Origin of the sequence: Sulfurimonas sp. (genome assembly GCF_023228785.1) — a bacterium.
Taxonomy (GTDB): domain Bacteria; phylum Campylobacterota; class Campylobacteria; order Campylobacterales; family Sulfurimonadaceae; genus Sulfurimonas.
Genome location: NZ_JALOAN010000004.1, coordinates 1 through 88,747, shown reverse-complemented (window position 1 = coordinate 88,747; position 88,747 = coordinate 1). Strand labels below are relative to the sequence as shown.

Annotated in this window: 81 protein-coding genes, 1 tRNA gene and 1 pseudogene; 25 read left to right on the top strand and 58 right to left on the bottom strand. The window is 34.6% G+C overall.

Going from position 1 to position 88,747, the window contains the following annotated elements; translation table 11 throughout:
• Positions 1-136 precede the first annotated feature (136 nt).
• The 4 genes from M0Q24_RS01980 to proB form a co-directional block, all read right to left on the bottom strand.
• Positions 137-1,372 carry a hypothetical protein gene (locus M0Q24_RS01980; RefSeq protein WP_295046487.1) on the bottom strand — a complete coding sequence of 412 codons (1,236 nt, stop codon included), beginning with the start codon at positions 1,370-1,372 and terminating at the stop codon, positions 137-139.
• A 4-nt stretch (positions 1,373-1,376) separates the two neighbouring features.
• A complete protein-coding gene (locus tag M0Q24_RS01975; RefSeq protein ID WP_295046484.1) occupies positions 1,377-1,718 on the bottom strand; it encodes a hypothetical protein in 342 nt (113 codons plus the stop codon).
• A gap of 95 nt (positions 1,719-1,813) precedes the next feature.
• The gene (locus M0Q24_RS01970; protein ID WP_295046481.1) at positions 1,814-3,046 is read right to left on the bottom strand and encodes a glutamate-5-semialdehyde dehydrogenase; all 1,233 of its coding nucleotides are present in this window, start codon (positions 3,044-3,046) and stop codon (positions 1,814-1,816) included.
• Between the two features lie 18 nt (positions 3,047-3,064).
• Positions 3,065-3,847, bottom strand: coding sequence for a glutamate 5-kinase (gene proB, locus M0Q24_RS01965; RefSeq protein ID WP_295046478.1), 783 nt, complete (start codon positions 3,845-3,847; stop codon positions 3,065-3,067).
• A 78-nt stretch (positions 3,848-3,925) separates the two neighbouring features.
• Here proB and M0Q24_RS01960 point away from each other — a divergent pair, with 78 nt between their 5' ends.
• Positions 3,926-4,684, top strand: coding sequence for a pyrroline-5-carboxylate reductase (locus tag M0Q24_RS01960; RefSeq protein ID WP_295046475.1), 759 nt, complete (start codon positions 3,926-3,928; stop codon positions 4,682-4,684).
• 336 nt (positions 4,685-5,020) lie between these two features.
• Here M0Q24_RS01960 and thrC read toward each other — a convergent pair whose 3' ends face one another.
• Genes thrC through M0Q24_RS01925 form a run of 7 tightly spaced genes read right to left on the bottom strand, consistent with a single transcriptional unit; the run spans position 5,021 to position 12,667 of the window.
• The gene (gene thrC / locus M0Q24_RS01955; protein WP_295046472.1) at positions 5,021-6,490 is read right to left on the bottom strand and encodes a threonine synthase; all 1,470 of its coding nucleotides are present in this window, start codon (positions 6,488-6,490) and stop codon (positions 5,021-5,023) included.
• Positions 6,491-6,526: 36 nt separating this feature from the next.
• On the bottom strand, positions 6,527-7,741 hold the full coding sequence (locus M0Q24_RS01950; protein ID WP_295046469.1) for a peptidoglycan DD-metalloendopeptidase family protein: 1,215 nt from the start codon (positions 7,739-7,741) through the stop codon (positions 6,527-6,529).
• The gene (locus M0Q24_RS01945) at positions 7,738-8,550 is read right to left on the bottom strand and encodes a cell division protein FtsX (protein ID WP_295046466.1); all 813 of its coding nucleotides are present in this window, start codon (positions 8,548-8,550) and stop codon (positions 7,738-7,740) included. The genes M0Q24_RS01950 and M0Q24_RS01945 overlap by 4 nt, the downstream gene beginning before the upstream one ends.
• A complete protein-coding gene (locus M0Q24_RS01940) occupies positions 8,537-9,208 on the bottom strand; it encodes an ABC transporter ATP-binding protein (protein WP_295046463.1) in 672 nt (223 codons plus the stop codon). The genes M0Q24_RS01945 and M0Q24_RS01940 overlap by 14 nt, the downstream gene beginning before the upstream one ends.
• Positions 9,201-10,373, bottom strand: a complete 1,173-nt coding sequence (gene trmB / locus M0Q24_RS01935; RefSeq protein WP_295046460.1) for a tRNA (guanosine(46)-N7)-methyltransferase TrmB — start codon at positions 10,371-10,373, stop codon at positions 9,201-9,203. The genes M0Q24_RS01940 and trmB overlap by 8 nt, the downstream gene beginning before the upstream one ends.
• Positions 10,374-10,383: 10 nt before the next feature.
• Entirely contained in the window at positions 10,384-11,742 is a 1,359-nt protein-coding gene (locus M0Q24_RS01930; protein ID WP_295046458.1) for a hypothetical protein, read from the bottom strand.
• Positions 11,687-12,667 carry an RluA family pseudouridine synthase gene (locus M0Q24_RS01925; RefSeq protein ID WP_295046455.1) on the bottom strand — a complete coding sequence of 327 codons (981 nt, stop codon included), beginning with the start codon at positions 12,665-12,667 and terminating at the stop codon, positions 11,687-11,689. Before M0Q24_RS01925 ends, M0Q24_RS01930 begins: the two co-directional genes overlap by 56 nt.
• Positions 12,668-12,760: 93 nt before the next feature.
• Between M0Q24_RS01925 and M0Q24_RS01920 the strand changes: the two genes are divergently transcribed.
• Positions 12,761-13,873 carry an FtsW/RodA/SpoVE family cell cycle protein gene (locus M0Q24_RS01920; RefSeq protein WP_295046453.1) on the top strand — a complete coding sequence of 371 codons (1,113 nt, stop codon included), beginning with the start codon at positions 12,761-12,763 and terminating at the stop codon, positions 13,871-13,873.
• Between the two features lie 134 nt (positions 13,874-14,007).
• Here M0Q24_RS01920 and M0Q24_RS01915 read toward each other — a convergent pair.
• From M0Q24_RS01915 to M0Q24_RS01860, 12 genes and pseudogenes are all read right to left on the bottom strand, one after another.
• Positions 14,008-14,142, bottom strand: a pseudogene (locus tag M0Q24_RS01915) (Sir2 family NAD-dependent protein deacetylase); the annotation flags it as partial.
• A 539-nt stretch (positions 14,143-14,681) separates the two neighbouring features.
• Positions 14,682-15,707 (bottom strand): tRNA 2-thiouridine(34) synthase MnmA, encoded by a 1,026-nt coding sequence (gene mnmA, locus M0Q24_RS01910; protein WP_295046450.1) that lies wholly within the window; start codon positions 15,705-15,707, stop codon positions 14,682-14,684.
• Complete coding sequence (locus M0Q24_RS01905; protein ID WP_295046449.1) at positions 15,704-16,480, bottom strand: TIGR00730 family Rossman fold protein; 777 nt, start codon at positions 16,478-16,480, stop codon at positions 15,704-15,706. Before M0Q24_RS01905 ends, mnmA begins: the two co-directional genes overlap by 4 nt.
• Position 16,481: 1 nt before the next feature.
• Complete coding sequence (gene fliY, locus M0Q24_RS01900; RefSeq protein ID WP_295046446.1) at positions 16,482-17,348, bottom strand: flagellar motor switch protein FliY; 867 nt, start codon at positions 17,346-17,348, stop codon at positions 16,482-16,484.
• Positions 17,341-18,444, bottom strand: coding sequence for a flagellar motor switch protein FliM (gene fliM, locus M0Q24_RS01895; RefSeq protein WP_295046443.1), 1,104 nt, complete (start codon positions 18,442-18,444; stop codon positions 17,341-17,343). The genes fliY and fliM overlap by 8 nt, the downstream gene beginning before the upstream one ends.
• A gap of 1 nt (position 18,445) precedes the next feature.
• Positions 18,446-19,129, bottom strand: coding sequence for an RNA polymerase sigma factor FliA (locus M0Q24_RS01890; protein WP_295046440.1), 684 nt, complete (start codon positions 19,127-19,129; stop codon positions 18,446-18,448).
• A complete protein-coding gene (locus M0Q24_RS01885; protein ID WP_295046438.1) occupies positions 19,126-19,461 on the bottom strand; it encodes a hypothetical protein in 336 nt (111 codons plus the stop codon). Before M0Q24_RS01885 ends, M0Q24_RS01890 begins: the two co-directional genes overlap by 4 nt.
• A gap of 21 nt (positions 19,462-19,482) precedes the next feature.
• A complete protein-coding gene (locus M0Q24_RS01880; protein ID WP_295046435.1) occupies positions 19,483-20,358 on the bottom strand; it encodes a MinD/ParA family protein in 876 nt (291 codons plus the stop codon).
• On the bottom strand, positions 20,355-21,629 hold the full coding sequence (gene flhF, locus M0Q24_RS01875; protein ID WP_295046432.1) for a flagellar biosynthesis protein FlhF: 1,275 nt from the start codon (positions 21,627-21,629) through the stop codon (positions 20,355-20,357). Before flhF ends, M0Q24_RS01880 begins: the two co-directional genes overlap by 4 nt.
• Entirely contained in the window at positions 21,626-22,114 is a 489-nt protein-coding gene (folK, locus tag M0Q24_RS01870) for a 2-amino-4-hydroxy-6-hydroxymethyldihydropteridine diphosphokinase (protein WP_295046431.1), read from the bottom strand. The genes flhF and folK overlap by 4 nt, the downstream gene beginning before the upstream one ends.
• A 2-nt stretch (positions 22,115-22,116) precedes the next feature.
• Positions 22,117-22,602, bottom strand: a complete 486-nt coding sequence (gene aroQ, locus M0Q24_RS01865) for a type II 3-dehydroquinate dehydratase (protein ID WP_295046429.1) — start codon at positions 22,600-22,602, stop codon at positions 22,117-22,119.
• Positions 22,603-22,676: 74 nt separating this feature from the next.
• The gene (locus M0Q24_RS01860) at positions 22,677-23,012 is read right to left on the bottom strand and encodes a hypothetical protein (RefSeq protein WP_295046426.1); all 336 of its coding nucleotides are present in this window, start codon (positions 23,010-23,012) and stop codon (positions 22,677-22,679) included.
• Between the two features lie 144 nt (positions 23,013-23,156).
• Here M0Q24_RS01860 and M0Q24_RS01855 point away from each other — a divergent pair, with 144 nt between their 5' ends.
• From M0Q24_RS01855 to sppA, 4 genes are read left to right on the top strand one after another with little or no spacing between them, the layout of a single operon-like run.
• The gene (locus M0Q24_RS01855; protein WP_295046423.1) at positions 23,157-24,527 is read left to right on the top strand and encodes an FAD-dependent oxidoreductase; all 1,371 of its coding nucleotides are present in this window, start codon (positions 23,157-23,159) and stop codon (positions 24,525-24,527) included.
• Entirely contained in the window at positions 24,517-25,635 is a 1,119-nt protein-coding gene (locus M0Q24_RS01850; RefSeq protein ID WP_295046420.1) for a glycosyltransferase, read from the top strand. Before M0Q24_RS01855 ends, M0Q24_RS01850 begins: the two co-directional genes overlap by 11 nt.
• 58 nt (positions 25,636-25,693) lie before the next feature.
• Positions 25,694-26,914, top strand: a complete 1,221-nt coding sequence (locus M0Q24_RS01845) for a metal-dependent hydrolase (protein WP_295046418.1) — start codon at positions 25,694-25,696, stop codon at positions 26,912-26,914.
• Positions 26,914-27,783: a signal peptide peptidase SppA gene (gene sppA, locus M0Q24_RS01840; RefSeq protein WP_295046415.1), complete on the top strand. Its 870-nt coding sequence runs from the start codon at positions 26,914-26,916 to the stop codon at positions 27,781-27,783. The genes M0Q24_RS01845 and sppA overlap by 1 nt, the downstream gene beginning before the upstream one ends.
• A gap of 138 nt (positions 27,784-27,921) precedes the next feature.
• On the opposite strand, the gene M0Q24_RS01835 is transcribed toward sppA, so the two are convergent.
• The 17 genes from M0Q24_RS01835 to nadA form a co-directional block, all read right to left on the bottom strand.
• Entirely contained in the window at positions 27,922-28,521 is a 600-nt protein-coding gene (locus tag M0Q24_RS01835) for an FmdE family protein (protein WP_295046412.1), read from the bottom strand.
• On the bottom strand, positions 28,518-29,705 hold the full coding sequence (gene xseA / locus M0Q24_RS01830) for an exodeoxyribonuclease VII large subunit (protein ID WP_295046409.1): 1,188 nt from the start codon (positions 29,703-29,705) through the stop codon (positions 28,518-28,520). Before xseA ends, M0Q24_RS01835 begins: the two co-directional genes overlap by 4 nt.
• A gap of 3 nt (positions 29,706-29,708) precedes the next feature.
• Positions 29,709-30,449, bottom strand: a complete 741-nt coding sequence (gene ubiE / locus M0Q24_RS01825; protein WP_295046406.1) for a bifunctional demethylmenaquinone methyltransferase/2-methoxy-6-polyprenyl-1,4-benzoquinol methylase UbiE — start codon at positions 30,447-30,449, stop codon at positions 29,709-29,711.
• Position 30,450: 1 nt separating this feature from the next.
• Positions 30,451-31,461 (bottom strand): bifunctional diaminohydroxyphosphoribosylaminopyrimidine deaminase/5-amino-6-(5-phosphoribosylamino)uracil reductase RibD, encoded by a 1,011-nt coding sequence (gene ribD, locus M0Q24_RS01820; RefSeq protein ID WP_295046403.1) that lies wholly within the window; start codon positions 31,459-31,461, stop codon positions 30,451-30,453.
• A gap of 22 nt (positions 31,462-31,483) precedes the next feature.
• Positions 31,484-31,930, bottom strand: coding sequence for a ribosome maturation factor (locus tag M0Q24_RS01815; protein ID WP_295046401.1), 447 nt, complete (start codon positions 31,928-31,930; stop codon positions 31,484-31,486).
• Positions 31,927-32,283, bottom strand: a complete 357-nt coding sequence (rbfA, locus tag M0Q24_RS01810; RefSeq protein WP_295046400.1) for a 30S ribosome-binding factor RbfA — start codon at positions 32,281-32,283, stop codon at positions 31,927-31,929. Before rbfA ends, M0Q24_RS01815 begins: the two co-directional genes overlap by 4 nt.
• Positions 32,284-32,314: 31 nt before the next feature.
• Positions 32,315-34,963: a translation initiation factor IF-2 gene (gene infB / locus M0Q24_RS01805; protein ID WP_295046397.1), complete on the bottom strand. Its 2,649-nt coding sequence runs from the start codon at positions 34,961-34,963 to the stop codon at positions 32,315-32,317.
• A complete protein-coding gene (locus M0Q24_RS01800) occupies positions 34,947-35,210 on the bottom strand; it encodes a hypothetical protein (RefSeq protein WP_295046395.1) in 264 nt (87 codons plus the stop codon). Before M0Q24_RS01800 ends, infB begins: the two co-directional genes overlap by 17 nt.
• Before the next feature lie 31 nt (positions 35,211-35,241).
• Positions 35,242-36,123: a homoserine kinase gene (gene thrB, locus M0Q24_RS01795; protein WP_295046393.1), complete on the bottom strand. Its 882-nt coding sequence runs from the start codon at positions 36,121-36,123 to the stop codon at positions 35,242-35,244.
• A gap of 8 nt (positions 36,124-36,131) precedes the next feature.
• Complete coding sequence (locus M0Q24_RS01790; protein WP_295046390.1) at positions 36,132-36,590, bottom strand: hypothetical protein; 459 nt, start codon at positions 36,588-36,590, stop codon at positions 36,132-36,134.
• Positions 36,587-37,471: a UDP-3-O-acyl-N-acetylglucosamine deacetylase gene (gene lpxC / locus M0Q24_RS01785; protein ID WP_295046387.1), complete on the bottom strand. Its 885-nt coding sequence runs from the start codon at positions 37,469-37,471 to the stop codon at positions 36,587-36,589. Before lpxC ends, M0Q24_RS01790 begins: the two co-directional genes overlap by 4 nt.
• Position 37,472: 1 nt before the next feature.
• A complete protein-coding gene (locus M0Q24_RS01780; protein WP_295046384.1) occupies positions 37,473-37,652 on the bottom strand; it encodes a hypothetical protein in 180 nt (59 codons plus the stop codon).
• 26 nt (positions 37,653-37,678) lie between these two features.
• Complete coding sequence (locus M0Q24_RS01775) at positions 37,679-39,040, bottom strand: M23 family metallopeptidase (RefSeq protein WP_295046381.1); 1,362 nt, start codon at positions 39,038-39,040, stop codon at positions 37,679-37,681.
• Positions 39,041-39,715, bottom strand: a complete 675-nt coding sequence (locus M0Q24_RS01770; RefSeq protein WP_295046378.1) for a phosphoesterase — start codon at positions 39,713-39,715, stop codon at positions 39,041-39,043. It abuts the gene before it with no gap.
• Positions 39,716-39,728: 13 nt separating this feature from the next.
• A complete protein-coding gene (flhB, locus tag M0Q24_RS01765) occupies positions 39,729-40,778 on the bottom strand; it encodes a flagellar biosynthesis protein FlhB (protein ID WP_295046375.1) in 1,050 nt (349 codons plus the stop codon).
• Between the two features lie 146 nt (positions 40,779-40,924).
• Positions 40,925-41,740, bottom strand: coding sequence for a carboxylating nicotinate-nucleotide diphosphorylase (gene nadC / locus M0Q24_RS01760; protein ID WP_295046489.1), 816 nt, complete (start codon positions 41,738-41,740; stop codon positions 40,925-40,927).
• Positions 41,737-42,735 carry a quinolinate synthase NadA gene (nadA, locus tag M0Q24_RS01755; RefSeq protein ID WP_295046372.1) on the bottom strand — a complete coding sequence of 333 codons (999 nt, stop codon included), beginning with the start codon at positions 42,733-42,735 and terminating at the stop codon, positions 41,737-41,739. The genes nadC and nadA overlap by 4 nt, the downstream gene beginning before the upstream one ends.
• Before the next feature lie 98 nt (positions 42,736-42,833).
• Here nadA and plsY point away from each other — a divergent pair, with 98 nt between their 5' ends.
• The 6 genes from plsY to M0Q24_RS01725 all read left to right on the top strand — a co-directional run bounded on the left by plsY (position 42,834) and on the right by M0Q24_RS01725 (position 47,774).
• Complete coding sequence (gene plsY, locus M0Q24_RS01750; protein WP_295046369.1) at positions 42,834-43,448, top strand: glycerol-3-phosphate 1-O-acyltransferase PlsY; 615 nt, start codon at positions 42,834-42,836, stop codon at positions 43,446-43,448.
• A complete protein-coding gene (locus M0Q24_RS01745; RefSeq protein WP_295046366.1) occupies positions 43,449-43,778 on the top strand; it encodes a dihydroneopterin aldolase in 330 nt (109 codons plus the stop codon). It abuts the gene before it with no gap.
• Between the two features lie 99 nt (positions 43,779-43,877).
• Positions 43,878-44,552: a homeostatic response regulator transcription factor HsrA gene (gene hsrA / locus M0Q24_RS01740; RefSeq protein WP_295046363.1), complete on the top strand. Its 675-nt coding sequence runs from the start codon at positions 43,878-43,880 to the stop codon at positions 44,550-44,552.
• Between the two features lie 99 nt (positions 44,553-44,651).
• Positions 44,652-45,950, top strand: a complete 1,299-nt coding sequence (locus tag M0Q24_RS01735; RefSeq protein ID WP_295046360.1) for a HAMP domain-containing sensor histidine kinase — start codon at positions 44,652-44,654, stop codon at positions 45,948-45,950.
• Between the two features lie 101 nt (positions 45,951-46,051).
• Complete coding sequence (locus M0Q24_RS01730) at positions 46,052-46,303, top strand: YfhL family 4Fe-4S dicluster ferredoxin (RefSeq protein ID WP_295046357.1); 252 nt, start codon at positions 46,052-46,054, stop codon at positions 46,301-46,303.
• Positions 46,304-46,313: 10 nt separating this feature from the next.
• The gene (locus tag M0Q24_RS01725; protein WP_295046354.1) at positions 46,314-47,774 is read left to right on the top strand and encodes a Ppx/GppA phosphatase family protein; all 1,461 of its coding nucleotides are present in this window, start codon (positions 46,314-46,316) and stop codon (positions 47,772-47,774) included.
• 63 nt (positions 47,775-47,837) lie between these two features.
• Here the strand turns inward: M0Q24_RS01725 and bamA are convergent, their stop codons facing one another.
• Positions 47,838-50,069, bottom strand: coding sequence for an outer membrane protein assembly factor BamA (gene bamA / locus M0Q24_RS01720; protein ID WP_295046351.1), 2,232 nt, complete (start codon positions 50,067-50,069; stop codon positions 47,838-47,840).
• 87 nt (positions 50,070-50,156) lie between these two features.
• Positions 50,157-50,912: a 3'(2'),5'-bisphosphate nucleotidase CysQ gene (gene cysQ / locus M0Q24_RS01715; protein WP_295046349.1), complete on the bottom strand. Its 756-nt coding sequence runs from the start codon at positions 50,910-50,912 to the stop codon at positions 50,157-50,159.
• A 124-nt stretch (positions 50,913-51,036) separates the two neighbouring features.
• On the opposite strand from cysQ, the gene M0Q24_RS01710 reads away from it, so the two are divergent.
• The 4 genes from M0Q24_RS01710 to M0Q24_RS01695 all read left to right on the top strand — a co-directional run bounded on the left by M0Q24_RS01710 (position 51,037) and on the right by M0Q24_RS01695 (position 54,065).
• A complete protein-coding gene (locus tag M0Q24_RS01710) occupies positions 51,037-51,867 on the top strand; it encodes a prephenate dehydrogenase (RefSeq protein ID WP_295046346.1) in 831 nt (276 codons plus the stop codon).
• Between the two features lie 173 nt (positions 51,868-52,040).
• On the top strand, positions 52,041-53,021 hold the full coding sequence (locus M0Q24_RS01705) for a phosphatidylglycerol lysyltransferase domain-containing protein (RefSeq protein WP_295046343.1): 981 nt from the start codon (positions 52,041-52,043) through the stop codon (positions 53,019-53,021).
• Positions 53,018-53,467, top strand: a complete 450-nt coding sequence (gene rimI, locus M0Q24_RS01700) for a ribosomal protein S18-alanine N-acetyltransferase (RefSeq protein ID WP_295046340.1) — start codon at positions 53,018-53,020, stop codon at positions 53,465-53,467. The genes M0Q24_RS01705 and rimI overlap by 4 nt, the downstream gene beginning before the upstream one ends.
• Positions 53,448-54,065: a hypothetical protein gene (locus M0Q24_RS01695; protein WP_295046336.1), complete on the top strand. Its 618-nt coding sequence runs from the start codon at positions 53,448-53,450 to the stop codon at positions 54,063-54,065. The genes rimI and M0Q24_RS01695 overlap by 20 nt, the downstream gene beginning before the upstream one ends.
• On the opposite strand, the gene M0Q24_RS01690 is transcribed toward M0Q24_RS01695, so the two are convergent.
• From M0Q24_RS01690 to M0Q24_RS01680, 3 genes are all read right to left on the bottom strand, one after another.
• On the bottom strand, positions 54,062-56,200 hold the full coding sequence (locus M0Q24_RS01690) for a transglycosylase domain-containing protein (protein WP_295046334.1): 2,139 nt from the start codon (positions 56,198-56,200) through the stop codon (positions 54,062-54,064). The two genes, M0Q24_RS01695 and M0Q24_RS01690, sit on opposite strands and share 4 nt — an antisense overlap.
• 6 nt (positions 56,201-56,206) lie before the next feature.
• Positions 56,207-61,963 carry an alpha-2-macroglobulin family protein gene (locus M0Q24_RS01685; RefSeq protein ID WP_295046331.1) on the bottom strand — a complete coding sequence of 1,919 codons (5,757 nt, stop codon included), beginning with the start codon at positions 61,961-61,963 and terminating at the stop codon, positions 56,207-56,209.
• A 136-nt stretch (positions 61,964-62,099) separates the two neighbouring features.
• Positions 62,100-62,189 (bottom strand) — tRNA-Ser (locus M0Q24_RS01680).
• Positions 62,190-62,320: 131 nt separating this feature from the next.
• On the opposite strand from M0Q24_RS01680, the gene M0Q24_RS01675 reads away from it, so the two are divergent.
• Positions 62,321-62,902 (top strand): transglutaminase-like cysteine peptidase, encoded by a 582-nt coding sequence (locus tag M0Q24_RS01675; protein WP_295046329.1) that lies wholly within the window; start codon positions 62,321-62,323, stop codon positions 62,900-62,902.
• Here the strand turns inward: M0Q24_RS01675 and pyrF are convergent.
• The 8 genes from pyrF to M0Q24_RS01635 all read right to left on the bottom strand — a co-directional run bounded on the left by pyrF (position 62,899) and on the right by M0Q24_RS01635 (position 74,064).
• Entirely contained in the window at positions 62,899-63,582 is a 684-nt protein-coding gene (gene pyrF / locus M0Q24_RS01670; protein WP_295046326.1) for an orotidine-5'-phosphate decarboxylase, read from the bottom strand. The genes M0Q24_RS01675 and pyrF overlap by 4 nt on opposite strands.
• A gap of 40 nt (positions 63,583-63,622) precedes the next feature.
• Entirely contained in the window at positions 63,623-65,749 is a 2,127-nt protein-coding gene (locus tag M0Q24_RS01665) for a methyl-accepting chemotaxis protein (RefSeq protein ID WP_295046323.1), read from the bottom strand.
• Between the two features lie 143 nt (positions 65,750-65,892).
• Entirely contained in the window at positions 65,893-67,857 is a 1,965-nt protein-coding gene (acs, locus tag M0Q24_RS01660; RefSeq protein WP_295046320.1) for an acetate--CoA ligase, read from the bottom strand.
• 57 nt (positions 67,858-67,914) lie between these two features.
• Positions 67,915-68,529 (bottom strand): 3'-5' exonuclease, encoded by a 615-nt coding sequence (locus M0Q24_RS01655; RefSeq protein ID WP_295046317.1) that lies wholly within the window; start codon positions 68,527-68,529, stop codon positions 67,915-67,917.
• A complete protein-coding gene (locus M0Q24_RS01650) occupies positions 68,529-70,352 on the bottom strand; it encodes a putative nucleotidyltransferase substrate binding domain-containing protein (RefSeq protein WP_295046314.1) in 1,824 nt (607 codons plus the stop codon). Before M0Q24_RS01650 ends, M0Q24_RS01655 begins: the two co-directional genes overlap by 1 nt.
• A gap of 150 nt (positions 70,353-70,502) precedes the next feature.
• On the bottom strand, positions 70,503-72,170 hold the full coding sequence (locus M0Q24_RS01645) for a cation acetate symporter (RefSeq protein ID WP_295046312.1): 1,668 nt from the start codon (positions 72,168-72,170) through the stop codon (positions 70,503-70,505).
• A complete protein-coding gene (locus tag M0Q24_RS01640) occupies positions 72,170-72,484 on the bottom strand; it encodes a DUF485 domain-containing protein (RefSeq protein WP_295046309.1) in 315 nt (104 codons plus the stop codon). Before M0Q24_RS01640 ends, M0Q24_RS01645 begins: the two co-directional genes overlap by 1 nt.
• A 212-nt stretch (positions 72,485-72,696) precedes the next feature.
• Complete coding sequence (locus tag M0Q24_RS01635) at positions 72,697-74,064, bottom strand: OprD family outer membrane porin (RefSeq protein ID WP_295046306.1); 1,368 nt, start codon at positions 74,062-74,064, stop codon at positions 72,697-72,699.
• Between the two features lie 241 nt (positions 74,065-74,305).
• Between M0Q24_RS01635 and M0Q24_RS01630 the strand changes: the two genes are divergently transcribed.
• Positions 74,306-75,172 (top strand): hypothetical protein, encoded by an 867-nt coding sequence (locus M0Q24_RS01630; protein ID WP_295046304.1) that lies wholly within the window; start codon positions 74,306-74,308, stop codon positions 75,170-75,172.
• On the opposite strand, the gene M0Q24_RS01625 is transcribed toward M0Q24_RS01630, so the two are convergent.
• On the bottom strand, positions 75,169-76,413 hold the full coding sequence (locus M0Q24_RS01625) for a DEAD/DEAH box helicase (RefSeq protein ID WP_295046301.1): 1,245 nt from the start codon (positions 76,411-76,413) through the stop codon (positions 75,169-75,171). The genes M0Q24_RS01630 and M0Q24_RS01625 overlap by 4 nt on opposite strands.
• Before the next feature lie 135 nt (positions 76,414-76,548).
• Between M0Q24_RS01625 and M0Q24_RS01620 the strand changes: the two genes are divergently transcribed.
• The gene (locus M0Q24_RS01620; RefSeq protein WP_295046299.1) at positions 76,549-78,519 is read left to right on the top strand and encodes an EAL domain-containing protein; all 1,971 of its coding nucleotides are present in this window, start codon (positions 76,549-76,551) and stop codon (positions 78,517-78,519) included.
• Positions 78,520-78,579: 60 nt separating this feature from the next.
• Positions 78,580-79,074 (top strand): DUF2062 domain-containing protein, encoded by a 495-nt coding sequence (locus tag M0Q24_RS01615; RefSeq protein ID WP_295046296.1) that lies wholly within the window; start codon positions 78,580-78,582, stop codon positions 79,072-79,074.
• Here the strand turns inward: M0Q24_RS01615 and lgt are convergent.
• From lgt to M0Q24_RS01595, 4 genes are all read right to left on the bottom strand, one after another.
• Complete coding sequence (gene lgt, locus M0Q24_RS01610; protein WP_295046294.1) at positions 79,071-79,883, bottom strand: prolipoprotein diacylglyceryl transferase; 813 nt, start codon at positions 79,881-79,883, stop codon at positions 79,071-79,073. The genes M0Q24_RS01615 and lgt overlap by 4 nt on opposite strands.
• Positions 79,884-81,167, bottom strand: coding sequence for a (Fe-S)-binding protein (locus M0Q24_RS01605; RefSeq protein ID WP_295046292.1), 1,284 nt, complete (start codon positions 81,165-81,167; stop codon positions 79,884-79,886).
• Positions 81,168-81,170: 3 nt separating this feature from the next.
• Positions 81,171-82,538, bottom strand: coding sequence for an oxygen-independent coproporphyrinogen III oxidase (gene hemN / locus M0Q24_RS01600; protein ID WP_295046289.1), 1,368 nt, complete (start codon positions 82,536-82,538; stop codon positions 81,171-81,173).
• 71 nt (positions 82,539-82,609) lie between these two features.
• Positions 82,610-84,319, bottom strand: a complete 1,710-nt coding sequence (locus tag M0Q24_RS01595; RefSeq protein WP_295046285.1) for an ABC transporter ATP-binding protein — start codon at positions 84,317-84,319, stop codon at positions 82,610-82,612.
• Positions 84,320-84,555: 236 nt separating this feature from the next.
• Here M0Q24_RS01595 and rfbA point away from each other — a divergent pair, with 236 nt between their 5' ends.
• From rfbA to M0Q24_RS01570, 5 genes are all read left to right on the top strand, one after another.
• Positions 84,556-85,446: a glucose-1-phosphate thymidylyltransferase RfbA gene (gene rfbA, locus M0Q24_RS01590; protein WP_295046283.1), complete on the top strand. Its 891-nt coding sequence runs from the start codon at positions 84,556-84,558 to the stop codon at positions 85,444-85,446.
• Entirely contained in the window at positions 85,443-86,018 is a 576-nt protein-coding gene (gene rfbC, locus M0Q24_RS01585) for a dTDP-4-dehydrorhamnose 3,5-epimerase (protein WP_295046281.1), read from the top strand. Before rfbA ends, rfbC begins: the two co-directional genes overlap by 4 nt.
• Positions 86,011-87,012 carry a dTDP-4-dehydrorhamnose reductase gene (gene rfbD, locus M0Q24_RS01580; RefSeq protein ID WP_295046278.1) on the top strand — a complete coding sequence of 334 codons (1,002 nt, stop codon included), beginning with the start codon at positions 86,011-86,013 and terminating at the stop codon, positions 87,010-87,012. The genes rfbC and rfbD overlap by 8 nt, the downstream gene beginning before the upstream one ends.
• The gene (gene rfbB, locus M0Q24_RS01575; RefSeq protein ID WP_295046275.1) at positions 87,009-88,061 is read left to right on the top strand and encodes a dTDP-glucose 4,6-dehydratase; all 1,053 of its coding nucleotides are present in this window, start codon (positions 87,009-87,011) and stop codon (positions 88,059-88,061) included. The genes rfbD and rfbB overlap by 4 nt, the downstream gene beginning before the upstream one ends.
• On the top strand, positions 88,058-88,747 hold a 690-nt coding region (locus tag M0Q24_RS01570), incomplete at its 3' end, for a glycosyltransferase (protein WP_295046272.1). The genes rfbB and M0Q24_RS01570, both read left to right, overlap by 4 nt.

Sequence of the window (88,747 nt, the reverse complement as noted above, 5' to 3'; positions counted from 1 at the left end):
CCACGCTCTGCGTGGGAGTCTATATATACAACATTCAAAATATATATGAGTTCCAACGCAGAGCGTTGGAACTAGTAAAAGTGTCCCTCTGGTTCCTACGCTCCGCGTTGGAACTAGTAAACTTAAGCTCGTTACACTACTTATAATTGATCATAAAAAGTATATTTCTAAGAAGTGCAAACGCACCTACTACGAGAAACGAGGCTCCTGCTTTTATCATTGTGTCGTTTTGCATAAGTATTGCAAGAGTAACTATACTTACTCCTACAGCACCAAAGACAAACTGTGCGTGTGAACTTCTACTTGGAACCATATCCGCAAGCATTGGTACTTTTTGCTTTCCTACTAATGGTGAAAATCTCTCAAACCATACAAGAAATGGGATGATTTTATACATATGTCCAATTATTACAAAGCCAAAAAAGCCAAAAAACATAAGCCAACCGCTTGCTACTAGTAGTGGTTCATAGACTACAAAAAGGTTAAGAACTCCAAGAACTACAGCGACTATCATTGATATATATCCATAAAAAAGAGAGATTACATAGATATCTATCTCTTTTCTGGCTCTTGTTTTAAAGATAGTGTATGTCATGTAGAAGTAGATAAACATAGAGACAACTGCTAATGAGTAAGCGATGTACTCAATGATGAGATACTCTACAAATGAAGATATCACAACCAAAACTACAGAGATACTCATCAAAGTTATAGAGATCTCAAGCGGTCTCATAGAAAAACCATGAGATAAGCCAAACATCGGAAGCAAAACTACTGAGAGTCCCATCAAAGTTACAATGATATATCCACCAATAACCAAATAGACATGAGATCTTAGTAGTGAAATGATGTCAACTTCAATAACTCCAGCATAACCAAGTGCCATTGTAAGCCCAAAGATAATACCAAAAAATAAAAAAGTGTTTGAGATAAGTACACTACTTATAACTAGGCTAAACTTCTTCACTTTTTTTATAGTTGAAAATATCTCCATCACAAATATCATCATGGAGATTAAAACTACAGTTCCACCATATGGCAAAAGAGCGGGATAGCCTAAAAATCCTATCACCATCAAAATAGTGCCAATGCCAAGAAGTGGCCAGATGGCATAAAAAAGTTCAACGGCAGAGTGTCCAACTTCAAGAACTACAGGGACTAACTGTGCCATAGCTCCAAAGATAACCATCATCACAAACCCAAGCAAATATAGATGTACTAAACTTAAAACTTTTGTATCTTGTACAAAAAAGTTATCAGCCGTAAAGAAAAAGATATATATAGATGCTAAGAGATAGAAGACACCTCCGAGTATAAAAAACGGAGAAATAAGTTTAAAAGGAGGTGCAAAATCTTGTGAGATAGAAAACATTAGCTTAGTGACAAGCTGTCTGAGTTAGATCAGAATCAACTCCTGCATCTACACTTGTAAAAGTAACTCTTACTAAGCCACCTTCAACATCTTCAACGCTGTGAGCAATGTCAGATTCAAGTTTACCAAAAAGTCCACCTGGTGCTTTGTGATTTATCATCACTAGAACATTACTGTTGTTTTTGATAAGTCTTAAACCACTCATCGCATTTACCATCGGATCTGGTGGTCCACATTTTGATGTGTCAAAGTAGTAAGTGCTTACACCATTTTTAACTTCTTCAAAAAAATCAACAGTAGCACCTGCAACTTCGATTTTCTTTGCTTCGCTTGGTATCAGTGTCATATAAATCCTTTATTTAATAATTTAAGTTTATTGTAATAAAGATTTATGCATATGACGTTGATATGTATCAACTTGTGTGTTGATGTTGTATTTACTTATCTAGTTTGACCACTTCCGTAGATCTTAAACTTATAAGTTGTAAGTCCCTCTATCCCCATAGGTCCACGAGCATGAAGTTTATTTGTACTGATACCTACTTCAGCACCAAAGCCAAAAGATCCACCATCTGTAAAACGAGTAGATGCATTTACATAAACAACGGCTGAATCTATTGCACCTAAAAACTTCTCAGCAGTTGTTATATTTTCGCTAATTATTGATTCTGAGTGACCTGAACCAAATCTTACAATATGCTCTATCGCACCATCAACACCATCTACCACTTTTATGTTTAAGATATTTGCCAAATATTCAGTATCAAAATCTTCTTCAGTTGCCTCTTTAGCATCAATAATAGCTCTAGTTCTTGCACAAGCTCTTAGCTCAGTTTTTGCCTTGTCAAACTCTGCTTTTATCTTTGGAAGTGCATCTTTTGCAATTGCACTATCAACTAAAAGTGTCTCCATAGCATTACAAACACCTGGTCTTTGAGTCTTTGCATTTATGGCGATTGCAATTGCATTATCAAGCTTTGCATCTTTGTCTATATAGATATGACACTGCCCTTTATCGTGCTTTACAACACTTACAGTGGCATTTTCGCTCACATATTTGATAAGCCCTGCTCCACCACGAGGAACGATGAGATCTACATACTTATCCATCTTTATAAGCTTTGCTACACCCTCTCTTGAAGAGTCTTCTAAGAGCGAGATTAGAGCTGTTGGAAGATTGTTTTTTGCTAATACGCTTTGAAGAACTTTAGCTATAGCTTTGTTTGAGTGTTGGGCTTCTTTTCCACCTTTTAATACACAAACATTTGAGCTTTTAAAACATAGAGCCGCTGTATCACTTGTTACATTTGGGCGAGACTCATAGATGATACCAATAACACCAATAGGAATACTTGTTTTTTCAATCTTTAAGCCCTCTTCTGTAATCCAACCATCAAGAACGCGACCAACTGGTTCTTTTAGAGCTGCTATCTCTTCTATAGCCACAGCCATCGCTTCAACTCGACTATCGTCTAATAGGAGTCTATCTTTGAGTGCACTTGAGAGATCATTTTTATCTGCATCTATCATATCTAGTGCATTTGCTTTAACTATCTCTTTTGATTGAACTCTAAGCTCGTCTGCCATCTCTCGAAGGATTGAATTTTTTTTACTGCCGCTAATAGTAGATAAAACTCTACTACCATCCTTTGCTTCTTTTAAAAATCTTTCCATAACTTAATCCTTTTGAGTTTATTTTTTAACTTTTATCTCTTCTTTTGGAGTAAAGAGTGTACCTAGTATGTGATTGCCATGTAGTAAAAATTGCTCTGCTGAAGTGAGATCAAAACCATTTGTTAAGAACATCTTTCTTCCATTTTTTAGCATAAAGTCTGCAGCTTTTAGTTTTGTTACTATCCCACCTGTTGCAAAAGGATCGTTTGGACTTGCTTCATCGTTTAGAGAACCTTTTGGAAGTTCATGTAAAATTTTATATATTTTTGCATCGCTATTTTCTTGAGGATTTTTATCAAAATAACCATCAATATCACTTAAAATAACTAGCATATCAGCTTTTACTGCATGCGCAACATTTGCTGAGAGTTGATCGTTATCTCCAAAAAGTTGTTCAGGAGTTGATGTTATGTCATTTTCATTTATGATTGGTAATATATTGTGTTTAAGATGTGCATCTATAATATCTTGAAACATTTTCGTTCTTTTTCTTGAATCGAAATCATCTTCAGTTAGAAGTATTTGAGCTGTATCAATGTTGTAAATATCAAACTTTTTTTTGTAACTTGCCATAAGTATTGGCTGACCAGCAGATGCTATTGCTTTTTTGCCAATTTGTTTTTTTGTGTCTAGTTTCAATGCTGAATATCCAGCAGCAACTGCACCAGAAGTTACAAGTAAAACATCATACTTTGCTCTTAGTTTTGCTATGAGTGTTACAAGATTTAATATCCTCTCTTTTGCTATCTCGTTATTGTGCGTAAGCACCGCACTTCCTACTTTTAATACTAACCTGTCCATTTATCACCTTTAAAAAACCATGCTTTTTGCATAATTGTTATGTATGCTATACTAGCATAAAAACTTTAAGGAACCATTATGAAAGAAATAACCTTCATCGGTAACGGGAATATGGCACTGAGCATCGCAAAGGGCTTAAAAAATGACTACAAGATAGAAGTAGTTGGAAGAGATGTAAAGAAACTTGAAGATTTTGAGATTGAGTTAGGTGTGAGTGTAGATAAGCATCTTTTAGATGGTTTCAATATGGAAGGTAAGACAGTTTTACTCTGCGTCAAACCTGCAAATGTTGATGAGATCTCTAAGAAGTTAAAAGGAAAAGCAAGAGTTATATACTCTGTTTTAGCAGGAACTAGCATTGAAAAACTAAAACTAGCTCTAAGTTCTGGAGCTGTTGTAAGAGCGATGCCAAACCTAGCCGCAAGTGTGAAGAGATCTATGACAACACTAACAGGAGATATAGAGTTTAAAGAGGAAGCCCAGGAGATTTTAGGCTCTATTGGCACAACTTTATGGCTATCAAGCCAAAAAGAGCTTGATATCGCTACAGGTCTAGCTGGTAGTGGCCCTGCATATCTAGCACTTATATCAGAAGCTCTAGCTGATGGTGCAGTAAAACAAGGTCTAAAAAGAGAAGATGCTATGATTGTTATGAGAGGTCTTTTTGGAGGATTTGGAGAGCTAATTCAAACTATCCACCCAGCACTTTTAAAAGATGGAGTGATGAGTCCTGGAGGAACAACAGCTGCTGGTTATGGAGCGCTAGAAGATGGAAATGTTAGAAGTGCTTGTATGGATGCTATTGCAAAAGCTTACAAAAGAGCGAAAGAGTTATAACCACATATATATCTCTCTCTGGCTCCCATGCTCTGAGACTGTGAAAGAACTTCTCTCTGGCTCCCATGCTCTGCGTGGGAGTCTATATATATGCAACGCACAAGAATATATATGAATTCCAACGCGGAGCATTGGAACTAGTGTGTTAGCACTGAAATTAGTTCAACCTCGCAAAGCTAAACCCTTGTTTATAAAAACTTTACTCTGGCTCCCATGCTCTGCGTGGGAGTCTATATATATGCAACACGCAAGAATATATATGAATTCCAACGCGGAGCATTGGAACTAGTGTGTTAGCATTGAAACTAGTTCAACCTCGCAAAGCTAAACCTTCGCTTACAAAAACTTTAGTATCTCTTTTTCTATATCTTCTTTTTCTATAATAGTATCATGAACTATTTTCTTAGTAAATAACTCATTTATCATCGCTGGGATCTTTACATTTGCAGTTTTTGAAATAGACTTTAGAGCCACAATGTCTTTAGTACCGCTCTCGCCTGTGATTGCATTTGCTATAACTGGAGAAAATTTTGTCCACTCAGCAGTTGAGTAGATTATGCTCGGGATATTTTTTGTAGCACAACTCTCATGTGCTTTAAAACAAGTTGCAGTGTGTGGATCCATTAAGTAGCCCTCATCAAAGCTCTTTTTGATATATGCTCTGCCCTCTTCATCACTACAAAAGTCCGCTACAAAAATCTCTTGCAGTTTAGAGAGTTCGTCTTGTGTAAGCGTGTAGATCTTCTTCTCATCAAGGTCGCTCATTAGTTCTCTAGTTCTACTAGATCCAAAGAGATCATATAAAACTCTCTCAACATTTGAAGACTTTAGTATATCCATAGCAGGCGAAGTTGTGAGGATTAACTCTTGATCTCGCATATCATAGATACCAGTTTTTATAAGACGAGTTAAGATGTTGTTTTGGTTAGATGAGATTATAAGTTTTTCAACTGGTAAGCCCATAAGCCTTGCATAGTAAGCTCCTAAAACATTTCCAAAGTTTCCACTTGGAACATTTAAGTAAACTTTATCACCTACCTCTATAACATCCTGTCTTACAAGTTCAAGATAATTATGGATGTGATAGATGATTTGAAAGATGATTCGCCCAAAGTTTACAGAGTTTGCAGCTGAGAGTGAGATATCTTTAGCTTTAAGTGCCTCATCAAAACTCTTAGATCCCAAAAGGTTTTTCAAAGCACTCTGTGCATCGTCAAAGTTGCCATTTATACCGATGACTTTAAGGTTAGATGCATCCTCAGTTACCATTTGAAGTCTTTGAACATCAGAAGTTCCATTTGCAGGATACATACAAGCGACTTTTATATTTTTTTTGTTTTTAAAAGTCTCTAGTGCCGCTGGACCAGTATCACCGCTTGTAGCTGCGAGTATAAGGTAGTTTTCACCTCTTTTTTGTGCAACGCTTGAGAGAATACTACCAAAAGGTTGAAGTGCCATGTCTTTAAATGCACGAGTTGGACCGTGATAAAGTTCGCTTACATAGAGGTTTTCTCTTAGCTTTACAACTGGAACTGGGTTAGTTGCATTATCAAACTTATCATAAAGACTAAGTGCTTCATCTATAACACTCTGCTCAATATCTATCTCAAACTTAGCTAGTAGATTTGAGGCTAGTGTTTTATATGAAGAGTTTAAGTGTTTTTGCAAAAACTCTAAGCCTAGATTTGGGAGACTCTCTGGCACATATAGACCGCCATAAGAGGCGATTGGACTTAGTATTGCTTGGGAAAATGTTACGCTTGATGCTCTATTTCCATCACATCCACGAGTTTCTTTAAAGTTCATATTTTTCTCTACTTAAAATTATTTTTGAAATTATATCTAAAAAAGATTTTCTGGATCTATATGAAAAGACTTCTGAGTCACTTCAAAAATCAATTCATCATCAACTCGCCCTATTGTATAACCTTTTTTTATCTTCTTGCCTTTTTGTATATTTGGCGAGATTTGAGAAAGATTTGCATAGATTGTATGGAGTTGATTATCATGTTCAACAATAACAATGTTTTTCAACACTGCTGTTTTATCTGCATAAATGACTCTACCATTAAAAACAGTTTTCACTTTTGCATTGTTTTCTTTAGGTTTAAGTGAGATGGACTCGTTAAAAACTTTTATACCATATATAGGATCTGTATAGGTTCCATACTTTTTAGTAATTGTGTATGGACTAAAAGGAGCTATAGTTTTTGAACCAACATATTTTTTAGTTTTAATAGCTTGATAACTACTTCCATGTTTTTTAACCTTTGGAAGATTATCGTCTGAGCCTTTAGAACTAAAAGCTTTTCGTCTTTGTTCTGCTTCTTTAGCTTTTCTTATCTCATCTATCTTTATGATATTTAATTTTGCAAGTGTATCTTTAAGTTGATCTTGCTTTTTAAGGACATTTTTCAACTCTTTTTTATAAGAGTTTTTAGCTAATTCTAGTTCTTTTAAATCCTTTAAGTTTTTCTTATTAGTCTCTATTAGATCTTTTCTTTTTGAGTCAATACTTGCTATTTCTACCTCTAGAACACTTGCATGTTCATTTAAAATATCTATGTTTTTTGAGTTATCATAAAATATTTCATTGAGTTTTTTTACTTTTTGTTTTGACTCTTCTAACATCACTTTTAAGACTTCAAACTCCATAAGTGACTTCTCACTAGCATCCATCTCTTCTTCTAAAATTACCGTAAGTGAAACACTTTGAGCTATAGTAAAGACTAGTTCTTCTTCTAGTTTTTCTTGAGTAGCCTTGAGATTTTTTTGAACTTTACTTAACTCTTCTAACTGTTTTGTACTTGTCTCATAAGTGACCTCTTTTTTTGAGAGTTCTTCTTTTAAGTTTTTTATATGTGACTCTTGAGTCTCGATCTCTTTTTTTTGTTTTAGTATTGCTTTTGCAGTCTCAGTCATCTTTTCATTTAGATTTGAGTAACTTTTAGAAAATGAGCTTAGTTTTGAGCTGGTATTTTTTATATCAGCATCTACGCTTGTTTTTGCAAAAACTGCGCTTGTTGCTAAGATAATCACTAAAAATAGATGTATCATACCTCTTCTTTATGCCCTATAACTATCATAAGTGCCAAAATAATAGAGAGCGTAATTGATGCAGTAAAAAGAACGGCAGTATCATTAATAAGGTCAAAAACTACTATATTAATACTAAGGTTCTCAAACTGCTCTTTTATTAAAGGTGATGATGATATATATATAAACAGACCAAAAGTTATAATCCCAGCAATAATTGCATCTACAATTGCAAGCCTAAATAAAACTGCTGAACGAAGCCAAATTGGTGCTCCAAAGAGTGCCATTATACTCATTCTCTCATTATGTTTAAACTGCCAGATACGAAGCTCTTTAAATATAAGAAGAGTAGTTACAACAAAAACAACTATGGCAAAAACAAAGACAACTGTTTTAAACAGAAGTAGAAGCTTATATGTGGTGTCGTGGTTGTGGGAGAAATCTTCTATTTTTTTAATAGAGTCTATTTTTAAAAGCTTCTTTCTTAAGTTTTTTATCTGCGAAGGACTCGGATATTGAGTTAGATTAAGCTTATAAAACTTAGGAAGCGTAAGTTTTAAAAGCTCTTTATTTTTCTCTGTAATTCCGCTATTTAACCTCTCTATTACATTGTCTGCTGAGAGTTCTGTAACGCGGCTTATTAGCTCACTTTGATCTAAGATCTCTTGATCTTGTAATTTTTTTTGACTTATTATAATTATTGAATAGTTATTTGCTAGGTTTTCTTTATAAGCTTCCATTGTTCTATCAACTATTACAAAGATCTGAATAGAAAAAAGAATGCTCACAAGGGCAATTACTAAAGAGAAGTGATTTTTAAACGACTTCATGTATGCTCCCATACTCAATGTTATAGTGCTTATAATCAACATTTAAGTTTCTTGGAATGTTGTGAGTTACAACTATAACCGTAGTATTTAACTGCTCATTCGCACCCTCTAAAAGGTTCCAAATAAGCTGAGATGAGTAGTCATCTAAGTTACCTGTTGGCTCATCTGCTAAGATGAGTATCGGGTTGTGTGCTAGTGCTCTAGCCATTGCAACTCTTTGTTGCTCTCCACCACTTAACTCTAGCGGATATTTGCCAGATTGATGTTTAAGTCTGACATGCTTAAGGAGTGAATCAACTTGGTTTTGAGTTACACCTTTTTCATAACCATTTATAATGAGAGGAAGCATGATATTTTTCTCGATTGTCCACTCTTTTACAAGTTTATAATCTTGAAAAACTATACCTATATGTCTTCTTAGAAAGTTTAGTTTAGAGTTTGATACACCACGAAGTTCTACTCCACCAACTATTAAACTTCCTTGTTTAGGCTTTAGTGAACCATAAAGAGATTTAAGCAAAGTTGATTTTCCACTTCCACTAGCCCCCGTTATAAAGATAAAACTACCAGAGTCTATAGAGAAGTTTGCTTTGTTTATTATCGTCTCATTGTTTGAATACGAGAGAGATAGATCTTGTGCCATTATCACCTTATCCATGAAAAACCTCATCCAAATATTTGTGTGCTAAAAGATTGCTTTTAGAGCTTAGAGGAAGCGATGGATAGTAAGATGGTAGATTTTCTCTTATAGTTATATAGAGATGTTCTGGTCTATCAAAACTACCAAGTGAGACTCTAAACATAACACCATTTTCTAGTTTATAAACTCTCTCAAAATGAATAAATCCACCATCAAACTTTTTTGTAACTCCATGAAGTGCGAAAAGTTCATCCTCAGATATTTTCACATCTCTAAAGTCAAAATTACCCTCAATAAGAAGCGGATCAGATTTTTCTTCATTTATCATAGTTACATCATAAATGTTTTTTTGCATCTTTTTCCATCTATCTTCATACTTAGAACTAATGGCAATGTCTCTGTTTTTGTTTATGTGAAGCACAGTTTTATGAAATGCAATAAAAGTCTCATAAGAGTAAGCGTAGTAGTTTTCACTATCTGTGCGAAGTTCTAACCTTCCCTCAAGCTTTAAAACTCTTCTAGCTTCTTCTATAAAAGAAGTAGAGATTACTCTTCGATGTGGTTTTTTATCCCATGGAACTGGAAAATGAACAAAGATCTTCTCTACAATATTAGATGGAACTAACTCCATAAAAAGTCTAGCATCGTAGTCAAGAACAAGTAAATTATCTATATTTTGGATGCTAATTTGCTTTAAAACTTGCTCGATAGAAGGTCTATGGATCTCGATACCGATAAACAAAATATCTCTGTTTTCTTTAGCTTGGTGCAACAAATGTCTACCAGATCCAAAGCCCACTTCTATGCTTATACGTTTATCATCTAAAAAACCATCAGTAAAAAAACTAATATCTTTTAGAGCAGTTGAAGTTTGTAAATGAATATTTTTAGGTTTTTGCGGTACATTTGAAGATAAAACTTCTAGTTTTGCTAGATCCCCATATGCTAAAAGAGCCCTATGCACATTGTGAATGGAAGCTGGTCTTGTTAGCTTGTCTGTTTTTAAAAGATTTTTAGATTCTTCTTGTTTTGCTAGCAAAAAAAAGTCATCACCTTCAACACTCACTGAGATAAGAGTCTCATCTTGATGCGCAATATTTTTTGCAGCAAAATTAAAAGAGACTCCTTCATAGTTTTTTTTAAATTTTATCTCTTTAAACTCTTTTATATGAAGGTGTGGCATCAGCTCTCATTTAGTTAAAATCTTGAGTAGGTATTATTACCTCTACTTCTTTGTTAGCAGGTTTAGAAAGCTTATCTTGTGTTATCTCTTCTTTTTTAGAATTGTCTTTAACGCTAACTGGTGTTTTAACTTGAACTTCTATACTAGGATTTGACTTTAAACCATAGGCATCGATAGCATAAACTCTGTAATAGTAAGTGATATTTGGTCCAATCTCTGGATCTGTAAATCTTGTACCTTTTATATCTATAAACTCTTCTTCTTTAGCATCAAACCAGCCAGTTTTTGACTTTTTAACTACACTATACTTTATAACTCTGCTATCTTTATTGTTCCAATTAATCTCTATCTTATCACCTATTAATTTAGCTTCAAGTAGAGATGGAGTTTGAGGTTTCATAAGAGTTATACCTTGGATCGAGATCTTGTCATGGATACTCTCAAGTCCATTTTTCTCAACCACACTTACACGGTAAAAATACTCTTTTGAGTCTTCTTCTATTACATCTGTAAATGTAGGATTATATAGTTTTGCGATTAGCTCATAGCTACCAGTTGAACTTGTAGATCTATATAGATGATATCTATGAAAATCTTTTGCTTCTGATTTTTCCCAGTTAATCTCTATCTTTCTTGGTAGATCTGTAGTAGCGACTATATACCTAACAGGGTTTGGAAGTGGTTTTGTAACAACTTGGACTATCTCACTAGGAGTTGATGTGATTTTATCAAATGTTTCTACTTTTACACGATACTTATATACAAAGTCATCTTTGAGTCCCGTATCTATGAACTCTGCATTGAGTCTACCGTCAATTGTCGCTATTCTTTTCCAACTCTCTTCTTCTAAAGTTCTTCTCTCTATGATATATGATTTAACTTTTTGATTTGCGTGTGGTCTCCAAATGAGCTTTGCCGCTCTTGGCATATTTTCTATACTCTTTATCCAAACAACTGATTGTAAAACTGGAAGAGAATTTAATGTCTTCATCTCACTCATCTGTGATTCTGCATCTTGAGAAAATGTTTTAAAACTATATGTATAGCTAGTATCTGGAGTGACATCATTGTCTAAAAAGTGAGTTGTAAAACGATTGTTAAGAGTTTTATAGCGACGAAGTTCACTACCCTCTAGGCTGTTTTTTTGCTTATAAACATAAACACCTTTTACTCTCTCATCTACTATAGCATTCCACTCAAAAGCTATAGCATTCATATCTTCAACTGTACCGCTCTGTGTAAGTTTTACTATAGGTAGTGTTTTATCTATCTTTGTTTCATCACTTGGCTTTGGCGAAATACCACCACACCCACTAAATAGTAGTAGTAGGGAAGCCGCGCAAAATAGTGCTAGTGTCCGTAACTTCATTAATCTGCTCCATATCAAATTTTTTCTCTATAAAATCTTTTGTCACACTATCAAGAGGTGCACTAAAGAAGAGTTTCTCTTTACTCTTTGGATGAATAAAATATATTATATAAGCGTGAAGCAAAATGCGTTCCGATTTGTCCATTTTCGGACTCTGTGCATATATATGGTCCCCTAAAATATGACGGTTCATACTCTCTAAATGTACTCTTATTTGATGAGTTCTACCGGTAAAGAGTTTACATGCAACTAACTGAAGATTTTCATCATTAGAGAGTGCCAAAACTTTAAACATTGTCTTTGCACTTTTTGATTTTGAACTATTGCTACAAGCCATTTTAAGTCTGTTGTGTGTGCTTCTTCCTATATTTAACTCAACAGTAGTCAACTCTTCTTTTAAAGGTGGATTTATAACCGCAAGATAGTATCTTCCCATAGTTTTATCTTGAAGTTGAAGAGATAAAAACTCATGAGCTTCGTTGGTTTTAGCTACAACCATAGCACCACTAGTACCTTTATCCAATCTATGAACTATTCCGTGTCTCTCTTGTCCACTTATAGTAGATAGTCTTATATCTTTGTGCTTTAGCCAGTCAACTAAAGTAGGTTCTTTTACGCTAGGTGCTGGGTGAACTGTAACTCCACTTGGTTTGTTTATAACTAAGATATCATCATCTTCATATAGTATCTCAACATCAAAGTCAATATCTTGTGGTTTTGTTTGTTTTGCTTGGACAATCTCTATTAAAACACTTTGACCTTCTTTTAACTTTAGTCCATTTTTTGTAGTAGCTTTATTATCTACTTTTACAAATCCGCTTTTAATTAAAGCCGCTATTTGTGAGCGTGTATCGTCTAATTGTGATGCAAGAAATGCATCTAGTCTTTGTGGTTCATTACATACAAAGCTCTTTATTTCGCTCATTTTGTGCCTTTGTGGATAAACTTAGTACCTTAACAAAAAAGCTCTTTAACTCTTTTGTGATACAATTTATAAATTTTTTATGGAGTTACAAATTTGTGGAGATTTGATAAGCGTATTTTAGCACAATTTGATTTTTTTTCTATTATCCTTATCATACCTCTTGTAATAACCTCAAACTGGCTTATTGGCGAAGTAGTCCCATCTCTTGCACAGAAGCAAAGCGCTTATGTCGGTGTAGCTGTTATTGCGTTTTTGTTTGTTTTTTTACTCCCTATTCGTAGAATGAGTTGGTTTATCCCCCTCATCTACTGGGCAAATATTCTCCTTTTACTTGCTGTTGAGTTCTTTGGTCATAGTAGACTTGGTGCAAAAAGATGGATAAATATCCCTTTTATAGATGCAACCATACAGCCATCAGAGTTTGTAAAACCAGCCCTTATTCTTATGCTAGCTTACCTCATCCACAAAAATCCACCTCCAGCAGATGGATATAGAATAAAAGACTTTTTAAAAATAAGTTTTTATATTCTTCTACCCTTTGTTCTTATAGTTAAAGAGCCAGATCTAGGTACTGCACTTGTTTTAATGCTTATCGGGTATGGTGTGCTTTTTTACATTGGAGTTCATTGGAAGATATGGGCGACCATTCTTGCTGTTATTTTACTAGTCTCACCTCTTGTTTTTAAGTTTGCACTTCATGACTATCAAAAGACAAGGATCACAGACTTTATAAGTGAAAAACCATCATATCATGTCCAACAGTCCATCATTGCCATAGGCTCAGGAGGATTGACAGGAAAGTCAAAAGAAGATGCAACGCAGACTCAGATGAGATTTCTCCCCATCTCTACTAGTGACTTTATCTTTGCGTTTCTTGTTGAGAGAAGTGGCTTTTTAGGTGCTCTAGCTATCATACTTATATATGTTGTTATGATTCTGCACCTTATGAGTCTTAGCATCTACAACACAGACTATTTTATAAAAGTAGTTAGTGTCTCAATAGCCTTTATGATATTTATATACATGGGGGTAAATATCTCCATGACCATAGGTTTTGCCCCAGTCGTAGGAGTTCCTCTGCCCATGTTTAGCTACGGAGGAAGCAGCTTTATCAACTTCATAATCCTCTTTGCCATTATGCAAAATCTCATAACGTTTAGGTACAAAGATATGTACGACGCTAGAGGAACTAAGAGCTTTTTATAAGCTTTTTCTTTATCCTAAAAAGATCTCAATCTCACTAGCTATCTCATCTATAGCCTCAGTTGCTTTTTTATAGAGTACTTTTGTGAACAGCTCATCATTTATAGAAAAACTTGGCTCAAGATGGTCATAGATCTGTTAGTCTCAAGACATCCTGCTGTGCAGATTTCTCTTATGTCATACTCTTCCCAAAGTCCATCACTATCTCTAAAAGTACTGATCCCAGACTCAGCACTTATCCCAGCACCACTTAAAATCACTACTTTTGCCATGTTTATTTTTTCCTTTTCAGAATTATTCTTCCCATATAAATTTTGCAAAGTGATTTTTTGTTTTGTGATATGTAAAGGTAGCTTTTACTCTATGGATAAATTTCCATACTTTTACAATTAACTTATATCCAAACTATTAATTTATTTCAATATATCAAAAATATATACCGAAATTTCTTGATTTTTTCGGTATATAATCTAAATAGATTTAATTGAAACCTCTGATTAATCTATAAACTAGATTCCGTGTCAAGCACGGAATGACGGACACGTGTCATCCTGAACTAAATTCCGTGTCGAGCACTAAATGACGGTACACACACCATCCTGAACAAACAAACCGTCATCCTGAACTAGATTCCGTGTCAAGCACGGAATGACGGACATGTGTCATTCTGAACAAACAAACCGTCATCCTGAACAAACAAACCGTCATCCTGAACAAACAAATCGTCATCCTGAACAAACAAATCGTCATCCTGAACTTGATTCAGGATCCAACTTATAATTGTTCAGAGCATTCAGTTAAAAATCTACTTCTAAACCTCGCAGATCCAGCCACCACCTATGAGCTTATCGTCATCATAAAAAACAGCGGCTTGTCCTATAGCTACTCCAAAAACACTCTCTTTTAAAGATATAACTGCTCTGCCATTATCTATCTTTACATGACATGCGACTGCTTTTGTTCTGTATCTTAGTTTTACGCTTGTATCAAACTCTTGCTTATCATTAAACATATTTAGATTATCTATTACTAAATTACTGCAGGCTAGTTCTTCTTTTTTTCCGACTGTTATTTGATTGTTTTTGGCATCTATACTTAAGACATAATGAGGTTCATGTGCACCTCGCACACTAAAACCTTTTCTTTTTCCTATGGTGTAGTGCATATATCCTTTATGCTCGCCAACCACATTTCCTTCTCCATCTATTACATCTCCGGGTTGGTCTACCTCAACATAGTCTTTAAGTAGATCTGTGTAAGTAGTCTCAACAAAACAGATCTCACTTGATTCGCCTTGAGAAGCAAAAGATTCTAAGCCTTTGATGGAAGCTGCAAACTCTTTGATATCGCTTTTTTTACGCTCACCTAGAGGAAAGATTAGTCTTGGTAAAATCTCTTTTTTTACATAAAATAAAAAGTAGCTCTGATCTTTTGTATCATCATCAGCTTGGTAAAAATACTCTCCATCAGTCTTGATATAGTGTCCAGTTGCGACATAGTCAGCACCAACACTATCTGCAAACTTTACCATCTCGCCAAACTTTAGATTTCTATTGCACAAGGCACAAGGATTTGGTGTTTCACCTTTTGCATAAGTATCTATAAAAGGTTGAAATACTTTCTCGTTAAATGTCTCTTGTAGATCTAAAACATGGAGTTTCATCCCCACAAAAGCAGCTGCTTTTTTTGCACGCTCAAGGTGGATCTCATGGTAGTTTGGTTTTGAGTGAAGCTTCATATAAAGTCCTTCAACCTCATAACCATCTCTCTTTAGCAAGAGTGCTGAGACAGTGGAGTCAACTCCTCCACTCATACCTACTAATACTTTTTTACTCATTTCTTTTTCTTGTTGCTTTTTATTTTTTTTTCTAAACAAAAGTCATATAGAGACTTATAATATGCAGAATCTTCAAGCCCAATTTTTTCAAGCATTTCCATTTGTTCTAAAAGAGACAGTTCTATCTCTTGTGCAACAACTTTTAAATCATCTGTAACTGTTATGATCTCAAAATCTTCTTTATCGATCATCCCATTGGCTATGAGTTTATCTTTTATAAAATCCATTAATGGTTTAAAAAAGTCAACACCAACAACAAAAACTTTAACACCAGTTACCTTTTTAGTCTGTATAAGCGTTAGTGCTTCAAAAAGCTCATCAAGTGTGCCATATCCACCAGGAAAAATAACATAAGCCATAGAGTACTTTACAAGCATTACCTTTCTTGAGAAAAAGTAGTCAAAACTTAGGTCTGTTGTAGTGTATGGATTTGCAACTTGCTCAAAAGGTAGATCTATGTTTAAACCAATAGACTCCACATCTTTATGTTTATGAGCGCCTCTATTTGCTGCTTCCATAATCCCAGGTCCGCCACCTGTCATTATGTTAAAACCTCTTGAGCCTAACATAGAACCTAGTTTTTCTGCTTTTTTATAAGAAGTAGCACTCTGTTTTGTTCTTGCACTTCCAAAAATAGTTACAGTCGGACCTAGCTCTCCTAACTCATCATAACCTTTTACAAAGTCAGCTAAAATTCTAAAGGCACTCCACGCATCAGCAGATTTTATATCTTTTAAATATTTTTTTGTTAACTCATTCTTTTTAGATCTCAATTTACGCCTTTAACTTGTTTAATCTATCTCTTTTTGAACCTATTGTTTTTATTTGGACTCCAAAGTTACCATCAATGATAACAACCTCACCTTGAGCTATTACATGATTATCAACTAAAATATCTAGAGGATCATTTGCTAGTTGGTTAAGCTCTATAACTGAACCAATGTCCATATTTAAAACATCTTTTAGTAACATCTTTTTCTTTCCAATTCTTACACGAACAGGAAGTTTAACATCCATTATAAGAGCAATATTATTCATCTCTTCAGAATTAAGCTTTACTCCAGAAGAGCTACAGTTTTGTGTAGCACTCTCTTGGGATTGATTTGAACTTTCTTGCGGTATATCTTTTTTACCATCAAGAGCGTTACGAAGTTTTTCATCTACTATAAACATAAACAAAGAGTTTAAATCGCCTATATTAAACTTATAAACATACATTTTGCTGTAATCTTCTAGGCTTATCTCACTATTGTCTGAGACAAACTCAATATCATCTATCTTAAATGAGAGTACAGGTATATCTTTTTGTGCTGAGAGAGCGTTTCCTATAGCACCAAAAATATTTGAAACTATCTCTTTTGAAGCATCTAGTTCATCATCACCTACATCTTCTCTATCGCTCGCATCTTCACCCATCATCATATCAGAGAGTGACGCCGCTAAGTTTGGAGTTAGTGCCACCATAGCTTTAGCATCCACACCTCCACTAACACTTAGCTTTACAAGGACTATAGGAGGAATTATAGTTGAGATAATACTTAAATCCTGTTGCTCTTTTATCTCTAAAGTTGGTGCTTGACCAATGAGAGCTTCTACTGTTCCAACAGTCTCATCTTCAAATAGTTTCATAAAATCAGTCATCTATTCTTTCCTCTTTTGTTTTTTCATCACCATCTACTATATCTCTAACTCCAGAAATTTTCTCATGTCTTAAGTTTTCAAAGTTTTCTAGTGCACGTTTTACTGCATCTTTTTCTGTATCTATCATCTGTGTAACTTGAATAGATTTTCTAAAACGCCTCAGACCTATCTCGCCTCTAAATCTATCTTTTCCATCAATGCTAACTGTTACGACATCATCAGCTGGACTTGAGAGACGTACTACATCTCCAACTTGAAGATCTAGCACATCTCTCATGGTAAGTTCTGCATCTCCTAAGTTTGCTTCTACATTTACTTTAGCACCACCTAGGAGTACCTGAAGCTCTGTATTTCTGCTCTTTTTAGAACTTGTCTCATTTAGCATAAGATCACGGCTAGCAAGTTTTGGTAGTACAGGTTCAAGTGCAATAACAGGATAACAAATGTTCATCATTCCAGAAGAGTGACCAATGATTATCTCCATCACCACCATCACAACTATCTCATTTTGAGCAACGATCTGTACAACATTTGGACTTGACTCTTTAGACTCAATTGCAGGAAAAACTTCCATAACTGGTCCCCAAGCCTCTTTTAGCGTACTCATCATAACACGCAAAATTGTCTCAAAAAGACTTAGTTCAATATCTGAGAACTCTCTGTTTGCATCAAATGGCTCACCTTTTCCACCAAGAAGACGATCAAGCATAGGAAAAGCGATAGATGGATTTATCTCTATAATCCCGCTTCCTTCTAGTGGCTTTATAGAAAAAACATTAAAACTCGTTGGAGATGGCAGTGACATCAAAAACTCACCATATGTCATCTGGTCAACTGAATGAAGCTGGATCTCAACTATGGATCTCATAATAGAAGAGATCTGAGATGCTAACGAACGAGCCATCTTATCATGAACACCACGAAATGCACGAAGTTGTTCTTTTGAGACTCTATTTGGTCTCTTAAAATCATAGAGTGTTACTTGTTGATTTTGTACAAAAGAGTTACTCTCTGAGTCATCTAAGACATCATCACCCTCATCATCAACAACGTCTAGTAGTGCGTCTATCTCTTCTTGTGAAAGTATATCTGCCATCTTACGCCCCTACACTCTCTTTAATTTTATGAATAACTGACTTGTGGATCTGAGATATTCTAGACTCGGTAATATTTAAAATCTCACTTATCTCTTTTAGGGTAAGCTCCTCAAAGTAATAGAGCTGTATTATCATCTGTTCTCGTTCATTATAGCTTGACAAAATATTCTTTATCATCTGGACAAGTTCTTCTTTTTCAATAAGAGCAAGAGCCGCTCCCTCGTCTCCGACATTAAGTTGGTCATGCAAAGGCATTACTGTGTATATACTAGATGCGATTCGTGCTTCATGGATCTTCTCAACTGTCTCTTCTAGTATAAGAGAGAGTTCCTCATCTGTTGGTTCTTCTTCATTTGTTAGTCTATGCTCTTCTACAGCATAGTCTATAGCTTTTACAAGTTTTCTACTAGCACGAGACAAAATATCTAAACTTCTTAAGTAGTCAAGCATAGATCCATAAACTCTCTTTTTTGCATATCCCCAAAAAGAATCATTTAAATTTTCATCATATCTTCTTGCTAGTTTTATAAGTTCTTCTGTTCCTATAGCAGAGAGATCCATGTAGTCAATAGAACTTGGTAGTCTCTCTTTAAGCCTGAATGCCATAGCTTTTACTGCAGGAAGGTATTGTATGGCTAGTTCATCTTCTTTATGTTTGATGTCTTGTGTATAGGAGGAGATCATGTCTTTTGTCCTGGCATCTCTTGTGCGTTTATCTTCATAGCTGCATCTGTTATCTTATATACAGAATCTATAAGTTTTTCCCTTTTGTTTATCTCATTTACGAAAAAATCTAACTGTTTTTCATGTGTCTCTTTAGGAAAAAAGTAAGATTTTGCAGTTAATGTTTTAAAGTATAGAGCTATTATAACATGAGAAAAAAGATAGAAAAATATTGTGATGAAAAATGTATATAAAAGAAGCCCTTCTGCATCAAAAGATTTCAGTATTGCAAAGATAATTCCTACAAAAAAGCCTTGAACTGTAAAGAAATATACAAAATTTTCACCTAGCATCTATAACCCCAAAAAAATAGACTAAAAATGTTGTATTAAGCGTTTAAATAAGCCACTCAACCCACTTTCATTAGGACTTACAAGCATATTTCGTTCCAATCTAACAGCTATCTTACTTGCAATTGCTGTTATATCACTGTGTGGTTGTGAATTTGGATAGACTGCACTAAAGAGTTCCCTTTTTTTGATAGATGAGCTTACTTTCGTATCACTGTTTATCTTTCCTAAGTATTGCAAGTCTAGATCTCCACCGATATTTGCCTTTGCAACTTTTTTGATCTTCTCAAAAACACCCTCAGCTTCTTTTTCACCCTTTACCTGATTCATTATCAGTCCAATATCATTTCTTAAAAGTGCTATTGTTTTTATAGTAGCATATGCATCAGTAATAGCGGCTGGATCTGGAACAGTCACCACTATAACATCATCAGCAGCATTTATAAACATCTTTATATGATCACCAATCCCAGCACCCGTATCTATTATCATAACATCTAGTTTATCAAGAACTTGAGCCTCTTGCATAAACCTCTCAAAGAGTGCTGCATCTGAGTACTTTAGTATCTCATCTCCACTCTCACCTGGGATTAGTATCAGATTTCTTGTTATTGGTATAAGAATGTCACTAACACTTGCTTCACCTTTTAGTACATGTAAGATGTTTTTTTTGATTTTTACATTAAACATTACATCAAGATTTGCCAAACCAATATCTGCATCAAAGATTCCAACATTGAGTCCACTTTGAGATAAAACATAGGCTAAGTTAGAGCTTATCGTACTCTTTCCTACTCCACCTTTCCCACTCGTGATTGCTATAAATCTTGTCTTTTTAGACTTCTTTTTAGAGTTTGTTGCTACTAGCTCTTGTAGCTTTTGAGCTTGATTGCCCATCATGCTTTACTCCTGTTAAAACCATTTAAAAGACACTCAACTAAAAAGTCACTAGTAGCACAAACCAGATCTTCTGGAACTTCTTGTCCAACTGAGAAGTAACTAATAGGGCTCTTTGTCTCATAAGCGAGTGAGAAAATATTACCAAATCCTCTTGTCTCATCAAGTTTTGTAAACATTACAGTATCGATATTTAAACTAGAAAAGTTCTCATAAGTAGCTTTAAGATCTTCATACTTAATAGAGCTTGGCATAACAAGAACAACATCAACGCTATATTCCGTATCGTTTGCCTCTAAACACTCATAGATCTTAGAGATCTTACCTTTATCATAAGGGCTAGATCCCATCGTATCTATAAGAATATAGTCACAATAACGCAAAGAGTTTAGAGCACTTGAAAACTCTGGTGGATCAACTACAGTCTCGATCCCTAACTTCATCATCCTAGCATACTGCATCAACTGCTCAACTGCACCAATACGATAAGTATCTAAAACAACTAGCCCTACTTTGTATCTCTTTTGAAGCAAGTAAGAGTAGCGAGCTGCTAGTTTTGCTATAGAAGTTGTTTTTCCAACTCCAGTTGGACCAACTAACATTATCACTTTTTTAGTGCCTACAGTTGGAAGTGACTCTCGTCTAATTGGTATCATTTTTCTAAGGAGTGTTTGGAAATATCTCTTTACAGTTGAAGAGTTTTCTCTCATTTTAGATGGCATATGTTCTAGTGTCATCTGCATAATAGCATCAAGATGCGCTCTATCCATCCCGCTTTGAGAGGCAAGTCTATAGATCTCAGCAAATTCTGGTGGGATCTGAGTTTGCAAAACTGGTGCTTTTTCATCCCAAAACATATTTTGGATAAGCTTTACTTTATCGCCTAGTTTGTTTATCTCGCTCTTTATCTCTTTTAACTCTTTTGGCTCATAAGAGCTTGGTGTTATTTTCTGAGGAGTATATTCGTACAAAGGATCACGTACATTTGCGATCTCTGATATCTGAGCAGCTGCACTTGAGATATCGTAGAGTACATCTTGGCTCTCTTCTTTTATAGGTCTTTGCTGATTTAGAGGTTTAGTAGGTTTTTTAGAATATGTTGGATGTATGTCATCTTCTTCTATTCCTATAACTATCTCATAAAGAGCTTCTCTTCCTAAGGCTTTTTTCTTTATCTCCCTAGTCTCTATGAGCATCCCATCGTTGCCAATTTCTAGCTTGGCTTTTTTTAAAGCCTCTGATGGTGTGCGACCTGTAAATGTAAGTATTTTCATCTTCTTAGATCCATAAGTGGAATAGTTACACTCTCTCGCTTAGACCAACTCTCATGCGGAATGGTAAGTCTTGGAGTTTTTATGACTCTATTTTCAAAAAAGATAATATCCAAATCTAATGTCCTTGGAGCATTTGCAAAACTTCGTTTGCGTGCAAATTTTTTCTCTACTCTATGTAAGTAATCTAAAAAAACCAAAGGTTGCATACTTACTTTTAGTACAATAATTGAGTTTAAAAAATCATCTTGATTAGTAAAACCAAAAGGAGGATTTTTCAAAATCAATGAAGTCTCTAAGAGTTCTACTCTTTTGTCTCTTTTAAAAAATATAAAAAGATGTTCAAAGCGTCGCTTTACATCTCCAACATTTCCACCAATCCCTATAGTCACTCTATATCTATGAGAAGATCTCTCTCTACAAGTTGTACCAAAACGTAAGCCCCTAAAAGTGCTTAGACTCTTGTTTAGCTTACGCTTTATATACATATTTACTTAGCTGGTTGTGCGGCTTGTTGCTTTTGCATCTCATGGGCTGCTTTTATCTCGTTCATGATTTGTAACATTCCTACCATCGCTAAGTGATATCCAAAAGGACCAAAACCTACAACAGATGAAGTACAAACTGGAGCTATCATATTGTCTTTTCTAAACTCTTCACGACGATGAATATTGCTGATATGAACTTCAATAGTTGGAAGATTAACAGCGGAAATTGCATCTCTAATAGCTATAGAAGTATGAGTATATGCTGCTGCATTTATGATGATACCATCTGCATCTCCATAACACTCTTGAACTTTATCTACTATTTCGCCTTCTAAATTGCTTTGAAAGAACTCTATCTCCATACTATTTTGGCTAGCAAATTCTTTCATTTGTGCATGAATTTGTTCTAACTTCATTGGACCATAAATCTGTTGTTCTCTAACGCCGAGCATATTTAAATTTGGACCCTGGATAACTACTATTTTCATTTTCTACCTTTTTTGTAAATCTTAAATTTCAAGAGCTTATTTTAACAAAACTATTATTAAAAAGAGTTGCACTACTAATAGCTCTGTTTTTTTAATATTAGATTTTCACAATCTATAATCATTTCATACAAATCCATCTCTCTTCCGGAGATATTACAAATATCTCTACCCTTAGCATCTATAAAAATATATGCTTCAGATTCATGGAACTCTCCTTTCATATGTTCTGAAAAGATAACATACTCGGCATCTTTAAGCTTAGGAAACTCTAAAGATAGTTTTTTAAATTTATCACTACTCTTTAGAAGTTTTTTTACAGATAAGATATCTCTTTGTAAGCTATTTTTCAAAACTTCAGATAAATCACTAAACTCTTCTTCTAAGTTTTCAAACTTTACATATTCCTTCATAATAATCTCCTTTTTTATAATATTCAATAATGATAGATTATATCACACTCTATTCTTTGTATCTTAAACTTTAAGTTTTTTTAAACGATTTTTATCGTAATATCTTATAACAACAAGTAATAAACCACCCTATAAAGAGAGATTATGACACAAAACCATTACAATGTTATAGTAGTAGGAGGCGGAGTGTCTGGATCTGCCCTGTTTTACGAGCTAGGTCGATACACAAATGTACAAAGTATCTGCCTGCTTGAGAAGTATGGTTCACTCTCATCACTAAACTCAAACGGCTCAGCAAACTCACAAACAATTCACTGCGGAGATATAGAGACAAACTATACTTTGGAGAAAGCCACAAAAGTTAAAAGAACTGCCAAAATGGTTGAGAAATACTGTTTAAATCATGGATATCAAGACAAAGTGATATTTTCTCATCAAAAAATGGCACTAGGTGTGGGTTATGAAGAGGTAACTTACATAAAAAACCGCTACAAAGAGTTTAAGTCTTTATACCCCTATTTAGAGCTCTACTCAAAAGAAGATCTAGCCCTCATTGAGCCTGCTGTTATCTTTGATGAAAATCACAATGAGAGACCTGAAGATATAGTAGCAATGGGCGCAAAAGGCGAGTACACAACAGTTGACTTTAAAGCTTTGAGTGATTCATTTATAGACAACACGCTAAAGATAAAGGACAAGGTAACTGATATCTTTTTTAACAACGAAGTAAAAGAGATCCAAAAGATTGGTAGCACTTATCATATACAAACTACCATGAGTCAGTTTACCGCTGATTTTGTAGTGGTTGATGCTGGAGCTCATTCACTTTTTCTTGCGCACCAAATGGGGCATGGACTTGATTTTGGTTGTCTTCCGATGGCTGGTAGTTTTTATATGGCAAACCGTAAGATCCTAAATGGAAAAGTTTATATGGTACAAAACCCAAAACTCCCTTTTGCTGCTTTGCACGGAGATCCTGATATCTTAGTAAATGGCTTTACTCGCTTTGGTCCAACTGCTTTAATGCTACCAAAACTAGAGAGATTTAAACCTGGAACTTATATTGATTTTTTCAAAACTTTAAGGCTTGACACTAATGTTTTAAAGATTTTTTATGATCTACTTAAAGACTCAGATATAAGAAACTATGTGCTTAAAAACTTTATGTTTGAAGTTCCATTTATTAACAAAAAACTCTTTATCCAAGATGCAAAAAAAATAGTTCCATCCCTAAGTGAGGATGACATATCTTATGCTAAAGGTTTTGGTGGAGTTAGACCTCAGATTTTAGATAAAAAAAACCAAAAACTTATGCTTGGAGAGGCCTCTATAAATACAGGCGAAGGAATCATCTTTAACATGACACCATCGCCGGGAGCAACTTCATGTTTAGGAAATGCACTTCGTGATGTAGAAGTTATTTGTGAATATTTGGGTTATGAGTTCAACAAAAAACTCTTCTATGATGAGTTAGTAGAAGATGAAAATATGCAAGGAGATGGTGATGCAAAGTAAAAAGAGGCTTTTATATATTACAGATCAACAAGAGTATTCTGAACACGGCACTGTTGGACCACTTTTTAAAGGTTATTTAAAAGAGTATTTAGATGTAAATATTATATATTTTACAAAGTTTAAAAATAGTTTTCAAGCAAAAGAGAACGACTTTGTAGTTCCCATTCAATACAAAAAAGAGATAAGCTGTTATCTTGATTCCAAAGGAGTTGATCTCTCTTCATATGACTATGTTTTTGTTCGTAATAAGCCAGATATACTAAAAGATGTCTTAGCAAATAGACAAAAGTATGGATATAAAGTTGGGTACAGACTCTCTTTTCCTAAAAAAGAGGAGTATTATGAGGCACAAAAAGCAAAAAATAGTGCCACTTTTATAGACAGCGTAAAAAACTATTTTACAGCTCAAAGTAAGAAAAATCTCTTAGCTCAATGTGATATTTTTATGCCCACTTCTAAAGATATGGAAGATACTTTTTATGCAGATAGTGGTGTTTTAAGCTTTCCGCTTCCTGCAGGACTAGATCCAGCGAAGATTAAACCACACAAAGAATCAGATGGAGAAGAGAGACACTTTATCTATGTTGGAACTCTTGATGCACTAAGAGATTTTGAAAAAGTTTTAGTAGCTTTTTCTAAGCTAAATGGAGCAAAATGGCATCTAAATATTTCTACGCTTGACTCAGAATTTGCAAGAGCTGTAATAGCAAAATATCCTAGTATTAGCGATAAGATAACTATCCTAAAAGCTGATACGCTAGATGAACTCAGAGAGCATATAGATGCTTGTGATGTGGGAATTGCTCTACTACCAAACATCCAAATCTACTCAACTTCCATCCCAGCTAAAACTATGGACTACTACACTTGTGCGATTCCTACACTTCTAACTGACAACCCTAAAAATCGCACTCTCTTTAGTGATGAAGATGCTCTTTTTTGTGAGTTTAAAAGTGATGAAATAGCTAAGAAGTTAAGCTCCATCATAGATATGAGTCAAGAAGATATTGCAAAAATGGGACACGCTGGACAAGAAAAACTGCTTCATCATAAAAGAAACTACAAGATAATGGCAAAAGAACTTTACGAAAAACTAGAGTCACTTTAATAAGCTTTTTAAAGCTTATTAAATATAATCAACCAAACTTTTAAACTAAAGATAAAAAATGCAAATAATCTCCCCAAACTATATATATACCCCAGATCTACTATTAAAAAACCAAGCTATAGCTTACGATAAAACCATAGAAAAAATAGCACCACTTGATGAACTTAAAAAGCTATATCCAGATGCAGAGATAATAGAACTTCAAGAAAACTCACTTATTATGCCAGGACTTATAAACTCTCATGTTCACATAGAGTTTAGTGCAAACAAAACTACTCTAAGCTATGGTGACTTTATGAACTGGCTCTATAGCGTTATAGAAAATCGCCAAGAGCTTATTGGTGGTTGCGATAGTGCTTGTATGAGCAAAGCAATTGAGTCTATGCTTGAGTCTGGAATCACAACATTTGGAGCTATAAGCTCACATGGAATGGATCTAGAAGCTTGTGCATCTTCACCTCAAAATGTTCTGTTTTTCAATGAGCTAATCGGCTCTCAAGCTACAATGGCAGATGCACTCTTTGATGATTTTATCTCAAGGCTTGATGCATCTAAAAGCATAAAAAGAGAGGGATTTTATCCAGCAGTTGCTATTCACTCACCCTACTCTGTTCATCCGATTTTAATAAAAAAAGCTCTTGAAATTGTAAAGGATGAAGACTTAAAGCTCACTGCTCACTTTATGGAGAGCGAGCACGAGAGAGCTTGGCTTGACAATAGTAGTGGAGAGTTTAAAGATTTCTTTGAAAAACTCTTAAAGCAAAAGGCAAATGTAAGTGACTCTAGTGAATTTTTAGCTCATTTCAACACTCATAAAACTCTTCTAACTCACGCTGTTAAAGCAAATGAAGATGAATTAAATAGCATTGCAACTAACGCTCATACTATCATCCACTGTCCAATTTCAAATCGACTCTTAGGAAACGGTGCTCTAGATCTACAAGAATTAGAAGCAAAAAACATAAACTGGGTATGTGCTACTGATGGGCTTAGTTCTAACTACAAACTAGATCTTTTTGAAGAGATGAAAGTAGCTCTTTTTATGCACCACAATATGCCATTACAAGATCTTGCAAAAAAACTTATAATGAGTGTTACAAAAAATGCAGCAAAAGCTTTAGGTCTAAACACAGGCGAGATCAAAGAGGGCAAAGCAGCTGATATGTTAGTGCTAGATTTAGAAAAAGAACCAAATGAAGAATTAGCAATTCATTTAATCTTACATAGATATAATATCTCTAAAATTTACATAAATGGTAAAGTAGTAAAAGGTAAATAATGCAGTTTTTAAAAAAGATATTTTCACCCATAGGTGCCACATTGAAGTTCATTCAAGAACATTTCAAGGCTATGATTTTCGTTCTTATTTTGTTTTTGATTTTTGCTCCATCGAGTGAAGAAAATTTAACTCCAAATAACTTACAGCAAATAAACCTAAGCGGTCCTATTATGGAAGTCTCAGAGGTTTTAGATCAGATTGAAAAAGCAGAGTCAAACAATAACATAAGAGGTGTTTTACTTGTTGTTGACTCCCCAGGTGGAGCCGTCTCTCCTTCTATCGAGATAGCTTATGCTATAAAAAGACTAAAAGAGAAAAAACCTGTAGTTGTTTATGCAAGTGGAACATTAGCAAGTGGAAGTTACTATGCTAGCATCTGGGCAGATGAGATCATTGCAAACCCTGGATCTATGGTTGGTAGCATCGGTGTAATTATGCAAGGAGCAAACTTTGGTGAGCTTATGCAAAAAATCGGGATAAAGACTCAAAGTGTTCAAGCTGGAAAGTATAAGCAAGTTGGTACTCCAAACAGAGAGTGGGAAGCTTACGAGGTAAATGAGCTAAACAAGGTTATTCAAGGTACTTACGATATGTTTACTCTAGATGTAGCAGATGCAAGAGGTTTAGATATCAAAAAAAGAGATTCGTTTGCAAATGCACACATCTTTACAGCATCTCAAGCAAAAGAGGTCGGTTTAATAGACTCTCTTGGAGTTAGTTATGATGCAAAAATGAGACTTGTTGGTCTTAGTGGTGTAGCAAATCCTGTTTGGAACAAAGAGGATAAGTTTGACAAGTTTATGAAAAAGCTAACTGCCTCTACTGCGGTTGTTCTTCATACTTATTTTCCATCTATAGTTTTAAAATAAAAGTGTAGTTTATAAATCATATCTACGAGGTTCATCGTGGATAACGCCATTAGTTAGCATTCCCATCTCGTCACACCTCTGCATCTCGTCACACCTCTACTGAGGTGTGACGCATATATATGGTTGATGCTGTTTATTCTAAACCTCCACAACCCTCACAACACTACTTGTATTTTCAAAAATTCTTTTCACTCTATCTTGCCAAAGTTCGCCAAACTCTTTTATCTCTTGTGGCTCGGCTTGTCCACTCATCATCTTTTGCATAAGTTCTTGCATCTTAGCATCTGGTGCAATGGAAGATGGGTTATAGTAAACATCTACACATTTACCACTATCTACTCTTGTAAAACGAGCTGATGAGTCTATCTTGGAGTTAAAATCCATCAAAGAGTGACGTGCGAACTTTCCTGCTAGACCTTTAAAACCACTCACATCTGTAGCACCTGTGATTTGTGAGATAACATTACTTATAACACCAGCAACGCCATCTTCTAAAGCCTCTTTAAACTCTACTTTTATCTCTCCACGAAGTGCTAATTCATCTTTATATAGAGCTTTTAGTGCCTCTTTTGTTACAAGATATGCACCTGCAACTGTAGGACAGCTGTGTCCTGCTGATTTTACAACATCTAAATAACAAAACTCATACTCACCTTTGTCAAATGCACCTAAAAGCCCTGATAGTGGATCTTTCACTTTTATAGTCTCTATACTATTAAAAAAATCTGGATAACTCATATAATCTTTTCCTTTTTTATAACCTTTGCACAAATACTTATCTCATGAGTTTGTGCTAAAAACTCATCTCCAACTTCTAAACTTATTATATCTATGGGCTTAGATTTGTAAGAGATCTGTGCAAAGCCTTTTTTATTTTTGTATTTTGGATGATTTGATTCTAGCATTTTTTGTAGGTTTTGAACTTGACTTTGAGCAACACTTACTCTATGATTTATCGCACTCGCAAATGACTCTCTTAGAAGTTTTACCTCTTCTATCTTTTGAAATAGTTTTTTATCGACTGAATTAACACTATAAAGTTTGTTAAGATGTAAGAGTTCTTGTTGTAAGTTTTGTATTTTTTGCATTATTAGCTGAGTGTGTTGCAATGATAGTGAATCTAGTGTTTGATAAAGCTCGTTTGAGTCTGGTAGAGTCATCTCCATAGCAGCACTAGGAGTTGGTGCTCTTAGATCACTTACAAAGTCACTTATAACCCAGTCGATCTCATGACCAACTGCTGAGACTATTGGAGTTTTTGCCATAAAAATAGCATCTGCAACTATCTCTTCATTAAAAGCCCACAAATCTTCGATACTTCCACCACCACGACCAACAACTATAAAGTCATATTTTTTAGTATCAGATATAGATATAGCATTTGCAATTGATGAGGCTGCGCTCTCACCTTGAACTAAAACATCGTAAATATCAACTTCTAATGCTCTATATCTAGTTTGTGCCACTCTTAGCATATCTTGTAGGGCCGCACCCGTTGCCGAAGTTATAAAGGCTATTTTTTTAGGAAATTTTGGAAGAGTTTTTTTTATACTTGGCTCAAAATAACCCTTAGATGAGAGCTTTTTCTTTAACTGCTCATAAGCAAGGGCTAACGCTCCTTGCCCTGATGGCTCAATGTTAAAACAGTTTAACTGATAAGCTCCACGAGGTTTGTAAAGAGTCAAAGCTGCATTTATAATAACTTTCATTCCCTCTTCAAGACGGAACTTTAACTTTGTTGCATTTCCTCTAAACATCACAGCACTGATGGTTGAGTCTCTGTCTTTAATGCTAAAATAAACATGACCAGAGTTGTGAAAGGTAATGCGAGAGAGTTCTCCCTCGACTAGAACATGACTAAAACTAGTCTCTAAAAGAGTCTTGATCTGCTCGTTTAAGTTTGAGACTGAGAGTATATTCATACCTTAGACTTTAGTCTTTCTCGCTATGATGAGTGTTGAAATATCCATAGAAAAACTTTTTGTATAAAGAATCTCAAATCCAGCATCTTTTAACTCATTTTGCATATTTTCTACTGTTGAGAAATCTCCAATAGAGTTTGGTAAGTACTCATAAGCCTCTAAATTTTTAGATATAAATCCACCTACTTTTGGCAAGATCTTATTCATATAAAAATCTCTTATGCGACCAAGTATTGATGGGTTTTCATTTTTCATAAACTCTAGAATTATAACAAGACCATTATCTTTTAAAACTCTGTTAAACTCAACTAGAGCCTCTTTTCTCTCTACTACATTTCTAATACCATATGTGATACTTAAAAAGTCAGAACTTGCATCTTGAAGTGGGATCTCTGTAGCTTTTGAAATATGGTAGTTAAATTTAGGAAATTTCTTTCTTGCAACATCAACCATACCAACAGATGGATCTACTCCGACAATCTCACCAACTGCGATACCTGCCACTTCAGATCTACTCTTCCAAAAGTTCATCATATCGCCAGTTCCACAAGCTACATCTACAATTTTATCTATTGAGTCTTGTGCATAAAACTCATAAGCCAAATCACAAGCCTTGCGTCTCCAGCTCTTGTCAACTCCCATACTCATAACACGATTTGCAGTGTCATATGTTGGTGCTATATTGTCAAACATCGAGACTATTTTTTCTTGTTTTTCTTGCTTTTGTACATTTTCTTTTTGCATATTAAATTTCCCTTTTCATCCACAGTATTATATCTTTGTCTTCTTGGTTTGTATATAAAATCTCAAAGCTTGTCTTTGCTTCTTCAAACCCATTTTTTCCACCCATAGTAGGAGCTAAAAAACATAAATGATAATCAACTATATCTTTGGTGAGTTCAAACATAGCAAAACTACCTTCTATCATGATATTTTTATAGTTTTTAATTCTGCTAAGATTATCCTCTACATAAACCTCTCGTGATGGCACACCAAAGAGTGGTATGTTTTTATCAAAATTAGTACTTTTAGAGAGTATCAAAACATCTGGAGCCTTGCCTTGTACTAACCTTGAATCAAGCGTAGGTCTATCTTCTCTTACTGTATTACCGCCAATGATAAGCAAGTCACAAACATCTCTCATAGCATGAACTTTTACTCTTGAGCTTTGTGAGCTAATTGTGCCACAATCTGTAGTAGCGTTAAGTCTTTGAGCCCATTTAAAAAATATAAACTGATCTTTATTAAATCTTTTAAATGGCAAGATAAGGTCTTGTGCTCTTTTTTGCAGGCTTGTGTATTTCACATCAACTCCACTTTTAAGCATTATTGAAGCTCCAGCAGATGCAATTACATTTGCATCAGCTACGCCAATAAAGACTTCTTTGATGCCAAGAGATGAGATAAGTGAGGCACAAGATGGAGTTTTACCTATATGCGAACATGGTTCAAGTGTACTATAAAGTGAGATATTTTTAAAGCAGTTATTGTTATTAAGAAGTAGATAGTTGTGGATCTCGCTTGAATCTACAAGATCTAAGATCTTAGCATCATTTGTGAGTTTAAAGTAAGCACTACGAAGAGCCAAGACCTCTGCGTGAGGCATTCCTGCACATTTGTGAGCTTCTATTGCTAAGATCTCTTTATTTGCCCCAACAGCGACACAACCTACTGCAGGATTTGGATATGTTAAGCCTTGATATTTCCAAGCCTCATCTATTGCAAGAGACATAAAAAAATTATCATCTATTAGCATAGTGTTATCCTAGAGTTTTTCCCTACCACTCAAAGTAGGTTCTAGCTTTTTTTATGTCGTTAAATTCAAATTCTACTAATTCAGCATCAACTACAACAAATAGTTTTGAGCCCTCTACTTTTTGTAAAAGCCCCCTGATTTTGTCTTTTTCTTTGCCAAAAGATATATTTTCACCAACAGACATTTTAAAATGATCTAGAGTTGTGAGTTTTCTCTCAATACCAGGGCTTCCAACTTCTAATCTATACTCACCTGAGACAGGAGGAGTAACATCAAGAAGTGGAGATATAAGATGAGTAAGCTCTACACAATTTTCAAGACTAACACCAGCTCTTTTACCATCTACAATCTCTTTAGATATTACACTAACGCGGTATATTGTCTCATCACCCTCACTTACGACTGCAGCATCATATAGCTCAAGATCAAGTGAAGAGACTAAAGACACTATATCACTATGTAAACTCACTGTTCTTCCTTTGCTATTTTTTTAAACAACTCTTCTAAATTTTGGAATTTTTCAAATTGTGTATCAAACTCAAATGTGAGCTTAGGACATCTATACCAACCTTGATCTTTTAGGCAAAAGTCTTCTACTATAGGTCTAGCTTTGTTTAGTTGATTTAAGTATGTTGTTTTTTGGCTCTCTGAATACTCATTTGGGTTTATATAGACCTTAGCATCACTTCTTCCACGAGAGCATTTTACTTCTAAGACTTCTAAATCATGAAGCCTTTTATCATTCAATTGTCCCAAAGCTTCAGGAATCAACTCTAATAATATTGACTCCATTCTTTTGAGTTTTATTTGGGCTTCATTCATAAACTAAACTTATCCTTTTTTCTTAAAAATTCTATAGTGAAACTTTTTGTTCTATCTTTTTAAATGTTTCTATAGTATCGCCTACGATTACATCATCATAACCGCTAATAACTACACCACACTCATAACCATTACCAATCTCTTCAACATCATCTTTAAAACGTTTTAATGAAGTTAACTCGCCTTCATAAATAACCACGCCATCACGGATGACACGAACCATTCCACCACGAACAAGCTTACCATCTACAACAACACATCCAGCAACCATTCCTTTAGGTATCTTAAATGTATCTCTAACTTCTGCTTGACCTGTGTTTTCTTCTGTAAACTTCGGAGCCATCATACCAGTTAACATAAGAGTAATATCATCTAAAAGTTTATAGATAATAGAGTAAGTTCTAATATCTACATTTTTCTGTTTTGCAAGTGCTTTTACACTTCCTGTAGGACGAACATTAAAGCCTAAAAGCACACAATTTTCAGAGTTTGAAACTAGTTCAACATCATTTTCAGTAATCCCACCAACACCACTTGAGATGATATTGATTTTTACTTCATCGTTTCTAAGTTCACTTAGTGAAGCTTTAAGTGCTTCAAGAGTTCCGTGAACATCTGTCTTTAAAACAACTTTGAGCGATTTTAATTTGCCCTCAGCAATCATAGAAGTCATATCTTCAAGAGTTGATTTTGTAGAGTGAGATAGTTCTTTGTGTCTGTCATATTCATGACGTTTTTGAGCGTACTCTTTAGCCTCTTTTTCATTCTCCATTGCCATCATAACCTCACCTGATGCAGGAACTTCATTGAGTCCTACAACAACTGCTGTATAGCTTGGTAAAATTGTTTTTATTTGTTTATTGTTTTCATCGATTAGAGCTTTAATGCGACCATAAGAACTTCCACAAACAACATAATCTCCAACTTTTAGAGTACCATTTTGAACAATTACAGTAGCAACTGGCCCACGACCTTTTTCTAGTGAAGACTCAACAACTGTAGCCTTAGCCATAGCATTTTCGTTTGCACGAAGTTCTAGTACTTCAGCAGTTATAAGGATGTTTTCAAGTAGATCATCTATTCCCATTCCACTTTTTGCAGATACTGGGATAAACTCTACATCTCCACCCCAATCAACTGGACTTATGCCGTGTTCTGCCATTTGACCCTTAACCATATCTGGTTGAGCTGTCTCTTTATCCATCTTGTTTAGTGCTACTATAACTGGTGCACCTGATTCTTTTGCTATTTTTATAACTTCAAGAGTTTGAGGTTTAACACCATCATCAGCAGCAACCACAATAACTATAATATCTGTTACATCTGTACCACGTTGACGCATATGTGAAAATGCAGCGTGACCCGGAGTATCTAAAAATGTAATAGCTTCACCATTTTGTTGTACTGTATAAGCTCCAATATGTTGTGTGATTCCACCAGCTTCACCCTCAGATACTTTTGCTTTACGAATAGCATCAAGAAGTGAAGTTTTACCATGGTCAACGTGACCCATAATAGTAATAACAGGAGGTCTTTTTGTAGCATTTGAATCTTTTTCTATATCCTCTGCTAAATCTTCTTCATAGTTAAATGCATCTTTTGGATCTACAATTGTGACTTCAACATCAAACTCTTCACTTAAAATCTCAATCTCATCATTTCCTAAAAAGTCATTTTTAGTCATCATAAGCCCTAGATCAAAAAGAACTTTTATAACCTCTGACATTGGACGCTTTAGAGCTTCTGCAAACTCATAAACACGAATGTCTTCAGGAATTTCTACATGAGTTACTATCTCTTCTTCTTGATTTGGTTTTATGTATTTTTTTCTTTTATCACGAGAAACTCTTCTACCACGAGGTGCTTGTCTTTTGTTTGCATTTCTTCCAGCTGGTTTTGGAGCGCGAGGCTTTCTAGGCTCTTCTGCAGGAAGAGGTGCTCTCTCTGTTGAGTTTAAGTCTAATAAAGTAACTTGATCATCCATATCCATAGATACTTCACTCATAGATCCACCAAAAATATCTATTCTAGTTCCACTATCTTTTTTTCTAGTAGGTGCGCCACTACTTTGTCTTGATTTTTTCTTCTGAGCTAACTCTTCTAAAACTTCAGCACTAACCTTGCCATACGATGATACTGATGTTACAGATGCTTGTTTTTTAGGAGCTTCATAAACTTCTTCTTGTTTAGGCTTTCTCTTCTTAACAATCTTTAACCCAGTTTTTTTAATCTGGCGAACTGCTACTGGCTCAACTACTTTAATAGAGCTAGTATTTTTATCTGTCTTGATTTGAGCTTTATCTTTTGCACTCTCTTCTTTATCAGTATCAACTTTTTGTGTATCTACTTCAGAAACCTCACCCTTTGGAGCTTCTTTTTTGATTGTTTCTTTAGTCTCTTTTACTGAACTCTCAGTTTTTTGTGATTTTTCTTCTACAACTGGAGCATCTTTTTGCTTTGGAGTATCACTTTTTGCTTTTGGAGATTCTTTTTCTTTTGAAGTTTCTTGAGTTGGTTCGCCATTCATAATAAAATTAGCCAATCCCTCAGCTTGTTCCATAGTAACAACGCTTTGTGCTGATTTTACTTCAAGACCCATTTTTTTCGCTTTTTCTAAAACATCTTTCGAAGCAATACCAAGCTCTTTGGCAATTTCGTGTACTCTAACTTTTTCTATCATCAGTGATGATCTCCTTTAGTTTGTTTATCAATCTATCTCTATCCGGACTTTTGCATTGACGCATAAGCGCTTTAGTCACTTGTTTCTCAGATAAGATACATTCATGGCATAAATAAAAACTTCTTCCATAACCTTCAAATCTTTCTAATGAACCATCAGTACATTGAAGTCTCAGCATCTTACTTTGTGAATCTCTGGCTCTACAAGAGACACACATTCGAAGAGGTTGATGAAATTTTTTCGCCATTATATCTAAATCTTACTTGAATTAACAGAGATTATCTCTCTATTATCAATCCATCGTTATCAAAATCCAAAATTTTCACATTAAAATCTAAAAATTTTTGACTTAGCTTGTTTGCAATCATTGCAGCATCATCATCATATGCCATAGAGAAAAATGTCGAGCCACTCCCTGAGAGTGTACTCATCAAGGCCCCACTCTCATAAGCTGTTTTTTGAACAGAAAAAAGTTCTGGCAAAATTTTCATTCTAGCTTTTTGATGAAATCTATCTTGAGTGGCGAGTTTTAACATCTCCCAATCTTCATTGAAAAAAGCTCCAACAGTTAGTGCCGTATGAGATAGATTGAAAATTGCATTCTCTTTTGAGTAAGATTTTGGCAAAAGTGTTCTAGCTTTTGCTGTATTTATAGGCTTGTTTGGAATAGTTACTATTGCCTTTATATATGATGGAAGATGTTTTTTTTGTGAAAAAACTTTATTTTTCTCCACCGCTGCAACATTAAATCCACCCATAACAGCAGGAGTAATATTATCAGGATGTGATTCATAAAAAAGCGCATGATTTAAAATTCTTCTTTTAGAGACTCTAATTCCAGCTGCTTCATGTGCACTTGCAATTGCACTAACAATAACAGCAGATGAGCTCCCGAGTCCTCTAGACATTGGGATCTGGTTATAAAAAGTAAACTTAAAATTTTGTTTTTTTTGAGTTAGTCTGTTGTAGTGATCGTTAAAGATACTCACAAAAAGGTTATTACCTTTTAGTCTTGGGTTATTTTCTCCCTCGCCTTTTATGCTAACACTAAAAAACTTTGATGGATGAAACTCCACTTTGTTTCTTAGATCAACGGCTAAACCTAAAGAGTCAAATCCTGGTCCTAAGTTAGCACTTGTTCCTGGTACGCTTATTATCAATTATTTTCCTATCCAACAGCACCGATGCCATAAATCGGGGTAACTGTTGTGCTAAACTCTTTATACTCAAGCAGATCTGGGAGCTTAAACTCCATTATTGGTGCTATTTCTAACTTACGAGTCGTAATTTGTGATGAAATTTTAACGAAACATAGCTTTCCAATCGCTTTTATAGGTTCATTTTTATTAAAATAAAAAGCATCTGTAGCAAAAAGTGGGATATTTTTTAAAATACTAAGTGATTTTAAAAATATATACGCTACTTTTATAGCCATAAAACTTCCAGGTCCATTTGCATAGAAGAGCTTTTTTACATGAAATCTTTTAAAAATATCTTGATATATCTTTGGTAAAACTTCCGAACTTTTCTCATGACTCTCTATAGTCTCTATAAGCTTTGTATCTTCATAGATCCCAACTTGTATTGGCGAAGAGAGAGCTATTAAAACAACATCTACATCTCTCAAGCATATGCCTTCTCAAGCTCAGCTGTTTTCTCTCCAACTAGCTCTATAACTTCATAATTCTCAGCAGAGCTAAGTAGTTCTAATGTTAGCTTATGATTTAAGTCATGACTTCCAGCCATTGCCTCATAGTTGCCTACAAAGTTCATCCCTATCAAAGACATATCACCTATAGCATCAAGAATTTTATGTCTTACAAATTCATCAGGAAATCTCAAACCCTCAGGATTTAAAATCTTTTTATCGTCTAATACTACTGCATTTTCAAGAGTTCCGCCAAGAGCTAAACCTTTTGAACGAAGATACTGGACTTCATGCAAAAATCCAAAAGTTCTAGCTCTTGCTATCTCTTTTTTATAACTCTCTTTTGTAAATTCTAAGACATACTCTTGTTTTTTGATGACAGGATGTGCAAACTTAATAGTAAAGTCATATTTGAGATCAGGTGAAGGAGATAGTTTTACATACTTTTCACCCTCTTGAACAATCACTTCTTTTTTAATCCGCATAACTTTTTTTGGTTTGTCTAACTCTTGTATGCCAGCTTCATCTAAAAGCATACAAAAACTGGCACTACTTCCATCCATAACTGGAACTTCATCTGCATCTACAATAACTTTTAAATTATCAATTCCATAAGCATAAACAGCTGAGAGCATATGTTCTATTGTAGAGATTACAACTCCATCTTTACCAATAACTGTAGCCATTTTAGTATCTACAACATTTTCTGGAATAAGTGCAATAGCTACATCAACATCGCTTCTATAAAAAATAATCCCGCTATTTGATTCTAATGGTTCTAACCTCAGACGAACAGGTGTTCCTTTATGCAATCCAATTCCAACTAATTCTACGGGTTTTTTTATAGTAGTTTGATACATATTATCTGTCTCCTTGAAGAGGAACAAGTCCCTCTTCAATTCCTCTCACTGAAGCTACGCCTACCGGCGAGATGTTACTATCTCTGTCTCCTTGAAGAGGAACAAGTCCCTCTTCAATTCCTCTCACTGAAGCTACGCCTATCGGCGAGATATTATTTTGTAAAATGAGTGAGTTTGTCATTTTTATCCTTTGAGTAAAAAGCTACTTTAGCTTCTATCTATAACACTTTTTGCTGTATCTATTATATCTTGTATATTTAATTTCATCCACTCTTTATCCATCCACTCAGCAGGACGAACCTCTATACCTTGAACTAAAACACCAAAATGAAGATGATCTCCCATAGCGTAACCACTTTTACCTGTATTTGCTATATTTTGTTTCACTTTAGTTTTTTCACCAACACTTACTTTTACACTAGAACAATGTCCATAAAGTGTATAAAGTCCTAAACCATGAGAAATTATTGGCATATGACCATAGATCCCATTATAATCAGCGAAGACTACATCTCCACCATTTTGTGGTTTTATTTCTGCATGAGCATTACTTGCCATATCTAAACCTAAATGATACGATTCGCTTATATATTCATTTTGATAAGAGTATTTTCTATGATCTCCAAACGAAGCAACTACCTGTGCATTTTTCAAGGGATACATCTCATTTATTTTGAAGTCACTTATCATCTCAGTTGAGACTTTTGAAGTTATTTCATGTATCAACTTCTCATTTTTAAATCTTACATCTTCATTTATAAGCTTAAACTGAGCTATAGAATCACTAACTCCCCTAGTCTCAACAAACTCCTCTGCTAGTTCTGCTATCTTTCCTTTTAAAAAGTTGTCACTTAGTTTTATATTTGAGACTCTGTATTTTTTTTCTTTTATATATAGTGGTACGTATGATTTACTTTCATTAGAAGCATAATCATCTGCAACTATCGTTGCTTTAAAATTTTGTTCTGTTACAGGCCATGCAAGCAACGAAACATAGTAACCTTCTTTATAAAAGGGTTGTGGTATAAACTTTTTACCAAAGCTTGTTTCTATATATATATCTTTTAAGTTATCATCATTTACTTTAAATATAACAAGAGCAGAACCACCTTTTGTTATCTTATAAGAGTGGCTAATTATTGAGAGTTCTGGTCTTTTTTTATCAACTTTTAATTCAAATTCTTTTACAACTTTGTTGCCTTTTAAAAAATTCCACTTACTAGAATCTGTCGCTTCAACTATTACTTTAATGCTCTTATCTTTCATACCATAAGCACTTCTAGGAGGCTCAACTTCGAGTTGAATCTGTTTTTTTGGAACTATTAGTTTTTCATGATGAAGAGTGTTTTGCTCATCTTTTGTTTTTAAAACTACACTATACGATCTGATGCCACTTGCATCATCTATTTCAATCATTAGTGGTTTTTTCAAGTTCCAGTAATTATTTGTTTTCATTGTTATAGTTGGGGTTTCTCTCTCAAACATTGAAGACGAATAGACATAAATGCCCGCTACTACTATCAAAGCCAATATCAGCTTAACACCCAGTGAAGAATTTCTTTTTGACAACTATCTTTCCTTAATTTTTATAATTTCATTTTTACTATCTAAAAGAACTGCAAGCTCTACCAAAGGAAGATGTAGTGCTTCTTTTAAAACCTCATCGCAATCTTTTATACTAGCTCCGCTTGATTTCAAATCATCATCGCGTATTGTAAAGATTGCTGCTTTTGCGTTGTTTTGTAATATCATAGACTTAAACATTAAAGACTTTAGTCTAAGGAGTGCAAGAGACTTTGTTTGAAGTAAGCCTTTTGTGCAAAGTTTATACTCAGCGCCGATATCTATTAGCTCCTTAGCCATAGCAAAAACCATGCCATTGGCATCAGGAATTAAAAAGCCTTCACTCTCTTGAAGTAAGCTAGCATAGAGTGCTGTAGCCATTTTTTTGTTGATTTTCTCTGATTTACCTTTTAAATATGTAAAAAACTCTAAAGAAGTAAAATCCATCTCTATAGTAAGATCTGCACTTAAGATTTTTTTTGATTTAATCATTTCAAACCACGGTAAAAAAGAGAGGCTTGCATCTAAGTTCTCATCTTCACAAATAAGACTAACACTCTTGTGTTGCATCAATACATAAGTGTATAAAGCACAAGAAAGAGCTAGATTTTTTGCATCTGTAACTATCATTACTTTTTTTGCTTTTGCTATTTTGTTTAAAATATTTATCTTATTGCACATTTGGGATTGTACACTATTTTTTATTCATCTTATAAACATACGCTAAAACTTCAGCTACTGCTGCAAAAAGTTCTTCTGGTATCTGTTTATCTATCTCAACATCCTTATACAGAGCTCTTGCTAATGGAGGGTTTTGATAGACATGGACACCATTTTCTCTTCCTATCTTTTTAATTTGTTGAGCGATATTATCCATACCTTTAGCCACCACAAATGGTGCTCTTTTTGACTCTTCATACTTTAATGCTACAGCGTAGTGAGTCGGATTTGTAATGATTACATCAGCATTTGGAACTTCTGACATCATTCTCTTTCTTGCTGCTTGCATCTGAATTTGGCGAATTTTTCCTTTTACCAATGGATCTCCATCCATATTTTTCATCTCATCTTTGATCTCTTGTTTGCTCATCTTCAGTCCATCAAAATATTGTTTTCTAACAATAATAATATCTATAATTGCAAAAACAAAAATAATAAAAAGCATAACAAAAGCAAGAATAATTGCTTTATCTCTAAGCCATAAGAGTTGATCACCTAGACCAAAAAGTGCAACTGTTGGGAGTTCAAGTATAAAGTAAAAGAAAAATACAAAACCAATACCTAAAGTTGTAAAAGACTTAAAAGTAATTTTAATACCTTCTATTAGTTTTTTAAGTGAAAAGAGATTTTTCATCCCCTTGATTGGATTTAACTTACTAAACTTTGGCTCAATAGCTTTGATAGTAAACAAAAAACCAAACTGCGACAGAGCTGCTACAACACCAGCCACAGCAACTGAAATTGCTACTGGCATAATGATTAAGAGAAACTCTTTTATAGTTACAATGGCAATATCTAGCATAAAAAGTTTATCTAATGGAGTTCCTACAAGTGAGAAGTAGTACTTAAAGAGACTTAAAACATGTGCAGCCATATAAGGAAAAAGCATCAAAAAGGCTAATATAGCCACAAAAAGAGTTACAACTCCAGAAGCATCCTGAGATTTTGGAACATTCCCCTCTTTCCTGGCATCTTCTATCTTTTTGGAGGTGGGTTCTTCTGTTTTTTCAGCATCATCAGCCATTTAAGTCTCCTAGAAGAACACACAAAAAACCTAAGATAGGTTTTACTTTAGTATCATAGCGATTAACGTAAAAAAAGGGACTTGTTCCTTTTTTGTTCAAATGGTAACACTCTTCTGTTATTTGTGCATCATCTGCCATTTAAATCTCAATCAATCTTCATTGACAAGTCTATCCAATTAGCTTGATGGATTAGCGCTCCACTGCTTATGGCGTCTACTCCAGTTTTAGCATAAGCCTCTATTGTCTCAAGTGAGATATTTCCACTAGCTTCTAGTAAAATATGAGAAAAATTCTCATCTCTAAAAGCTACTACTCTAGCTACCTTCTCAGGTAACATATTGTCGCACATTACAATGTCAGCACCGCTCTCCATTGCTTCTTTTGCCATTTCATAAGTCTCAGCTTCAACTTCTATGTTTGCAGTAAAGGGGATTTTTTTTCTTGCTTTTGCGATGTAGTCTTTTAAGTTTTTGATAGTCTTTAAGTGAGTGTCTTTTATCATAAGTGAGTCATCTAAACCCATACGATGATTTACCGCTCCGCCGATTCTTGTGGCGTACTTCTCAAAGACTCTTAGATGCGGTCTAGTCTTTCTAGTATCAAGCAGTTTGACACCGTAAGGTTTTACTATATCTGCATATTTTTTCGTAAGTGTGGCTATTGAACTTGCGTGTAAGAGCATATTGAGAAATGTTCTCTCTATGCTTAAAATTGTGTGTGAGTCTCCACTTAGTGTGGCTATAACATCTCCACAAACAAAACTTTGCGAATCGCCTTTATGCCAGATAATCTCAAAATTTTTGACCTCACTAAGCGCATTTAAGTAAAGCTCTCCAGCTACAACCCCATCACTCTTGGCTATAATCTTAGCCTTTGCATCTACACTTGCCTCTACCATTGCATATAAATCTCCACGACCTATATCTTCTTTTAGCGTGGCTAATACAAACTCTTTTATCATAGTGCTAACATTCTCTCTAGTGCAATTTTTGCCCATTTTTGGGTCTTCTCATCGATCAAAATCTCATTTAGAGGCTCACCATCATCTATTGATTTTAACGTTAGATACAAATCTTCTAAAGTTGTCTCATTCATAGTTGGACACTCTGGTTTTGTAGATGAGAGAACATATGTGTTTTTAGATCTTAGACGATTAACAAGGTTAAATTCTGTTCCAACTGCCACCTTCTGATCTAGTGGTAACTCTTTTATATACTTTATAAGTTGAGAAGTAGATCCCACAAAGTCCGCTGCATTACAAATTGCTGGATCACACTCAGGATGAACCGCTATTAAGATACCTGGATATTTTTTACGGTAAAAATTTACATCTTCTACAGTAAATAGTTGGTGGACTGAGCAAAAGCCGTTATAACAGATAATATCTGCATCGCTTGGATCTTTACCATCTCCTATTACACAAGATCTTAAGCCCATTTGATTTGCTATGTTTTGACCTAAACATCTATCTGGAACAAAGAGGATTTTTTTACCCTCTCCCATCGCAGTTGTAATAATAGTCTTAGCATTTGAACTTGTACAGACCATACCACCCATCTCGCCCACTTTTGCTTTTACATCAGCGTTTGAGTTTATATAGGTAATGGGCATAATATCTTCTTTTTTAATCCCGTGGTCTTCTAGAAACTTAACTGAATCATCATAGTACATGGAGTCAATCATTCTAGCCATAGCACAGCAAGCTGCTTTTGGCATCACAACTCTTTTATGAGGAGATAGTATTTTTACACTTTGTCCCATAAAACCAACACCACTAAAGACAACAAACGCAGCATTATCATCTCTTGTCTTTATAGCAAGTTCTAGCGAATCCCCTGTGATATCCGCCATCTCAAAGACTTCATCTCTTTGGTAAAAATGTGCAACAACAGTCACATCTAATTTCTTTTTTAACTCAATAATTTTTTGTTTTAATTCTTCATTAGTAAACTTCAACCAACTTCCCTTAGTTTTTAATTTCAAGATTATATCGAATTTTATAAACTTATAACTATATTTAAAGTAAAATACCACAACTAATATTTGAGGTTTTTATGGAATTTTTGCTAAATACAAATGTACAGTTTTTTATAGTTGCTTATCTAGTTGGAGGCATACCTTTTGGCTTGCTTTTAGCTAAAAAGTTTGCTGGAGTTGATGTTAAGAGTAGTGGTAGTAAAAGCATAGGTGCTACAAATGTTTTAAGAGTTGTAAAAGAAAAAGATCCACTCCTTGCAAAAAAGTTAGGCGCTGCTACTTTGGCACTAGATGCTCTAAAAGGTATCGTGGTTTTAGCTATTGCTTACTTTGTAGGATTGAGTGAAGCTACACTTTGGGCTATTGCAGTTTTGGCTGTTATTGGGCATTGTTTTAGTCCCTATCTCGGGCTTGAGGGTGGAAAAGGAATCGCGACTGGTTTGGGTGTAATGGCATTTATGCTTCCACTTGAGACCATCATCGCTCTTGTAGTTTGGGCTATTGGGGCTAAAACTATCCGCATCTCTTCTATATCTTCACTTACTGCGGTGGCTTCGCTTCTTGTTGCTAGTTTTATCATTCATCCAGAGATGGCTCATGCTCCTGTTGTTTTTATAGTGTTTATTCTTTTTTATAAACATATTCCAAATATCATTCGCCTCTTTCAAGGACAAGAAACAAGAGTAGTTTAAATGACTATACATATAGAAGATCTTAAATTTGAGTGCATTATTGGAATCTTGGATTTTGAAAGAATTAAACCACAGGATGTCATAGTAAATATTTTGTTAGAGTATAACTATAAAAATGGCTTTATTAATTATGCTCAAATAGTCCAAAAAGTAAAAGATCTTATGATAAAAAGTGAATTTTTACTCATAGAAGATGCTCTTGAGGCTATAAATTTAAACTTAACTAAAGAATTCGCTGCCATAAATAGTATCAACATCAAAATCACGAAACCCTCGATTTTAAGGGATGTAAAGGTCAGTGTTAGTAAACATTACAATCCCCAATCTTAATTATAAGTTAAAGAATTATTAAAAATAATTGAAAAATACTTTAAACTTAGCTAAAAATATGATATCATTTCGCAAATATTCACTTATAGGAAAAAATTGATGCGAATTCTTATTATAGAAGACGAAGTTACACTAAACAAGATGCTAGCTGAGGGATTAAAAGAGTTTGGTTACCAAAGCGATGTAGTAGAGACTCTTAAAGATGGAGAGTACTATCTTGATATTCGTAATTATGATTTAGTTTTAATGGATTGGATGCTACCAGATGGTAACTCTGTTGATATTATCGGCGATATAAAAACAAACACTCCAAAAACAGTAGTAGTAGTTTTATCTGCAAGAGATGACAACGAGAGCGAGATAGAAGCTCTAAGAAGTGGTGCTGATGACTACATCAGAAAGCCTTTTGATTTTGATGTTTTGATAGCTCGTATTGAGGCTCGCCTTCGTTTTGGTGGAAGCAATATCATAGAGATTGAAGACTTAATTATAAACCCTGAAGAGGAAAAAATCACTTATAAAGAGATAGATATAGAACTAAAAGGTAAACCTTTTGAAGTTTTAACTCACCTTGCTCGCCATCGTGACCAAATAGTCTCAAAAGAGCAACTACTTGACGCAATCTGGGAAGAGCCAGAACTTGTTACTCCAAATGTTATTGAAGTTGCAATCAACCAAATTAGACAAAAGATGGATAAACCTCTAGGAATAACAACTATAGAGACTGTTCGTCGTCGTGGTTATCGTTTTTGTTTTCCAAAAGAGATTCACTAACTACTATACTAAATGAGCTTCTGCTCATTTAGATAAATCATTTAACTCCCAAAACTTCATTTTAGATATAATTTCACACATTTAACACTAGGCTTATTTATGTTTTTAAAAAGAAGTATCCGTATAAACTTTCTCATTCAACTCATCTTTGCATCTATGTCATTAATATTTATCTTTTCATCATTTTTATATCTTTATATTGAGAACTCTATATATGATGAAAAACGCGAAGAATTACAACAATACGCAAAAAACATAGCAAATAACCAATCTCTTTTTCATGTAGATTCTGATACTCCAGATGCACTACTTGGCATAGAAGTAGAAGTCATCCAAATTAAAAGATTAAATCAAGATATAGATCTTTATGAAAGTACAAAAAACAAACAAACGTACTTGACTCTTATCTATCCTTTTAATTTTGATGAACTTAGCTACCTAAAAATCACTAAAAAGATAACTTCTACGAAACTTCTTCTTAGTAAGATTTTACGTTATATTTTTATAATAAATATAGTAGGTTTTATTCTTGTAATCATCTATGCTATAACCCTTTCAAAGATGCTTATCTCACCTATTCAAACCATTAGTTTAAGGCTCTCAAACATGAACGAGCATCTTATGCGTCCTATAAAAGTAGAAGAGTTACCTCAAGAGTTTGAGCAATTAGGAAGCACTATAAACCATCTTATCTCTAGGATACAAAACTTTGTTAAGTATCAGAAGGAACTCTTCATCGGAACTGCTCATGAGTTAAAGACTCCCTTAGCAGTTATAAAGCTTAAAAACCAAGTTACACTCATAAAAAAAAGAACTCCAGAGGAGTATATAGAGGCTCTAAATGTCACAAATAAAACTATAGATGAGATGAATATTATAGTCTCAAATATTTTAAATATTGGTCGTCAAGAGGGTGCTCAGCTTGAGAAACCTATAGAAGTTGATGTGATAGCACTTTTGCGTGAAAAAGCAAATGATTTTGTTTTACTCGCTAAAAATGAGGGAAAAAATCTTCATATACACTTTGAACCAGATGGATTTATGGCAACAATACAGGTATCTCTTTTAAATCAAATAGTTCAAAATTTTCTACAAAATGCACTAAAATTTACACTAAAAGATAGAGCTGTGACTCTAAAAAGTTCTCAAAATGAATTTGGATTACTTATAGAAGTTATAGATGAAGGCTGTGGGATAGATGAAAGTGTTGATCTTTTTGCTCCATTTAAGCGACAGGGAAATAAATCTGGTGTAGGACTTGGTCTATTCTTGGCAAAAAGTGCAGCTGATGCACTAGGTGCAAAAATAAGTGTTAAAAACAGAACAGATGGAGTAGATGGAACAGTCTCATCATTAGAGTTAAACTCAAAATTGTCATGTATACTTCCTAAAAGCTAGTTAGTTTAAAAGAAGATAAAGCTTTAATCTGATATAAATCGGACACTAATATATAGATAATAATTTATATAAAAGATTACTATAAAATATAAGGTTTTTGAATGGCTCTACTAATAAATGATGAGTGTATTGCATGCGATGCATGTCGTGAAGAGTGTCCAACTATAGCTATAGAAGAGGGTGATCCAATCTACTATATAGATCCAGATAGATGTATTGAATGTGTCGGTATATATGATGAACCTGCTTGTATTTCTGTATGTCCTGTTGATTGTATAGTCTTAGATAAAGACAATGTAGAATCTATCGCTGAGTTACAATTTAAGTACAAAAATCTAAAAGACGAAGAGTAAAGTCTTCTCTATGTCAAAACGAGTAGCTGTCATAGACATAGGTTCTAACTCAATTAGGTTGGTTGTTTATGAAAAAACTTCTCGTTTTGCCTTTCATCTACTAAATGAGTCTAAAAGTAAAGTTAGACTCTCCCAAAATGCTTATCAAAACAATGGAAACCTCTGTGAAGCTGCAATGAGTAGAACATTAGACACTCTAAGAGATTTCTTGAGTATCATAGCCTCATACAAAGCCAGAAAGACTCTTTGTATTGCCACTTCAGCTCTGCGAGATGCACCAAACAAAAAAGAGTTTTTACATAGAGCAAAAAAAGAGTTAAAGCTCAACATAAAAATCATAGATGGACAAAAAGAAGCATATCTTGGTGCAATTGCTTGTGCCAATCTTCTTCCTGTTCAAAGTAACTCTCTTACTATAGATATCGGTGGTGGTTCAACTGAGTTTGCTCTTATAAACGATAAAGATGTCTCAAACACACTCTCCCTAGATCTAGGCTCTGTAAGGATAAAAGAACTTTTTTGTGATGATAGAAAAAAAGATGAAGCTATAAGCTATATAGATGAAAAATTAAGTGTTTTAGACTCGTTAAATGCCTCTACACTAATCGGTATTGGTGGAACTTTTAGAGCAGTATCTAGCGCAATTTTAGCAAGAAAAAAACATCCACTAAACAAGCTTCATGCCTTTAGTTATAACGCCAAAGAGCTCGATGATTATCTCTCACTAGTTATAGATGCAACAGAAGATGAACTAAAAAAACTAGGCATAAAAGCAGATAGATTTGATGTTATAAAACCAGGCGCTTTAATATTGCAACGAGTCTTAAAAAAACTCTCTATAAAAGATATTATAACTAGTGGTGTTGGAGTAAGAGAAGGTGCGTTTCTTGCAGATTTACTTAGAAACTCTAAAGATAGATTTCCTGAGCATTATAGTGTCTCCACTAGATATATCTTAGACTCTCATATCAGTGAAAAAGCTATTGCTAGCCAGCTAAACTTTCTTGTGAAGAAAATCTTTGATCTTACTCACAAACATCTTGGTATTGATGAGATCTATAGAAGAGATCTGAGTATTGCTGCAAAACTATATCCTTGTGGTAACTCTATTCATTTTTACTCTAAAAATAAACATAGCTACTATATACTTCAAAGTGCGTTGGAATATGGTTTTACGCACAAACAAATAACTCTAATATCTACCCTTTGTAAATATGCCAAAAAGAAACTTCCCACAACTTCTCATGTGCAAAAATATAAAGAACTTCTACCTGAGAGAAATATTTTAAATGCTCTTAACTTCATACTATCTTTAAGCGTCTCTCTTGTAGCTCACAGACCTAGAAATTTAAAATATGATTTTATTTTTGAAGATGGAGTTTTAAATATTAATGCAGATGAATCTCTTCGCTTATGCAAAGAGTCCTTTAATAAACTAGATACTATAGAAAATCTAAAAGTCATTCTTTAATATTAAGAGAATAAAAAAAAACTTTACAGGGATGAAATCTCCCTGCAACTACTTAGCTTCTCTTTAAAATCTCTGTCCCATACTAAACTCAAACGCTGTAGTTTTGTCTCCCTCTTCTTTTGCCAAAGGTTTTGAAAACATAAGCTGAATAGGACCAACTGGAGAAAACCACTCTAACCCTAATCCGTAGCCTCCACGAGAGTATTCGTCTAAAGAACTATCACCTATAAAGCCCCAGTCAAAGTAGGTAACAAGTCTCATTTTTGCTTTTGGGACTAGTGGAAAACTAACCTCGACATTGTTAGAAAAAGTTTGCTTTGCACCTATTCTAGCAATAGTTCCATCAGATCTTACCTCAGTTGGAGAGATTGAATAAGATTCATATCCTCTAACACTTCCCATACCACCCATGTAAAACTTATCTGCGATTGGTAAATAACCAGTGTCCTCTGCATAGTAAAATCTAGCCTTATATCTAAAGATAGCATCAAAACCTACATACTCTTCTAAGCCAGTAAATTTAGCAAAATTAGTTCTACTCTTAAAGAAATCTGCATCACCACCAATCCCTGACTTTTCAAAACCTTGACTTATAGTATATCCTTCTCTTGGAAGGTAATAATCATCTGTATTGTCAAACTTTAGATTTACAAGAATTGAGCTCTTTGTATAACTCTCAAAGTATCTTGGATCTAGTTGTGTAGTACTCGTATCTATATCACTATAGCTATTTTCAGAGAAACTATAACCTAAGTACCCACTAATATGTCTAGTAAATCTATGCCCTATTCCAAGATTTAAACCTTGAGAATCAACACTATAATCATTGTACTCGTAAAATGACTTAAATATAGAGAAGTTACCACTAAAGTCACTATCATTTAGTCTTGGATTAGAGATGTTAAAGGAGTAGTTTTGAGTTCTCTCAGATTTCTCAGCTTGAACTCCCATATCTATACCTGAACCCCAAATATTTCTATCATTTACAGCTACAGTTACTAATAGCCCACCATAACTTCCATATCCACCACCTAGTTGGATATTTCCTGTTGGTGCTTCTTTTACCTTGACGACTAGATCCATAGTGGAGTTATCAACTCTCTTTTCTTCTATGGTATTTCCATCAAAAAAGCCCATTCTACCAAGAGAGTTTCTTGAGTCTTTGAGATCTGTCAAAGAGTACATATCACCAGGTCCTAGATACAACTCTCTTCTGATGATTCTATCTAGTGTTCTATTGTTTCCTGAGATGATGACATTTCTTATCTTTACTTTATCACCAGGCGTGATTTTAAAAACAACTTCAACAGTATGGTCATCTTTGTTCTTTCTTAAATCAGGAACAACCTGAACAAAAGCGTAACTCAGATCTGCGATAAGTGTTTTTATCTTCTCTGCATCATCGCGAAAAGTTTTAATATTAAAAGGCTCACCTACCTCTAAGCTTATAATCTCTCTAATCTTCTCTTCATCTACAACATGCTCAACCTGATGTATTGAGATAGCACTAATATCATAAACTTCACCCTCTTCTATTTGGTAACTCATTTCAGCTGAATAGTGATCAAAGTTTACTCTAGTAAATGGCTCATCAACCTTTGCATCCAAATATCCGTACTGCATATATAAGTCACGGATTCTAAGTGGATCGTATGAGAGATCTAAAAGCTTCATCTCTCCATCATTTCTACCCCAAAACCAGCCCATAAACTGCTTCTCTTTGTTCGCTAAAACATCATTAAAGAGATCACTATCAAGTCCTAAAACACCACTGTAATCTATCTTTTGGATAACTATCTCTTCACCTTCATTTACTATGAAAGTTATTTTTACACTTCCATTATCTAGTATCTCTTCTTCAACTTCAACTACACTATCTATCTTTCCACTTTGAGCTATCGCCTCTTGTATTCTTCTTTTTGCAGATTGAAGTCTCTTTTTGTCATAGAGTGAGCCTTTTTTGATCTGAACAACCGTGTCTAAGATATCTTTATCACTCTCTTTCCAACCCTTTAGTTCAACTTTTGAGATTATAGCTTTTTCTTTAAAATGAAAAGTGAGTTTGCCATCATCAAAATCAGCCCAAACATCATCAAAGTAGCCCTGTTTAAAGTACTTTTTTACAGCCTCATCTACAGTCTCTATATCAACATTATCACCAACATCAAACTCAAGCATTCTAAGAGCAACAGGTTTTGAAATGTGTACCATTCCAACATAATTAATAGACTTTATAGTCATAGCAGATAGGTTTATTGTAAGTAGGGTTAGCAGGATCGCTAAAAATATTCTCATTGAAGTTCCATAGTTATAAAATAAGTGATGATTTTACCTTTTATATGGTTAATCATAAGTTACACGGGCTATAAATTTTGTCATTTGTTACTTTATGATAAACCAAGGATTTAAAAGGTCTTGTTTGTTATATATCATTGGCTTTTTTGTTTTAAAATCATAACTCATTCTTCCTGCTTCTCGCACTATTGCATCCCCAGCAGCTGTATCCCACTCCATAGTTGGAGCAAGTCTTGGGTATATATCAGCACTTCCATCTGCAACCATGCAAAGTTTAAGCGAACTTCCCTTTGAAACCTGCTCAACTTCTTTTGTATCAAGAGAGTTTATAAACTTTTGAGTATCAGATGAAAGATGTGATTTTGATGTTAATACTACAAGTTTGTCTTTTTTATTTTCATTTATATATAGAGGTAATCTTTTCTCGTTTAAATAAGCTCCCTCATCTTTTTTTGCAGCATACATCAAATCTAGTGCAGGAGCATAAACAACACCTAAAACAGGTGTTTCTTTATGTATCAAGGCTATGTTTACAGTAAATTCTCCATTTTTTTTGATAAATTCTTTTGTTCCATCTATTGGATCTATACACCAGTAATACTTCCATTTTTTTCTGACTTTATACTCTACTATACTATTTTCTTCTGAGAGGATTGGAATCTCTGGATATAGACTTAAAAGCGAATTACAAATAATTTCATTGGCTTTGATATCAGCTTCTGTTAGTGGTGAGCTATCTTCTTTATATTCGATCTCAAAATCTCTCTGATAAATCTTCATAATCTCATCGCCTGCAACTTTTGCTATAGTCTTTATATCTTTTAAACTTACGCTATCAAACATCTTTTTATCCTATTTTATAATTGGCTTTAATTATGCCTAAACTTTTTTAAAGAGAGGTTTTTTACTTAAAAATAAGGCTAAACACAAAAAACTCTTGTATAATTTCACAAAAAAAGAATAAATAATGAATATAGCAATAGTAGGTCTTGGACTTATGGGTGGTTCTTTAGCTCTGAGCCTAAAAAAATTGGACTTTGTAAATAAAATTGTTGGAAGTGATCATAACAATGAGCATCAAAAAATCGCACTTGAACTTGAACTTGTTAGTGAAATAGTAAAGTTTGAAGAAGTTTATAATTACGATGTGATCTTTTTAGCTATTCCTGTTGATGGAGTCATTAAAGCTTTACAAAGACTACAAAATGTCTCAGCAGAAACTACCATCATAGATCTTGGAAGCACAAAGTCAAAAATAGTTGCATCTACTCCAGCGTCCATCAGAAAAAACTTTATAGCAGCACATCCCATGACTGGAACAGAGAACTATGGACCAACTGCAGCAATTGAAGGACTATATGAGGATCAAGTTGTAGTGTTGTGTGACTTAGAAGATAGTGGTGAGATCCAAAGAGAAGTTAGTAAAAAAATATTTAAAGCACTAGGTATGAAAAAATACTTTTTAAAAGCAGATGAGCATGATAGACATGCGGCTTTTATTTCTCATATGCCTCACGCTATCTCTTATTCTCTTGCAAATACCGTTATGAAACAAGAGAATAAAAACAACATTATAGCACTTGCCGCTGGTGGTTTTCGTTCAATGAGCCGTCTTGCAAAAAGCTCACCAAATATGTGGGAAGATATATTTAGACAAAATAAAACAAACCTTCTTGAAGCAATAGGACTCTTTGAAGATGAACTTAAGATGCTAAAGAGTTCTATTGAGAAGGAGAACTGGAGTGAGGTAAACAAGACCATGCAAGATGGTTATAAACTCCATGATATTTTAAAATAACAACTACCTTCCTCTTTATAATAAAGGCAAACAAATAGTTGTTTTAAATTCACTTACACAAACTATTTTTGTCTTTATTTCTTAACTAAATATCCTTCATTTTACAACTGCAAAATTCCAAAAAAGATGTATAGTTTCATTTATATTATTTATGTAAAATAAAAGGATTTTAAGTGGGAAATTTAACTGTTAATAGGAAAAAATTAAAGAAGTTTACAATAGATACAAAGCCTATTATGGAGAAGTATTTAACAAAAGTGGATGCAGAGCTTAGTGACTACACTTTTGCTGCAAACTTTATATGGCTTGCAAACACTAGCGGGTTTTACGCTGTTATAAATAAGTGCTTTTGTCTCTTTGTTATGACCGGTGGCGAGCTTACAATGCTACTTCCTCCTTTGGGAAAGAAAAAGAACATCACAGATGCCATAACAAAGTGTTTTGAGATCATGAATGCGAACAACTCTTCACACTACTTCTCTCGTATAGATTATGTTCAAGGCTCGATGGTAGAAGAGTTTATACAAGATGCTGATGAAGCTCAAAGTATGTTTGAGATGCTAGAGTCTTATATAGTTGAGAAAAAATTAGTTGATTATATCTATGAGGTTGAAGCTCTTATTGGTCTTAAAGGGAATAGTTACCATACAAAAAGAACTGAGATAAATAAGTTTATAAAATCCTATCCTGATTACAAAATAGAAGAGCTAGATAGCGTAAAACACAAAGAGGAGATCATGAATCTCTTTGATAAATGGACATCAGATAGAGTTAGATATATGCCAAAAGAAGAAGCAGAAGTTTATTTAGAGGGGATCTATCAAGAGAGAAGTGCAGTAAAGCAGATGTTAAAACACTATATAGAACTCTCTTTAATTGGAATTGTCATCTATATAAATGATGAATTAAAAGGTTTTACTGTTGGAGAGCGTATTAGACTTGACACTGCAACTGTTATTATAGAAAAAACAGACTTTGAGGTTTTGGGATGTGCGCAGTTTATATTTAGAGAGTTCTCTAAAGTCTTAAAAGATCATTATGAGATCACATATATAAATGTAGGCGATGATATGGGTTTTGAAAACCTTCGTAAGGTAAAAATGTCATATCGTCCATCTAAACTAGTTGCAAAATATACAATCTACCAAAAATGAAAATAAGCAAAGCCAAAACATCTGATGTTAGTGCTTTATACAACTTAGAGAGAGAGTTGTTTAACTCTAAAAACTACCCTCTCTCAAAAGCTTCTTTTTATTACCACGCTAAAAACTCTCTTTTACTTTTAGCAAAAGTAGATGATGTCCTTGCTGGATACATTTTAATTCTTATAAAAAGAAAAGATGCAAAGCTTTACTCCATAGGAGTTAAAGAGTCTTTTAGGGGAAGAGGGATCTCAAAAGTTTTACTTCAAAAAGCCTCAAAGCATCTTGAGATCTTAGAATTTAAAAAGTTTATCTTAGAAGTAAGAGTAGATAACATCGTTGCAATATCTCTATATGAAAAAAATGGTTTTAAAATTGTAAAAAGTTTAAAAGCTTTTTATAAAGACGATTGTGACGCTTATGTTATGGAGTTAAACTATGGCGATAAAGAACTATAAAAAGATATATACGGAACTAAACAAAAGCAAATTTTTAAAACTTCAAATCATCGTACTTTTTGTTACAACCTACATAGATTGGGTTATCATGCCTTATGTCACAAAACTTGAAGGTTTGTACCTACCTGTATTTATGATTAGTTTTTTTATGCTCATTGGTGCAACTGATGGCTTGATACAGCCTCTATTTAAAAAGGTGAAGATCTATAACATCTATCTTTTTATAATAATTTTAGATATTATCCAAGTCATTAGCTACTCGCTTTGTAACTATGATATGGTAGTTTTTACATATGTTATTTTGAGTATATTTACACTTCAAGCCATAACTTTTGAAATATCTAGGATCCACACAGTTGACTTTATGAAAAATGAAATAGACATAAAAGACTACCTCATCGTTAGATCTTTTTTTGTCTCTTCTGCCATTATAGGCGGTGCGGTAACTGCGATGATATTTGACTACTTTGGTATTAAACTAACAAGTATGCTCATATTTTTATCGGTTTTAGGAGTTTTTGCAGTGATCATAGAGTATAAATTATACAAAAAGTTTAAAGTTGCATTTGCTAACCTCTCTATTAGCCCTACACTTTAGAGAACTTCAAAGAGGATGCCCTCACTTGTAAGAGTTTGCTCTTTTGTATGGAGCTTAACTACAAGTTTATGCTTTCCTCTTTCTACCCTCCATGCATAAGAAGAGCCTTTTGTTGTAGCTATGAGCTTGTCATTTAAGTACCACTCAATTCTTTTTATATCGCCCTTTTCTTCTATTTCAAATGTGTAGTATTCATATTTGTCTGGGATGCGTGGATCTTTAGCAAGTAGTAAGTTTTTACTAGGTTGTCTAACTATAAATGAACTCTTTTTTTCAGATGGTGCTATAACATTTTCTCTTGCGATCATATACTCATCTACAGTTTTTACACTCTTTTCATTTTCTATGTTTTGTCTCTTTTTTATAAGGTTTGGACTTAAATATAGTGACTCTAAGGCTCTGTTTTCATTTAAAAGTGAAAAGCTCATTCGCACAACATCTGAGGGTCCACTAGCTCCTGTTACTTTGTCCATTTTAGAAAAGTCTAGGTTCCCAAACCATGCTCCAATGCAGTACCTGTCATCGTATGCCACACTCCATGCGTCACGGTAATCGCTTGAAGTTCCTGTTTTTATAGCAGTTTGGTGAGGAAAATTTAGTATGGAGTTGTAGCCAAACTCTTTTGTTCTTGATGATGGATCTGAGAGAATATTTCCCACTAAACTAGCTATGTCTTCTTGTAAAACTCTTTTTCTCTCTTTGTTTTGTGCTTTGTTTGCAAATATAGAGATCTCTTTATAGCTTCCCATCCGTGCAAGTGTAGCATAAGCACGAGTGAGTTCAAGTAGAGATATTTCTGCATTTCCTAAAGCTATGCCATCTCCATAATAGTCTGGATGCTCTTGCAAACTCTCAACTCCAAAACGATTTAAAAAGCTCATAAAGGCTTCAACCCCCACAAACCCAACCGCTTTTACAGCTGGAATATTTAGAGAATTTCCCAATGCTTCTCGCAAACTCACTAAACCATAATGTATGTTGCTATAGTTTTTATAGCCATGAGTTCCAGTTCCCACTCCCTCATATAAAGGTGCATCTTCTATTATAGTTGTAGCCTGCCAACCTTTTTCTATTGCAGCTGCATAAACAAAAGGTTTGAGTGCAGATCCAGGTTGTCTAGGTATTGTTATGGGATCATAACTTGTAAAAGCACTCCGCTTTCCTGCAAACCCAACCACCCACGCCACTACTTCATTTGTATGATGATCTATTACTAAAACAGCCCCATTTTGTACATTTTTCTTCTTTAGTGAGTTTAGTTTTGTATCTAAAATCTTTTGGATCTTACTTTGGTAGTCTCCATCTAGTGTAGTGTGTATTTGGCTCTCAGATTTATCTTGTAGATCTTTTTTTACATAAGAGAGAAAGTGCTGTGCGTTTATGTCTAGCTCTTTTGTTTTGTTTTGTAGTGGCTCTTTTTCTATTGACGCTAAAGTATTTGCATCTATTTTCTCATCTTTATAAAGCCTAGTTGCAAGGTTCATAATAGCACTTTGAAGTCGCTTCTCATACTTACTAGGATCGTACCAACGAGGAGAACGAATAATGACTATAAGAGCTAAGATCTCTTTTTGAGAGAGAGTGTCAAAATCTCGGTCAAAGTAGTAAGATGCAGCTTGTTTAAAACCTTTTCTCTTTGCAGCAAAAGGAACTTGGTTTATGTAAAAGTGTAAGATCTCTGACTTACTTGCATAACTCTCTAACCGCGTAGCATCAAAACCCTCAACCCAACGAGAAAGTAGAGTTCTTGGTCGTGGAATTAGTATGCGCACTACTTGTTCACTAAGCGTACTTGCACCTCGAACTGTTTTAAATGCTTTTATATTTTCAAAAAGTGCTACAGATCTAGCACCCCAATCTACTCCACTATGACTCATAAAGTTTTTGTCCTCAGATGCTAAAAGTGCCTCTATAAAAAAAGGATCAACTTCGTGAAGTTCTAAGAGATCTATGGTGTTAAATTGGTTTAAGTAAGTTGTGTTTAGCCGCTTACCTCTTTTGTCATAAAAGTAGTGTGACTCTTGCGACTCTACAACTCTTTGTAGTGAAGTTGGCAAGACTCCTAAAGAGTTGTATGTCTTTATGCTAAGAGCTAAAATTGCTACAAAAACTATAAAAACAATAGTTAGTCTCATCTTTACTTACTCAATTATAAACAGAGCTGGCAAAGACTTCCCAAAAACATCTGGATCATACATCTGCTCAATATGCGAAGGCATTGCATAAAATTCCCCCGCTGCTATTGCTTGAGCTGTATAACTCAAATGGTAATTTCCAGCACTCAAATAATCGGCATAAAACTCTGCACTAGCTTCTCTTAGCTCTTTATGGTAAAAACCATTAGAGTACCAACCATACTCACTCCACTGTGCTAAGTTATACCATCGAGAACCTTTTGCCATTTTTGCACTACCAAGATTGGCATCGCTACTAGACGCGGTTGCTAAGTTTGTGTTTACAGACTCAAACCCACCAGCTAAAGGATCACTTAAAACTACAAAGTGCTTAGTAGAAGCGTTACTTATATATAGATCTACTCGTACAATGTCGCCTCTTTTGATCTTAAAAGGAGGAGTTAAGAGCTTCCATATACCTTTATCTTTTATTGCATATTCACGGTGGATCTCAAAACCTGCATTAATCTCTTGTGCTGAGGAAATTTTTGGAGCATAAGAGATGCTAGATGTATAGTAGAGACGACCACTTCCCTCTTTTTTTAGAGCGAGTACTTTTTCACTCCCTAGATCTTGCTCTTTTATATTGTACTCTATACGCTTTTGAGTATCTTTTTTGGAGTTAAATTCCACCTTTGCAAGCTCTTTAGCATCTAGCCTTACATCTAAACTCATAGATCTATTTTCGCTCTCATATAACTCTGTATACTCTTTAATAGCCTGCATACAAAAAAGGTTGTCTTGTGTATTTTCCCAATGCTTACTTGCACCTCTTTGCTGTGTAATAGTTCGCATAAGCTTTGGAGGAATATCGCCTATTTTTTTCTCATAACCACCCACTCTTTTAGCTTGAAGTAGTGCTGAGAGTATTGAACAGTTTGTTCGCATTGGACTTTGTAGTAAGTAAACATACTCATCTTCTAAAGTCTCACTAAATTCAAACTTTGCTGCACTTTGAGTAGCTGCTGCTAAAATAGAATCTAGTAGTTCTTCTTTGATCTCAAGCCTTAGATCTGGTGTGTAAAGCATTGCTTGAAAGTATTGTGCTTTTCCAAAAAGAGACATAAGTTTGTAGTGTTTAAAGTACCTCTGTATATCGTGAGCTTTAATTTTACTCTCTCGCGAAAGAGCATGAAGAGCAACTCCAGAAATTGTCGCACTCATTCCTTTGTTATAACCCAAAGGAAGATCTGCTTGAGACAAAAGAGACTTCAAATACTCATCGAGCTTGTTTTTAACTACAAAATCTACCTCATATCCACTCTCTTTAAGCCATGAAAAACCTAAAGCTGTATAAGCTGAAATGTAAGGGTTTACATACTCATTTGCACCTACCCAAAAAGCCATACCACCATTTGGAGCTTGGTAGTTTGGAGCATCTTTTAACATCTCTTTTATATTTTCATCTGCACCTTGCCATAAAAGCGAGTCATCTAAATACTCTTTTAACGAGAGGTAATTAGATGCACCAAGACCTTTTGAGAGCCTCTGTTCCCAACACAAATAAGGGTAGTTTTTCAAATACTCAAATGCACCATCTATATTTCCCAAAACTGTATTTGAAAGAGTTAGCCCAATAGTTCCAACATTTGCTTCTATGTCTTTTGGTACTTTTATAGTTTCTTTTACCTCATCTTTAGTTGTAGATCCAAAGTTTGCCATAGTTAGTAGAGAGTTCTTTTTATTAACCACCAAAGTATGTTCAAGTGCATCGCTATGTTTTTCACCTTTTGTATGTACGAAAAATGTAATGTTCCCATCTTCTTTAGCTTGTAGTGGTAAATAGACTTTTTCTCTTGTAAATGCTTCTAGATCTAGCTCTATATTTTTCTTTGCCACAGCTGCACCTTTTGCTTCTATGGACAACTTTAGTTTTTGCTTTTTGCTTGTTCGGTTAAGTACACTAAATCCAGCTTCAAAACTATCACCTTCGAGGATCTGGTTTGGCATAATTGGATGAAGCTGGATCTCTTTGTTAACTTTAAAACTACTCACTCCATTACCCATACTGTCGCCTTTAGAAATACCTAACACTATGACTTTGTACTCGGTTAAATTATCAGCAAGCGTAAACTCTACTTTTGCACTTGAGTCACTCTTTACCTCAAGCGATGGATTCCAGTAAGCAATATATTTAAAATCATCTCTAAAGCTCTCAAGTCCGAGTCCATCAGATCCGCCATCTCCGCCTTGGTTAGCACCCTTTTTCTCAAAGTTTTGACGACCTATAAGACGGCTAATAAGACTAAAGTTTTGCACATCTAAAGAGTTGAGTTCGTTTAGTCCATTATAAATGTCATAATATTTATTGCCTTGTCTATTTAGTGCTAAAACTGACGCATCTACAACTGCAATAGCTAGTTCATAATCTTGTTCTTTAGAATTCAATCTGTTTTTTACATCTATACTAAGAGTCACTTTATCTCGCGGTTTATAAAGCTCTTTGTCCGTTTTAATATTTACTTCTAACTCTTTTTTAGCATCTTTTACCACAGTCTCAACATAACCCATTTTGTAACTTGGTTTGCCAAGATCTACAACGCCATCTCCTATAGGTTTTGCAACTCTTGGAGAGAGTGCGACTACACTTAAGTAAAACCCTGGAAGGTAGTCCTCTTTTACTTCAAACTCTACTATAGGAGTCGATGTGTTAAAAGTCTCTACCCACGAGTCTAAAACACCGTAGCGTTCTATTGTTATAAGGGCTTCTGTTGTTTCAAATGGGTTTTTTACTAAGTATTTTGCTCTCTCGCCTATTTTGTAACTATTGCTTTGTGGTACTATTTCTAAAGTTGCATCGTTACTTTGGTTCCAAACACTATTTCCCTCACCACTAACCCAACCATAGATCTCTGTTGGCTTCTCTTTTGTACCTTTTATAGTTGCACTAAAACGGTATGTTCCAGTGTTTTTAGGTACAAACGAACACTCTTTTGGCGTGAGATCTGAGACTACACTACACTCTGCATCTTTGATCCACTCCGATGAGTTTTGAGTTACAAAAGCGTTTCCAGATCCTTTAACTCTAGCAGATCTATACTCTTTGTACTCCACGACAACATCGACTTGAACATCTTTTATTGGCTTTTTCTCTTTGTTTAGTACCACAACTTGCACAGCACTTGGTTTGGACTTCTCATATACCCACTTTGTATTTTTAAGTCCTACAAACCTGCTTTTTTGTGCATAGTTGGCTTTTGCATAAGCTGAGACAAACTTACCTCTGTCATCTTCTACAGAAGCTTCAACTACCATTGAACCATAAGGGATCTCTACATTATCGAGTTTAAAAACATAACTGCGTTCACCTTTTGCGTCTAGATCTTCTCTTACATCTAAAAGAGTTTTTGAATTGTATAGTGGGTTTGAGAAGTAAAAATCTTTAAAGAGTGGATCATTAGTTATAAAAGGTTCTTCTTCTATATAAGCATTTATGTGAAGTGGTGCGTGTGCATAAGCACCTCCTGAAAACATTGTCGCGTAAGTAGATATTTGCACCTCTTGGTTTGGAGTATATATGCTCTTGTCTAACTGAGTAGACACACGAAATGGCGCAGGTGTAAAGTCACTAACTAAGATCTCCATTGGGTACCATTTATGACCAGTTCTTTTGTTCTCAACCTCAAAACGGTACTCCCCGCTTACTCCTTTTTTACCAATAACAAAAGAGTCTTGCATAGTTCCAAATGTATTTAAAGAGTTGTCCAAACTTTGGTACACAAGTGCGTTTAGGGGATCATATACTCGTACATTAAACTTCTCTTGCTCTATAGCTTGAATTAGCCTTGTGTTGTTTTGATCTCTATGGTAGATCTTGTAAGAGACACTATCGCCAAGTTTGTAAACTCCTTGTGGTGTAGTTCCCCAAAATTTGGCATGTTGACCTAACTCTAGTTCGTAACCATAAATGTCAGAGTTATATATTCTATAGTTATAGTTTAACGGCAAAAGTGCTTCATCTTCGCCTTTTTGTATGTGCACAAAAAACTGTTTTGTATAGTCTTGTTTAACTTTTGCTTCTAAGCTTGCACGACCATCTAAAAGTGCACGACCATCTTTGTCAGTAAGTTTTTCTTCTGCGGACTTTGTAATGTTGTTAAGTTTTTCCTTAGATCCATAGTAGAGTGTAACTTTTGCATTCTCTACAGGTTTTGCATCTGCAAACGAACTAACCCACACAAGAGTGTTAAAATGTCCAAACTTAGTATGGACTTGAAAAGGTGTAACTTGAGCCAACACACTACCTGCTGAGTGTTTAACAGAGTCAGATCCAACACTTCCATAAAGCACTCCCGACTTGTCATTTAGTGCTTTTCTTATCCCCATCTTAGTCTTATAAGAGATGTTTTTAATATCCATAGTTTCTATACTTTGAGTAGATGAGCTTTTTTTATCTGCTGTGCTACTAAGGTCAAAACGAATAAAGTCAAACTTTATATTTTCAACATTTGTAGCATAAACAGCCGCGTGACTATCTACTCCTTTTTCTAAAACAATGTTTCTATATCCAAGAGTAAGGTTTGGTTTTCTGTTGTCTGTCATAAACGAGATCTCAAATTTGCCTTTTAACTCTCTCCCAAAAATATCTTTCATCTTTTTAGCATCAATTGTATGTTTTGCATCTGCTTTAATTAAAGCAGGAAGTCTTACGCTATATGTTTTATTTTTATGATGATGAAAACCAAAGTAAGCATCGTCCATTTCGCCTTCCCAAGGGTTGTAACTCTTTGCTAAATAGTTTAGTTTTGGGTTAAACTCTACAAACTCAGCAACACTTTTTTTTGAGACCGCAGAAGAAAAAGCAAGTGAAATAGGCTCTACTGGATCACACTTGTTTTTATCCATAAAAAGTTCTGTACTGTTTACACTTAGGAGCTTGTAACCACTAGCTGTTTGACAAGTCACTCCTAAAAACTCGAACTCTCCTAAGGTGTGAAAAGTGTACTTATACTTTTGCATACTTGGCAGTGTTCCCTCATCACTATAAAGAGATCCAATAAGTTCTAAGTTTAACTCAGCACTCATTGGCAAAGTACTTTTAGGGCTAATTATCCAGTTTCTTTTTGCAGTTTTTGGATCTGAGCTATCTACTTTGTACTCAACATTCGTGCTAGTTTTTTCTTGAGTTACTATTTTTTCTATTAGATCTATATCAAAACTTTCTTGGAGATCTTGGCTTGTAATTTTAAAAGCCTGTAAAACTGACTCTTTTGTAACTGGCATGGAAAAAAATAGTTCTATATATGGTTTTGTTGGCGCTTGCCAAAGAATAGTATAAGCACTGTAGATCTCTGGAGTTTTTGTACTAAAAGAAGTTTTATATGCAGAACTTAGTTCAATGTTGTCTTGCTTTGAGAAGTTTTTAGAAACTCTTATGTTGTAGTTTGTTGCTAGTTTTAGCTTGTCTTGTCGTTCCAATGTACAAGCGAGTGATGAGCGATTGAGCCAACGCCATTTACAAGCTACTTCTGGCGTAATTTCTATGTCAATAGATTCTCTTTGCATAGCTCCAAGAGGGACAACTTCTTTATCAAAAGTTATGACTATCTCTTGTTTGTTTGAGACATCTTTTCCTACAGGAAGCACATTAAAGATCTCAGCGTAAACTTTTTCTTTAACAATAACTTCTTGTTTTTCCTCGACTTCACTTTTTTGCATACTAAACCATGTAGCAGATCCCAAAACAACGATCAATCCCAACCCAAGAAGCCAATTTTTTTTCACATCGAAACCTTTGTCATTCAAATAGTTACGATTATAGCAAATTATGACGCCAATTTTAGTTGGAAAAGTATTATTTATAAGTAGTTTTAGTTGTTGTTTTTAAAAGAGTTTAATGAAGTTTAAATAAGTCTTCAAGTGGTGGACAGAGAGGGATTCGAACCCTCGGTACAGTTACCCATACGCATCCTTAGCAGGGATGTGGTTTCAGCCGCTCACCCATCTATCCGTTGAAGAGTGCAATTATAGTCATACCTTAATAATAGTAAGCTTAAATGCTAAAGGTTTTAAGTATAATATTTTCTAAAAAAGGAGTAGACTATCAGGTTCTTGATTTTACCTATATTTAGTATCTCTCTTATGGCTACTTCTTATCCCTACTTTACAAAAAATGAGTTTTTTCATATAAAAAAAGATTATGGAGTTATTGCTAAAAATAGAGTCCTTGACTATCAAAAAACCATATCTTCATACAAAGCACTCTCAAAAGAAAATCAACTCTTAAAAGTAAATTTCTACCTAAACCAATTACTCCCCCAGTATGACGATATTGTGCAAAATAAAGTAGATTACTGGGCCTCGCCAAAAGAGTTTCTTATGATTGGTTTTGGCGATTGTGAGGACTATGTCATTATAAAATACTTCACCCTTATAAAACTTGGGTTTGATAAAGAAAAGCTTTTTTTTACTACTGTTTTTGAGAAACACTTAAGGAGCTATCATATGGTTTTGAGCTATTTTGATAAAAATGGCAAAGCACCTTTAATACTTGATAATTTAAGTTTTAGAGTTTTAAGACTTGATGTAAGAAAAGATTTAAAAGCAGACACTTTTATAAATGAGAGTGGAGTTTATAGACTAAAAGATAACAAACTCATCAAGATAGAGACTCACTCACCAAAGTTTGAAGAACTGCATTTGAGAGTGAAAAAAGAGTCTTAGAGTAACTCTAGGATCTTTTTTACAACTTCTGCAGGATCAGAAGCTTGGTATATAGGGCGACCAACTACTATAAAGTCAACCTTAGCACTCTTTGCATATGCAGTATCTGCTACTCTTTTTTGATCTCCTGCATCTTCACCAAAGGGACGGATTCCAGGAGTTAGAGTCATAAATTCATTTTTTGTAATACTCTTTATAGAAGCACTCTCATAAGCTGAACAAACCACTCCATCAAGCCCACTATTCATTGCATCTTTTGCAAACTGGTTAGCCTTAGATGCTATATCTTTTTCATAAACTGCTACAAACTCATCCTCACTAAAAGAAGTAAGAGCCGTTACGGCTAAGACAATTGGTCTTGTCTCATACTTACTAAGTCTTCTCATAACTTCACTCATGGCTCTTACACCAGATGAAGCGTGAACATTGAACATATCCACGCCTAAGCATATTATGGACTCTGCTGCATCTGCCATTGTATTTGGAATGTCATAGAGCTTTAGATCTAGAAATATTTTGAAATTAGGATTTATCTTTTTGATCTCTATTAAAAAATCTTCTCCATCTCTTATATAAGTACGAAGTCCTACTTTTAGCCAAACATCATACTCTTTTATCTTACTAGCGAGTTCTAGGTTCTCTTCTTTTGTAGGTAAATCAAGTGCTACACATAACTGCATCTAAACTCTTTATATTGTATTTGTGAAAGTATATCAAATCCTAAGTCTTAAACTGCTCTAAATGATGAGTCAGTTTGTGTGTCATATTTGTAAGATGTTTAACTGCATCTGTAATCTCATGCACACTCTCACCATTTGAGATAGAGATAGTGTTTATCTCATCAATCTTGCTAGATATAAGTTCCATATGTTTTGAAGCTTTTAGGAAGTCTTCAACACTCTTATCACTAGCTAATGTAGCTTTGTTTACTATATCCGTTGTTGTATTGATTTTTTCTTCAACTTCAGAAGAGACTTCTGCTAGATCTTCCATCTCTTTTGAGTTTAAGTTCATACTTTGGCTTGCTGAGTTTGTTGCTTGGACAATTAAGTTTATAGTAGCGTTTATCTCTGCTAAAGAGTGTTGAGTCCTCTCTGCGAGTTTACGGACTTCGTCTGCTACTACTGCAAATCCTCTTCCGTGTTCTCCTGCTCGTGCTGCTTCTATGGCAGCGTTTAGTGCAAGTAGATTTGTCTGATCTGCAATATCAGAGATAACACTAAGTACATTTTTAACCTGCTCACTATCTTGAGAGAGTGCTTCTATTTTTTGTGCTAACTCAACCTCTGATACTGCACTTTTTTTAACTTTATCAGTTAGTGCTACGATCTCATCTCTGGCATCATTTAGCATATTACTAGCTTTAAGTATATCATCCTTGCTAGATTTTGAATCCTCTACGGACATAAGGATTTCTGCTATCATATCTGCTGTACTTTTTGTAGTATCTTTGATGATATCTACTGAGATGAGTACATTTTGGCTAACTACATGAGAAGTTGTAGAGAGCTCTTGTGATACTGATGCATTTTCTATAGCTGAACTTCTTGCTTGGTATATCAAAGAGTTTAAAGATGTCATTAGGCTATTAAATGCTAAACCTATTTGAGATATCTCTTTTGGAGTGTTTGTATCTATTTTTATAGTTAAATCTTTGTTCTTAGATATCTCACACATCACCTCTTCTAACTTAATTATATGATTTGTAATGCCATTTTTAATCAATAGATAGACAATTATCATAAAGACTATAAGTATAACAATCGCGGATATCACGACACTTGTAATGATCGATGTTACGTTCTCTTTAGCATCATCTTTTATCTTTTTTATCTTAGGTGCTATAGCATCCTCGAGATCCTTCTTGTAAGCGCCAGTTCCAATTACCCAGCCCCATGGCTTAAAAAGTTCTACAAAAGATACTTTTTCTTCTGCTATTTTTGAGTTTGGTTTTGGCCAAACATAGTTCACAAAACCACTTCCATCTCTCTTTGCAACTTCTGCAAACTCACTAAAGAGTTTTACTCCATTTGCATCACTTAGATTTGATAGATCTTTACCATTTAAGCTTGGATCCATTGGATGGTCAATTATCACAGCATCAAGATCATTTATCCAAAAGTAGCCATCCTCAGCATATCTCATTTGCGAGATGATATTTAGGGCATCTTTTTTTATAAATTCAATTCTATCTGATGTGTATTCCCCTGTGCCAATCACCCAATCAAATGGCTTAAAGAGTTTTACAAAAGATATTTTTTCTTCTGGAATTGTAGAGTTTGGTTTTGGCCACATATAACTTACAAATCCACTTCCTTCACTCTTTGCAACACTAGCAAACTCGCTAAAGAGTTTTGCTCCATTTGTATCACTTAGATTTGATAGATCTTTACCATTTAAACTTGGATCCATTGGATGGTCAATTATCACAGCATCAAGATCATTTATCCAAAAGTAACCCTCATTTGCAAATCTTGTAGTAGAGATGATATTTTTTATATGTTTCTCAAGCTCATTTTTAGAGAGTCTGTTTTTATTTTTTTCATACTCATTTTCAATCACAAAAAACAGCAGTTGCATCTGTCTACTTAGTCCATCAGATACTTCTTTTTTTATATTTTGAATCTCTGTTTTTTTATAAAAAGAGTTTAGTGTTTTTACAGCTATTGATGTAAATTCCTCTAGTTCATCTTTTTTAGTAGCGTATGCCTCTTGTGTGTAATTTTTTATATTTTGCTCTGTTGATATATTTATCTCATGAACAAACTGCAAAGCTAACGCAAGAGATATAAAAATCATAGCAGCAAATATAAGAACTTGTAATCTCATTTGAATGGACATATTCATTGTAATCCTTATTTTTATTATTAATAATTATAGTGTTAATATTCTTAACGACTATTAAAAGACTATAATAAAACTAATTACTTATATAGATTAATAATTTTTTAAGAAAATATCTCGGGGAAGCTCCCGAGAGTTTGATTGTTTTATAAAGAACAACTTTGAACTTTACTAGCTATCACGGCTACTATACTTGGATCTTCTAGAGTTGAGATATCTTGAGTGACAATCTCACCTTTAGCAATAATACGTAAGATTCTTCTCATAATCTTTCCTGAACGAGTTTTAGGTAGTCCTGAAACAAAAACCATATCATCACAAAGAGCGATATTACCAATCTCTTTTTTAATGATATTGTTTATAGTTTTAACTTCATCAATCTCATTAGCCATACCTTCATCTTGTTTTAAAACGATGTAAGCAAAGATCCCTTCACCTTTTAGTGGATGTGGTTTTCCAACAACTGCAACTTCAGCGACATTTGGATGTTTTTTGATAGCAGCTTCAACTTCAGCTGTTCCCATTCTATGTCCACTTACATTTATAACATCATCAGTTCGTCCTGTAATTGTAATGTAGCCATCTTCATCATACATAGCACCATCACCTGTAAAATAAACAGCTTTGCCATCTTTTTTTACATCGCCATAGTAAGACTTGATGTATCTCTCTTCATCACCCCAAACATTACGAATTTGTGCTGGCCAAGGGCGAGTTATACAGAGATATCCTGTCTCGCCTATATCTGTTTTTTCTCCAGTTAAAGGATCAAGTATTTCCGCCATAATACCAGGGAGTGCTAGAGTTGCACATCCTGCTTTTATAGGAGTAGCCCCTGGAAGTGGAGAGACCATATGTCCCCCCGTTTCAGTTTGCCAGTAAGTATCAACTATAGAACATTTACCTCCGCCAACTTCTTCATGGTACCATTTCCACGCTGGTGGATCAATTGGTTCACCAACTGTTCCTAAAACCTTTAAAGAGCTTAAATCATACTTAGCAGGCTCATTTTCTCCCATCTTATGAAGTACACGAATTGCAGTAGGAGCTGTGTAAAACTGATTTACTCTATGGTTTTCAACCATTCCCCAAGGTCGCCCTGCATCAGGGTAAGTGATAACACCCTCGAACATTACAGTAGTAGCACCCATCGCAAGTGGTCCATAAACTATATATGTGTGCCCTGTAATCCAACCAATATCAGCAGTACACCAGTAAGTGTCGTTTTCTTTTACATCAAAAACCCATTCCATAGTCATCTGTGCCCAAAGAATGTACCCAGCAGAGTTGTGTTGAACACCTTTTGGTTTTCCAGTTGAGCCTGATGTATATAGTAAAAATAGTGGATCTTCAGAGTTCATAACTTCAGCCGCACAAACTGATGACTTATCTTTTATAAGCTCATTGTATGAGTAGTCACGTCCAGCCACCCAAGTCACATCTTCATTATTTCTCTCAACAACTAAAACTTTTTTAACTGGAGTTTTACCTTCAAGAGCTTCATCAACAACTGGTTTTAACATATAAGGACGCTCTTTTCTATAAGCACCATCTGCTGTTATAACTACCTTAGCTTCTGCGTCTTCGATTCTATCACGAAGAGCTTCTGAAGAGAAACCACCAAAAACTATAGAGTGTATAGCACCGATTCTAGCACACGCAAGCATCGCATAAGCAGCTTCTGGAATCATTGGCATATAGATAATTACACGGTCACCTTTTTTTACACCAAAATCCTCTTTTAATAGGTTCGCAAATCTGTTTACATGCTTATATAAATCTAGGTAAGTAATAGTTTGAATATCCCCACGATCACCTTCAAAAACAATAGCAGCTTTATTTTTACGAGTATCTAAATGACGATCTATACACTGGTGAGCAACATTTAACTTTCCACCATCAAACCACTTAACAAAAGGAGCTTTGCTTTCATCTAGTACAGTGTCAAATGGCTCGATCCAGTCGATCTTCTCTTTAGCATAGTTACTCCAAAAACCCTCATAATCTTCCATAGCTCTCTCTTGGAGATCATAATATTCACACATATTTTTAATATTTGCCGATTTTGCAAACTCTTTGTTTGGTTTAAATACTTGCTTTTTTTCTATCATTCTTTTTCCTTTTTATTTATTTAAGTACGCCAAAGCAACTATGTCCCTTTGACTACGCTAAGCTTTCTTCAATTTTAAAAATATCATAGCTGTCATGATGGCATCATTGACAGCGTTATGTGCACCCATATCTGGTACGCCACAATTTTTTAAAATTGTATCGAATCTCAAATCAATATTTCCTTGAGGTATCAAAGAAATTGTCTGATCGAAGTATATTTCAGAGACTTCTATCTTTTTGTTAGGAAGTGTAATACCTAACATTGGTTTAATATACTTGTTTATCATGCTAACATCAAACTCTAAGTAGTAACCAACAAGTGGTCTAGAGCCTATAAAGTCTAAAAACTCACGAATAGCGCACTCCGTAGTCTTGGCATTTTGCAAATCAATCGGTCTTATACGATGAATTTCTATACTTTTTGAACTCATTTCACAAGAGTTTTTTATAAAAACTTCAAAAGTTTGTGAAGTTAGTATTTTATTATCTTTTATCTTAACAGCTCCAATGGAGACAATATCGTCTTTTTTGGGGTTTAATCCTGTTGTCTCTGTATCAAAAACAATATACTCTCCACTTAAGTCTTCTTCAAACAAAAACTCATACTTTTTTTCTTTAAGTCTTGAGCGATTTGCCTTTGTTTTGATCTTGTCTATAAAAGAAAATAGCATTATGAAACCATATTTAAGTGAAAGTGAAAACTCATAAACTTTTTAAACTTGTTTATGATTTTAAAACTATCTTTTAGTAGATCTCGCTGGATCTTTTCTAGTGACTGTGGATTTATATAGTTACTCTCATCTAAAGATTTAGCCTCTAGCGTAGCTTTTAAGCGAATCGCACTTAGTGTGTCAAAACTCTCTATTAGCTCTGTTGCAAAAACTTTATCTATGATGCCTTTGTTATTGAGTTCTTTTATTCTCTCTATTGTGTTTGTTTGAGTTATCTCATACTCTAAGCATAGAGTTCTGATTCCATGAACGAGTGCAAAAAGTCCGCCTTTTTTTAAGTCAAGCCTATTTTGTTGCTCTTTTTCTAAAACAAACCCAGAAAACACAGAGAGGGGAGTCTCAAAGTTTAAAACTGCCTTTGCTATATGAGCCAAAACATCATCTCTTTGATGAAAATGTTGATGTAGATGAGTGATGAGAGAGCTTAAAAGATTTTCATCTCCTGCAACACACTTTGAATCTAAAAAGATACTAAGATTTTGAACATCAGCTTCACTCATACTCTGTGTCCATCCAGCTATTAACTTTTTATATCCACTCTCATCTCTTCTCCAAAACTCATTACTTACCATGATATTTCCAGGACATTTTGGAAACCCTAGTTCTAGTAGATGTGAGTTTAATTTCATCATAGGTTCTTCGTACAATTTCACATCCACACCATTTCTGATGATAAGAGCATTGTCTTGGTCAGATTTTAAAGTCTGCTCTTCTCTTCCTTCGCTTCCCATAACAATCAAAGCACAGTCTTTTTGTAACTCAGCATCTACACACATATCAAAGACTTTTTTATAGACTTTGATGTTAAGAGTTGAGATTAGTTTTGTGATATATCTTACCTTTACACCCTTAGCACGAAGTGTAATGATGATATTTTTCATATCTGCTTGTAAGATTTTTAAATCATCGATATTTAAAGCTTTATCTATCTGAACTGCTACAAGATGCGAATGGTTTGCGAAGTAACTAAGAAGATCTAGTTGTTCTAGTACTCCAAATACTTCCTTATTTTTCATCACAACTATTCTCTTAATCTCATTTTGAGTCATAATTAAAAGAGCATTAAATAAAAAATCTGCATAATCGATGCTAATAAGTCCCTTTGTAGCAATCTTTGAGATCTCATCTTTTACATCTGCTCCACCTAAGAGCACATGTTTTCTTAAGTCTGTATCAGTAACTATTGAGTACTCATTAGCATCTTTTACAATGATTACATGTGCTTTTAGTTTTTCTTGCTTACCCAAAGCACTAAAGATACTTTCACTAGGATCTACTACACAAGCCTTATGTAAAAACATATCTGATACTCTTGCCATTAAAAATCCAGAGAAATCACTCTGCATATCATAGTTTTTAAGTTGTTGATGTCTTGTTACAAAATCTTGAAGAAAATAATTTTGTACTTTTTTGTTCTGCATAAGTTCCAAAAAGTCATCTTTTTTAATCTCATAACAGATGAGATCTTCATCTACTACAAATCTTCCTTCACACTTTCCATATATAAGTGCATCAGCATCAAAAGTATCTCCATGAGAATAAACATTTTGTATTTCATCATCTTTAGATTCTGTAACTGAACCCTTAATAATGATGTAAAAAGCGATGGATGGGAGGTTTTTAGAGATGAGTAGTGTGTCTTTAGGATAGTAGGCTATATCGATCTTTTGCATGAGATTATCAAGCGTAGTTCTACTTAGTAGTCCAAAAGGATGTATGGATTCTATAAGTTTTCGTTGATCTAAAATACTCAACTTTATCACTCCTTATTTAATTTTTAAATCAAAGAGTAGAGATTTCACTCTCTACAATTTTCAGGCTCTCGAAAATTTATTTTCGTAGCTTTAGGGGGTTGTAAGGGACAATTTTTGTCCCTGCCACTCAAACGGACTTGTTCGTTTGAGTGCGTAAAATCAATGCTCCGATGCACCTTCTGCACCGATACCTGTTTGACTTCTAATATACTGAGCTTCATAAGCTTCTCTCTCTGCTTTAGCATCGTGAGATTTGTCAGTTATAGAAAAGAACCAAATAGAAATAAACGCCGACATAACCGAGAATAACGCTGGATATTTGTAAGGGAAAATTGCAGTAGCATTTCCTAAAATATCAACCCATACAATCGGACCTAAAATAACTAGTATAACAGCAGTTGCAAGACCGATAGATCCACCAACTACAGCACCACGAGTTGTAAGTTTACTCCAGTACATTGAAAGGAAAAGGATTGGGAAGTTAGCTGAAGCTGCAATAGCAAAAGCAAGACCAACAACAAAAGCGATATTTTGGTTCTCAAATGCGATACCCATGATAATAGCAACGATACCTAAAATTACAGTAGCAACTTTTGATACTTTCATCTCAGTAATACCATCAACCTTACCTTTTTTGATAACAGATGCATAAAGGTCATGACTGATTGCAGATGCACCAGCTAGAGTAAGACCTGAAACAACAGCTAAAATAGTTGCAAAAGCAACCGCTGAGATAAAGCCTAAGAAGAAGTCACCACCAACTGCATGACTTAAGTGAATAGCTGCCATGTTGTTTCCACCTAAGATTGGATAACCACCGTCTACTGCTTGTTTAGCCATATCTAAGTATTGAGGATTTTGAAATACCAAAACAATAGCACCAAAACCGATGATGAAAGTTAAGATATAGAAGTAACCGATAAAACCTGTTGCATAAAAAACTGACTTTCTAGCTTCTTTTGCATCACTAACTGTGAAAAATCTCATAAGAATATGAGGAAGTCCTGCAGTACCAAGCATAAGTGCAACGGCTAGTGATATAGCTGAGACTGGATCTGATACGAGTCCACCCGGAGACATAATCTCTATTCCTTTTAGCTCTGTAGCATGAGAAAATAACTCACCAAAGTTGAAGTTATAGTGTGCCATAACAGCTACTGCCATAAATGTTGCACCTGAAAGTAGTAAGAACGCTTTAATGATTTGTACCCATGTAGTCGCAAGCATACCACCAAAAGTTACATATAGAATCATAAGAACACCAACGATGATAACAGCTATCTCATACTGAAGACCAAATAAAAGTTGGATAAGTTTACCAGAACCAACCATTTGAGCGATTAGATAAAGGATAACAGTTGCTATAGATCCAGACGCTGCAAGTGAACGAATAGGAGTTTGACGAAGTCTATATGAAGCAACATCAGCAAAAGTGTACTTTCCTAAGTTTCTTAAAGGTTCAGCAATTAAAAATAGAATAACTGGCCAACCAACTAAAAATCCTATAGAGTAGATAAGTCCATCATAACCTTTGTAGTAAACAAGACCAGATATTCCTAGAAATGAAGCCGCAGACATATAGTCACCCGCGATTGCCATACCATTTTGAAAACCTGTGATTCCACCACCAGCAGTGTAGAAATCTTTTGCAGACTTTGTTCTTTTTGCAGCCCAATAAGTGATACCTAGGGTTCCACCTACAAAGATTAAAAACATTACAATAGCAGAAACATTAAGAGCTTTTTCAGGATTTGCAACTTCAATTGCGCTTGCTGCAAATACTCCAATAGTTCCTAGTATTAAAAATAAAAATATTCTGTTCATCATTAGTCTTCCTTTAGTGATTGTTTAACTTTATTGTTCAAATCATCAAACTCGCCATTAGCTCTTTTAGTATAGATACCAGTTAAGATAAAAGCAAAAATAATAACCCCAATCCCTACAGGAATTCCTACAGTTGTTACTGAACCAGCAGCCAAAGGCGTACCTAAAACTTCTGGGTAAAATGCTATAGTTAAAATAAATATACAATACACTGTTAGCATCGCAATAGATAGTTTAATCGAGAAGCCTGTTCTTTTTGCAAGCAGCTCTTGATAGTGTGGATTTGCTTTGATTTGTTCCACCATTTCTTTTTTCATACTATTTTTCCTTAATTTTATTTCATAAAATGAAGGAGACCTTCATTTCATTTTGTCACGGTATCGGGAGTAATCCCGCTACCTACGCTAATACCCCAAGGGTACTTCCTTCGGGGCGCGCGTTGGTTTCCCTCGGCGGGAAGCCCTCGGCACTTGTGCCTCTACTTTGTCACGGTATTTCTCGTTCCACCTCTCCTGAGGTGGAATGAATACTAAAACGTATAGTTAGCTATAAATCTATACTCATCCCAACTAGTTGTATCACCAGTTGCGTTTACATTAAAATCTCTTGCATAGTTTGCACGAAGACGAAGTTGTAGATTTTTTACAAATGGTGTATTGTAGATAAAGTCAAAACCATACTCATCTGCATCACCATATGTGTAACCATTGTGCTTATCCATATCAAAGTTTGCATAGTAAGCTATCGTTTTTAGACCAATATCTTTAAAGTTATAAGATACAGCTAATTTTGTAGCTTTTGTTCCTGCTAAAAACTGATGACGAGTTACCATACCTTGAGTATATGCTGGCATTCCACCCCATGGAGAAGCAATAGCATTTGCATAAGCTGCATCACTTGCAGAGTTTTTGCTAGTTTGTGAGTATGCGACATATGCAGTAAAGTTCTCTATAGAAGCTCCAACTTTAGCTCCCCAGTATAAACTATCTATTTTACCATTACCACCCACTGCTTTTAACTCTTTATCTCCAACATCATTTTCTTTGATAAACTGAGCCGCTACGAATGGTTTAACACTATCGCTAAGCAAACATTTCCATGAAAAGTCAACTTCACCATAAACAACATTTAAAATATCATGTGCATAATAATCCCAAAGCTGTAGCTTAAGTCCTTTTACACCTGTATATGTAGCTGCTAAAACAGAGACACCATCAGTTTTTTTACCAACAGCATAACTACCCATGTTTTCAAAATCACCTACTTGGTTTGAAGGATCTACAACAGAGTAACCCGAAGTTCCACTCAAAATTCCACCAGCACCATAAGCACGACCGAATGTACCCTGAGCAAAGCGAGTTACATGAGCTGCTATAAGAGTTGTATCTGGAATATCTGTGTTACTAACTACTACTGCTTCAAAGAGGTTTGGAAGCATTCTTGCATCATCAGATCCAGCCATAGGAGTATCTAGTTTTTGACGACCAAGCTTTATATTTGTTTGACTCCCTAATTCTTTAGCGTTGTAAGCGATATAAGCTTCACCTAAGATAGAGTAGCTCTCATTATCTTTTCCTAAAAGTGTTGGATCAAACTTTTTACTAGTTCTATCACTACGATTAGCAAATCCATTAGTAGTATAAAAAGCCGCTCCAAAGTTTAAACCTTTAAAGTCTGCAGTTTCATACTTTAAATAACCACCTATAGCATTTGCAGTTCTTGTAAAGTCTTCTACTCCAACTTTACTATAGTCCATAGATCTTGAAATACTAAAAGCTCGTATCTGACCACTAGCCTTTCCCTCACTAAACATTGTGCTTAAATCATCAGCAGCTTGAAGGTTCGCTGAGCCTAAGAGTCCTACTGCCATTAGGCTTAATGTTATATGCTTTTTCATACATTTTCCCTTTGTAATTTTTTTACTGTCGTATACTAAAACAGAAAAGTAGCATGAACATAGCATGATAAAAAATTTTGACAAATATGACTATTTTCTTTTTTTATGAGTAGAATTGTAACTTTTTTCAACTTTCAATCTAGCTTAAACAAATAAACGCTCTATTATTTTTTCTAATACTATAAATATACTAGACTATAATCTTGTCTAAATTAACAAATCTATAATATTGGATAAAATTATGAAAGAAGTTATAAATGCGTATAGAACACAAAAAATAAATGTTGACTCTTTTTTAAAAACTTTTATAAATAGTCTTTCTAAAAATTATATGGATAATTCTCTTGATATTTTAAATAAAAACAGATTTATTCAGCTGATATATGGAGTTGATAGTGACTTTAAACAAGCAACTCCTGTTATCTCAAGAAGAGAGTCTGACTCTTCTCAGATTGGAAACGACAAGAGCCACTACTTTATGAAACTTCAACTTGATAATGATGATATCTATATCTCAAACCCCTACATACATCACAAGACTGGAAAAGCAAGCATTAGCCTCGTTCAGCTCGTTGATTCTAACTACTATGTTTTTGATATCAACCTTATACATCTTTTAGAGGATTTAAAACTTATAGAGTACAACAGTATTCACGACAAAGTAAAACGAACTGTCTACTTCTTTGGCTCGACAATGCTAGCGCTTGTGGCTATTGCACTTATATCCTATGGAGGATATATATTTTTCACACTACTTTTTTCACTCTCTACCTCAGACTTTTTACACGACATTTTTACCTCCATCATCTCTATGACACTAGGGCTTGCTATATATGATCTAGCCAAACAGATCTTTGAGCATGAGGTTATGTATCAATCTTTTCATCAAACAGAGGATAAACAATATAAAGTTTTAGGAAGATTTCTTATCTCAATCATCATCGCCCTCTCAATAGAGACGCTGATGGTTGTATTTAAAATAGCACTTGACGATACATCAAAGATGTTGAGTGCTTTTTATCTACTCATTGGAACAACTATTATGCTCATAGGTCTTGGTTGGTTTTACAAAACCATTCAAGAGTCAACCTCAAAAGATGATTGCTAACTTTTAGCATCTCTTTTTGTTGATTTTTTCTTCTTCGTAACTCGCTTAACTTCTGGTTTTTTATGTTCACTCTTTAGTTTTAACTCATCTTGATCTTTTCGTCTAATGGTTGGATCTGGCTCAAAACCTTCTACTGTCTCCTGGGGTATCTTTTGACCGATTAGTCTCTCAACATCTCTTATGTCATATTTTTCATAAATATCTAAAAGAGAGATAGCCTCTCCATCACGACCTGCTCTTCCAGTTCTTCCAACTCTATGAACATAATCTTCTGGGATTGAGGGAAGCTCGTAGTTTATAACATAAGGAAGTTCTTCAATATCAAGCCCACGAGATGCAATATCTGTTGCTATTAAAACTTTTATCTTTCCTTCTTTGAACTGTGTGAGTGTTTTTAGTCTGTTAGCTTGAGTTTTATCTCCATGAATGATCCCACACTTAAGTGCATCTTTTTTAAGCTCTATAAAAAGCGCGTCAGCACTAGCTTTTGTTCTTGTAAATACTAAAACTTGTGGAAAATTTCTTGAGCCTATAAGATATGCTAAAAGCTGAGCTTTCTTATCTGCATCTACCAAATATGCTACTTGATTTATAGTATCAACTGTTGTATTTTTTTTCGATGTTTCTATAAAAGCTGGTTTTGTAAGTATCTGCTTTGAGAGCTTTCTCACTTTATCGCTATAAGTAGCTGAAAAAAGTAAGCTTTGATGTCTCTTTGGAAGCTTTAGATGGATCTTTCTTATCTCTTTTGAAAAACCCATATCTAACATTCTATCTGCTTCATCAACTACAAAAACTTGAATGTCTACTAAGCTCATGCCACTCTCCATAAGCTCCATAAATCGCCCAGGAGTTCCCACAACAATATCAACTCCACTCTTTAATAAGTTTCTTTGTGCTTCTATATCCTTTCCACCAACTATAACTGCACTCTTTACGTTCATATATTTAGAGTAATTTAGTATATCTTGATGGATCTGAATGGAGAGCTCACGAGTAGGAGAGAGAATCACTGCTCTTATTCCTTTACTCTCATCCTCTCTTGCATTTCTTAGTTTTTGCAAAATAGGCAGAGCAAAAGCTGCTGTTTTTCCTGTTCCTGTTTGTGCAGTTGCAAAGATATCGCTCTTAGCTTGTACCAAAGGTATAGCTCTTTTTTGTACTAGAGTAGGTTCTTTATAACCTAACTCTTTTATAGCTTGAAGAAGTGGTTTTATAAGTCCTAGTTTTTCAAATGACATCTTTTGTAACCTTATGTGAATATAAATCCGATTTTAGCATATTATTAAACAAATAAACCTACTTGCATTTTTATTTATTTTAAATTAGAGTATGATTATAATCTGTATTTATATTTTAAGGAGCTTTAAAGTTCTATGTCTAAAAAAACAACTTATAAAAAAATCACTGCTAAAATCATACTTACTACACTTTTTCTCACTCTAAGTGCAGCATATATCTATAGTGAATATATGAAGCAAAGTGCCATCTCAAACTTGGCACAAATAGATGCTAAGAAAAGCAGTAGACTTGTGTTTGAGACACTCTATACCGGTATGCAAATGGGCTGGAATAAAAATGACATAGAAAATATAATCACTAGACTAAACTCCATTGAAAAGAACATGAAAGTAAGTGCTTATAGATCTACCCTAGTTGATGCTCTTTATGGAGAAATCGAAAAAGACAAGGTAGCTATAAAGTCAAACCCAAACCTCCAAAAAGCTATGCAAGGGCTTGAGATTTTAGATGCCTCTAGCTCAGAAATCATAAACTACTACTACCCTGTTGTTGCTAAAGCTGAGTGCTTGAAGTGTCATGCCAATGCAAAAGAAGAAGATATCTTAGGGGTTATAAATATCTCCTTTCCCACAACAAACTTAAAAATATCACTTACTCAAATGATAAACTTTTTTGTACTCTTTATAGTTGCTTTTTCACTTATAATCTTTTTAGCAATTTTTATTGAGCTTGATACTTTTCTCATAAAACCCATAAGAAACTTCTCAGATATAATAAAAAATATTACCACTTCTCAAGACATAACAAAGAGAGTTGAAGTAAATGACAATATTGAAGAACTTGACTCTATAAAACTTATATTTAACTCTATGCTTGACTCTATTGAGCGTCAATTTTATTATGACAACTTAACCTCACTTCAAAACAGAAGAAAACTTACAGAGGCACTAGAACATAGACAACACTCTTTTTTAATGATCATAAATATTGACTCTTTTCAAGAGATGAATGATCTTTATGGAGATGGTGCTGGAGACATACTTTTAAAAGAGTTTTCAAATTTTTTACAAAAACTTATCCCAAGGAAAGAACATCTATACAGACTTCATGCAGACGAGTTTGCATATCTATGTAGAGGCAGCGTGGACTTAAAAGAGTTTTTACTCCTTGCAGAACTCATCAGCGAGAAGATCTCAAAAGAGTTGTTTCTTCTTGGACCAGAAGAAGAAGTTAGCTTGAGCGCTACTATTGGAATGTCTCATGGAACTGAAATGCTTCTTGTAAATGCAGATACTGCTTTAGTTGTAGCAAAGAAAAAGAAGAAAAACTTTTTACTTTATGATGAGTCTATGGCTATGTCAAAGATCTATGAAAAAAATGTAATTTGGACAAAGAAATTAAAAGCCGCTATAGGTGAAGATAGAATTGAACCACTTTTTCAGCCTATTGTAGATGTGAAAACTAAAGAAATAATAAAGTATGAGTCTTTGATGCGTATAGTTGATGAGGATGGTAGTTATATAGCTCCTTTTCACTTTTTAGACCTTGCTAAGAAAAATAAACTCTACCATCAACTCACTAAAATTATGATAGAAAAAACATTTGATAAGTTTAAAGACTCTTCATATCTTGTATCTATAAATATCTCCGTTGAAGATATATTAAACAAAGAAATTCATAATCTTATACTTGAAAAACTATCTTCTTATAAGATGGGAGAGAGAGTTGTTTTTGAGCTAATCGAATCTGAAGGTATTGAAAATTTTGATGAAGTTATCAAGTTTATCAATGAAGTAAAATCTTATGATGCAAAAGTCTCTATTGATGATTTTGGAACAGGATATTCTAACTTTGAGTATCTTATGAAGTTAAAAGTTGACTATATCAAAATAGATGGATCTATGATAAAAAATATAGATACAAACAAAGACTCGGAACTCATCACTCAAACTATAGTAGACTTTGCTAAAAAGATGAAGATAAAAACGGTAGCTGAGTTTGTCTACTCAAAAAATGTTTTTGATAAAGTAGCGGAGCTTGATGTTGATTATGCACAAGGCTACTACTTTGGAGAGCCTAGTAAACATTTAGAGAATGAGTCTTAAATTGTCTAAATTGTAAGCTCTATGAGTTATAATTTCATCACTTAAAAAACGAGTTGTATTATGGTTAGAAAAAATCTTAAAAAAATCTCAAGAAGCCAAAAGTTAAAAGAGTTTATAAAAAAGTATAAAGTACCATCAGAGTATCTCTCTACCAACAGAAAGATGGTCTCAAAAGCTGTATTTATTGGCATGTTCATAGCTTTTATACCGATGCCTATGCAGATGCTCTTAGTTATTGCAATGATGCCATTTTTCAAATTTAATGTACCCATAGCTCTTGCTATGTGTTGGCTAAGTAACCCTTTAACTATGCCACCAATGTACTATATGGAGTATCTAACTGGTTCATTTTTTCTAGGGAGCAAACCTCTAGAAGTTGAGATGACAGTAGAGTGGTTTAGTAATAATATAGATGCAATATTTATAGATCTATATGTTGGGGCTTTTTTCTACTCTATAGTCGGCTCACTCTTAGCTTATTTTTTAGTAAACTTTATTTGGAGAGGCTCAGTAGAGAGAGATAAGAAACTCCACAGAAACGATAGAAAAACTTAATCTACTTTTGTTTTTTTATAGTAGTAAAGCCATGAGATAGCACCAACTAAACTCATAGCAAGACTCATAACCTGCCCTTGGGTTATCATCTCGCAACAGACATAGCCTATCTGAGCATCAGGTGCGCGATAGATCTCAGCAAGTGCTCTAAACATACCATAACTAATAGCATATACTAAAATCAATTCTCCACTAAATTTTTGATACTTTCTATAAGTATAAACAACTATAAAAACACCAAAACCTTCTAGTATTGCTTCATAAAGTTGTGATGGATGGCGGAGCACTCCATCTACTAAGATCCCCCAACTAACATCAGTTTCACGCCCGATTAGCTCTTTATTCAAAAAGTTACCAATCCGACCAAAAACAAAGGCCAAAGGTACACTAAGAGCAACAAGATCCATAATACGACCAAATGACATCCTGTGCTTTTTAGAGTAGAGATATGAACTCAGCAAAAAGCCAATTATAGCACCATGGTAACTCATACCACGGATCCCAACAAACTCACCATTTTGAAATGGGTTGAAGATCTGCCATGGATGTGAGAGATAGTAGAGGGTTTGTGTATCATAAAAGAGGATGTAACCCAGCCTAGCACCTAGAATTACGCCGATTTCTACATAGATAAAGTAGTTATCTATCCCCTTAAACTCTAACTTATCTTTTTTGATAAAGTATTTTCCGATGTATAAGGCACTCACAAGTGCTAAGACATACATGATGCCATACCAGTGAACTGGAAAAGAGAAGATATTAAAAGCTACAGGGTCAAAACTCTCATAAATATTGTTCCAAGCATTCATCTACTTTCTCAGAGCCTCAGCGATGAGCTCTATAGGATTTTTAAACACAGTCTCAACATTTGCATAGCCCATAGAGTCATTAATCTGCATTCTACAAGCACTACACTCAGCACTAACTACATCTGCCTTTGTCTCTTTTATCATCGCGGCTTTTGGAGCACCAGCGGCTTTTGCAAAGTGGTACTTCTCTGTCTGCATAGTCACCCCACCAAAACCACAACATCTATCTGGATCACTCATCTCTACAATGTTGTAGTTTTTACTTATGAGATTTCTAGGTTCAAGATACAAACCTTGCATCTTCTTAGCGTGACATGGATCGTGATATGTAACTATGCGAGTATCTTTCTTTTTGCTCTTAAGGAGTTGCTCTAGATGTGTATGGTGTTGGAGCCACTCTGTAGCCATAAAGATTTTACTTCTGACTGCGATAGCTCTTGCCTTCCACTCTGGTTGGTCGTGAAAGTAGTGCTCATAATCAATTTTAAGCATCGCAGAACAAGTTGCTTCTGGAACTATAATAGCCTCAACATCTTTAGAAAAACTCTCAAAATACTCAATATTAAACTTAGCATTATAATCAACTGTATCAAAATCACCCGTAAAATAGGCAGGTGCAGAGCAGCACTTTTGATCTTTTGCTAGATATGCATCAATCTCAAGAGTCTCTAAGATCTCTAAGAGTGAATCACCTATGCTTTTATAGTTATAGTTTGCCAAGCAGCCTATAAAAATAGCCACTTTTCTTTTTCCACCATTTGAAATATTCTCAGGATATGAGTTTAAAAATGATGTTTTTGTAAGACTCGGAAGAAGTCTATCAGCTTTTAGCATTGGGATAGAAAACCGAGAGTTCATAGAGTCTATGTCTGCTTTTATCTTAAAGCCACAAGTTTGAAAAACCCAGCCTAGTTTAAAAGCTATGTCATTCATCCAGCGATGGCGAAGAAGTAAAAAGAAGAGTTTTTTATACCATGCTATGCCAAACTTTTTAGCGATATCTGAACGAACTTGTTCTATCACCATGTCTGTAGGAAGTGATTTTGGACAAACTTCTACACAGGCTGTACATAAAAAACAGCTCTCAAAGATATCTTTAGCGTTTTGATCAAGCTCTAAATTTCCTCTTTGATAAGCACCAAGAAGATCTAAAAAACCACGAGGAGAAGTTACCTCATCAGGATTTACATTGTAGATGGTACAGACTGGGATACACTTTGCACACTTTATGCACTCATCTGTCACACCTCTGTAGTTAAAAATATCTTGAGCAGTTTTTGCCATTTTTTACACCGTTTTAGAAAATGTTTTAGAGTTTGCAGCATGCTTTTTCATGTAGGCATCAAAAGGCATCGCAATATTTCTAATAAGAAGAGTTCCTGTTTGACTACACTCGATGAAATTTTCATCCATACTTAGCAAGTCATCATCTCTAAATGGTTTTAATGCCTCTATAGCATCTGCAAAATAACTCTTAAAGTCTATGTCAAAGAGCTTCTCAAACCTTTTTATATCTAGTTTGAAGTTACTCATAAGCTCCATAATGACATATTGTCTAATCTTGTCATCCTCATTTAAAACCACACCTCTCTCAAATGGAAGTTTTCCAGCGTCTATTGCTTCTTCATACTCGCCCATCACTTTAAAGTTTTGGTTATAACTATCAACACCCTCACCTATAGAAGTAAGCCCTACACCGATCAGATCTGCTCCGCCTTTGGTTGTATAGCCTTGAAAGTTTCTATGAAGCTCGCCTTTTTCTATAGCTTTAAATAGATCATCTTCTGGTTTTGCGAAGTGGTCCATCCCTATCATTCTATAACCGTGAGAAGTTAAAAAGTCGATGGTGTACTGCATGATTTGAAGTTTTTCATCTGGAAGAGGAAGAGTTGTCTCATCAATTTTCCTCATAGTCTTTTTAAGCCATGGAACATGAGCGTAGTTAAAGACTGCAAATCTATCTGGATCTAGAGTAAGGGCGAGATCTAGCGTCTCTTTAAATGTTTCTAAAGATTGGTATGGCAGACCATAAATAAGGTCAACATTGACTGAGATCATATTGTATTTTCTAGCTAGATCCATCGCATCTTTAGTAATATTGTATGGTTGAATTCTATGAACTGCAGCTTGAACTTTCTCGTTGAAGTCTTGGATCCCAAAACTCACACGATTAAAGCCAGCCTCACTCATCACACGCATCTGATCTTCATCAATATGTCTTGGATCTATCTCACAACTTATCTCAGCATCAGATCTAAAGTTTGGAAAATAAGACTTTATCTCGTCTATAATCTCTTTGAGTTGTGCTGCACTAAAGAAAGTTGGAGTTCCACCACCAAAGTGCATCTGCAGAACTTCACGAGAACAATCAAGATGTTTTGAGAGGATATTTAGCTCCCGCTTTAAGTAATCCATATAGCGAAGCATCTTATCTTCTTTAGAAGTAAAGACAACATTACAGCCACAAAAATAACAAGCATTTCTACAAAAAGGAAGATGAAAGTATAAACTAATTGGACGATTTGAGTCTTGTGACTCTAACTTTTGTATATACTCTTCATATCCATAAGCATCACTAAACTCTAAAGCAGTCGGATAACTCGTATAACGAGGCCCTGGTTTTGAGTATTTTAAAAATTTTGAAAAATCTAGCATCTTTTATATCCTCTAGTCCAATAATATTTATTTGATTTTAGGCAATTATATCGTTATAAATTTAAAGCTAGTTAATGCTCAAACTTTCCAGCTAATCTTTGATAAACTTCACTACTCTCTAAAAGTTCAGCATGGCTCCCAGATGCAACAACTCTTCCTTTTTGCATTACTAAGATTTTATCAGCATGTTCTATCGTGCTTAATCTATGAGCTATGGTGATAGTTATCTTATCTTTTGTATATTCATCAAGTGCTACTTGTATTCTCTTTTCACTCTCATTATCAAGTGCAGAAGTTGCTTCATCAAAAAGCAGGAGTGAAGAGTGTTTGTAGATAGCACGGGCGATGGCAACTCTTTGTCTCTGCCCACCTGAGAGGTTTGCTCCAAACTCTTCCATCATAGTATCTATGCCATTATCTAGTGAAGAGACAAACTCTGTTGCATCTGCAAGTCTAAGAGCTTCTTTAACCCTTTTTTTATCAATCTCCTGTCCATAAGCCACATTTGAAGCGAGTGAGTCTTGAAAGATATAGATACGCTGACTCACAAGTGAGATGTGATGCTTTAGTGAATCTTGGTTATACTCTTTTATATTTCTGTTATTTACTAAAACTTCTCCCTCCTGGGCATCATAGAAGCGAAGTAGCATATTTATAAAAGTTGATTTTCCTCCGCCACTGTCTCCGACAAGAGCTATGTTTTCGCCTTGTTTTATAGAGACACTAACATCTCTTAGTGCATAAGTATCTTCATATTTTAAAGAGACTTTGTGAAATTCTATAGTTTTTATATCTTCTTCTAGTAAGATCTCTCCATCTATGATTTTATTTTCAGTATCAAGAACTTCAAAAACTCTTTCACTAGCAGCTAGTGCATCTTGGATACGTCTATAGATAGAACTTATGCGACGAATTGGTTGAAAAACAAGCCCTACTGCCGTTAAAAATGCTGTAAATTCTCCAACACTCATTTGACCATTATAAACTTCTCTACCACCTACAAAGATAACTAAAGCTAGTCCAGTTGCGCCAATAATTTCCATCATTGGAGAAACTGTCTCTCCAACATAAACAGCTTTCATATTTATCTTAAAAAACTTCCAGTTTTCACCGCTAAAACGCTCTAACTCATGCTTCTGGGTAGCATTTGCTTTTATAATTTCACTTGAGTTAAAGATCTCTGTAAGACGAGTAATAACATCTGCACTTTTTTCTTGCGAACGATGAGAATATTTTTTTAGTTTTTTTGCTATTAAGATTAAAGGATATATAACTAAGGGAACTAGCACTAAAGAGTAAAAAGAAAGCAAAGGGTTTAAATATGTAACATAGGCTACAAGAGCAATAACAGTCATAGTCTCACGAAAGAGTTCTGGAAGCATATTTGATACAAAATACTCTATACGACCGATGTCGTTAATCACTCTAGATATAAGTTCTCCACTTCTGTTTTTATACAAAAAACCCATATCCATGCTAATTATTTTAGCAAGAAGTATCTCTCTTAATCTTGAGACAATATGTTGACCTATATAAGTCATATAAACAGTCTGTATATAGCGCCCCAAAGCTTTTATGAAGTAGATAGTAGTAAGCCCAAAAGGAATGAGGTATAACATTTCTTCTTTTTTATCTATAAACATATCATCCATTAGCGGTTTCATAATATGTGCAGTTGCAGTTGTGGCTGCTACTGTTAATATGATGCCAAATAATACCAAGAGATATTGTAGTTTATACTCTTTTATATAGGGCCAAAATCTCTTTAAAACTTTTTTCAAAATATCTCCATAAATGTAATAGTGGCATTTTACAATAACAATGCTCATAAGAAATTAAACCTGATATAAATACAAAAATTAACTCAAAGAAACTCTATAACAACAGCATAAAATCAGCAAATCTAGTGTAAAATCTCTTCTTAAAATAATATATAGCTACTTTATTGCTATACAATAAATACCTCAATTCAACAAAGAATAAACAAAAGAAAATAACTGAGAATAAGGGCAGATAAATGAAAGGCATAATTTTAGCAGGTGGAAGTGGCACTAGACTCTATCCCATAACAAAAGGTGTTAGTAAACAACTTGTTCCCATATATGATAAACCTATGATTTACTATCCGCTATCAGTGCTTATGCTAGCTGGAATCAAAGAAATACTAATCATCTCTACTCCTCATGATTTACCAAGATTTGAAGATCTTTTAGGCGATGGAAGTGACATCGGAATGAGTTTTAGCTACAAAGAGCAACCCTCACCTGATGGACTTGCACAAGCTTTTCTCTTAGGCGAAGAGTTTATAGGCGATAGCGACGTTTCTTTAGTTTTAGGAGATAATATCTTTTATGGTCATGGTTTAACGAAGCTACTTAATCAGTCAGTAATAAATGCAAAAGAGCAAAACAAAGCAACTGTGTTTGGTTACTATGTAAAAGATCCTGAACGTTATGGAGTTGCAGAATTTGACAAACAAGGAAATGTCACATCATTAGAAGAAAAACCTACACAAGCAAAATCAAACTATGCAGTTATTGGTTTGTACTTTTATCCCAACGATGTAGTAGAAAAAGCAAAACTTGTAAAGCCCAGTGCTAGAGGAGAGTTAGAGATAACAACTCTAAATCAAGACTATTTAGATGAAAACAGACTTAAAGTAGAACTTATGGGAAGAGGTTATGCGTGGTTAGATACTGGCACACATGAGAGCCTTTTAGAAGCATCTTCATTTATTCAAACTATAGAAAATCGTCAAGCTTTAAAAGTTGCTTGTATCGAAGAAATAGCCTATGAAATGGGTTATATCTCAAAAGAAAAACTACTTGAATTAGCCGAACCACTAAAGAAGAACCAATATGGGGAATATCTTATAAGAAGAGCTAAAGAAGGGATTATAGAAGGATGAAATTTACAAGAACTGAGATAGCTGATGTCATCATTTGTGAGCCAGAAATTCATGGAGATGCAAGAGGATATTTTGTTGAAACTTTTAGAGAGGACAAGCTTGAAGAATTTTTGGGGTTTAAAATAAACTTCTGCCAAGATAACGAATCTAAAAGTTCTCGTGGCGTTCTTCGTGGACTTCACTATCAACTAGCTCCAGATGCTCAGACTAAACTTGTACGAGTTATAAAAGGCAGGGTCTTGGATGTCGCAGTAGATATAAGAAGAGGAAGTCCAACATTTGGTAAGCATGTAGCAGTTGAGTTAAACAGCCAAAATAAAAAACAACTCTTCGTTCCTCGTGGTTTTGCACATGGTTTTGTAGTCTTAGAAGATGATACTATCTTTGCTTATAAAGTAGATAATTACTATTCTCCCAAAAATGACAGAGGTATATCCTTTAATGATAAAGAGTTAAAGATAAATTGGCAAGTACCACATGATGAGCTAAATCTCTCACAAAAAGACACCACTCAGCCAAAATTAGGCGAGACTAATGATTTGTTTGATTATGGAGTTAATTACTATGCTTAATATTTTAGTAACAGGAAGTAATGGTCAGTTAGGTTCTGAGATAAGAGAGTTAATAAGTGAGATTCCCAGTCAAGCTGAGAATGACGGCTGTTTGAATGAGAATGACGGTTGCTTGGATGAAAATGGTAGTTATTTGAATGAGAATGGTGGAGAACTTACGTCATTCCGTGCTCCGACACGGAATCTAGCTGAGATCGATGAACATTACTTTTTTTTTACAGACAAGACGATGCTAGATATTTCAGATAAAGAGGCTGTTAATAAGTTTATTGATATAAATAAGATAAACATCATCATAAATTGTGCAGCTTATACAGCAGTTGATAAAGCAGAATCAGATGCAGAGATGGCTGATAAAATAAACCACTTAGCAGTAAAACATCTAGCACAAATCTCTAAAGAAAAAAACATTAAACTTATACATATCTCAACTGACTATGTATTTGATGGAACAAACCATAAACCATATAAAGAAGGTGACAACACAGCACCAAAATCAGTCTATGGAGAGACCAAGCTCGCTGGAGAAAAAGCCATAATAGAGATAAATCCAGCAAACTCTATCATCATAAGGACTTCATGGGTTTACTCTTCTTTTGGAAGTAACTTTGTAAAAACTATGCTAAAACTAGGTAAAGAAAGAGATGAATTAGGTGTGATATATGACCAAGTAGGAACTCCAACTTATGCTAGAGATTTGGCTAAAACTATCTTAGAGATATTACCTCAGATAAAAAGTAACAGTATAGAGATCTATAACTATTCAAACGAAGGTGTTTTATCTTGGTATGACTTCGCAAAAGAGATTATGCGTATGGCAAAACTTGATTGTAAAATAAACCCTATAGAGAGTTTTGAATATCCAACTGCTGCTCCAAGACCACATTTTAGCATCTTAAATAAGTCAAAAATAAAAAAAGAGTTTGACATATCGATACCATACTACAAAGATAGTTTAGATGAGTGTTTAAAAGTTTTAGGAGAGAGACAATGAAAAATATTTTAGTAACAGGATGTGCAGGTTTTATAGGAAGTAACTTTGTACCCTACTTTTTAGATAATTATCCAGAGTATAATATAATAAACCTTGACTTGTTAACATATGCAGGTGACTTAGAAAACCTAAGAGAGTGTGAAGAAAACCCTAGATACAAGTTTATAACGGGTGATATATGTAACCGTGAACTGGTTGAGTTTATATTTAGAGAGTATGACATAAGTGGAGTTATTCACTTTGCAGCAGAGAGTCATGTTGATAACTCTATCAAAAACCCAGGTGTGTTTATAGAAACTAATGTAAATGGCACATTTGTACTTTTAGATGTAGCTAAAGAGTACTGGATGTATGAGCCTTTTAGTTATAAAGATAGATATAAGGGTGCAAGATTTCATCATATATCAACTGATGAAGTTTATGGAACTTTAAATGAAACAGATCTTTTTACAGAAGAGACACCATATGCTCCAAACTCTCCATATTCCGCATCTAAAGCATCTAGTGATATGATAGTAAGAAGTTACCAAGAGACTTATGGACTAAATACGGTCATTACAAACTGTTCAAACAACTATGGACCAAAACAACACGATGAAAAACTCATACCTACTATTATAAGAAAAGCGCTAGCTGGTGAGAGTATTCCGATATACGGAGATGGTAAAAATATTCGTGACTGGCTCTATGTACTTGACCACTGTAAAGGCATAGACTTAGTTTATCACACTGGCAAAGAGGGCAATGTTTATAACATCGGAGGAAGAAACGAGAGAACAAATCTTGAAATAGTAGATGCAATATGTACTATTTTGGATAAGAAAGTTCCTCTTTCAGCTCGTTATTCTCAGCTTGACTGGGAATCTAATAAAAATATCAATAGCTACAAAGATCTTATAACATTTGTAAAAGACAGAGCTGGACACGATAGACGCTACGCTATAGATGCTACGAAACTTGAATCTGAACTAGGCTGGAGAGCTGATGAAAACTTTGATAGCGGAATTGTTAAGACTATAGAGTGGTACTTGGAGAAATATCAAGTATGAATGTCCCAAAATCAACTATCATCATCTCTGTTTATAAAGATACAAAAAGCTTAGATATTATCCTAAAGAGCTTAGCATCTCAGACAATTTTACCCGATGAAGTTTTAATCTCTGAAGATTGCCAGAGCCAAGAGATGGCTACATTCGTGCCACAAGCTCGCAAGCAATATCCAAAGCTAAACATCACACATCTTTTTCATGAAGATAGTGGATGGAGAAAGAATATCGCTCTTAATCGTGCTGTTTTAGCAGCACAAAATGAGTATCTTATTTTTATAGATGGAGATTGTGTCCCATTTGGAGATTTTATAGAGAACCATGTTATTCAAGCAAAAAAAGGTGTAGTCCTAAGTGGAAAACGAGTTGAGCTAGGCCCTAAGATAACACAAAAAATTTACGATAAAAAACTTAAGGCCTCTACACTTACAAAGTACTACTGGTTCTATCTACCGCAGCTTTTACTTGATAAAACTCGACATCTAGAAGACATGCTCCACATCAGTGCAAAAAGTTTTTTAGCTCCACATATCAAACGCCATGTACGCTATATTATTGGATGTAACTGGTCTTGCTACAAAGAAGACCTTTTAAAAATAAATGGATTTGATGAAACATATACTCTCCCTTCTGTAGGAGAAGATATAGATCTAGGTTGGCGTTTTCGCGGTATGGGTATAAAGCTTTTA

What these genes read in the sequence shown, in the direction of transcription:
- M0Q24_RS01980 (WP_295046487.1), bottom strand. Translation starts at nt 1,372, where the DNA reads ATGTTTTCTATCTCACAAGATTTTGCACCTCCTTTTAAACTTATTTCT.
- M0Q24_RS01975 (WP_295046484.1), bottom strand. Translation starts at nt 1,718, where the DNA reads ATGACACTGATACCAAGCGAAGCAAAGAAAATCGAAGTTGCAGGTGCT.
- M0Q24_RS01970 (WP_295046481.1), bottom strand. Translation starts at nt 3,046, where the DNA reads ATGGAAAGATTTTTAAAAGAAGCAAAGGATGGTAGTAGAGTTTTATCT.
- proB (WP_295046478.1), bottom strand. Translation starts at nt 3,847, where the DNA reads ATGGACAGGTTAGTATTAAAAGTAGGAAGTGCGGTGCTTACGCACAAT.
- M0Q24_RS01960 (WP_295046475.1), top strand. Translation starts at nt 3,926, where the DNA reads ATGAAAGAAATAACCTTCATCGGTAACGGGAATATGGCACTGAGCATC.
- thrC (WP_295046472.1), bottom strand. Translation starts at nt 6,490, where the DNA reads ATGAACTTTAAAGAAACTCGTGGATGTGATGGAAATAGAGCATCAAGC.
- M0Q24_RS01950 (WP_295046469.1), bottom strand. Translation starts at nt 7,741, where the DNA reads ATGATACATCTATTTTTAGTGATTATCTTAGCAACAAGCGCAGTTTTT.
- M0Q24_RS01945 (WP_295046466.1), bottom strand. Translation starts at nt 8,550, where the DNA reads ATGAAGTCGTTTAAAAATCACTTCTCTTTAGTAATTGCCCTTGTGAGC.
- M0Q24_RS01940 (WP_295046463.1), bottom strand. Translation starts at nt 9,208, where the DNA reads ATGGATAAGGTGATAATGGCACAAGATCTATCTCTCTCGTATTCAAAC.
- trmB (WP_295046460.1), bottom strand. Translation starts at nt 10,373, where the DNA reads ATGCCACACCTTCATATAAAAGAGTTTAAAGAGATAAAATTTAAAAAA.
- M0Q24_RS01930 (WP_295046458.1), bottom strand. Translation starts at nt 11,742, where the DNA reads ATGAAGTTACGGACACTAGCACTATTTTGCGCGGCTTCCCTACTACTA.
- M0Q24_RS01925 (WP_295046455.1), bottom strand. Translation starts at nt 12,667, where the DNA reads ATGAGCGAAATAAAGAGCTTTGTATGTAATGAACCACAAAGACTAGAT.
- mnmA (WP_295046450.1), bottom strand. Translation starts at nt 15,707, where the DNA reads ATGAGTAAAAAAGTATTAGTAGGTATGAGTGGAGGAGTTGACTCCACT.
- fliY (WP_295046446.1), bottom strand. Translation starts at nt 17,348, where the DNA reads ATGACTGATTTTATGAAACTATTTGAAGATGAGACTGTTGGAACAGTA.
- fliM (WP_295046443.1), bottom strand. Translation starts at nt 18,444, where the DNA reads ATGGCAGATATACTTTCACAAGAAGAGATAGACGCACTACTAGACGTT.
- M0Q24_RS01890 (WP_295046440.1), bottom strand. Translation starts at nt 19,129, where the DNA reads ATGATCTCCTCCTATACACAAGACATCAAACATAAAGAAGATGAACTA.
- M0Q24_RS01885 (WP_295046438.1), bottom strand. Translation starts at nt 19,461, where the DNA reads ATGCTAGGTGAAAATTTTGTATATTTCTTTACAGTTCAAGGCTTTTTT.
- M0Q24_RS01880 (WP_295046435.1), bottom strand. Translation starts at nt 20,358, where the DNA reads ATGATGGGCAATCAAGCTCAAAAGCTACAAGAGCTAGTAGCAACAAAC.
- flhF (WP_295046432.1), bottom strand. Translation starts at nt 21,629, where the DNA reads ATGAAAATACTTACATTTACAGGTCGCACACCATCAGAGGCTTTAAAA.
- folK (WP_295046431.1), bottom strand. Translation starts at nt 22,114, where the DNA reads ATGTATATAAAGCGTAAGCTAAACAAGAGTCTAAGCACTTTTAGGGGC.
- aroQ (WP_295046429.1), bottom strand. Translation starts at nt 22,602, where the DNA reads ATGAAAATAGTAGTTATCCAGGGTCCAAATTTAAATATGCTCGGCGTT.
- M0Q24_RS01860 (WP_295046426.1), bottom strand. Translation starts at nt 23,012, where the DNA reads ATGAAGGAATATGTAAAGTTTGAAAACTTAGAAGAAGAGTTTAGTGAT.
- M0Q24_RS01855 (WP_295046423.1), top strand. Translation starts at nt 23,157, where the DNA reads ATGACACAAAACCATTACAATGTTATAGTAGTAGGAGGCGGAGTGTCT.
- M0Q24_RS01850 (WP_295046420.1), top strand. Translation starts at nt 24,517, where the DNA reads ATGCAAAGTAAAAAGAGGCTTTTATATATTACAGATCAACAAGAGTAT.
- M0Q24_RS01845 (WP_295046418.1), top strand. Translation starts at nt 25,694, where the DNA reads ATGCAAATAATCTCCCCAAACTATATATATACCCCAGATCTACTATTA.
- sppA (WP_295046415.1), top strand. Translation starts at nt 26,914, where the DNA reads ATGCAGTTTTTAAAAAAGATATTTTCACCCATAGGTGCCACATTGAAG.
- M0Q24_RS01835 (WP_295046412.1), bottom strand. Translation starts at nt 28,521, where the DNA reads ATGAGTTATCCAGATTTTTTTAATAGTATAGAGACTATAAAAGTGAAA.
- xseA (WP_295046409.1), bottom strand. Translation starts at nt 29,705, where the DNA reads ATGAATATACTCTCAGTCTCAAACTTAAACGAGCAGATCAAGACTCTT.
- ubiE (WP_295046406.1), bottom strand. Translation starts at nt 30,449, where the DNA reads ATGCAAAAAGAAAATGTACAAAAGCAAGAAAAACAAGAAAAAATAGTC.
- ribD (WP_295046403.1), bottom strand. Translation starts at nt 31,461, where the DNA reads ATGCTAATAGATGATAATTTTTTTATGTCTCTTGCAATAGATGAGGCT.
- rbfA (WP_295046400.1), bottom strand. Translation starts at nt 32,283, where the DNA reads ATGAATGAAGCCCAAATAAAACTCAAAAGAATGGAGTCAATATTATTA.
- infB (WP_295046397.1), bottom strand. Translation starts at nt 34,963, where the DNA reads ATGATAGAAAAAGTTAGAGTACACGAAATTGCCAAAGAGCTTGGTATT.
- M0Q24_RS01800 (WP_295046395.1), bottom strand. Translation starts at nt 35,210, where the DNA reads ATGGCGAAAAAATTTCATCAACCTCTTCGAATGTGTGTCTCTTGTAGA.
- lpxC (WP_295046387.1), bottom strand. Translation starts at nt 37,471, where the DNA reads ATGTATCAAACTACTATAAAAAAACCCGTAGAATTAGTTGGAATTGGA.
- M0Q24_RS01780 (WP_295046384.1), bottom strand. Translation starts at nt 37,652, where the DNA reads ATGACAAACTCACTCATTTTACAAAATAATATCTCGCCGATAGGCGTA.
- M0Q24_RS01770 (WP_295046378.1), bottom strand. Translation starts at nt 39,715, where the DNA reads ATGTGCAATAAGATAAATATTTTAAACAAAATAGCAAAAGCAAAAAAA.
- flhB (WP_295046375.1), bottom strand. Translation starts at nt 40,778, where the DNA reads ATGGCTGATGATGCTGAAAAAACAGAAGAACCCACCTCCAAAAAGATA.
- nadC (WP_295046489.1), bottom strand. Translation starts at nt 41,740, where the DNA reads ATGATAAAAGAGTTTGTATTAGCCACGCTAAAAGAAGATATAGGTCGT.
- plsY (WP_295046369.1), top strand. Translation starts at nt 42,834, where the DNA reads ATGGAATTTTTGCTAAATACAAATGTACAGTTTTTTATAGTTGCTTAT.
- M0Q24_RS01745 (WP_295046366.1), top strand. Translation starts at nt 43,449, where the DNA reads ATGACTATACATATAGAAGATCTTAAATTTGAGTGCATTATTGGAATC.
- hsrA (WP_295046363.1), top strand. Translation starts at nt 43,878, where the DNA reads ATGCGAATTCTTATTATAGAAGACGAAGTTACACTAAACAAGATGCTA.
- M0Q24_RS01735 (WP_295046360.1), top strand. Translation starts at nt 44,652, where the DNA reads ATGTTTTTAAAAAGAAGTATCCGTATAAACTTTCTCATTCAACTCATC.
- M0Q24_RS01730 (WP_295046357.1), top strand. Translation starts at nt 46,052, where the DNA reads ATGGCTCTACTAATAAATGATGAGTGTATTGCATGCGATGCATGTCGT.
- M0Q24_RS01725 (WP_295046354.1), top strand. Translation starts at nt 46,314, where the DNA reads ATGTCAAAACGAGTAGCTGTCATAGACATAGGTTCTAACTCAATTAGG.
- bamA (WP_295046351.1), bottom strand. Translation starts at nt 50,069, where the DNA reads ATGAGAATATTTTTAGCGATCCTGCTAACCCTACTTACAATAAACCTA.
- cysQ (WP_295046349.1), bottom strand. Translation starts at nt 50,912, where the DNA reads ATGTTTGATAGCGTAAGTTTAAAAGATATAAAGACTATAGCAAAAGTT.
- M0Q24_RS01710 (WP_295046346.1), top strand. Translation starts at nt 51,037, where the DNA reads ATGAATATAGCAATAGTAGGTCTTGGACTTATGGGTGGTTCTTTAGCT.
- rimI (WP_295046340.1), top strand. Translation starts at nt 53,018, where the DNA reads ATGAAAATAAGCAAAGCCAAAACATCTGATGTTAGTGCTTTATACAAC.
- M0Q24_RS01695 (WP_295046336.1), top strand. Translation starts at nt 53,448, where the DNA reads ATGGCGATAAAGAACTATAAAAAGATATATACGGAACTAAACAAAAGC.
- M0Q24_RS01690 (WP_295046334.1), bottom strand. Translation starts at nt 56,200, where the DNA reads ATGAGACTAACTATTGTTTTTATAGTTTTTGTAGCAATTTTAGCTCTT.
- M0Q24_RS01675 (WP_295046329.1), top strand. Translation starts at nt 62,321, where the DNA reads ATGGCTACTTCTTATCCCTACTTTACAAAAAATGAGTTTTTTCATATA.
- pyrF (WP_295046326.1), bottom strand. Translation starts at nt 63,582, where the DNA reads ATGCAGTTATGTGTAGCACTTGATTTACCTACAAAAGAAGAGAACCTA.
- M0Q24_RS01665 (WP_295046323.1), bottom strand. Translation starts at nt 65,749, where the DNA reads ATGAATATGTCCATTCAAATGAGATTACAAGTTCTTATATTTGCTGCT.
- acs (WP_295046320.1), bottom strand. Translation starts at nt 67,857, where the DNA reads ATGATAGAAAAAAAGCAAGTATTTAAACCAAACAAAGAGTTTGCAAAA.
- M0Q24_RS01655 (WP_295046317.1), bottom strand. Translation starts at nt 68,529, where the DNA reads ATGCTATTTTCTTTTATAGACAAGATCAAAACAAAGGCAAATCGCTCA.
- M0Q24_RS01645 (WP_295046312.1), bottom strand. Translation starts at nt 72,170, where the DNA reads ATGATGAACAGAATATTTTTATTTTTAATACTAGGAACTATTGGAGTA.
- M0Q24_RS01640 (WP_295046309.1), bottom strand. Translation starts at nt 72,484, where the DNA reads ATGAAAAAAGAAATGGTGGAACAAATCAAAGCAAATCCACACTATCAA.
- M0Q24_RS01635 (WP_295046306.1), bottom strand. Translation starts at nt 74,064, where the DNA reads ATGAAAAAGCATATAACATTAAGCCTAATGGCAGTAGGACTCTTAGGC.
- M0Q24_RS01630 (WP_295046304.1), top strand. Translation starts at nt 74,306, where the DNA reads ATGAAAGAAGTTATAAATGCGTATAGAACACAAAAAATAAATGTTGAC.
- M0Q24_RS01625 (WP_295046301.1), bottom strand. Translation starts at nt 76,413, where the DNA reads ATGTCATTTGAAAAACTAGGACTTATAAAACCACTTCTTCAAGCTATA.
- M0Q24_RS01620 (WP_295046299.1), top strand. Translation starts at nt 76,549, where the DNA reads ATGTCTAAAAAAACAACTTATAAAAAAATCACTGCTAAAATCATACTT.
- M0Q24_RS01615 (WP_295046296.1), top strand. Translation starts at nt 78,580, where the DNA reads ATGGTTAGAAAAAATCTTAAAAAAATCTCAAGAAGCCAAAAGTTAAAA.
- lgt (WP_295046294.1), bottom strand. Translation starts at nt 79,883, where the DNA reads ATGAATGCTTGGAACAATATTTATGAGAGTTTTGACCCTGTAGCTTTT.
- M0Q24_RS01605 (WP_295046292.1), bottom strand. Translation starts at nt 81,167, where the DNA reads ATGGCAAAAACTGCTCAAGATATTTTTAACTACAGAGGTGTGACAGAT.
- hemN (WP_295046289.1), bottom strand. Translation starts at nt 82,538, where the DNA reads ATGCTAGATTTTTCAAAATTTTTAAAATACTCAAAACCAGGGCCTCGT.
- rfbA (WP_295046283.1), top strand. Translation starts at nt 84,556, where the DNA reads ATGAAAGGCATAATTTTAGCAGGTGGAAGTGGCACTAGACTCTATCCC.
- rfbC (WP_295046281.1), top strand. Translation starts at nt 85,443, where the DNA reads ATGAAATTTACAAGAACTGAGATAGCTGATGTCATCATTTGTGAGCCA.
- rfbD (WP_295046278.1), top strand. Translation starts at nt 86,011, where the DNA reads ATGCTTAATATTTTAGTAACAGGAAGTAATGGTCAGTTAGGTTCTGAG.
- rfbB (WP_295046275.1), top strand. Translation starts at nt 87,009, where the DNA reads ATGAAAAATATTTTAGTAACAGGATGTGCAGGTTTTATAGGAAGTAAC.